The following is a 113,241-nucleotide window of genomic DNA, read 5'->3' as shown; positions in this document are numbered from 1 at the left end:
GACGATCATGTGAGTGTTCCTCGAACCTGCGTCCGTGTCGCTTCCCGTGATAGTGCTGCGCTTTTCGTCCCGGAGCAGTGATCCCGATCACGGATCTCGGAACACTATTTGCGCCCGCAGTCGTTGGTCGCCCGTTGAAGTGGCCGCGAGTATAGAAATCGCCCGCCATCGCTCAAACTGTACGAGCGTAAGTACAGGGCATCACAAGGAATCAGAGAGGCCATACCAAGGTATGTTGATGTCTGTCCGGAGGCGCAGCGGGAGCGCGTTGCCTCAGTCCGGACGAACACTGATGGCCGCTTGGCCGAAACTCCGCCGGGCTGATGCACTCTTCCACGAGGTCCATTTCGCGAGCCGCGACGTCGGTGCCATTCAACTTTGCGCGGCGTGGTGCCTTCGCGCTCCGATCCGTTACACGGGCGTGATAGGGTCGCATCAGGCATTTCGCATCGAGGGGACCTTGTCATGTCGGAGTCTACAGGAGCTTTCGCCACCACCGCGCTGAGCGGCTACGAGCTGTTGGCCGATCCGCAGTTGAACAAGGGCACGGCGTTCTCCGAGGCCGAGCGCGAGGCGTTCGACCTGCATGGCCTGCTGCCGCCCAATATCTTGACGCTGGACGAGCAGGTGTCGCGCCGCCTCGAGGCGTTGCGCGGCTACGAGACCGACATCGAGCGCTATGCCTTTCTGCGCGAACTGCAGGACACCAACGAGACGCTGTTCTACGCGCTGCTGGTCGGCAATCTGGAAGAGCTGTTGCCGATCGTCTACACGCCGACGGTCGGCGAGGGCTGCCAGAAATTCAGCCGGCTGTTTCGCAAGCCGCGCGGGCTGTTCCTCAGCATTCCGCACCAGCACCGGATCGACCGCATTTTCGCCCATCCGCGCTTCGATCACGTCGAGGCGATCGTCGTCACCGACGGCGAGCGCATCCTCGGTCTCGGCGACCAGGGCGCCGGCGGCATGGGCATCCCGATCGGCAAGCTTTCGCTCTACACCGGCTGCGGCGGCCTGCACCCGGCAACGACCTTGCCGATCCTGCTCGACGTCGGCACCGACAATCCCGACTGCCTGGTCGACCCGCTCTATATCGGCTGGCGCAACGAGCGCGTCCGCGGTCAGGCCTATGACGACTTCATCGAGGCGTTCGTCTCGGCGGTGGTGAAGCGCTGGCCACGCGTTCTGCTGCAATGGGAGGATTTCGCCAAGAACAACGCGACGCGCATGCTCGAGCGCTATCGCGACCGGCTCCTCACCTTCAACGACGACATTCAGGGCACCGCGGCGGTGGCGACCGGCGCCTTGCTCTCCGCGATCAACGTCACCGGCGTGCCGCTGACCGAGCAGCGTGTCGCGGTGTTCGGCGCGGGCTCCGCCGGCTGCGGCATCGCCAGCCTGATCCGCGCGGCGATGATCGATGCCGGCCTGTCCGAGAGCGAGGCGGCGAAGCGCTTCTTCATGGTCGACCGCGACGGACTGCTGCTCGAGGGCATGAGCGGGCTCGCCCCGTTCCAGTTGCCGTTTGTCCAGAGCAAGCAGGCGATCGCGGGCTGGCAGCTCAACCATCCCGACAAGATCGCGCTGCTCGACGTCGTGCGCAACGCGAGGCCGACCGTGCTGATCGGCGTCTCGGGCCAGGCCGGCGCGTTCTCCGAACCGATCGTCCGCGCGATGGCCGAGTGCAACAAGCGGCCGGTGATCTTCCCGCTGTCGAACCCGACCTCGCGCGAGGAAGCGACGCCTTCCGATATCGAAGCCTGGACCGAGGGGCGGGCACTGATCGGCGTCGGCAGTCCGTTCCCGCCGATCACGCGCGACGGCGCGCGCTTCAAGGTCGACCAGACCAACAACTCCTACATCTTCCCGGGCGTCGGTGTCGGCGCGCTCGCGGTCGGCGCCAGCCGGGTCAGCGACGGGATGTTCATGGCCGCCGCCAAGGCGCTGGCCAGCGTCTCGCCGGCCCGCAATAACCCGAAGCACAATCTGCTGCCGCCGGTCAGCGCGCTGCGCGATGTCTCGCTGACGGTGGCGCTGGCGGTCGCGCTGCAGGCGCACAAGGAAGGGCTCGCCAAGGATATTCCGATCGACCAGGTCGAGGCCCGTATCCAGGCTAAGGTCTGGACGCCGCGCTACGTGCCGTATCGGCGCAGCGATCGGGTCTAATCAGCACGACGCATCGGCGGGGCGACCCTTCTGCACCGCCATCAGGCAGGCGCTGGCCTCGGCCGTCGTTGCGGCCGACTAAAGTTCTAGGCTCTGCGTTCCATTCTGTTGGAACCTTCGCTGCCGCCATGTCGTTCGTACTCAAACGACCCAAACGGTCAAAATCCGTCCGGGGGCTTGTCCGAGGGAGATGCTCCCATGACGACACTTGGCCTCGACTCGACCCAACTCACGCCATCCGAGCATCAGCTCCAGCTGCGCCGCGCGGTGATCGCCTCCACGATCGGGACCGCGATCGAGTGGTATGACTTCTTCCTCTACAGCACCGTCACCGGGCTGGTTTTCGCAAAACTGTTCTTTCCGCATTCCGATCCCTGGGTCGGCACGCTGGAAGCCTTCGCCATCTACGCGGTCGGCTTCGTCGCGCGGCCGATCGGCGCCGCGATCTTCGGGCACTATGGCGACCGCATCGGCCGCAAGTCGACGCTGATCGCGACGCTGCTCCTGATGGGACTGGCGACCGCGGCGGTCGCATTGGTGCCGACCTATTCCAGCATCGGCATCTGGGGCGCCGTGATCCTCACCGTGCTGCGTTTCATCCAGGGTGTCGGCGTCGGCGGCGAATGGGGCGGCTCGGTGCTGATGTCGATGGAATGGGCGCGCAACGATCGCTCCCGCGGCCTGATCGCGTCATGGCCGCAATTCGGCGTGCCTTGCGGGCTGTTCCTCGCCAATCTTGCCGTGCTGGCCTTCAGCCAGATGTCGGGCGACCAGTTCCTGGCATGGGGCTGGCGCGTCCCGTTTGCGCTCAGCATCATTCTGGTCGGCGTCGGCCTCTACATCCGGCTCGGCATTCTCGAAACGCCGGTCTTCGCCAAGCTGGTGGCCGAGCGTCAGCTCGACCGCACGCCGATGCTGACGGTGATCAGGGACCATCCGAAGGAGATCGTGCTGTCCGCCTTCGCGCGCATGTCCGAGCAGGCGCCGTTCTACATCTTCACCGCCTTCGTCTTCTCCTACGGCATTGGAACGCTGCACGTTTCGCGCGACTTCCTGTTGACCGCGGTGCTCGCGGCCTCGGTGCTGTCGTTCGTCTCGATCCCGCTGTGCGGGCATATCTCCGATCAGATCGGCCGCAAGAACATGTACATGATCGGCGCTGCCGTGACCGGCGTGTTCGGCTTCATCTATTTCGCGATGCTCAACACCGGATCGGCAACGATCGTCTTCCTCGCGATCTTCCTGTCGCTGATTCCGCACGACATGCAGTACGGCCCGCAGGCCGCCCTGATCGCCGAGAGCTTTACAGGCCGCCTGCGCTACAGTGGCGCCTCGCTCGGCTATCAGCTCGCTTCCGTGATCGCCGGCGGTCCGGCACCGCTGATCGCGACCTGGCTGTTCGGCACGTTCCACTCGGCGACCGCGATCGCGGCCTATATCGCGGCTTGCGCGGTCATCACGCTGGTCGCGACCGCGCTCATGACCGACTACACCGGCCGGGACATCAACGCGCCGGACGCGCATCAGCAGCGGGCTTGAGGAGCAAGGGAGCAATCGATGACGAAATGGCGAAAAGAATCGGCGCTCGATCTCTATAACCTCGCAGCAGCGATATTCCTGCTCGCGGCACCGTGGCTGTTCGTGCATGCCAACCCGACGGCGGCGATCGATCTGAGGATCAGCGGTGCGGCGATCGCGGTCATGTCGCTGGCGGCGATCGTCGCGTTCTCGATCTGGGAGGAATGGATCAATCTGTTGATCGGATGCTGGCTGATCGCCTCGCCCTGGCTGCTCGGCTTCACGCACACCCGCGCGATGTATTTTGCCATCGCCGCGGGTGCGGTGGTCGCATTCATGGCGCTGCTCGAGCTGTGGCTCGAGTACGAGAAGACGCATCTTGGTCCGGCCGCAGCGCAGGACGCAGGAGAGCATTAGAAGCTAGCAGCCGCGGCAAATGCCCTTGATCTTGCGGTCGACGATCGCGTCCTCCTGATCGATGATCTGCTGTGATGCCGACGCCGCTGCCGGAATATCGGCGGCACGCGGCTGGCGATGACCGACCGGCGCCGACCATGGCCGCGTCGCGGTTTCATTTGAGGCAAATGCACTGGGCTCGTGGACCGTCGCCTGTGCGAAGCAAGAGGTAGCCATGGTCGCGGACAGAATTGCAGCCAGGCCAAGTTGTCTGCCAGGTCGTCGAAGATCGCTCATGAGAATCTCCATACCGTCATCGCCGCGTTCGTGCGCGGCCTTGATGAAATGGAGTGCCTCTCGCGTTCCCGTATTCCCCGGTCCGTCTGATGTGATCGGGCGCTCGCGGTTCGGTGATCACGCGTGATGAAATAATTTCCCGGCGTCCACAGTCATGGGTCATAGGAGCCGAGCTTGGTCGGCTTCATCCACGTGCGGAGAAACCCGATGACCAAATTGACCTTCGTGACGCTTGCTCTGGTTGCGGCAGCTGCGTTCTCGGCTCAGGCCTCGGCCGCCAGCAACAATGCTGCGGTGCGGCGCGCCCATGCTTCGATGACGACGACAACGACGACACCGGTCAGCAGCAAGACGACCGATTGCGTGCGCGCGCCGAACGTCGGATCGTTCGCAACCGCGCCCTTCACCGAGCCGCCCTGCATGCCCGGCACGATGCGCTGACCACGCGCAGCGGAAAGCTCCGGACCCCTGGTCCGGGGCTTCCCGGGCGATGCGATGTCGCCGGGAAGTGGCCGTGGAATGGGCGTGACCCACCTCACAGCAGGGCCAGCCCGATCGTGCGAAGCGTGCGGCGTCGGAGCTGGCGCATGGTGCCCGGCCCGAGTTCAAGGAGACGTCGCATGACACGCAATTCGCTTCTTGCCTTCGCTGCCGTTGTCGCGTTCGGCGTTACCGCGCTGAGCTCTGCGCATGCCGGCGGACTTCACATGGCGCCGCCGAAGAATGTCGGCGCGAAACTGCCCCCGGGCGGTTCGGGCGGTCCGCATCGCCAGCCGGTCGATCCGCCGCCCTATCTCGGAACTGGTTACAGCGGTGACAGTGCCGGTGGCAGCGGAGGTGGCGGATATCTCGGCGACCCCAACCATCCCGGCCACGAGCAATTCTGATCTCGACGACTGCGCTGCGCCTGCGGACGGCCGCTCGTTACGGCGACAAACGCCGGCATTGCTCACCACAGATGAAAACGGCCCCGAACCAGGTTCGGGGCCGCGGTCTGCTGGTGGATCGGATCCGGAGTCTACTCCGGCTTGCCGATCGATACCTTCAGCGTGCCGACGCCGTCGACGCCGCATTCGAGCTTGTCGCCCACCTGCAGCTGCGACACGCCGGCGGGCGTGCCGGTCATGATGATGTCGCCGGCGGCGAGCTTCACCTGCTGCGAGAGCTGCCAGATGATCTCAGGCACGTTCCAGATCAATTCGGTGAGGTCGCCCTTCTGCGCTTCCTTGCCGTTGACGGTGAGCCAGATCTTGCCGCTGGAGGGGTGGCCGATCTTCGAGGTCGGCTGGATCGCGGAGCAGGGCGCTGAATAGTCGAACGACTTGCCGATCTCCCAGGGCCGCTCCTTCTTGCGCGAGGCGATCTGCAGGTCGCGGCGGGTCAGGTCGATGCCAACGGCATAGCCGTAGACATGCTCGAGCGCCTTGTCGGCGGGAATGTTGAGCCCGCCGCTCTTCATCGCCACCACCAGCTCGACCTCGTGATGCAGGTCCTTGGTCAGCGGCGGATAGGGGATCGTCGCACCGTCGGGCACCAGCATGTCGGCATGCTTGCCGAAGAAGAACGGCGGCGCACGCTCGTCATTGCCCATCTCCCTGATATGCTCGAGGTAGTTGCGGCCGACGCACCAGATCCGGCGGACCGGATAGGTGCCGGATTCGCCGACGACGGGGAGCGAGGGCTGCGAGGGAAGCGGAATGACGGTGGAGGCGGCGTTCATGTGGGTCTCGCTGCTCTTGGGGTGGATTTGATCGGTCTAGCCGGTGGCGCTGATCGGCGCCAATGCCAGCGGCGACGGGTCGTGGTGATGCTGCAGGCGGAAGAACGAGGCGTAGCGGCCGCCGCGGCGCAGCAGATCCTCGTGACGCCCGCGCTCGACGATCTCGCCGCCCTCGACCACCAGGATCGCATCGGCGTGCATGATGGTGTGCAGGCGGTGCGCGATCACGATCGTGGTGCGGCCCTGGCAGAGATGCTCGATCGCCTCCTGCACCTGCTTCTCGGACTCCGAGTCGAGCGCGGCGGTGGCCTCGTCGAGCAGGATGATCGGCGCGTTCTTGACCAGCGCGCGGGCGACCGCAATGCGCTGGCGTTGTCCGCCGGACAGTTGCGTGCCGTGCTCGCCGACCGGGGTGTCGTAGCCGAGCGGGAAGCTCATGATGAAGTCGTGCGCACAAGCGGCCTTGGCGGCGTCGACGATCTCAGCCTCGGTGGCGCCCGGCTTGCCGAACGCGATGTTGGCGCGGATGGTGTCGCGGAACAGATAGACGTCCTGGCCGACATAGGCGGTCTGCCGGCGCAGCGACTTGCGCGAGACTGACAGGATCGACTGTCCGTCGATCAGGATGTCGCCCTCGCGCGTCTCGTAGAAGCGCAGCAGCAGGGCGAGCACCGTCGATTTGCCGCCGCCGGAGGGGCCGACCAGCGCGGTGACCTTGCCGGGCTCGGCCATGAAGCTCAAGCGGTTCAGCACCGGCTCACCAGGGCGATAGGCGAAGCTGACATCGCGCAGTTCGATCCGCGCGTCGGAGAGTTTGAGCGCCGGCTTGTCGTCGTCGGCCTGCTCGCTTGCGGGGCTGTCGACGACTTCGAGCAGCATCCGCGCGCCGACCAGCTGGCTGTTGAGATCGATGTTGAGCCGCGCCAGACGCTTGGCCGGCTCGGTCGCCATCAGGAAGGCGGTCAGGAACGTGAAAAACTGGCCCGGCGTGGAACCGAGCGCCACCACGCTGTAGCCGCCATACATCAGGCAGCCGGCGACCGCGAAGCCGCCGAGCATCTCCATCAGCGGGTTGGAGCGGTTGGCGACATGCGCCATCTTGTTGGCATTGCGCTCGACGATCGCGATGTTCTCGTCGATCCGCTGCTGCATGGTGCCTTCCAGCGTGAAGGCCTTCACGGTGCGGATGCCCTGCAGCGATTCCTGCATCGTCTCCATGATGTCGGCGGTGCCGGTGAACTGGTTGTAGGCGAGGCCCTTGATCCGCTTCACCAGCTTGCGCAGCACCAGCATCGCCGGCGGCACCGCCACGAGCCCGATGAACGACATCAGCGGGTCCTGCCAGACCATGACGGCGACCATGCTGATCAGCATCAGGAGGTCGCGGCCGATCGCATTGACCAGCATGTTGAGCACGTCGGTGATCGACTTGGCGCCGGCGGTGAGCCGCGCCAGGAATTCCGACGAGTGCCGCTGCGAGAAGAAGCCGATGCTTTCGCTCATCAGCTTGGCGAACAATTGCCGCTGGTTCCGCGCCAGGATGGCGTTGCTGATCTTCGACAGGATCACCATGTGGCCGTAGGTCGCCACGCCCTTGATGAACAGCAGCACCACCGTGACCCCGGCAAACATCGCGATGCCGGGGATGTTCTTGTCGACATAGGCCTGGTTGATCACCTGGCCGAGCACGTAAGTGGCGCCGGCTGTCGAGCCGGCCGCAACGGCCATCAGGGCGAACGCCGTCAGGTAGCGCCGCCAGTAGGTGATCCCCTGTTCCGTGACCAGGCGGCGAATCAGGATCGCCGCGCCATAGGGATCGTCGGTAATTTTCTTTGGAAACTGAGCCATCCGCGTTCCATTGACGGCGGGCAGCGCCGGCCGTCAGGGTTGCGGACCTCCTTGCCCGCTTGGCGGGGCTTTTTCAAGTACAATAACAGCTTGATAACGGCTTGATTTTTAGGCCGATTCTGCCTGTCGCGCGGCGCCCCCGCGCTCCCGGAACAACTTCTCCTCCCAGGCCAGCGCGTGGCTCGCGATGGTCTCGAGATCGTCGTAGCGCGGGGTCCAGTCGAGCAGCGAGCGGATCCGGGTCGTATCGGCCACCATGGTCACGATGTCGCCGGGCCGGCGCGCGGCATAGGCGACCGCGAAATTGCGCATCGAGACCCGGCGCACCGCCTCGATGGTCTCGAGCACGGAATAGCCGCGGCCGTAACCGCAGTTCATCGTCACCGATTGCCCGCCGGCGCGTAGATAGGACAGTGCCGAGCGATGCGCCTCGACGAGGTCGCTGACATGGATGAAGTCGCGCACGCAGCTGCCGTCCTGGGTCGGATAGTCGGTGCCGAACACGTCGATCTTGGCGCGCTGGCCGGTCGCGGCCTCGACCGCGATCTTGAGCAGATGGGTGGCGCCGATGGTGGCAAGACCGACGCGGCCCTTCGGGTCGGCGCCGGCGACATTGAAGTAGCGCAGCACGACGTAGCTCATGCCATGGGCGGAGGCGACATCGTGCAGCATGATCTCGGTCATCAGCTTTGACGAGCCGTAGGGCGACAGCGGACGTGTCGGCGCGATCTCCTGCACCGGCACCTGGTCCGGATTGCCGTAGACGGCCGCGGTCGAGGAGAAGATGAAGCGGCTGACGCCGCCCTTCACCGCCGCGTTGAGCAGGCTGCGCGTCGTCATGGTGTTGTTGCGGTAGTAGCCGAGCGGATCGCGCATCGAGTCCGGCACCACGACCGAGCCGGCGAAATGGATGATGCTGTCGATGCCGTGCTGTGCGATCACGCCCTCGACGAGGTTCTCGTCGCCGGCGTCACCGATGAACAGCGGAACACCTTCGGGCAGGAACGCGGAGAAGCCGGTGGAAAGATTGTCGACGACGACGACGCTCTCGCCGGCATCGACCAGCGCATGAACCATGTGACTTCCGATATAGCCGGCACCGCCGGTCACGAGCACGGTCATGGATAGAGCTCTCCCGATATCTTCAACGGACGATGCTAGCGGGAGTGCGGTGAAGAGGGGGTTTCGCGGCGGCCGAACTGGCCACTATGCTTAATGTTGCGTATAGGAACTGGCACGAAACGGAGACTTACGTGCCGATCGAGAACACACCTGCCGGCGAGCTCGTGCTCATCGTGCCCAATCTGCACCGACGCTATTCGGGTGTCACCGCGACCAACCGCATGGTCGCACCGAAGCTTGCCAAGATGTTTCGCGCAGGCTGGCTCGGCTCGCATCGGCCGGACGGCATCGACGCGATCGGATTCGTCGATCTGATGCGGCTGTGGCGGCGCGCCCGGCCTGTGATCTGGCACGCGCGGCGCAATGACGAGATGATTGTTGGCCTACTGCTGCGCGCGCTGGGCTGGCCGCTGAAGCTGCTGTTCACGTCTGCCGCGCAGCGCCATCACACCTGGCTGACGCGCTGGCTGATCCGCAACATGGATGCGATCATCGCGACCAGCCCGCTGTCGGCCTCCTATCTGAAGCGCGACGCCATTGTGGTGATGCATGGCGTCGATACCGATCGTTACGCGCCACCGGCCGATCGCGCGAACGCCTTCGCGGAAAGCGGATTGCCGGGCCGTTATGCGATCGGCTGCTTCGGGCGGGTGCGCGCGCAGAAGGGCAGCGATGTATTCGTCGAGGCGATGTGCAGGCTGCTGCCGCGCTATCCGGATTTCACCGCCGTCATCGTCGGCGCGGTGGTGCCGGAGCAACAGGCCTTTGCCAACGAGCTGAAGCGGAAGATCGAGGCCGCCGGCCTGCAATCGCGCATCATCATCACCGGCGAACTGCCGATCGAGGATGTCGTGCGCTGGTACCAGCGGCTGACGATCTACGCCTTCACCTCGCGCAATGAAGGTTTTGGCCTGACCTTGATCGAGGCGATGTCGGCAGGCGCGGCGCTGGTGGCGGCGCGTGCGGGCGCGGCGGAGTTCGTCGTCGAGGACGGTGTCACCGGCGTGTTGACGCCGCCCGGCGATGTCGACGCGCTGGCGGCGGCACTCGAACCCCTGATGCGCGATCCGGCATCGGCCGCTTCGATGGGGGCGCGGGCACGCCAACGAGTTGTGGATAAGTTCAGCCTCGATGCGGAGGCGAACGCGATCGCTAAGGTCTATCGCGCGCTGATCTGAGCCAGCACGCGCTCGGCGATCCTGACGACGTCTTCGGGGGCGATGTCGCGCATGCAGCGATGGTCGTTCATGGTGCAGACTGTGCGCTGGCACGGCTGGCACGGCAGCTTGCTTTTGGTCTGTCGCACCGTGGCGGCGAGGCCGTTGAGGGGCGCCCAGAGATAGGGATCGGTCGGGCCGAAGATGCCCATGGTCGGGGTGCCGATCGCGGCTGCGATGTGCATCAGCCCGGAGTCGTTGGTCACAGCGACGCTGGCCGCGGCCATCGCCAGCACGCCGTTGCGCAGATCGGTGCCGGTGAGATCGCGGACCCGCGGACCGCCGACGGCCGCGATCTCCTGCGCCAGCGCCTTCTCGCCGGGGCCGCCGACCACCCAAACGTCGAAGCCGTGTTCGGCGAACAGCCGCGCGGCTTGCGGATAATAGGTCCAGCGTTTCGAGACCCCGACCGAGCCGGGTCCGAGTGCGATCGCCGGACCGGCGCCGAGGCCGTTGGCCTGCCGCCATCGGCCGACCTCGTCGGTGGGAACCCGCAGCTGCGGCACCGGCCATTCGGGCGGCCGAGGGGTGCCATCGGGCAGCGCCAGGATGGCGTTCTTGTCGATGAAGCGCGGCTGCTTCTTCTCGCCCCATCGCATGGCGTTGATCAGGCCGAACCGCGCCTCGCCGAAGAAGCCGACCCGCTCCGGGATGCCCGCCAGGGCCGGCGCAATGGCGGCCTTCCAGGTGCGCGGCAGCACCAGCGCGGTGGCGTAGTTCCGCTTCCGAAATTCGGCCGCCAGCGCCCGCTGCCGGGCCAGTGCCAACCGGCTGCGCGGCAGGTCGAACACGACGGCAGCACGGACCCCGGGCATATAATCCACCAAAGGGGCGCAAAGCCGGCTGGTCAGGAGGTCGACCGGCCGGTTGGGCCAGCGCTTGCGGAGCACCCTGACCACGGTGTGGCCGCGCACGAAATCGCCGATCCAAACATAGGGCACGACGAGGATCGGTCTGGTATCCTCGGTGTCCTGGGTTTCGATGTCCGATATTGAATCAATATTCATTTCTAAACAGGCCAAAGCCGGATCGGCGCGGCCAAGTCGGTAACCGGTTCGCGAAGTGAGGTAAAGCCATCGTTGCCTGTGGCGCGGGAGTGGGGCAAAGCTGGCGGCTGCAAAGGAATCTGGCGGGATTTCATCATGTTTCTGGTAACCGGGGGCGCCGGTTTTATCGGATCGAACGTCGTGGCCGCGTTGAATGACGCCGGGCGCAGCGACGTGGCGGTCTGCGACATTCTTGGGGACGGCGGCAAGTGGCGGAACCTGGCCAAGCGCCAGATCGCCGATTTCGTGCCGCCGGCCGAGTTGATGGCTTGGCTGCAGGGCCGGCGGCTGGATGCCGTCCTCCATCTCGGAGCGATCTCGGCGACCACCGCGACCGACGGCGATCTGGTGATCGAGACCAATTTCCGTCTCTCGATGCGGCTGCTCGACTGGTGCACCGTGACGGGAACCCCGCTGATCTATGCCTCGTCGGCGGCCACCTATGGCGACGGCGACCAGGGCTTCGACGACGACGGTTCGGTGGAGGCGTTGAAGCGTCTGCGGCCGATGAACCTGTATGGCTGGAGCAAGAACCTGTTCGACCTCGCCGTCGCCGAGCGCGCTGCGAAAGGCGAACCCCTGCCGCCGCAATGGGCGGGGCTGAAATTCTTCAACGTGTTCGGCCCGAATGAATATCACAAGGGCACGATGATGAGCGTGCTGGCGCGCCGCTTCGACGACATCAAAGCGGGCCGCGTCGTACAGCTGTTCAAGTCGCATCGCGAGGGCATCGCCGATGGCGATCAGCGCCGCGACTTCATCTATGTTGACGACGTCGTGCGGGTGATGATGTGGCTGGTCGCGACGCCGCGGGTCTCCGGCCTCTTCAATGTCGGCACCGGCAAGGCGCGCAGCTTCAAGGACCTGATCGTCTCGGCCTACGGCGCGCTCGGCCTGCACCCGAACATCCAGTATGTCGACATGCCCGAGCAGATTCGCGGCAGTTACCAATATTTCACCCAGAGCGTCGTCGATCGTCTCGGGCACGCCGGATACAATGGCGGTTTTACGCAGTTGGAAGACGCGGTCGGGGCCTATGTGAACGGCTTTCTCGATCGCGCGGATCGCTATCGCTAGAGCGGATGACGGTGACTGATGTTCGATTTTGAAGCGATCTCGCGTGCAATGTCCGGCCAGACCGTGCTCTGCGTCGGCGACCTCATGCTCGACGAGTTCGTCTATGGCGAGGTGTCGCGGATCTCGCCGGAGGCGCCGGCGCCGGTGATCGCGGTCAGACGCAGCGAGATCAACATCGGCGGCGCCGGCAACGTCGCGCGCAATATCGCCGCGCTTGGCGGCCGCTGCATCTTTGTCGGTCTGATCGGCGAGGATGCCGCCGGAACGGCGCTGACCGAGGCGCTGGCGAAGGAGGCGGGGATCGAGACCGTGCTGGTGCGCGACGCCGCGCGTCCGACCACGCGCAAGGTGCGCTTCGTCTCCGAACAATTCTCGACCCACATGCTGCGCTCCGATTGGGAGCTGGCCGCGCCGGCCGCGCCCGCTATCGAGCAGCAGCTGATCGATGCGATCCTGCCGCGCCTTGCGCGCGCCGACATCGTGCTGCTGTCCGATTACGCCAAGGGCGTGCTGACCGCGCGCGTGATCCGCAACGTGATCGACGCCGCACGCCAGGCGGGCAAGCGCGTGATCGTCGATCCGAAGAGCGCCAACCTCGCGATCTATCGCGGCGCGACCGTGTTGACGCCGAACCGGAAGGAATTCGCCGAGGCGACCCGCAGCCGCGCCGACAGCCAGGACAGCATCGCGCAGGCCGCGCCCGATGCGATGGTTCTCGCCGATTGCGAGGCGATGCTGGTGACGCAGGGCGAGCGCGGCATGACGCTGGTGACGCGGGACGGCGGTTCGATCCATGTGCCGGCGCTGCCGGTCAAGGTGCGCGATGTCTCCGGGGCCGGCGATACCGTCGCTGCGGCGCTGGCGCTGGCGCTGGCTGCTGGTGCCGACTGGGACGGCGCGCTGCGGATCGCGAGTGCCGCAGCCGCGGTTGCGGTCGGCAAGACCGGTACCGCGATCGTCAGGTCCGCCGAGTTGCGGCGAAGGATCCTGCCGCACGCCTCGCTGGCGGCCGAGGAGAAGATCGTCCCGGCCGGCGGCGATATCGACGCGTATCTCGAGGAATGGCGCAGGCAGGATCTGCGGATCGGCTTCACCAATGGCTGTTTCGACATCCTGCATCCCGGCCACGTCAAGGTGCTGACCGCCGCGCGCGGCGCCTGTGACCGCCTGATCGTCGGATTGAACAGCGACGCCTCGGTGAAGCGGCTGAAGGGCGAGGGGCGTCCGGTGCAGAACGAGCGCGCCCGGGCCGAGGTGCTGGCGGCGCTGGAAGCCGTCGACCTCGTCGCAATCTTCGAGGAGGACACGCCGATCAACCTGATCACGAAGGTGCTGCCGAGCGTGCTGGTCAAGGGCGGCGACTATACCCGCGAGCAGGTGGTCGGCCACGAGATCGTCGAGGCCGCCGGCGGCGAGGTGGTGCTGGTCGAGATCCTGCAGGGCCACAGCACGACGTCGCTGGTTGCCCGGGCCCGTGAGGGCAAGGCGTGAGCGCGAGCATGGCATCCCCGGCAGGCGCCGCGGCGTGCCCGGCCTGGCGCGATCCGGCGCGCTGGCAGATCACGACCGACGTGGTCGCGGTCCTGATTGCGCTGTCGCTGCCGTGGTCGACCTCGCTGGTCGGCATCTTCGGCGTGGTGCTGCTGATCTCGATTGCGCCGACCGTCGACCTGCGGGCGTTCTGGACGTTGCTGAAGCGGCCGATCTGCGTGGCGCCGATCGCGCTGTTTTGCCTCGCGCTCACTGGCACGCTCTGGTCGGACGCAGCCTGGGGCGCGAGATTGTACGCGGTCGGGCCGACCGCAAAGCTCTTGGTGCTTCCGGTCCTGCTCTACCACTTCCAGCGCTCGGCCCGCGGGACATGGGTGTTCGTGGCTTTCCTCGTCTCCTGCACGCTGCTGATGCTGATGTCGTGGCTGGTGCTTGCCTATCCCCATCTCGCGCTGCGGGCGCCGGCCCCCGGCGAGCAGGGCGTCTTCGTCAAGAACTACATCGACCAGAGCCAGGAATTCACGCTGTGCGCGGTCGCGCTGGCCTATCCGATCGTGATGCTGTTGCGGGCCAATCGCGTCCTGCCGGCCGTGTTGCTGACCGGGATTGCGCTCAGCCTGCTTGCCAACATGGTGTTCGTGGTGGTGTCGCGGACCGCGCTGGTGACGATTCCGATCATGTTCGCGGTATTTGCGCTGCTGCATCTGCGCTGGCGCAGCATCGCCCTGATCCTGTGTGCGGCCGGTGCGTTGTTCGTGGCGGCGTGGTACGCCTCGCCGCAACTGCGCGCGACGGCCGATTCATTCCAGCGCGACTACAAGCTCTACATGGAGCGCAACGAGCCGACGTCGCTCGGTTTGCGGCTCGAATTCTGGCGCAAATCGCTCGGCTTCTTCGCCGAGGCGCCGGTCATCGGCCACGGCACCGGAGCGACGCGGGGCCTGTTCGAGCGCGTCGCGGCCGGCGGCGTGAATCAGGCTTCCGCCGAAGTGATCGGAAACCCCCACAATCAAACGTTGAACGTCGCCGTGCAGTGGGGCATTGTGGGTGTAGCGATACTGTACGCGATGTGGCTGCTGCACCTGTTGCTGTTCCGCGGCGACGGTCTCGTCAACTGGATCGGGCTTCTCGTCGTGGTACAGAATATTTCAAGTTCGTTGTTTAATTCACACATCTTCGACTTTCATGAAGGCTGGATGTACGTGCTGGGCGTCGGCGTTGCGGGCGGCATGGCGTTGAAGGGGCGATTGGGGACGGATATGGAACCCGAGCCTCCGATCCGTCCATGATCGCTGGCAAGGGCTCCGCAGATACGCTACAGCCTGCCAATGTCCCGTCGCCAACTCCCAGTTGCCAGCAACCCGTCCGTTAGATGACGCGCCTTTCACAATTCCACCTGCGCAACTTCCTGATTCTGGCACATGACGCGCTCGCGACGACGTTTGCGTTGCTGGCGAGCTTTTATCTGCGCTTCGAGGGCAGCCTGCTTACCGATCGGCTGCCGCATTTGCTGCGCATTCTGCCCTGGTTCGTGCTGTTCAGCGTCGTGGTCAGTTATTTCTCCAATCTGACCACGGCGAAATGGCGCTTCACCTCGCTGCCGGACGCGGTGAACATCCTGCGGGTCGCCGCGGTGCTGACGCTGGCACTGGTCGTGGTGGACTACGTCTACTTCTTCACCGGAGCGAATTCGCCAAGTCCGGTGTTCCTCGGCCGGGTCACGATCATCCTGTTCTTCTTCCTTGAGGTGTTCGCGCTGAGCGCGCTGCGCCTCGGCTATCGCTATTTCCGCTATTCGCGCACGCGGCTTCATGCCCGATCCGACAATGCCGCGTCGGCGCTGCTGGTCGGACGCACGGCCGACGCGGAAGTCGTGCTGCGCGGCATCGAGAACGGCGCCATCAAGCGGCTCTGGCCGGTCGGCGTGCTCTCGCCGTCGGCCGCGGACCGCGGCCAGATGATCCGCAACATTCCCGTGGTCGGCGGCGTCGATGATATCGAAGCCGTGATTCGGGATTTCGAGAGCCGCCAGCGGCCGATCAAGCGCGTGATCATGACGCCCTCGGCCTTCGAGCCGGATGCGCATCCGGAAAGCGTGTTGATGCGCGCCAAGCGGCTCGGTCTGATGGTCAGCCGCCTGCCGTCGCTGGAGGGCGGCGATACGCCACGGCTCACCAATGTCGCGGTTGAAGACCTGCTGCTGCGCCCGAGCCAGAAGATCGACTATGCGCGGCTCGAGACGCTGGTGAAGGGCAAGTCCGTCATCGTGACCGGCGGCGGCGGCTCGATCGGCGCGGAGATCTGCGAGAGGGTCGTGACCTTCGGCGCGGCGCGTCTTTTGGTCGTGGAGAACTCGGAGCCGGCGCTCTATGCGGTCACCGAGGCGCTGTCCGCGCGCGACAGCGGCCCCGAGATCGAGGGCCGGATCGCGGACATCAGGGATCGCGAGCGCATCACGCGCCTGATGAGCGAATTCAAGCCCGACATCGTGTTCCATGCCGCGGCGCTCAAGCATGTGCCGATCCTGGAGCGCGACTGGAGCGAAGGGGTCAAGACCAACATCTTCGGCTCGGTGAACGTCGCCGACGCGGCGCGTGCCGCAGGCGCGAGCGCCATGGTGATGATCTCGACCGACAAGGCGATCGAGCCGGTGTCGATGCTGGGCCTGACCAAGCGGTTCGCCGAGATGTACTGTCAGGCGATGGATCATGACCTGATGACCGAGGCCAGGGGCAAGTCGCACATGCGGCTGATCTCGGTGCGGTTCGGCAACGTGCTGGCGTCCAACGGATCCGTGGTGCCGAAATTCAAGGCCCAGATCGAGGCCGGCGGACCGATCACGGTGACCCATCCGGACATGGTTCGTTATTTCATGACGATCCGCGAAGCCTGCGATCTCGTGATCACCGCTGCGACGCACGCGATGACGCCGGCGCGACCCGACGTCTCGGTCTATGTGCTGAACATGGGGCAGCCGGTGAAGATCGTCGATCTCGCCGAGCGGATGATCCGCCTGTCGGGCCTGCAACCGGGCGTCGACGTCGAGATCGTGTTCAGCGGCATCCGTCCCGGCGAGCGGTTGAACGAGATCCTGTTCGCAAGCCAGGAGCCGACGCTCGAAATCGGCGTCGCCGGCGTCATGGCCGCCAAGCCGAACCAGCCTCCGATGTCGACCCTGCGCAAGTGGCTCGCGGCGCTGGAAGATGCGATCGAGAGGGATGACCGCGTGACCATCCGTGCCGTTCTTCAGGACGCCGTGCCCGAGTTTGGATCGAATGCCGCCTGACCGCGCCGTCCTGCGGCCGATCAGGCAGGACCGTTTCGAAAGCCATTGATGCCCAGTTCTCGAAAAGTCGTGGTCGCCAGCCAGCATTATCCGCCGGACCACAGCACGACCGCCGCGATCATGTCCGCGATCGCCGAACGGATCGCGCAGGAGGCGGACGTGGTGGTGGTCTCCGGGATGCCGGGCTCGGCGAGGGCGCCGGCGCCGGGGCGGCCCGTCGTCGTCGAGATCAGGAACCGGTTGCCGGGCAAGGCGGCGCTGATCAAGCGCGCGCTGGCCGAAGCGCTGTTCACCGGACGGATGTTCTTTGCGTTGTTGTCGCGGCTGCAGCGGGGCGACGTGGCGCTGACGGTGACGGCTCCCTTCGCGCTGCCTTATGCGGTTGCCGCCGCGGCGCGGCTGAAGGGGGCGAAGTCGGCGTTGATCCTGCACGATTTGTTTCCGGATGTTCTCGTGATGGCCGGGCTGCTGCGGCCGTCCTCGCTGGTCGCGCGGGCGATGCGCGCGATCAACGCGCTGATGTTCCGTGCCTTGAACGCTGTCATCGTGATCGGCCGCGATGCCGAGAAGCTGCTGCTGCGCTATCGTGGCATGACACCGGACAAGATCAGGTTCATCCCGAACTGGGCCACGCTCGACCCCGGCAATCGTCCCGTCAGCCCCGATAATCCGTTTCGCAAGGCGATCGCCGCCCGCTTCGTCGTCGGCCTGTCCGGCAATCTCGGCTTCACCCACGATCCGGACATCGTCTTCGAGGCCGCGCGGCTGTTGCGTGACGAGCGCGATATCCATTTCCTGCTCTCGGGATGGGGCATGGGCTTTGCGCGGCTGAAGGAGATGCAGGCCGAAGCGCAGCTCGCCAACGTCACGCTGGTCGAGCGCGTCGCGGACGGCGAGCTCGATGCGCTGCTGTCCAGCGCGGACGTCTGGCTCATTCCCTATCGCAAGAACGTTGCCGGTGTATCGGTCCCGAGCCGGTTCTATAATCTGCTCGCAGCCGGCCGGCCCGTCATCCTGGTCTCCGAACCCGAAGCCGAGGCCGCGCTGACCGTCAGCGAAAACCGGCTGGGCTGGGTCGTCACGCCGGGACGGCCCGACCGACTCGCCGATGCGATCAGGATGGCGTCGCAATCGCAGGATGCTGCGATGGCCGAGCGCGCCGTCGCGACCGCGCGGACCTTCAGTCCCGAGCGGGCCCTGTCGAGCTACGCCGCGCTGGTTGCGGAGCTGTTATCCAATCACGATGTGGAGCGGACAGCATGAATGATCGCCGCCCGACGGTTCTGGTGACGGGTGCGAGCGGCTTTGTCGGTCGCCACGTGGTGCCGGAGCTGGAGCAGAATGGCTGGTTGGTGCGACGCGCGGTGCGCACCCCGCCGCAGGATGCAAACGACGTGGCGATCGGCTCGCTCAGTCCCGCCACCGATTGGCGCGCCGCGCTCGATGGCGTGGACGCCGTTGTTCATCTTGCGGCTCGCGTTCACCAGCAGTCCGATGAACAGGCGATCGAGCTCTACCGTAACGTCAATATCGAAGGCACGCTGCACCTGGCGCGTTCGGCGGTTGCGGCGGGCGTTAGGGATTTCATTTTTGTCAGCACGATCCTGGTGCATGGGCGCAGCAACTACGGACGCCCGCCGTTTCGCGAGGACGATGTCCTGACACCTCGCGGTCTCTACGGAAACTCGAAGGCGGCCGCCGAGGTTGGTCTGAAGGGGATTGTGCCGGGCAGCGGCATGAGGGTGACCGTGATCAGGCCGCCGCTGATCTACGGCGCCGGTGCGAAAGGAAATTTCGCCCTGCTCAAGCGTGCGGTGATCAATCGCATGCCGCTCCCGCTCGCCTTTGTGAAGAATCGCCGCGCGTTCCTGTCGGCGGAAAACCTGGCGTCGTTCATTCTGTATCGGTTGTCGCGACCGGGAAATGATTTCGACGTCTTTCTGGTGGCCGACCGCGAGCAGGTCTCGACGCGGGAGTTCGTCGAGCGCCTTGCCCGCGCGGCGGAAACCTCGCCGCGTCTGTTCTGGCTGCCGTCGCCGCTCCTGAAAGTGTCGCTCACGGTGGGCGGCCGCAAGGAAGCCTATGACAGCCTGTTCGCCTCGCTTGAACTCGACCTGTCCAAGGTCGCGAGCACCGGATGGCAGCAGCCGATCAGCCTCGATGAGGGGCTGAGACGCGCGCTGAGTCGAACGGATATCTAGAGCGGGATGGGTTTAGGTTTGGTCGTACCCTGCGTTGGCGAAGTAATTTGCGCATTCGGCCGGTAAGACTGTCTGCAGGATCGGGCCGATCGCATCGTAGACAGCCTCGGTGGTTCGCTGTGCGGCTTTGCGCAGCCAGTGTTTGAACTTGGCGAAGAACTGCTCGATCGGGTTCAGATCGGGAGAGTATTTCGGCAGGTAGAAGAGCCGGGCGCCGGCGGCACGGATGGCGCGACGCACAGCGTTGGCCTTGTGCGAGCCGAGATTGTCCATGATGACGATGTCGCCGTGCCGCAGGGTCGGGACTAGAACCTTCTCGATGTAGAGAAGGAAGGTTTCGCCGTTGATCGGCCCCTCGATGAACCACGGAGCGGTGATGCGATCGTGGCGCAAGGCGGCCATGAAGGTCATGGTCTGCCAGCGGCCGTGCGGCACCTTGGCTTTGATGCGTTGACCGCGCGGCGCCCAGCCCCGCAGCGGCGCCATATTGGTTTTGGTCCAGGTCTCATCGATGAACACCAGGCGGGAGGGATCGATCCGATCCTGATACTTGGCCCACTGCGCCCGCCGACGGGCTACATCGGGACGATCCTGCTCGGCGGCAATCAGCGTCTTTTTTTGTAACTGAGCTTCTCAGCGTGGACGAACTCCCACATCGTGCGGTAATCGACCTTGAGGCCACGCTCAGTGAGTTCGGCCACCAGACCGCGCACGGTAAAATCCTTCTGACACCGCTGGATCAGCCATTCGCGGTGCGGCCCGGCAATCTTTTTTGGCCTGTAGCCGCCGATCTGGTCCGGCTTGACGCTGCCAGTCTCGAGGAAGCGCTGCACCCAGTTGATCGCCGTGCTGACGCCGACCCCAAATCGGGCCGCCGCCTGATGCCGCGACAGCCCGCCTTTGACGACAGCCCTCACCACCCGCTCACGAAGGTCGTCCGAATAGGGTCGTCCCATCCATGCTGGCCTCCTTCCCAGCCAGCATGTTGAATCAGAAGCCTCCTGATTTGGGAATCTGGAGGGTTCTGTGAGGTCGCGCTCACGCGAGGGCGCGGCAGGCGCTTATGACGCGACCTCATTGAAGCCGGATTGAACGAAGGCGCGGGAGGCTATTCGCGGTTTTGCAGCTATGGGGATTGTTCGAGATCGCCATGCCCGATCTGCTGGCTCGGCGCGTGAGGCAGAGACACAGGAGTGCGCATCCTGGAAGAGTTGAGATCAGACGCGCTTCGCCTGAGATCGCGATAGGCCTTTTGCTGCATCGGACGGTTGTTGTCGCGCAGTGTGACAGCACGGATTCGACATCGTCCGCGATGATCGAGACGCTGGGAGCGAAATGACGAATGATGATCGTCGTGCACGACATGACTTGGCTCACGATGTGTCGCATCGGAACGGTGATGTTCGAGGGCTGGGGCGTCTGAAGCTATGTCGAAAGCGCTCAATGATGCGCATGACGCCACCACAATCGGGACAGGCAGGAACCTCGGCCCGGGTTTGAGCCTCCGAATCCACAGGCGACGGCTGGCCATCGTTTGGGGCTGTTCGCTCATGATCGAGAAGTTCGCGGCAAAGGGCGAGCTTGGCAGCGCGATGGCGGTTGGCCATGAAGCCGAAGTGGCGGATGCGGTGGAAGCCGTCAGGCAGCGTATGAAGCAGGAAACGGCGAATGAACTCATCGGGCTTGAGATTCATGATCTTTGTCGCGCTGTTTTGGCGATAGTCCTTCCATGAGAAGGCGACATGATCGTCGTCGAGTGCGACGAGCCGGCTGTTGGCGATCGCGACGCGATGGGTGTAGCGGCCGAGATAGGCCAGGACCTGTGCGGGTCCGCCGAAGGGCCGCTTGGCGTAAACAACCCAGTTGATGCGTCGCATGGCGTCGAGGTGGGCCGCAAAGGCAGCCGGCTCGGCCAGAGCTCCGAGATCGCCGAAGAAACGCAAGGCACCGGAGTTGAAGGCTGCCGACAGACGTTTGAGAAAAAGTGTGCGAAATAGTCTGGACAACGGTTTGACGGCCAGGAAGAAGTTCGGTCGGCAAGCGGTCCAGCGCGCGCCATCGGGCGAGAGGCCGCCACCCGGAACGACGCAATGGACGTGGGGATGATGCATCAGCGTCTGTCCCCAGGTGTGGAGGACGGCGACGCCGCCGATCGCACCGCCGAGCCGGCGTGGATTGGCGGCGAGCGTCGTCATCGCCTCGGCGGCAGCCTTGAACAGGATGGCATAGACGACGGCCTTGTTCTGGAAAGCGATCGCGGCGATCGGTGCGGGAAGTGTAAAGACGACGTGGAAATAGGGAACCGGAAGCAGGTCGGCTTGACGCGCGGCGAGCCACGCGGCTCGGGCTCTCCCCTGACACTTCGGACAGTGCCGATTGCGGCAGGAATTATAGGCAACGCGTGTCGTGCCGCAGTCGTCGCAAGCCTGCATGTGGCCGCCGAGCGCCTCGGTCCGGCACGCAACGATCGCGCTCATCACGCGCCGCTCGACCCGCCCCAGATGACCGGCATGTACACGGCGATAGGCGTCGCCATGCCGGCACAGAATATCGGCAATCTCGATGGCGGGCCTGTTGGAGCGGATGTCGGAGCGGGTCATGACCCGCATCCCGCTGCGGGTCATCCAGGTGGCGTCACCTCCAGCGACAGGCGATCGAGCGGGCTCTGCGTCGCTCGGATCGTATCGGTGGCGACCTGCGTGTAGCGCGCTGTCGACGACAAATTATTGTGCCCGAGCAAGACCTGGATGATCCGGATATCGGTTCCGTTCTCGAGAAGATGTGTCGCGAAGCTGTGGCGCAGCGTGTGCAGCGTGACGCTGCTTGGTCAGGCCCGCAGCCTTCACCGCCGACCGGCAGGCGGCATGCAGCACGGTCTGATCGATCGGATGATCTTCGTCACGACCAGGGAACAGATAAAGCCGCGGCCGGGCGAGCCGCCAGTAGGTGCGCAGGATGCCCAGCAGCTGGGGCGACAGCATCACGTTGCGATCCTTCGCGCCCTTGCCGTGGCGCACCTGGATGACGCCGCGGGCGCTGTCGATGTCTTCGATCCGCAGTCCCGCAACCTCCGAGGCCCTGAGCCCGGCCGCATAGGCGGTGGTGAGCGCGGCGCGGCTCTTCAGGCTCGATACCGCTTCAAGAAACTGAACCACTTCGTCGGCGCTGAGAACGACCGGCAGCTTGCGCGGTTCTCGCGCATAGGGAATGCGCTCTGGGATGAGCGCCTCGCCGAGCGTGACGCCGTAGAAAAACCGTAGCGCACAGACGATCTGGTTCAGCGCCGGCCATGAGATGCCGGTCGAGACCAAATGCACCTGGAAGGCGCGGACGTCTTCCAGCTCTAACCGGTCAGGCGATCGGCCAAAATAGCGGCTGAACTTCGAAACCGCGCTGATGTAGGATCTTTGCGTCGCCGGCGACAGATTGCGGACGGTCATGTCTTCGATCATGCGGCGGCGAAGAGGGCTCAAATCGGCCATCTCGATACTCCTGTCTGAGGGGGGGGCTCCAACACCCACATCCTCTCAGCCAGGAGGCGATCTATGCCACCTTGCCCCCTACGCCGCGGCAGCGGCTTAGTTCAATCCTCAATCGATTCAAACTAGACCCATCCCGCTCTAGATTTTATTTTGACGCGTTTTCTTCACGCGAACCGGTAGCCACTTCGCTGGAAAACGCTCCGGCCCGATCAGAACGGTCGCGAGAACCGGCGCAGTTGCCAGGCGACGGCGAGCGCGCCGGCCAGCAGCAGGACGATGTCTGCGGCGAGGGAATTGAGGGCGACCGAGGCGAATGCGAGCAGCGCCAACGCCACGTTGAGTGCAAAGACCTCGCCGACGACGCGCCACACCACAAATCCGTTGTCGGTCGCGCGCTGATAGAAGTGCGAGCGGTGCGCGGACCAGAACGGCTCGCGCCGCGCGATGCGGCGAAACAGCGTGACCGTCGCATCGGTCAAATAATATAGCGGCAGCAGCAGCGCGGCGGCGAATTGCTGATGCAGGGCAAGCTCGAGCAGGCACCAGCCCAGCAGCAAGCCGATCGGCAGGCTGCCGACATCGCCGAGGAATATCTTTGCCACCGGCCGGTTGAACGGCGCGAAGCCGAGCAGCGCGCCGCACAGCGCTGCCGCGACCAGCGCGCAAGCCGCGGGCACATGGCCGAAGCTGCCGAGCAGGGCGACGGCCACCGTGATCGGCACGGCCTCGGCCGCCGTCATCAGGTCGAGCCCGTCCATGAAGTTGACGAGGTTCACGAACCAGAGGCCGGCGATCAGCAGCAGGCCGCGTTCGAGCCAGACCGGGCAGGCCGGAACGAGCCTGAGATCGGCCGGCGCCGAAAACACCACGGCTGCAACCGCGGCCGCCTGCAGCAACAGGCGCGGGACGACAGGTAGCGACCGGATGTCGTCGGCAAAGCCCACCACCGCGATGAACAGGCAGGCCGCGAACACCGTGAATGGTATCGTGAGGTCCGGCGATCCGGCCAGCACGATGACGATCCCGCCCGCCAGCAGCGTGGCTGCGATGACCGCGATGCCGGCGCCCTGTGGCGTTGGAATGCGGTGCGACGAGCGCGCATTCGGCTTCGCCAGTGCCACGCGCAGCAGCAGAGGCCGCGTCGCGCGGATCAGGACGGCCGAGATCGATGCGGCCAGCAACGCTGCGATCAATGACAGGAGGGTCTCGAAACTGCTCATTCTGGTCCGGTCACTGCGATCCCGGGACTTCGATCGGCTCGGCGCCCTTGGCGGCCTTTTCCGGGCTCAGGATCCACACCAGGCCGCCGAACACACCGACCGCGAACGACACCGCGCCGAACAGCAGCGAGATGTTGACGCCTTCATTCGCGATCAGGCCGGCATAGCCGAAGGCCAGCGCCATCGTGGCCTCGCGCACCCCCCAGCCCGCGATCGAGATCGGCATCATCGTGATCAGCATGACCGGGGGCAACAATTGGAAGATCTGGCCGAAGGTGACGGGGGCCGTGATCGATTTCACCACGCACCAGCCGATCACGACGGTCACCACGTGAATGGCGATCGAAAGGGTCGCGACGCGCAATCCGTGCTTGCGGCTGAACAACACCCGGTTCGCGATGACCGCGCAGGCGTGGATGTGGTGCGTTGCCCACCACTGCTTCAGCCAGGGCCACGGCAACAGGCCGATCACGAGGAAACCAAAGCCGGCCGCAAGCGCGGCGATGTCGAGCAGCAGCAACGCCATCCAGCCGTGGGTATCGGAGATCAGCCGATAGCTCCAGGGCAGGGTGGCTGCGATGACGACGGCCAGCGCGATCAGTCCGACCGCGCGATCGACGAAGATCGAATAGGTGGCTGCGCGCCAACCCGCACCGGCGCGCGCGACGAGCCAAAGCCGCACGGCGTCGCCGCCGATCGAGGACGGCAGGGTCTGGTTGAAGAAGGTGCCGATCACGTTGAAGCGCATCGCCTGCGCGGTTTCCAGCGGCGCGCCGCACTCCACGCTGATCTCGCGCCAGCGCAGCACCCCGAGAAAGATCTGCAGGAAGGTGACCGCGATAGCGAGGCCGAGCCAGCCTAGGCTCTCGACCTGGATGCGGGAGGCCAGATCATACAGGTTGACCTTGCGCAGCGAGAAATAGAGCAGCGCAGCCGAGATCAGGATCTTGACGGTCGAAAGCAGGATTCGGCGCATTTCCGTTCGCGCTGCCAGGTTTTCAGGATGTGTCAAAAACAGCGCAAAACGCTTTCGCGCGCCCAAATTCGCCGCCTTGGTATGGTTTCCGCACCGATCTGGCAATACCCGTACTGGTCCCTATTGCGGCAGGCGCGAAGGGGCGGCTAAAGATGCCGGGACGGGGAACGGCCAGCCGTTCACCAGGAGTTTACAAGACCGGTAAGATCCGACCAGACGTGTGCGGGGCGCGTGACTGCCCGGATCGTGCTTCCCAGGTAACAGGGCTGCCGGCCACGACGGCCCGGGCCAATTTGGTGTGCCGTCCGCGAATGGACACGCCAGGACTGGCACGACAGGACTTGAGGCATCGATGGATCGACGAATTATTCCCCTGATCATGTGCGGCGGCGCAGGGACGCGGCTCTGGCCGGCGTCACGCGAGGTGCATCCGAAGCAGTTCCTGTCGCTGTTCGGGGCGCGCTCGACCTTCCAGGAGACGCTGCTGCGGGTCTCCGACGCCGGTCTGTTCGAGCGGCCGATCGTGATCACCAACGAGGCCTATCGCTTCATGGTGCTGGAGCAGCTGGCCGAGATCGGCCGCGAGGCCGACGTGCTGCTGGAGCCGATGCGCCGCGACTCCGGGCCCGCGATCGCGGCCGGTGCGACATTTGCGCAGAGCCGTGACAGCGAAGCGATCGTGCTGGCGCTCGCCGCCGACCATCTGGTGCGGGATACGCCGGCCTTCGTCGCCGCATGCCGCGGCGGATTGGTGGCTGCCGAAGCCGGCCGCATCGTGACCTTCGGCGTCAAGCCGGAACGGCCCGCGACCGAATACGGCTACATCAGCCCGGGTGAGGTGGTCGCCGGCGAGGTGCGCGCGGTGGCAAAATTCGTCGAGAAGCCGGATGCCGCAACGGCGGCAGACTATATCGATGCGGGCTATCTCTGGAACAGCGGCAACTTCATGTTCCGCGCCGGCGTGCTGCTCGACGAGTATCGCAACGTCGATGCCGACAGCATTGCCGCGGTGGAGCAGGCGGTCACCACGGCGACGCGCGATCTCGGCTTCGTCAAGCTCGATGCAGCGGCGTTCGGCGCCGCAAAGGCGATCTCGATCGATTACGCCGTGATGGAGAAGACCGCTCTTGCCGCGGTGGTGCCGGTGGCGTGCGGCTGGTCCGACATCGGCTCGTGGCGCCAGGTCTGGGAGCTCTCCGACAAGGACAGCCTCGGCAACGCGGCGCGCGGCGCGGCGGTGTTCGAGGACTCCCGCAATTGCAACGTCTCGACCGACCGGGCGCTGGTCGCGCTCGAAGGCGTCGACGACCTCGTCGTGGTCGCGACCCAGGACGCCGTGCTGGTGTCACGCCAGAAGGACGCCAACGGGCTGAAGCGGCTTGTCGCGAAATTGAAAGTGACGGCGCCCGGGGTGACTGAGAACCACATCAAGGTGCATCGCCCCTGGGGCTCCTATCAGTCGGTCGACAATGGCGACCGCCACCAGGTCAAGCGCATCATCGTCAAGCCGGGCGGGCGGCTGTCGTTGCAGAAGCACCATCACCGCTCCGAGCACTGGATCGTGGTGCGCGGCACCGCCCAGGTCACCGTCAACGAGCTGATCAAGACGGTGCACGAGAACGAGTCGATCTACATCCCGATCGGCGCGGTGCACCGGCTGGAGAATCCCGGCAAGATCCAGCTCGAGCTGATCGAGGTGCAGACCGGCAGCTATTTCGGCGAGGACGACATCATCCGCATCGAGGACGACTACCGGCGCAGCTGAGGCGAGCCGGTTCCCGCACTAATCGCCGGGCGCGGGACGATGTAACTCTTTGAATCAAAACGTGTCCGGATTTCGCCGTTGGCATTCGCCACATTTGTGACGCCGTGCTATAGCGGCTGCCAACGAAGCGGGGTGATTTGCGCCGGAGGCGCAGATCGGGACGAGGGGCCTTGGTCTGATTCTCCCGGAGCCGGGATGGCTCCTTGAGGAGCCGGGACAACCGCCAGAACGCTACTTGGGGTCTACGATATGAATGCAAAAGTGTCCGCAGCCGGCGCGAGGGCCGATATCGGCCGCGCATTGCGCGTCGGCGTGATCGGCGCCGGCGTGATGGGCAGCAACCATGCCCGCGTGCTGGCCGGACTGCCCGGCGTCGTGCTGATCGGCATCGTCGATCCGCTGCCGGAGCACCGCACACGCGCCATCGACCTGGTCGGTTGCCGCGCCTTCGAAAGCCTCGATCAGCTGCTTGCCGAGGGCATCGATGCGGTGACGATCGCAGCACCCACCCACCTTCATCACGAGATCGCGCTCGCCTGCATCGCGCGCAACATCCACATCCTGGTCGAAAAGCCGGTCGCCTCCACGGTCGAAGAGGGCCGCGAGATCGTCGCAGCCGCCGAGCGGGCCGGCGTCACGCTAATGGTCGGCCATGTCGAGCGCTTCAATCCGGCGGTCGCCGCGATCAAGCAGGCGATCTCGGGCGAGGATATCCTGTCGATCGGCATCACCCGGGTCGGCCCGTTCCCGCCGCGGATGTCCAATGTCGGCGTCGTGATCGACCTCGCCGTGCACGACATCGACCTGATCCGCTGGTTCACCGAGTCCGACATCGTCGAGGTGCAGCCGCAGCTTTCGAGCGCGGTCGCCGAGCGCGAGGACATCGCGCTGCTGCAATTCCGCACGGCGTCCGGTGTGCTCGCCCACATCAACACCAACTGGCTGACGCCGTTCAAGGCGCGCAACGTGACGGTCGCGACCCGCGGCAAATACGTGATGGGCGACCTGCTCACGCGCCAGGTCACCGAATGCTTCGGCTTCAAGCCGGACGGCAGCTATTCGATGCGTCATCTGCCGGTCGGGCACGACGAGCCGTTGCGCGCCGAGCTGATCGCCTTCCTCGATGCCGTGCGCACCGGCAAGCTGCCGGCGGTGTCCGGCGACGAAGGCGTGGCGAGCCTCGAGATCGCGATCCGCTGCCTGGAATCGCCGGCCCGGCCCGCCGCATCGACGATGCGCAAGGGACCGCGCCGCATCGCCGGCTGATTGTCATTCATTCAACACGTGCAAAGAGCTTCCATGAACCAGCATATGCAGCTTGAGCCCATTCCCTTCATCGATATCGCCGCGCAGCGCCGGCGGCTCGGCAAGTCGATCGATGACGCGGTCGCGCGCGTGCTCGACCATTGCCAGTTCATCAACGGTCCGGAAGTCACTGCGCTGGAGAAGGCGCTGGCGGACTATAGCGGCGCCAAGCACGTGGTGAGCTGCGCCAGCGGCACCGACGCGCTGCTGATGGTCCTGATGGCGAAGAATGTCGGGCCGGGCGATGCGGTGCTCTGCCCGACCTTCACCTTCTGCGCGACCGGCGAAGTCGTGACGCTGACCGGCGCGACGCCGGTTTTCGTCGATGTCGATGAGGAGACCTTCAACATCGACGTCAATTCGTTGAAGCGCGGCATTGCGACGGCGCGCGCACGCGGGCTGAAGCCGGTTGCCGTGATCCCGGTCGACCTGTTCGGCCAGAGCGCCGATCACGATGCGATCGGCGCGGTCGCCGAGGCCGAGGGCCTGTTCGTGCTCGACGATGCCGCGCAGGGCTTTGGCGCAACCTACAAGAACCGCAGGCTCGGCACTTTCGGCCTCGCGACCGGCACCAGCTTCTTCCCGGCCAAGCCGCTCGGCTGTTTCGGCGACGGCGGCGCGATCTTCACCGACGACGAGGAGCTCGCGCGCACGCTGCGCAGCATCCGCGTCCACGGCCAGGGCTCGGACAAGTACGACAACGTGCGGCTCGGCCTCACGGCGCGGCTCGACACCATGCAGGCGGCTATCCTGCTCGAGAAGCTGAAGATCTTCGACGATGAGATCGCCGCGCGCAACAAGGTGGCGGAACGCTATTCGCGGGCGCTCGGCAACCTCGTCGCGGTGCCGCGCGTGGCTCCCGGCTGCACCTCGGTCTGGGCGCAATACACCATCCGTCTGACCAACGGCATCGATCGTGACGCCTTCGCGGCCGCCTTGAAGGCGCAGGGCGTGCCGACCATGATCTACTATCCGAAGTCGGTCCACCAGCAGACGGCCTACAGCCACTATCCGGTTGCCGACGGTGGCCTGCCGGTCAGCGAGCGCCTGTCGAAGGACGTCATCGCCCTGCCGATGCACCCCTATCTCGACGAGGCGGCGCAGGACCGCGTCATCGCGGCTGTGCGCAGCGCGCTACAGGCATGATCCCGAAAAGTGGCTTCCGGTTTTCGGGCTGGATCATGCCTGGATCGTTAGCGTCCTGAATACGTCATTTTGACGTAAGGTGATGATGCGCTAGAAGCAGCGCATGCTTGGGCGCATCTTCACCGTCGGCGGCTATACCCTGCTATCGCGGGTCACCGGGTTCGCGCGCGACATCATGCTCGCGGCGATCCTCGGTGCAGGGCCGGTGGCCGACGCCTTCTTCGTGGCGCTGCGGCTGCCCAATCATTTCCGCGCGATCTTTGCCGAAGGCGCCTTCAACGCCGCCTTCGTGCCGGCCTATGCCCATGTTCATGGCGAGCGCGGCGAGGCGTCGGCGCGGCTGTTCGCCGACCGCATCTTCACGCTGCTGTTCGCCTCGCAGGTGGTCCTGCTGGTGGTGGCGATGGCGTTCATGCCGCAGGCGATGAGCATTCTCGCACCAGGCTTCACCGAGGACGCATCCCAGCGTCAGCTCGCGATCGAGCTGACGCGCATCACCTTTCCCTATCTGCTGCTGATCACGCTGGTGACGCTCTATGGCGGCATGCTCAACGTGATGCATCGCTTCGCCAGCGCCGCCGCGGCACCGATCTTCCTCAATCTCGCCATGATGATGACGCTGGCGCTCGCGGCGTTCTTCCCGAGTGCCGGCCACGCGGCGGCCTGGGGCGTCCTGATCTCGGGCTTCCTGCAATTCTTCCTGCTCGCCGGCGACCTCGGGCGCCACGGCGGCCTGCCGCGATTCGCGGCCCTCAGGCTCGACGAGGACGTCCGCGCCTTCTTCCGGGCACTGGGGCCGGCGACGCTGGGCTCGATGGGAACGCAGGTGGCGCTGTTCGCCGATACCATCATCGCGACCTTCCTCCCCGCCGGCGCGCTGTCGGCGCTGTACTATGCCGACCGACTCAATCAATTGCCGATCGGGGTGATCGGGATCGCGATCGGCACCGTGCTGCTGCCGGAGATGTCGCGGCGCCTGACCGCCGACGATCACGCCGGCGCCTTGGCCGCGCAGCGCCGCGCCTTCGATTTCACGCTGCTGTTCTCGGTGCCGTTCGTGGCGGCGTTCCTGACGGTCGCCGATCCGATCATGCGCGCGATGTTTGCCCGCGGCGCCTTCTCGAAGGCCGACGCCGCAAGCGCGGGCGCCACGCTCGCGGCCTATGCGGTCGGCCTGATTCCATTCGTGATGATTCGCAGCGCGGTCGCGACCTTCTATGCGCGCAAGGACACCGCAACCCCGGTCAAGGCGGCGCTGACCGGGGTCGCGGTCAACGTCGCGCTGAAGATCGCGCTGGTCGGCTCACTGGCGCAGGTCGGGCTCGCGCTCGCGACCGCGGTCGGCGCCTGGGTCAATCTCCTGCTGGTGCTGCTGTTCGCGGTGCGCCGCGGCTATCTCGCGTTCGATCGCGCGCTGATCCGCTCGTTCGGCACGTTCGCGATTTGCGGGCTGCTCCTTGCGCTCGCGCTGTGGCTGACCTCGCATTTCGCCTATGTGTGGTTCGCGCCGATGCAGATCTTTCGCGATGAGATGATCCTGCTGCTGCTGATCACGGTCGGCGCCTTCGTCTACGCCTTGCTGATCCTCACACTGTTCGGCCGCGGCTGGCTGTTCGCGCTGCGGCGCGTATAGTTTTACCTGTCAAATCAAACGCATAGGAGCCGACCTTGGGATAGCGCCGCGTGCGGCGGAAAGCGGTTTGCGCTTCGCTGACAACCACGCCAATATGCATACAAACAACCAAGGCAATTGGAGAGACGATGGCAGCTCCCATCAAGTTCGGCGTCGGACAAAGTGTGCGACGCAAGGAGGATGACGCTCTGATTCGCGGCAAGGGCCGCTATACTGACGACGTTGCACCGTCTCCCGCATTGCACGCGTTGATGCTGCGCTCGCCGCATGCGCACGCGACCTATACGATCGATGCCGGCAAGGCCCGCGGCATGCCCGGCGTGGCGCTGATCCTGACCGCGGCCGATGTCGCCGAACTCGGCGGCCTGCCGTGCCTGTTCAATCTCGAAACCGATCCGTTCACCGCACCGCCTTATCCGATCCTCGCCAAGGATGAGGTGCGCCATGTCGGCGACGCCATCGCCTTTGTGGTCGCCGATACCGTCGATCATGCCCGCGACGCGATCGAGGCCATCGACGTCAAGTGGACGCCGTTGCCGGCGGTGGCCGGCCTGATCAATGCGGTGAAGAAGGGCGCGCCGCAGGTGTGGCCGGACAAGCCCGGCAATCTGCTGTTCGACGTATCGATCGGCGACAAGGGCGCGGCCGAGGCCGCCTTTGCCAAGGCCCATGCGGTGGCCGAGATCACCATCGTCAATCCGCGCGTCATTACCAATTTCATGGAGACGCGCGCCGCGGTCGCGGAATACGACGCCAGGAAGGATCATCTGACGCTGACGATCGGCAGCCAGGGCAGCCATCGCCTGCGCGAGATCCTCTGCGACATGATCCTGAAGATGCCGAAGGAGAACATGCGGGTGATCTGCCCGGATGTCGGCGGCGGCTTCGGCACCAAGCTGTTTCCATATCGCGAGTATGCGCTGATCTCGGTCGCGGCGCGCAAGCTCAAGAAGTCCGTCAAATGGACCGCCGAGCGTTCCGACCATTTCATGGGCGACGCGCAGGGCCGCGACAATCTCACCACCGCGAAGATGGCGCTCGCCGAGGACGGCAAATTCCTCGGCATGGATGTCGACCTGATGGGCGACATGGGTGCCTATCTCTCGACGTTTGCGCCCTATATCCCGCATGGCGGCGCCGGCATGCTGCCGGGCCTCTATGACATCCAGGCCTTCCACTGCCGCGTCCGCACGGTGTTCACCAACACGGTGCCGGTCGACGCCTATCGCGGCGCCGGCCGCCCGGAGGCCGCCTATGTGATCGAGCGGCTGGTCGATGCCGCCGCGCGAAAGCTCGGCATGACGCCGGACGCCATCCGGCGGAAGAATTTCATCCCGCCGAAGTCGCTGCCCTACACGACCGCGACCGGCAAGGTCTACGACTCCGGCGACTTCGCCGCGCATATGAAGCGCGCGATGGAGATCGCCAACTGGAAGGAGTTTCCGAAGCGCGCCAAGGCTGCCAAGAAGGACGGGCTGGTGCGGGGCATCGGCATGGCGAGCTATGTCGAGGTCTGCGGCACCATGGGCGAGGAGACCGCCAATGTGGCGCTCGATCCCAACGGCGACATCTCGATCCTGATCGGCACGCAGTCGAGCGGGCAGGGCCACCAGACCGCTTATGCGCAGATCGTCGCCGAGCAGTTCGGCGTGCCGCCGGAGCGCGTCCATGTGCTGCAGGGCGACACCGACAAGATCGCGACCGGCCTCGGCACCGGCGGTTCGGCATCGATCCCGTCCGGCGGCGTCAGCGTGCAGCGGGCGACGCACGAGCTCGGCAACAAGCTGAAGGAGCTTGCGGCGCAGGCGCTGGAAGCCGGCGCCGGCGACCTTGAAATCGCCGACGGCCGCATCCGCATCGCCGGCACCGACCGTTCGGTCAGCTTTGCCGATCTCGCCAAGCGTCCCGGCGGCGATACCACGAAGATGAACTCGAGCGCGACCTTCGCCAGCGCCGACGGCACCTATCCGAACGGCACGCATCTCGCCGAGGTCGAGATCGATCCCGCCACCGGTATCATCAAGATCGTCAGCTACGTCATCGTCGATGATTTCGGCGTCACGCTCAATCCGCTGATGCTCGCGGGCCAGGTGCATGGCGGCGCGATGCAGGGCATCGGACAGGCGCTGATGGAGCAGGCGGTCTATAGCCCGACCGACGGTCAACTCGTCACCGGCACCTTCATGGACTATGCGATGCCGCGCGCCGCCGACGGACCGTCCTTCGTGTTCGAGACCCACAACGTGCCGTGCACGACCAACCCGCTCGGCGTGAAGGGCGCGGGCGAGGCCGGCGCGATCGGCTCGTGTCCGGCGGTCGTCAACGCGATCGTCGAGGGACTGCATCGCGAGTTCGGGATCGACCACATCGACATGCCGGCCACGCCGGAGCGGGTCTGGATCGCGATCCGTGAGGCGCAGCGCCACCATAATCTCTGATAAATTGTCGCAGGCGGAATGAAGACTCCGCCGGCGGTGTTTGCAAACCAGGCCGGCCGCGTACCTGCGGACCGGGACAGAGCAGGATTGAGGGGTTTTGCCGATGAAGCGGATTGTCGTCGTTGCAGCGATGCTTGCGTTGAGTGCGGGGGCGGTGGTGGCCGACCAGAATCAGGTCAAGCAGACCCAGGCCCAGATGAAGGAAACCGGCAAGAACGCCGGTGCACTCGGCGCCATCATCAAGGGCGAGAAGCCCTACGACCAGGCAACGGTCGACGCCGCGCTGACGAAGTTCGAGGACACCGCCAAGAAGCTGCCGACGCTGTTCCCTGAAAGCAGCAAGGGCCTCAAGACGGAAGGCGATTACTCCGCTGGGCCGAAGATCTGGGAAGACAAGGCCGGCTTCGAGCAGCACATCGCGAGCTTTGCCAAGTCCGTCGCTGACGCCAAGGGCAAGATCAAGGATGTCGACACGCTGAAGGCCGAGCTGACGGTGATCGGCAAGCAGTGCGGCGGCTGCCACGAGACCTATCGCCTCAAGAAGGGCTGATCGCCATTCGGTCGATCAAAGGGCGGATGCCGTGAAGCATCCGCCCTTTTTTGTGCCGGCCGTTTCTTGTTGACGTGACTTTGCGCGATCTACTTGGTGAACTGATTACTTCGTGACCTGGCCGCGAATCTCGCCGCCCGGGTTGGCCGCGGTGTGGACGTTGACATAGTACTTGCCGGCGAGGAGGTCGGCGGCCTGCGCGTCGGTCAACGTTGCGCTGCCCTCGACCGGGCTCGACGTCGCGTTCGGGATGGCAACAGCGACACCGGAATTCTTGCCGGCTTCGGCGGGGCCGTGGAAATGCGCGGCGGTGGCCGGACCCGACAGGCCGGAATAGGTCAGCTTCCAGCTGAGCTTCTTGGTGGCTGCGTCGTAGTCGATGTCGGCAGTGCCGGAGCCGGCGCTGGTGGTCGCAGGCACTTCGGACTTGCCGTCCAATTTGGCCTGCAGCTTCTCGGCAAAGGCCGGACCGGCGAGCGCGATTGCGGCGCCCAATGTCAGTGTGGCAAGCAAGGTCTTGTTTGGCATGGTTCTCTCCCCTTTGACGTCACACGATGGTTGCAAATCTTCAAACCGCGGCTCTCCGGATTTATTCCCAAAATGATCGTGAGTGCGGCAAATTTGATGCGAGCTTGTGCGATCGGTTGCCATCATACTGGTTGATGAACTGACGCGACCAATGACGGATCGGTGAATGTTGCGACGAATTCTCCTCCTGGCCGCTTTGGCCGGCTTGATCGGCTTCGGTGTGTTCTGGTGGCTGACGATCCCCGCGACCGTTGCCGCGAGCGCGCTGCCCGCCTACCAGCCCAATCTGGCCAACGGGCTCACAACGTTCAATGCGGGAGGATGTTCCTCCTGCCATGCGGTGCCGAAGCAGGACGATCGCACCAGGCTCGGCGGCGGCCTCGCGATACCGTCGCCGTTCGGTACCTTCTATGCACCGAACATCTCGCCCGACCCGAACGACGGCATCGGCCGCTGGAGCGAGGCTGATTTCGTCACCGCGGTCATGAAGGGCACCTCGCCGTCGGGGACGCACTATTTTCCGGCGTTTCCCTACACATCCTATCAGCACGCCAGGCTCAATGACGTGCGCGACCTGTTCGCCTATCTGAAGACCTTGCCGCCGGTCGCCGGCAAGGTGCGCGACCACGATGTGCCGTTTCCCTTCAACATCAGGCGCAATGTCGGCGTCTGGAAATTCTTGTTCATGGACGGCAAGCCGTTCGTCGCGGATGCGAGCCGCTCGGCGCATTGGTATCGCGGCGCCTATCTCGTCAACAGCTTCGGCCATTGCGCCGAGTGTCACAGCCCGCGCAATTTTCTCGGCGGCATCATCAGCTCGCAGCGCTTCGCCGGTGGCCCTAATCCGGAAGGCGAAGGCTGGGTGCCCAACATCACGCCGAGGGGGCTCTCGGACTGGAGTGTGAAGGATGTCGCCTATTTCCTCGATAGCGGACAGACGCCGGACGGCGACAGCGCCGGCGGATCGATGGTGCGCGTGATCCGCAACACCTCGCAGCTCTCGCCGACCGATCGCGACGCGATCGCCGAATACATCAAGTCGCTGCCGCCGGTCGAGGGACCGCCGAAGCCGGTGAAGCCCGAGAAGAAGTCCTAGCGGGGGGCGTCCTACTTCGCGCCGAACGCCTTGAAGGTGATGATGGTGAGGGTGTCCTGGATGCCCGGGATCACCTGAACCTTCTCGTTGATGAAATGGCCGATGTCGGTGTCGTGGTCGACGTAGAACTTGACCAGCAGATCGTAATTGCCCGCGGTGGAATAGATCTCGGAGGCAATCTCGGCTTCCGCCAGCGCGTTGGCGACGGTGTAGGACTGGCCGAGCTTGCATTTGATCTGGACGAAGAAAGGAACCATCAAAGTCGTCTCCGGGGATTTGGCCGACTATAGGCCAAAAACGGGCGGCCAAGGCAAGGGGGCGAGGCAAGGGGGCAACAAGGCCAACGCGCGGTAAAGTCAGGCGAACTTGCTGCCGCTGGGCGGCCGGGCTAGGACAGGCCATGATCTTGTTCGTCATGGTCTCATTCGTCTCAACGGCCGGTCCCGCAACATGACGCCGGTCGCGCTCACCATTGCCGGCTCGGATTCCTCGGGTGGGGCGGGCATCCAGGCCGACCTCAAGAGCTTTGCCGCGCTCGGGGTCTATGGCGCCTCCGCCATCACGGCGCTGACGCCGCAGAACACCACCGGGGTCAGCGGCATCCATCCGGTGCCCGCTTCGTTCGTCACGGCCCAGATCGATGCGGTGTTCTCCGACCTCGACGTCGGCGCGGTGAAGATCGGCATGGTGGCGCAGGCCGAGACCATCGCGGCGATTGCCGACGGGCTGAAGCGCTGGGCGCCGCGCCATGTCGTGCTCGATCCGGTGATGGTCGCAACCTCGGGCGATCGGCTGCTGGCTGCCGAGGCGGTCGATGCGCTGAAGATCATGCTGTTTCCACTGGCCTCGCTGATCACGCCGAACTTGCCGGAAGCGGCGGCGCTGCTGAACGAACCGGTCGCATCGAGCGAGGCCGACGTCGCGCGACAGGGCCGGCAATTGCTGGCGATGGGATGTCGCGCGGTGCTGGTCAAGGGCGGCCACGGGCACGGCGCCGAGAGCATCGACTATCTGATCGATGGCGCGCGCAGCATCGCGCTCGCGGCGCCGCGCATTGCGACATCGAACACGCACGGCACCGGCTGCTCGCTGTCATCGGCGATCGCCGCCGGACTGGCGAAAGGCGAAGGCATGGAGACCGCCGTGCGCAACGCCAAGGCCTGGATCACCGATGCGATCGCGCAGGCGGATCGCTTCGCCGTCGGGCACGGCCATGGACCGGTGCATCACTTCCACAAGTATTATTGAAAGCTCCGCGGCTTCATCCGGGCTACGCATTCGTTGCTCAAATGCGCGTTGTTCCGCCGCGATATGCAGGCAACACAACGCCTGTTCCGCTCAGCCGCGTCCATCCATGTCGCCAGATTGTCGCACGCCGCTGTTATCCGCACTGGAGGGGCGTGCTGCTGATTCTCGTTAACTGTTAGTGAGGCCTTGGGTCGCGGGGGTCGTCATCGCCTTGTCACAGGAATCTGTTAGGTGCACAGGCATGGGAAGTGACTCCTTGAGTGAAGAAAGCCCAGAGCGGCGCTTTCGCACTTTGTTTATCTCCGATGTTCATCTCGGAGCCCGCGGTTCGCAAGCCGACCGCCTGCTGGACTTCCTCCGCTCCCACGATGCCGACACGATCTACCTCGTTGGTGATATCGTTGACGGCTGGGCGCTGAAGTCGAACTGGTACTGGCCGCAGACCCACAATGATTTCGTGCAGAAGATGCTGCGCAAGGCGCGCAAGGGCGCCAAGGTGATCTACGTCCCGGGCAACCACGACGAGTTCCTGCGCAAATATTACGGCACGCATTTCGGCGGCATCGACGTGGTGGAGAACACCGTTCACACCGGCGCCGACGGCAAGCGCTACCTCGTGATCCACGGCGACATCTTCGATCTCGTGGTGCAGAACGCGCGCTGGCTCGCCCATCTCGGCGACAAGGCCTACGACTTCGCGATCCAGATGAATCGCTTCGTCAACTTCTTCCGCAAGATGTTCGGCGTACCGTACTGGTCGCTGTCGCAATGGGCCAAGCTGAAGGTCAAGAAGGCGGTGAACTATATCGGCGCGTTCGAGGCGACGCTGGCCGGCGAGGCGCGGCGTCACGGCTGCGACGGCGTGATCTGCGGCCACATCCATTACGCGACGATTCATGACGAGCACGGCATCCGCTACATGAATTGCGGCGACTGGGTGGAGAGCTGCACGGCGCTCGCCGAGCACGAGGACGGCCATTTCGAGATCATCACCTGGACCGACCCGGTGCGCCGGATCGCGCCAGTTCCGCGAGTGACGGCACGCGCTGCATGACGCATATCCTGGTCGCGACCGATGCGTGGCATCCCCAGGTCAACGGGGTTGTCCGCACGCTGACCATGATGGCACAGGCGGCGAAATCGCTCGGCGTCGAGGTGAGCTTCCTGACGCCGGACGAGTTCCGCACCTTCGCGATGCCGAGCTATCGCGATCTCCGGCTGGCGCTGCCGTACCAGGCCAAGGTCGCCAGCCTGATCGAGGCGGCCAAGCCCGACAGCATCCATATCGCGACCGAAGGCCCGATCGGGCTGTCGGTCCGCCGCTATTGCCGTAGGCGCGGCCTGCCGTTCACGACGAGCTTCCACACCCGCTTCCCCGAATACGTCTCGGCACGGACGCCTGTCCCGGAAGCCTGGGTGTGGCGGGCACTGCGCTGGTTCCACAGGCCGAGCCGGGCGGTGATGGCCGCGACCCCGGCGCTGGCCGCCGAACTGCGCCAGCGCGGCTTCCGCAACGTGGTGCTGTGGTCGCGCGGCGTCGACACCGCACTGTTCCACCCGCGCGATGTCGATCTCTGCCTGCCGCAGCCGGTCTATCTCAGCGTCGGCCGGGTGGCGGTGGAAAAGAACCTCGAGGCGTTCCTCGATCTCGATCTGCCCGGCACCAAGGTGGTGGTCGGCGACGGCCCGGCGCGGGCGGCGTTGGAGCGGAAATATCCGGAAGCCCTCTTCCTCGGCGCCCGCCATGGGGAAGAATTGGCCGAAATCTATGCCGCGGCCGATGTGTTCGTTTTCCCCAGCCGCACCGATACGTTCGGTTTGGTGCTGCTCGAGGCGCTGGCCAGCGGCCTGCCGGTTGCCGCTTTTCCGGTTACCGGCCCCCGCGACGTGATCGGCGCGGCGCCGGTCGGCGTGCTCGACGAGGATCTGCGCCACGCCTGCCTGGAGGCGCTCAGCATCCCGCGGCAGGCCTGCGTCGATTTCGCCGCGCTCCACACCTGGCAGGCGTCGGCCCGGGTGTTCATCGACCGCTGCATGAACGTCCGCCCCGCGGCGCCCGACGGCGAGGGCCAGGCGCTCGAATTCGGCGCCGAAGAGCATCATTTCGCGGCCTTGCCGGCGCCTCAGCCAAACTCACGCTAAAGCGTCTTGCCGTGCTCCGTCCCGACGCGATACAAATCGCGGATGACGGACATCACTCTCAATCCACCCGTCGCTGCTGCGGACATCGATGCCGCCGCAAGGGTGGTCGCGCCGTTCGCGGTGCGCACGCCGCTCCTGACTTTCCCCGTTCTCAACGAACGCGTCGGCACCCAGGTCTTCCTCAAGCCCGAGATGCTGCAACGGACCGGATCGTTCAAGTTCCGCGGCGCCTTCAACAAGCTCGCCTCTATACCGCAGGACAAGCGGAGCGGGGGCGTGGTCGCGTTCTCCTCGGGCAACCACGCCCAGGGCGTTGCCGCGGCGGCAAAGATCCTCAACATGCAGGCGACCATCGTGATGCCTGCGGACTCACCGATCACCAAGCGTGAGCGGACCAAGTCCTATGGCGCCGAGGTCGTGCTGTACGATCGCGATCGCGACGACCGCGAGGCGATCGCCAATGGCATCGCCAGCAAGCGCGGCGCGACATTGGTGCGTCCCTATGACGATCCCTTCGTGATCGCGGGCCAGGGCACCGCCGGCCGCGAGATCGCCGAGGACATGGCCGCGCTCGGGCTTGTGCCCGATATCGTGGTCGCGCCGGCCTCGGGCGGCGGCTTGATCGCAGGCGTCGCTACCGCAGTGAAGGCGAAGTATCCGCAGGCCCAGGTGATTGTCGCCGAGCCCGCGGGCTATGACGATCACGCTCTGTCGCTCAAGGTCGGCCATCGCGAGGCGCATCCGGTCGCGGCGCGCACCATCTGCGATGCGCTGATGGCGATGATGCCGGGCGAGCTCACCTTCGCCATCAACAGCAAGCTGCTGGCAAACGGCGTCAGCGTCTCCGACGACGAGGTCGGTGCCGCCGTCGCCTTCGCCTATCGCGAGCTGAAGCTCGTGGTCGAGCCCGGCGGTGCGGTCGGGCTCGCGGCGCTGCTGGCGGGGCGGATCGACGCCAAGGGCAAGAACGTCGTCATCGTGCTCTCGGGCGGCAATGTCGATGCCGACCTGTTCGCAAAGCTCGTCGCCTGAGGCCAACATCCTGAAACGAAACCGGGGCGGGGCCGTACTCACTCTGCCCCCGTTTCGTATTGCGGCGCGGCTGATCAGTGCCTGACGCCGCCACGCTGGTTGCCGCCCATTCCGCCGAGATGTGAGCCGGACGGACTTGGGTGGAACGCTGTATGGCTACCAACCGATCCCGCCCGGTTGACTCGCATGCTCTGCCGCTCGGCGCGGAAGTGCTGCCCGCTGTTATCTTTCATGATCCGGTTCGATGTGGTGTTGCCGGCATTGGCTCCAGGAAGGCTCGCGACCTTGCCCTTGCCGATTGAGCTTGGCATGCCGACCGGCTTCGCTCCAGGCGCGGGCATGGTCACGATCTTGCCGACGGCACCCTGCGCGCCGGCATTGATCGGCCGGAAGGCTGGACGACTAGAGCATTTTCTGACCTGGCGGAATCGGAAGGGATTGAACTAAGCCGCTGCCGCGGCGTAGGGGGCAAGGTGGCATAGATCGCCTCCTGGCTGAGAGGATGTGGGTGTTGGAGCCCACCCCCTCAGACAGGAGTATCGAGATGGCCGATTTGAGCCCTCTTCGCCGCCGCATGATCGAAGACATGACCGTCCGCAATCTGTCGCCGGCGACGCAAAGATCCTACATCAGCGCGGTTTCGAAGTTCAGCCGCTATTTTGGCCGATCGCCTGACCGGTTAGAGCTGGAAGACGTCCGCGCCTTCCAGGTGCATTTGGTCTCGACCGGCATCTCATGGCCGGCGCTGAACCAGATCGTCTGTGCGCTACGGTTTTTCTACGGCGTCACGCTCGGCGAGGCGCTCATCCCAGAGCGCATTCCCTATGCGCGAGAACCGCGCAAGCTGCCGGTCGTTCTCAGCGCCGACGAAGTGGTTCAGTTTCTTGAAGCGGTATCGAGCCTGAAGAGCCGCGCCGCGCTCACCACCGCCTATGCGGCCGGGCTCAGGGCCTCGGAGGTTGCGGGACTGCGGATCGAAGACATCGACAGCGCCCGCGGCGTCATCCAGGTGCGCCACGGCAAGGGCGCGAAGGATCGCAACGTGATGCTGTCGCCCCAGCTGCTGGGCATCCTGCGCACCTACTGGCGGCTCGCCCGGCCGCGGCTTTATCTGTTCCCTGGTCGTGACGAAGATCATCCGATCGATCAGACCGTGCTGCATGCCGCCTGCCGGTCGGCGGTGAAGGCTGCGGGCCTGACCAAGCGCGTCACGCTGCACACGCTGCGCCACAGCTTCGCGACACATCTTCTCGAGAACGGAACCGATATCCGGATCATCCAGGTCTTGCTCGGGCACAATAATTTGTCGTCGACAGCGCGCTACACGCAGGTCGCCACCGATACGATCCGAGCGACGCAGAGCCCGCTCGATCGCCTGTCGCTGGAGGTGACGCCACCTGGATGACCCGCAGCGGGATGCGGGTCATGACCCGCTCCGACATCCGCTCCAACAGGCCCGCCATCGAGATTGCCGATATTCTGTGCCGGCATGGCGACGCCTATCGCCGTGTACATGCCGGTCATCTGGGGCGGGTCGAGCGGCGCGTGATGAGCGCGATCGTTGCGTGCCGGACCGAGGCGCTCGGCGGCCACATGCAGGCTTGCGACGACTGCGGCACGACACGCGTTGCCTATAATTCCTGCCGCAATCGGCACTGTCCGAAGTGTCAGGGGAGAGCCCGAGCCGCGTGGCTCGCCGCGCGTCAAGCCGACCTGCTTCCGGTTCCCTATTTCCACGTCGTCTTTACACTTCCCGCACCGATCGCCGCGATCGCTTTCCAGAACAAGGCCGTCGTCTATGCCATCCTGTTCAAGGCTGCCGCCGAGGCGATGACGACGCTCGCCGCCAATCCACGCCGGCTCGGCGGTGCGATCGGCGGCGTCGCCGTCCTCCACACCTGGGGACAGACGCTGATGCATCATCCCCACGTCCATTGCGTCGTTCCGGGTGGCGGCCTCTCGCCCGATGGCGCGCGCTGGACCGCTTGCCGACCGAACTTCTTCCTGGCCGTCAAACCGTTGTCCAGACTATTTCGCACACTTTTTCTCAAACGTCTGTCGGCAGCCTTCAACTCCGGTGCCTTGCGTTTCTTCGGCGATCTCGGAGCTCTGGCCGAGCCGGCTGCCTTTGCGGCCCACCTCGACGCCATGCGACGCATCAACTGGGTTGTTTACGCCAAACGGCCCTTCGGCGGACCCGCACAGGTCCTGGCCTATCTCGGCCGCTACACCCATCGCGTCGCGATCGCCAACAGCCGGCTCGTCGCACTCGACGACGATCATGTCGCCTTCTCATGGAAGGACTATCGCCAAAACAGCGCGACAAAGATCATGAATCTCAAGCCCGATGAGTTCATTCGCCGTTTCCTGCTTCATACGCTGCCTGACGGCTTCCACCGCATCCGCCACTTCGGCTTCATGGCCAACCGCCATCGCGCTGCCAAGCTCGCCCTTTGCCGCGAACTTCTCGATCATGAGCGAACAGCCCCAAACGATGGCCAGCCGTCGCCTGTGGATTCGGAGGCTCAAACCCGGGCCGAGGTTCCTGCCTGTCCCGATTGTGGTGGCGTCATGCGCATCATTGAGCGCTTTCGACATAGCTTCAGACGCCCCAGCCCTCGAACATCACCGTTCCGATGCGACACATCGTGAGCCAAGTCATGTCGTGCACGACGATCATCATTCGTCATTTCGCTCCCAGCGTCTCGATCATCGCGGACGATGTCGAATCCGTGCTGTCACACTGCGCGACAACAACCGTCCGATGCAGCAAAAGGCCTATCGCGATCTCAGGCGAAGCGCGTCTGATCTCAACTCTTCCAGGATGCGCACTCCTGTGTCTCTGCCTCACGCGCCGAGCCAGCAGATCGGGCATGGCGATCTCGAACAATCCCCATAGCTGCAAAACCGCGAATAGCCTCCCGCGCCTTCGTTCAATCCGGCTTCAATGAGGTCGCGTCATAAGCGCCTGCCGCGCCCTCGCGTGAGCGCGACCTCACAGAACCCTCCAGATTCCCTTGTGAGGCAAATCGTGATTCACCCTGAGGGCTGGTGATGGAGGCCAGCCCCCATGGCTAAGCCGCTCTCGCCGGACCTTCGCCTTCGCATTATTCGGGCTGTGGAAGAGGAAGGCATGAGCTGTCGGGGCGCCGCCGGCCGGTTCGGCGTAGCGCCATCGACAGCGATCGAACTGGTCAACGAATGGCGCAGCACCGGCGCTTGTGAGGCGGGAGCGCAGGGCGGAGACAGACGTTCAGCTCGGATCGAGGGTCATGCTGCGGAGATCCTCTCCCTGGTCAAGGCTACGCCTGACATGACGCTGGCCGAGATCGCTGACCATCTCCTCAAAGTCCACGGCGAGCGTTTCGTGCCGAGCGTGGTCTGGCGATTCTTCGATCGCCGCAACATCACGTTCAAAAAAAACATCGCACGCCAGCGAGCAGGATCGGCCGGACGTGGCCGCTGAACGCGCGGCGTGGAAGGCATCTCAGCCTGAGATCGGCATCCATCGGTTGGTGTTTATCGACGAGACGGGAGCCTCGACCAAGATGGCGCGGCGCTATGGCCGCTCGCCGTACGGCCAGCGCTGTGTCGCAGCGCTCCCGCATGGTCATTGGAAGACGACGACCTTCGTCGGCGCGCTCAGAGCGACCGGCATGACTGCGCCGATGGTCCTTGACGGTCCCATGGATGGTCTGGCGTTCGAGGCTTACGTGACGCAAGTCCTCGTGCCGACACTCAGGCCCGGCGACATCGTGGTGATGGACAATCTCGCAGCACACAAGCGCGCCGAGGTCGGCATCGCAATCGATGCCGTGGGCGCCCAGCTCCTCTATTTGCCGCCTTATTCGCCCGACCTCAATCCGATCGAAATGGCCTTCGCCAAGCTCAAAGCCGCACTTCGAAAGGCCGCCGCCAGATCAATCGAGGCTTTGGACAACGCTATTGCCACCGCCCTGACCGCCTTCACCGCCCAAGAGTGCCTGAACTTCTTCGCCGCAGCCGGTTATGACCGTGTCTGATCAGAATCTGCTCTAGAAAGCCGCGTGAACTGCATCAGCGGAATTGCTTTCGGCTGCATCTGCAGCTTCAACGCCGACTGCGCGTAGGGGCTGTTGCCGAAATTGTCGTGGAAGGTCTTGTAGGCGAACGGCGTGTTGGCAAGCACCGCCTTGTGCCATGCCGCGACCTGCAACCAGTTCGTCAGCAGGAAGCGAATGCGGTCGCAGAGCGGATCGCGCGGATAAAGCCGGATGAATTCCTCATAATAGTCCGGCCGGCCTTCCGACAGCACGAAGTCATAGGCCTGGCGCACCGAGCGGTTCGGCAGGTTCGACGCCATCTGCACCACCGGGCCATTCGCCGGCGCACGCGCCGACGCCACTGCGGTGTCGCCAAAGAAATAGAAATCGGAGGTCAGCGACGAGCTTTCCCACGGCGTCTGCCGGCCGTCGGTCGTGCTGTTGACCTCGAGGCGAATGCGCTTGAACAGCTGCTCGATCGGCAGATTGGGCTCGCGCGCCAGGCGCAGGAAGGCGTTGGTGTAGGGGCTGTGGCCGTTGCTGCCGTCCTGCGCTTCCATGCCGGGCGCGGTCGAATAGCCGACGATCGAGCCGCTCGGGGCATCGACGACGGCAAGGCCGCGGCCGGCGTCGTTGACGTTGGGAAACGGGTTGTTGCGGCAGGCATCGAGCACCACGATGCGCATCCGGCTCGGGATGTTCTCGAGCGTGCCCATCACGTCGACGAGACGCACCGCATTGCCGTCGAGGTCGGACGGCGTTGCGATCTTGGCATCGACCGGAATCAGATAGTTCTCGCCGGCGAGCTGCACGCCGTGGCCGGCGTAATAGATCATCGCGACCGTGCCGGGGCCGCGCGCCGCGACCTTGTCGGAGAAATCCTGCAACACCTTGGCCATGTCGCCCTGCCTGAGGTCGGTCGCGGAGATCACCTCGAAGCCGGCCGCGTTCAACAGCTCGGCCATCGACTGCGCGTCATTGCCGGGATTGGCGAGCTTTGGCGCATTCTCGTAGTTCGCATTGCCGATCACGAGCGCGACGCGCTGCTCGGGGCCGCGTGGCGCAGCCGGCGCCGCTGCGGTGGGCGTCGCCGGCGAATCCGCTTGATCGATCGATTGTGCAGGCGTCTGCGTTGCGTTGCCGACGGTGACGCCGCTGGTCTCGGCAGATGCTGTGCCCGATACGCCGAGGCTCAACAGACCGAACAATGCGGCCGATATCATGATGGATGTCAGGCGGACCATCGCGCGCTCCCAAAAGCTGGTCCCGGTGCAGGACCGGTCGCGGCGAGGCTAGGCGCGGACACGCCCGCCGTACGTGAGCTGGGTCACGCTGCGCGGGTGGTCAATGGGAGCAAACCGCCTCAAGGAAAGCTGCGGATGACTTCGATCGGCCCGACGATTGCAGCGTTGAATGCCGGCAGGTCCTCCGCGGGGATCCAGTATTCGAGATGCGCGTGGCCGCCAGCCTTCTGCACATCATAGTGATCGATGAAGCTTCGCTTGACCCGAAATCGTGTGACGAATCCGGTGCCACTTGCGGGCACGTTCCAGTCGCGCGCGATCTTTGCGGCGTACTCTTCCGTCAGGACCGGATAGAAGATCGGTTGATCGGGAAGCCGCGGCGGAAAGGCACGCATGCCACTCTGCTCGATCAGCGCGAGCTCCTGGGGGCCCACAGGTCGCCAAAGAGTGATCGTGTCGGTTTCGTCGGGCATCGGACTGCGCTTACGAGAAGAACGCGATTCTCTCGACCTGGCTCATACGGCGGATCGGTGCGAGCGGATCGTTGGCCGCGACGCTTGGCTTTTTCAGAAGGCCGCTCGCGATGATGGTCGAGCCGAGTGAGACTTCTGCTGCGGGAGCAGCGGCAGCCTCAACGGTGGGCGGAAGGGGCGGCGGCACGGCGGCTGGAGCCGCGGCAACCGGTGCCATAGCAATCGGCGCTGCGGCCATCGGCGGTGGCTCGACCTTGACCTCGACTTTCGGCTCGGGCGCGGGCTGAATGGCCGGTGCAATCATCTCGGGCTCGTCAGCCATCGCCTCGGCGACCCGCATCTCCTCGGCAAGGTGCATCTCTTCGGCGATCGCTTCTTCGTCGATCGGATCGGGCGCGCCCATCTCCATCGCGATGAGGTCGAGCACCGCTTCGTCCTGGGCGTCAGCGGCGGCCTCGGTGACGCGGGCGAGCTCTGCCGCTTCGGCTTCGGCCAGTGCAGCCTCCGCCTTGAGCCATGCTTCGCTCGGCTCCGGCGTCGCGGCCGCGCCACTCTCAGTGCTCGGCGTTGCAACGGCCTCCTGAGGCGGCGCCGGCGGCGTGGCGGCCAGTGTAGCATCGGGGGCAGCACTATCGGCGGCAGCGCTTTCGGCCACCGGTGGCGGCGAGGGGGCAGCAGCGGGCGGTTCCGCAACCGGTGCTTCGGCCACATCAGGTTCGGCCGCAGGCGTTTCCGCCTGGTCCGGATCAAATTCGCTAAGCCGGCGGGCCAACGCCGCGAAGGCGGCATCCAGCACGGCCTTGGCGTCGTCCATCGAGACCTGGGTCGCACCGGCCTCGATCGCGCTGGCCTGCGAATCGATGATGTCGCAGATCCGGCCGTCATTGCCGATCTCGCGCAGCCGCCAGGAGATCTCCCTGATCACCCGCACGCCCTTGCGCACCGGCGCGAGGTTCTGCTCGAAGCTGATGCCGTCGAGCGCTGCGATGGCGGTGGCCTGGGCGGCCTCGATCGCGCCGCGCAGGGCGGCTAGCGCCTGTGCCAGCTGCTCGTCCCTGATGGCCGCTGCGGCGGCTTGCCGCTGCGCGCTGAGGCTGTCCTCGATCCGCGCTACGGCATCGAGCACCATGCGGGTATCGGCATTGCGGTTGCGCTTGGCGTATTCGCCGAGGAACCAGCGGCCCCGCGAGGTCTCCATGAAGGCCGCGCTGATCGCAGCATAGTCCTCCTCGCTCGGCAGGGCCGCGCGGGCGGATATCGGCGACAGGGCGAATGCTTCTTCGGCCATCACAATCTCTCCGCGCAAATCACTGCGCGTTACGCTAACGATCACCACGATATCGCGCGAATCGCAATTGAATTGATGTCTTCCGAATCACAAATCCCCATCGCAGCCAAGGTTGCGCCGCGGCGATTCGCGCGCAGCCTCGCGGCATTCTATGCCACGACGTTCGGGATGACCGGGGTCCACCTGCCGTTTTTCACGGTGTGGCTGAAGGCGATCGGGATCGACGCCGCCTGGATCGGCATCATCACGGCGGTGCCGCCGGTGACCCGCTTCACCGTCCTGCCGCTGGTCACGGCGGCGGCGGAGCGCCGCCAGATGCTGCGCGGTGCGATCATCGCCACGGGATTCGCGACCGCACTGGGCTTTGCCGTGATCGGCACCCAGCACCAGCCGTTGGTGTTGCTCGCGGTCTACGCGCTGACCTGCTGCGTGTGGACGCCGATGGTGCCGCTCACCGACGCCTATGCGCTGCGCAGCGTCAGGCAATTTGGCCTGAGCTACGGACCGTTGCGGCTCTGGGGCTCGGCCGCCTTCGCGGTCTGCGCGCTGATCAGCGGGTTCTTGCTCCGCTATGTCGCCGAGGTCGATCTGATCTGGATCATCACGGCCGTGACCGTGCTCGGCGCGCTGGTCGGGCTGACGCTGCGGCCGCTGGGCCGCCCGGTGGCCTCCGTCGCGCACGCGGCCGGCGCGCCGAGGCTGCTGCGCAATCCCACTTTCCTCGCGATCATCGTGTCCTCGGCGCTGATCCAGGGCAGCCACGGCGCCTATTACATCTTTGCATCGATTGCCTGGCAGCAGGCCGGCTTCAGCGGCCTGACCATCGCGGTCCTCTGGGTGCTCGGTGTGATCGCCGAGATCGTGCTGTTTGCGGCCTCGCCGCGCTTCACGCTGCCATCGGCTGTCCTGGTGATGATTGCGGCCGCCAGCGCCGTGGCGCGCTGGGCGATCACCGCGCAGGATCCGCCGCTTGCGGTGCTGGCCGTGGTCCAGCTCGGACACGGGCTGAGCTTCGGCCTGACCCAGGTCGGCATCATGGGCCTGATGGTGCATCACGTGCCGGTTCATGTGATGGCGCGTGCGCAGGGCTATCTCACCGCCTGCGGCGGCATCGTCGCCAGCACCACGGCGATCGTCAGCGGCATGGTCTATGCGCGCTTCGGCCTCGGCGTCTACGACATGATGGCGGCGATGGCGGCGACGGGCGGGTTCGTGATGTGGCTGGCACGCAAGCGACTAACCCATCATCCCCAGAGCGCGGCGTCAGGCGGATAGACCAGGCTGCCGTCGTAGCGCAGGCCGTTGTCGCGGTCCTTGGCCAGCAGGAGTGGGCCGTCGAGATCGACGAAGCGCGCGGCTTGCGCGATCAGCATCGCCGGCGCCATCGCGAGCGAGGTCGCGACCATGCAGCCGATCATGATCTCGAAGCCGAGCGCGCGGGCGGCGTCCGCCATCGCGAGCGCTTCGGTCAGCCCGCCGGTCTTGTCGAGCTTGATGTTGACGGCGTCATAGCGGCCGCGCAGGCTTTCGAGTGAGGCGCGGTCATGCACGCTTTCGTCGGCGCAGACGGCAACCGGTCGCCTGATGCGCAGCAGCGCCTCGTCCTTGCCCGCCGGCAGCGGCTGCTCGATCAGCGTGACGCCGGCATTGGCGCAGGCCGCGAGATTGGCGGCGAGGTTGTCCTCGGTCCAGGCTTCATTGGCATCGACGACGAGTTCGCATGCCGGCGCCGCCTTGCGCACGGCGGCGATCCGCGCGGCGTCGCCATCGCCGCCGAGCTTGATCTTGAGCAGCGCGCGGTGCGCGGCCTTCGCGGTGGCCTCCGCCATCGCCTCGGGTGTCCCGAGCGAGATCGTATAGGCGGTGGTGCGCGGTTCGGGCGCGGGGCGGCCGAGCAGGTTCCATATCCGCCTGCCGGCCCGTTTGGCCTCGAGGTCCGCCAGCGCGCAATCCAGCGCATTGCGGGCTGCGCCGGCGGGCATGCTGGCCTGCAAAGCGATGCGGTCCATGCCATTGGCGAACGGCTCCTGCATCGCCTGGATCGCCTGCAGCGTCGCCTCGGGCGTTTCGCCATAGCGTGGGTAGGGCACGCATTCGCCGCGGCCTGTGAGGCCGCCCTGGCTCACCTCGGCGACCACGACGACGGCCTCGGTCTTGGCGCCACGGCTGATCGTGAAGGTTCCGGCGATCGGCCAGCGCTCGATCCGCCCTGTCAGGGAAACGGCTCCGGGAGGGGTGGAAGTCATTTTAAAATCTACTATTTCCTGAACCGTAGCTTGCGACGCGCAACCAACTATGGCTGGTTAGCGACAGATTCGACAAGCCGATCCGGCAAGCCGCCGGAGATCAACGGCCAGCCGGCTTGAGGGGTAGGCAAAAGGTGAGCGGCGACCCGACACTGGAGCGGATAGCCCAAGGCGAAGGACTGGCGTTGTGTGCGGCGGGCAACTGGACAGCCCGCTTTGCGCCCGCGCTCGAGCGGATCGTCTCCGACGCCGAGAAACTGCGCGGCAGCCGTCCTCACATCTTCATTGACGTGTCGCAGGTCGCGAGCCTCGACACGTTCGGCGCGTGGCTGATCGAGCGGCTGCGCCGCAGCCTCAGCGACGCCAGCGCCGAAGCGGAGATCGCGGGCCTCTCTGCCAATTATTCCAGCTTGGTCGACGAGGTGCGTCGCGTGGGTCCTGCGCCGAGGGTCGTCAGCGACCGGCTGTCGATCACGGGCATGCTCGAGCAGATCGGCCGCACCGTGGCCGGGGTCGGCGGCACGATCATCGGCCTTGTCGACATGCTCGGCGCGGTGCTGGCCGCCGTCGGCAAGGTGCTGATCCATCCGCGCAGCTTCCGCCTGACCTCGACGGTGCATCACCTCGAGCAGGTGTGCTGGCGTGCGGTGCCGATCGTGGTGCTGATCACCTTCCTGATCGGCTGCATCATCTCGCAGCAGGGCATCTTCCATTTCCGCAGGTTCGGCGCCGACATCTTCGTGGTCGACATGCTGGGCGTGCTGGTGCTGCGCGAGATCGGCGTGCTGCTGGTCGCAATCATGGTCGCGGGCCGCTCCGGCTCGGCCTATACCGCCGAGCTCGGTTCGATGAAGATGCGCGAGGAGATCGACGCGCTGCGCACCATGGGCTTCGATCCGATCGAGGTCTTGATCCTGCCGCGCATGCTGGCGCTGGTGCTGGCCCTTCCGATCCTGGCCTTTCTCGGCGCGATGGCCGCGCTCTATGGCGGCGGCCTGGTGGCCTGGCTCTATGGCGGCGTCGATCCGGAGGCCTTCCTGCTCCGCCTTCGTGATGCCATATCGATCGACCATTTCATCGTCGGCATGGTCAAGGCGCCGGTCATGGCGGCGGTGATCGGCATCGTCGCCTGCGTCGAGGGGCTGGCGGTACAGGGTTCGGCGGAGTCGCTCGGACAGCACACCACCGCGTCGGTGGTGAAAGGGATCTTCTTCGTGATCGTGATGGACGGCGTGTTCGCGATCTTCTTCGCCTCGATCGGGATGTGATCATGGCAGAGCAGGACATCGACGCCATCATCCGGGTCCGCGACATCACGGTTCAATTCGGCAACACGCGTGTGCTCGACGGCCTCGACCTCGACGTCAAGCGCGGCGAGATCCTCGGCTTCGTCGGCCCTTCAGGGGCCGGCAAGTCGGTGCTGACGCGCACCATCATCGGCCTGGTGCCGAAGGTCTCCGGCCGCATCGAAGTGTTCGGCGTCGATCTCGATGCCGCGAGCTCGGCGCAGCGCCGCGCCGTCGAGCGGCGCTGGGGCATCCTGTTCCAGCAGGGCGCGCTGTTCTCCTCACTCACGGTGCGCCAGAACATCCAGTTTCCGGCGCGCGAATATCTGCGGGTCTCGCAGCGGCTGCTCGACGAGATAATGGTCGCGAAGCTGGTGATGGTCGGGCTGAAGCCCGAGGTCGCCGATCGCTATCCGTCGGAACTGTCCGGCGGCATGATCAAGCGCGTCGCGCTGGCGCGCGCACTCGCGCTCGATCCCGAGCTCGTGTTTCTCGACGAGCCGACGTCGGGCCTCGATCCGATCGGCGCCGGCGATTTCGACGAGCTGGTGCGCACCCTGCAGCGCACTTTGGGGCTGACCGTTTTCATGGTAACCCACGATCTCGACAGTCTATACACCGCGTGCGACCGTATCGCCGTTTTAGGGAACGGTAAGATCATTGCTGCAGGATCGATCGCCGACATGAAGGCATCGCAACATCCGTGGTTGCAGCAATATTTCAACGGCAAGCGCGCCCGTGCCGTTGTGGCCTAGCCCATGATCCCGAAACGAAAAGACCGGTTTTCGGACGAGATCATGCGCCAACAGGGAACTCGAAGGGCTCGAACGCAGGCCGACTGCGCGAGCGCCCAAGAGTGATGAACGCGAGCAATTGATGGAAACGCGGGCGAACTACGTCTTGATCGGGGCTTTCACGCTGGCGGTAATCGCTGCGGCGTTCGGCTTCGTGCTGTGGTTCCAGAGCCTGCACACCACCAAGCAGCGCAGCCCCCTGCGGGTGATCTTCGAGGGGCCGGCGTCGGGCCTGCGCAATGGCGGCAATGTCAATTTTAACGGTATTCGGATAGGGGAAGTGGTCTCGGTCAAGCTCGACAATCCACGGCGCGTGGTCGCGCTGGCGATGATCGAGAACAACGCACCGCTCCGCAAGGACACCCTGGTCGGCCTCGAGTTCCAGGGCCTGACCGGCGTCGCCGCGATCTCGCTGAAGGGCGGCGAGGAGGCCGCCCCGCCGGTGCCGCTGGATGAGGACGGCATCCCCGTTCTGACCGCCGACCCGAACGCGCTGCAGGACGTCACCGAGGCGATCCGCGCCACCCTGCAGAACGTCAACCGCATCGTCGCCGACAATCAGCAGTCGGTGAAGAATTCGCTGAAGAATCTCGAGGTCTTCACCCAGGCGCTGGCGCGCAATTCCGAAAAGATCGACAACGTCATGCTCAAGGTCGACGGCGTGATGGGCAAGGCCGACAATCTGATGCTGGGCCTCAATGCGATCGCGGGCGGCAACAATGGCAGCGAGCTGAACCTGATGGTGAAGTCGATCCGCGAGCTCGCCGACAACGTCGACAAGCGGTCCAATCTCCTGATCAACGACGGCCGCCGCACGCTGTCCGACATCAGCCGCGCCGTGAACAATTTCGACCGCAACCCGAGCCGGGTGATCTTCGGCGGCAGCAACAATGCCGCACCGGAGCCCGCGCCGGCTCCGGCCGCAGCACCGGCCGGGCCGCGGCGCCGGCAGCAATAGGCTGCGCGCCCTCCGTTCGTTCCGACGATCGTCGCAGTCCTATTGGGGCGCTGCCTGAGATGGCTCGGCTGCTTCAGGAACGAAGCGGCGATAGCGGTCGTCCGGATACGTCTGCTCCGAGCGGATCCTCAAGCTGCGAATAGGGTGGGGATCGGATGCCGCATTGACGAGGCCCTGTGTTGCCGGCCATGCGCGGCCGGTCGCATCGTGGCTCGCATCGGGTGCCGGGCTGACAGGCGTCGTTCGAATGACGCGCGCACCGGCCGCAGGTTGGCTTTCTTCCTTTATCCTGATGGTCCGGATTTTGGACGGCTGGATCGGGTCCGCCGTCGCAACCGCGGACACCCCAATTGTCCCGAGCATCGTCAGCGCGACGATGCGGCGCCAGCGTGCGAGCAACATCTGAAGCCTCCCAGCCCGTTCTCCCGCGATTTTAGTCTTGCGGCGGTCAAAAGCAAAACGGAGGCATTGCTGCCTCCGTCTCTTGTACTGCGATGGTTCGAACGCTTACCCGAGTCGTCCTGCGGCGTGGGCGAGCAGGGTGTAGACCAGCCCGGTCTCCGAGGTCAGATGGCTGCTCAGCTCCTGCTGGCCGCGGCCTTCGCGGGCGACTTCGTCGAGCAGGCGCTCGAACTCCGCGATGTAGCGGTCGACCGTCTGCTTGAAGCCGCGGTCGGCGCGGTACTTGCGGGCCACCTCATCGAAGGCCTTCTGGCCGGCCGGCGTGTAGAGGCGCTTGGAGAACGCCTTGTTCTCGCCGCGCTGGTAGCGATCCCACATCTCGGCCGCGAGCGTGCGGTCCATCAGCCGGCCGATGTCGAGCGACAGCGATTCCAGCGGATTGGCGGCCGGCTGCTGCTGCGGACGCGGGCGCTGCTGGGCGTCGCGGCCCTGCGGGGCCGGCGGCGGCGCGTCGCTGCGGTTGAGCAGGTCGGACAGCCAGCCATCGCCGTTGTTGGGGCCAGCCGGGCTGACCGACGGAGCCTCGGTGCGGCGCGAGGTCGCCATGCCGAGATCCGGCGGCGGCAGCGTCGAGGCGCTGTTGCCGTTATCTCGCATGCGCGCGTCGTCCCGCATGCGCACGTCGCCGCGGCCGCCGGCGGCAGCCATCACCGGCTCCTCGTGGCGGACGCTGGCGCGGTTGGACGAGACCACGTCGAGCCCGCGGCCGTGATGGGCGACGATGCGGTTCAGCTCGGCCAGGGCCTCGATCTGGTCGACGATCACCTTGCGCATCTGCGCGGTGTTTTCGGCGGCCTCCTGCGGCATTTCCAGCACGCCGCGGCGCAGTTCGTTGCGGGTGGCCTCGAGCTCGCTGTGCATCTCGCTCGCCATCTGCTTCATCGCCGTGACCATCGCGGAGAACTTCTCCGTCGATTCCTTGAACATCGCATCGGTCTCGGCGTTGCTCTGCTGGTAGAGCTCGTTCATCGCGTCGACGGTCTGCTGGCGCTCGTTCTCGGCCGCTTGGCGCACCGCCTCGAACTGCCTGCTGATCGCAGCCGAACCGGCGCCGGCGGTCTCCGCCACCACGCGCGCGATGTCGCGGGCGCGCTCCTCGGCCGCGCCGAGCGATTCATCGAGCAGACCGGTGAAGCGCGACAGCCGCTGGTCGAGATCGGTGGTGCGCAGGTCGATGGTCGTGACCAGCGATTCCAGCGCCGACTTGCGCTCGCTGACGGAGGCCGTCGTCGAACGGTTGGCCTGTTCGACCACGGCAGCCGCCTCGATCAGCGCCTTGCCATGGGTCTCGAACTGGCTCGACAGCGCGCCGAGATCTTCCAGCGCCTTGCCGGTCTTGCTGTTGAACACCGTGAGCTGGTCTTCCAGCGTCTGGGTCGCCACGCCGTTGCGCGAGGTGACGTCGTTCATGGCGGACACGAAGTCGGCGACGCGGGTCACCAGCGCGCGCTCCAGCGAGTTGAGGTTGTCGTGGGCGCCGGTCAACACTTCCTGCAGCAGGATGTTGCCCTCGCGCAGCCGCTCGAACAGCGCCACTGTATCGGTGCGCAGGATCTTGCTGGTCTCCTGCATTTCCGTGACGGCCGAGATCGAGACCTGGCGCGACTGGTCGATCGCCGCGCGCGAGGCCTGCTCGAGCTCCTTGAGCGACTTCGCCACCGCACCGGTCGCCTGATCGCCGGCCGAGGTGATGTTGCGCGCGACATCGCCGCCGTGCGCCGCCATCGACTGCGAGAAGGCGAGGCCGCGGGTTTCGATCGCCTTCAGCGCGTCTGCGGTGGCGCGATCCATGTCGTTCGACAACTGCGTGGTCTTGGCGGTCAGCGCCTCGACCAGCGAGCCGCGGCGGCCGTCGACCATCTGCGACAGCCGCTCGGTCTGCTGCTGCACATAGGTGACGATCTCGTCGGTCTTGCCGGTCATCGCCGAGCCGAATGCGCTGGAAGCGGACAGCACCGAACGTTCGATGTCGGCGGAGGTCGTCTTGACCTTGGTCGTGACCTCGTTGGACATGTTGATCAGCGCGGCCTGTGCGTTCTGCGCAGAGGTCTGGATGTTGTCGGTGGTCTTGGCCGTGACCGAACCCAGCGCGCGCTCGATATCGGTCGAGAGCGTGCGGATCTGGGCGGCCGCGTCGGCGGAGGTCGCCGCAAACGAGCTCTGGGCCTCGCGGGCGCTGCCCAGGATGGTCTGCGCGGTCTCGGCGCTGGTCGTGGTCAGCGAGCGCTCGATCTCGACCGAGATCGCGCGGATCTGGGTTGCGGCCTCGTTGGACGTTGCCACGAACGAGTTCTGGGCATCGCGGGCGCTGCCGAGGATCGTCTGGGCGGTGTTGGTGCCGACCGACGTCAGGGTGCGCTCGACATCGGCTGCCAGCGACTTGACGTGGTTGGCTGCTTCGGTCGACGCGGTGACGAGGGTGTTCTGCGCCTCGCGGGCGCCGGCCGTCAGCACCTCGACGGTGCCGGAACCGGCCATCGACAGCGCGCGCTGGATATCGGCGGCAAGCGCCGTCACCTTTGTCGCAGACTCGGTCGATGCATCGACCAGCATGCTCTGGGCTTCACGCGCACCGGCCGTGATCGATTCCGCGGTGGCGGAGCCGGCCATCGAGAGCGAGCGCTCCATGTCGGCCGCCAGCGTGCGGACCAGATCGGTGGCCTCGGTGGATGCGCCGGCCAGCGTGCTCTGCGCCTCGCGCGCGGCGGCGACGACGGCTTCCGCGGTGGCGGAGCCTGCCATCGACAGCGAGCGCTCGATGTCGGCCGACAGCGTGCGGACCAGATTGGTGGCGTCGGTCGACGCGCCGGCCAGCGTGTTCTGCGCCTCGCGGGCGGAGGCGACGACGGCTTCCGCGGTCGCGGTGCCGGCGGTCGAGAGTGAGTGCTGCATGTCGGCCGCGAGCGTGCGGACCAGGTTGGTGGCTTCGGTCGACGCGCCGGCCAGCGTGCTCTGGGCCTCGCGGGCAGAGGCGACGACGGCTTCCGCGGTGGCGGAGCCGGCCATCGAGAGTGAGCGCTCGACGTCGCTGGCGAGCGACTTCACCTGACCCGTGACGTCGGCCGACGTCGCGATCAGCGTGGTCTGGGCCTCGCGGGCACCGGTCATGATCGCTTCGGCGGCGGCTGAGCCGGACATCGACAGCGATTGCTCGACGTCGGCGGCCAGCGACTTGACCTGGCTTGCGGCTTCGATCGAGGCCGAGACCAGCGTGGTCTGAGCGTCGCGGGCACCCGACAGCACCGAGGCTGCGGTGGCGCTGCCGGCCGCCTGCAGCGTGCGCTCGACGTCCTCCGACAGCGCCTTGATCTGCGAGGCGACGTCGCCGGATGCGGAGACCAGCGACACCTGGGCGTCGCGGGCACTGGTGAGGATCGAGTTGGCGGCGCTGGTGCCGACCGCGGTCAGCACGCTCTCGATCTCGGCGGAGCTCTGCTTGAGCTGGTTGCCGACATCCGCGGACACGGTGAGCAGCGCCTGCTGCGCGGTGCGCGCGCCGGTCTGGATGGTTTCGCTGGTGTTGACCACGAGGTTGGTCAGCGAGCGCTCGGCGTCCTCTACATGGGACTTGATGCTCGACGACAACATTTCGGCGCGGGACATCAGCTCCTCGCTCGCCTGGCGGCCGCTGCTCTCGATGCGGCCGGCGACGGCCTCGACGCGCGAGCCCAAAAGGTCCTCGAACTGCGCGACGCGGGTGTCGATGTCACCGGCGATGACGCCGACGCGGCTCTCGATGCCCTGCTGGATGTCGGCGAAGCGCGCCGAGATGGTGTCGGTCAGGTTCGAGCTATGGCCACTGATGGTCTCGACGAGGCGGGTGTTGTGACCGTTGATGGTATCGGCGAGGCGGGTGCTGTGGCCGTTGATGGTGTCGACCAGGCGGTTGCTGTGGCCGTCGATGGTCTCGGTGACGCCGTTGATGCGATGGTCGACCGCGGCGATCGCCTGCACGGTGCCCTCGGTCAGGGTCGTGGTCAGCAGGCCGAGGCGCGAGTCGATCGAGTGGATCGCCTGGGTGGCGCCTTCGGTCAGCTGGGTCGCGAGCGTGCCGAGATGGCCGTCGATGGTGTCGGTGACCGACTTGGCGCGGCTCTCGAAGGTGACTTCGAGCGTCCGCATGCGACCGTCGATCGCGTCATCCAGCGACTGCAGGCGGCCGTCGAACGAGCCGATCTTGGTGGCGAGCGAACTGTCGAACGACGACAGCTTGTCGGTCAGCGAGGCGTCGAGGTTGGTGACGCGGCTGCCGAGCGTGGTCTCGAATTGCAGCAGGCGCTGGTCGAGCGAAGCGGTGATCTCGCCGCTATTCGTGGTGACGCGATGGTCGAAGGTGTCGACATAGGTCTTCAGGCTGTCGGCGATGTCCTGGGTCCGCTGGCCCATGCGCTCGACGATGTCGCCGCCGAACGTCTTCACGGTGCGGTCGAATTCCGAGATGTGGCGGGTGATCAGCGCGCCGAGCGTGCCGGAGTCGCGGGCGAATTTCTCGGCGAGCTCGCTGCCGTGGTTCTTCACCAGGTCGTCGAACGCGCTCATCTGCAGCGACAGTGAGTCGTGCGCGGTCTCGGTCTGGCCCACCACCTTGGCGACCAGCGAATTGACGGTGACGTCGAGCGCCTCGCTCGCCCTGTCGCCGGACGTCATGATCTGGCCGGCGAGGCGGTCGCCGGCGTCGTCGATCTTGCTGACCAGGTCGTTGCTGCGCAGTTCGAGCTCGAGCAGCAACGAGTCCGCGGAGTTCTTCAGGGAGTCGTGGACTTCTTCGGTGCGGTCGGAGATGCCGTCGACGATCGCAGACGAACGCTGCTCGAACTCGCCGGTGATGCGGTCGATGCGCTCGTTCAGCATTTCGTGGACGCGATCGGCCAGATCGACGAACTCGTCATGGACGTGGCCGGTCTTGAAGTTGAGGCTGGTGGTGAGCCGCTCGGAGGCGTCCATCACCGCGCGCGTGGTCTCGGCGCTGGCTTCCTCGAGGCGGTCGAGCAGGTCGCCGCCGCGCTCGCCGAGCGCGAGGATCATGTTGTCGCCGGCATGGCTCAGCGCGGTCGTGATGTGCTGGCCGCGCTCTTCCAGCGCGCCGGTGATGCTCTTGGCGACCTCGTCGACGCGCGAGGCAATCGCGTCCGAGATCAGCGCGATGTCATGGCGCAGGTCGATCTGCACGCCGGAGATCGCGCTGCGCACCTGCTCGGCCTGGCCGACCAGATTGTCGCGCTGGTGGGCGATGTCCTGCAGCAGCGCGCGGATGCGCACTTCATTGTCGGAATAGGCGCGCTCCAGCGCCGCCACCTCGTTGGCAACCAGGGTCTCGAGTTCGCCGGCGCGCGCGATCGCGCGTTCGACGCCGTCGCCCATCGCCGCGACCTCGCGGCGGATCGCCTGGCCGACCGTCACCATGGAATCGGCGGCGGCGTTTTCCGGCTCTGAGAATCGCATTGCGACCTGCGCCATCGATTGCGCGATCATCTGCATGCGCTGACCGTGCGAGGCGAGGCTGGCGAGATAATAGAACAGCAGCACCGGAACGGCGAACAGCGCGGCGAGGCCGGCGAGCACCAAGACGCCGGTGCCCTGGGCCATCGAAGCCTGCAGGGCCGGCCAGAACGCGATGGTGAGGATCACGCCGCCGAGCAGCCAGGCGCCGGAGCAGACAAAGAACAGCGTGAAGGCGTTGCGGGCGCGCCCTCCCTGCAGCGTCTGCAGCATCTGGCCGATGGTTTCGCGATCATCATTGGCGGCGCGGCGCGGCGCGCGCGGTTCCTCGATCGGCTCGAACACCGAACGATCGGTATTCGTGCGGGACTCGAACGATGCGGCTGAAAAATCCGGAGCTGACGGCGGCAGGCTCGGCGGCGCGGCGCCTTCGTTGAGGGGGCTGCGGCTCTCCGCGCCTTGCTCGCTGATGTTGAGGGCTTCCTGGATGGCAGAAAGCGCGACTTCGGTGGGATCTTTGACCTTCTTGGGAGTGTTCGCCATGTTCAGTCTGAGCCCTCTCACTATTTTACGCGTCGGCGAGCCTGCGATCGTCCCCACGCAAGCTCGAAGCCGGTGCCCACAAGCGGAGCGCAAGCGCCCCCTCGGCGGCTTGTCCGCTACATCCGCAAACATCCTATTGGGAGAGCGATGCGAATGAAATGCTTGCGATTAATACTTTCTTAATCATCGTTAACAGCTTTGCGCCATAAGGCCTTATGGGTACTCGAAATTCCTGCCAGAGAGGGCCGATTGTGTCCGGAAATTGTCCAGAATCGGGCGGTTTTGCCGATCATCCCGACAACAATTCGTTAACCAGTTTCGTGATTGGCTGGGCGAACGGTCCGCCGGTGAAGCCCGGCAGAGACGACAGGGACAGGCCATGCCGCTTCATCTCGAACGGGTTGAATGGACGCAATCGCCGCCGCTCGCGCCTGGCGACGGGCCGATCGACGTCGATCACCTTCGACGGATGACGCTGGGCGAGCCGGGGCTGGAGCGGGAAGTGCTGGCGATGTTCTCGACCCAGTCGGCCCGGATCCTTGGTGAGCTGGCTGTCCTGCCGCCCGAGGCTCCGACCCACGCCCACACCCTGAAAGGATCGGCGCGTGCGATTGGCGCCTTCGGCGTCGCCGAGGCGGCCGCCAACCTGGAAACCGCGCTCACCGCCGGTTCCGACCCGGCCCAGCCGCTCGCCGCGCTCGGGGCCGCGATTGCCGAGGCGCGCACGGCGATCGAGCTGATTCTGGGCCGCTCCTAGGCTTCGGGCATCTCCACGGCTTGCGGCAACGGGTAGGGCGCCGTCCCGGCCGGCCGGCAGGTTTTCGGTCTCCGCGCTAGCGCTGTACGGATCGACCCGTTATACGACTGCCGGGACCTTTCCAACCATCGTCCGGCGCATTCCGGCAGCACGAGCAATCATGGCCAAAATACACTTTATCGACCATTCCGGAGAGAAACGCTCCATTGATATCGAGAACGGCGCGACGGTGATGGAAGGTGCGATCCGCAACGCCATTCCCGGCATTGAAGCCGAATGCGGTGGCGCCTGCGCCTGTGCGACCTGCCATGTCTATGTCGATGACGCGTGGCGCGAGAAGGTCGGCGCGCCGTCGCCGATGGAAGAGGACATGCTGGATTTCGGCTTCGACGTGCGTCCGAATTCGCGGTTGTCCTGCCAGATCAAGGTGACCGACGATCTCGACGGACTGGTCGTGTCGACGCCGGAGCGGCAGGCTTGACCTGATTTATTCGCCGTCCGGGTTCACACCGCGACGGACCCAGCGGCGGAAGTTCTGCTTGACCTCCGCCGGCAGCGGCGTCGGTCTGCGCGTGGCCTCATCGATCATCACGGTGACCGCCTTCGCCGACGCCACGCATCTCCCTTCCGAAAATACCACCTGATCGAAAGTGGTCGACGTCCGTCCGAACTTGACGAGACCGAGCCCGAGCTCGATCTGTCCCGGCCAGTGCAGCTCGGCGCGGAAATGGATGTCGAGCCGCACCATGATCCAGCCAAGCCCGGCCGGCATCAGCCCCATGCTGAGGTCCTTCACCAGCGTGACGCGGCCGGTCTCAAAATAGCTCGCATAGACGGCGTTGTTGACGTGCCGTTCGGGTCGAGATCGGCAAAGCGCACATTGTCGGACAGGCGATAGGGAAAGTCTTCCAGGCGCGGTGCATCGTCGGCGCGGACAGGGGCATTCACGAGGGGGATCTCCGTCGGTTTCCCGCCCATACAGCCGAGTTGCGCAGGCTCGGCAAGGGGTTGCCGCGCCAGCCGCTGTCCCTATTATGCATGTCCCAATCCGGCCATACTTGGCTGGGCAGGCGAAAGCCGTCCAGTCGATCTCAACTGAAAAGAAGCGGATATGAGCGAAGCGATCAAAACCGATGTGCTGATAATTGGCGCGGGTCCCTGCGGACTGTTCGCCGTGTTCGAACTGGGACTGCTCGACATGAAGGTGCATCTGGTCGACATCCTCGACAAGATCGGCGGGCAGTGCGCCGAGCTCTATCCGGAGAAGCCGATCTACGACATTCCCGGGATTCCCTTTGTCACCGGCCAGGGCCTGACCCAGCAGCTGCTGGAGCAGATCAAGCCGTTCGGCGCGACCTTCCACCTCAACGAGATGGTGGAGAGCATCGAGAAGATCGGCGATCCCTTGTTCCGCGTGAAGACCGATGCCGGCAAGGAGTTCGAGGCCAAGGTCGTCGTGATCTCCGCGGGCGGCGGTTCGTTCCAGCCGAAGCGTCCGCCGGTGCCGGGCATCGAGGCCTATGAAGGCACATCGGTGTTCTATGCCGTGCGCAAGATGGAGCAGTTCCGCGACAAGAACATCCTGATCGTCGGCGGCGGCGATTCCGCGCTCGACTGGACGCTCAATCTGCATCCGATCGCCAAGCGCATCACGCTGCTGCATCGGCGCGACGATTTCCGCGCGGCGCCGCACAGCGTCGAGCAGATGCGCTCGCTGGTCGCCGACGGCAAGATGGATCTGAAGATCGGCCAGGTCACCGGGCTTGAGGGCGCCAACGGTCAACTCTCGGGCGCCGCGCTGAAGGGCAACGACAATGCGATGTCGACGATCGCCTGCGATACGATGCTGCCGTTCTTCGGGCTCACCATGAAGCTCGGTCCGGTCGCGAACTGGGGCGTGGCGCTGGAGAACAATCTGGTGCCGGTCGACACCGCAGCATTCGAGACCAACGTTTCAGGCATCTTCGCGATCGGCGACATCAACACCTATCCGGGCAAGCTGAAGCTCATTCTCTCCGGCTTCCACGAGGGCGCGTTGATGGCGCAGAAGGCGCACCGCTACGTGTATCCTGACAAGCGGCTGGTGTTCCAGTACACAACCTCGTCATCAAGTTTGCAGAAGAAGCTTGGGGTGAACTGATTCGGCGTCAGCAGCGACCAATGCCAGGGGCATGGGCCATTGCCCGTGCGGCGCGGCTACTGGAACACTCCGCGAAATGGCCGTAGTCTGCTCGTAATCGAGTTTGTCGATTGATCAGGTGATGATGATGCGGAACACGCTATCCAGACTTCGGCTGATCTTGGCGATCGCCTCGGCCTTTGCGCTAGCTGCTCCGCTTGCAGCTTCCGCGGCCGAGCTATCGGCGGCCGGACTCTGGCAGAAGATCGAAGACGGCAAGCCCGAAGGCTGGTTCCTGGTGATCGAGCGCAACGGCCTGTTCGAGGGCATGATCGCAAAGATGTTCTCAGCGCCCGGCGATCCGCCCAATCCGGTCTGCTCGAAATGCACGGACGATCGCAAGGACATGCCGTGGCTTGGCATTCCCCTGATCCGCGACATGAAGCGCAACGGGCTCGCCTATGAAGGCGGCAACGTGCTCGATCCGCGCAACGGCAAGGTCTACAAGGCCAAGATGACGCTGAGCGCCGATGGACAGACGCTGACCATGCGCGGCTATCTCGGCATCTCGCTGTTCGGCAAGGACGAGGTCTGGACCCGGCTGCCGGACACGGCGATGGCGCAGCTCGATCCCGCAATCGTCGCCAAATATCTGCCGGCGCAAGCCGCAGCGATGAAGCCCCCGCCGCCGCCGGCGCCTTTGCCCGCGACGAAGCGGCACTAGAGCATTTTCGGTTCTGATTGAATCAGAACCGAAGCTCTAGATTCTTGTTTTGACGCGTTTACTTCACGCGAACCGGTGTCCACTTCACTCGAAAACGCTCTAGACCCCTCATTGGGATCACGTTGGCTCGCGGCCGCACGCGTGGGGCGTCGCGAGCGTGCAGCGATCAGCGTTGCAACGGTGCCGTCGGCAATGGCGCGACCGGCTCGGAAATCACCTCGGGCACCGTGGTGTTCAACTGAAGCACGGTGGCGGCTGCCGGCACCGCCGCATCGGCCATCGCCGCATGACCTTCGGCGCTCGGATGCACCGCGCCGCCATACACCGCCGACAGGATGCCCCACGTCGCATCGTGGATGTCGGTTGGCTGCATCGAGGACGGCAGGCCCTGCGGGTAGGTCATCGCCGCGAAATAGCTGTCATTGGCGTCGCGGATCCAGCGCGCCCGCGGCAGATAGGCGCGGTATTCGCCGGCGCTGCGGCCGCATTTGAGCGGCTGGTTGGCCGCGGCGACGATGTCGGAGATGAAGCTGTCGCCGTTGGCGGCGAAGCAGTCGCGGTCGAATTCCGGATCGGTCGACGCGCGTGCGCAGAAGCCGTGGCTTGCGAACGCATCCTGATGCGCATCGACGAAGGTCATCCGGTCGGCCTGCGGATTGCGGCAGATGATGCCGGACTGGCACTGCGCGATCGCCTTGAGCTGCGGCAGGAACTCGTTCTGCACGAAGCTCGAGACCGCCGCGAGCCGCTTCGGATCGGCGTTGAACGAGGGATGGATATCGAAGCCGGCGCGGCCTCCGGGGCAGGGCGCGCCGCCATTGGACAGTGCCGGATTGGCATAGGCCGTGTAGACCACGTGCGAGAGGTCGCCGCCGACCAACGGCTTCAGCGCATCGCGCAGCTTGGCGAAATCGGCCGGCAGGTCGCGCGCCAGTGCCGAGCGGGCATCGTCGACGCTGGCCATCGAGCCGCCCTGGCTGAACAGCGCGCGTTCGGTCGGCGTGTCGACGATCACGTTGGCGACGAGGCCGGAGAAGTAGATGTCGTTGGCGCCGACCGACAGCAGCACGAGATCGAGCGTGCGGTCCGGCTGCCGGCGCTTGGCGGCGGCGAGTGCCGTGCGCAGCTCCGCGATCTGGCCGTTGACGGTGCCCGAGCAGGTGTTGGCGGTTTTCGTCGGCAGACATTCCCGCGCCTGCTGCGAGCCGAGCAGGCCGTCGGCGATGGTGGCGCCGGTGCAGGCCAGCGGCAGATAGGTCACCGCGATGTGCGGATATTGCACGGCAAGCGCAAGCGCGGTGCGGGTCTGGTAGCTGTACAGCGAACGGTGACAGGCCGAGTTGAGCCACAGCGCGCTCTGGCGCTGCCAGTTGGTCAGGGTGTCGGGCGCTTCGCAGGCGCGGCCGCCTTTGAAGCCGGCGCGGCTCGGCCGGTAGTATTGCGCGCCGCCGAGATAGGAGCGGAAGCAGAAGCCCTCGTCGGAGAGGGCAATCGCGCGATCGGGATTGCCCTCGCCGGATGCGATGCTGTCGCCGAGGCCGGCGACCAGCAAATCGCGCACCGCGATCTGGGTCGTCACGCGCTGGTTGGCGTCCGAGCCGCTGGCGACATCGACGGTCGCGACCGTGGTGCGGCCGTAGCGGACGCGCAGATTGACCGGCTCGGCGCAATCGAATGTCGAGGATTGCGGCCCGTCGCCGTCGTCGAACGACCAGGCGCAGGTCGCGCCGACCGGAACCGGACCCGCGAGCCGCACCACGATCGGGTGATCGATCGGCGTCAGGTAGCTTTCCTTGACGTTGTCGCGGGTGCAGGGCTCGCTGACGCGGCCCTGCAGGTCGATGCAGAGCCGGTTGACCGTGTTGCGCGCCCAGCCGCGGCCGTCGCTTTGCAGTTCCAGCGCCTGTTCCGAGGCCAGCACGCTGCGGCCGAGCCCGCTTTCGACATGCAGACGGAAGTCGCGTTCCTCTCGGAACAGCCGGAAGCGGTTGCGCACCTCCCAGGAGATCGAGAGCTGGGTATCCTGCGCGTCGGCGGCTGAAGCCAATACCGCCGCGAGCGCGCTGCCGAGCAGCACGCTGCAGACCGTGACGCGAAACGAAAATCGAACCAGAAAGCCAATCATGGCGCGGTTTGACGCGAGTGGTACGGCGAAAATAAGAGAAGCGGCTGCAGCGACCGAAATCCGGGATCGAAACCGGGGACCTTGGGGCCGATAACGTTCGCTGTTACCGCCTCAGCCGCCTGATCTGCTGCTGCCGGCTTTCGATCGGTTGCCGCACGGTCGCCGAAGCCGTGCAGGCTTGGCTGAGTCTTTTTCGTTCCTGCCAGGGCCGCACCACGTTGAGCCACAGCTCGCGCATGCCCATGATCGAGATCGAAATCCCGAACGGGATCAGGAAATAGAGGATGCGGAACACGACCAGCGTCGCCAGCAATTGCTCCTTGCTGAACTCCGGCAGCGCCACCAGCATCGCAGCATCGAACACGCCGATCGAGCCGGGGGCGTGGCTCGCAAAGCCGAGCAGCGTCGCCAGGATGAACACCACCGCCAGCGAGACGAAGTCGATATGCGGCTCGGTCGGCATCAGGAGATACATCGCGAACGCGCAGAAGCCGAGATCGACCACGCCGATGATGATCTGCAGCAGCGTCAGCTTGGCCGAGGGCAGCACCACCTTCCAGCCGTTCTGGCCGAGCTCGCGGCGCTTCTCGCCGGTCAGGAGCCAGACGAAATAGGCACCGATGCCGGCAAGGCAGCCGAGCGCGATCAGCCGGTTCATCGCCGGCGGCAGCAGGTCCATGGCCGATGCCGCCGCGGGGTGCCAGGCCATGCCGAAGCCGAGCACGAACAGATTGCCGAGCCAGAAGGTCAGGCCCGAGAGAAAGCAGATCTTGGCGACGTCGATCGCGGAGAGGCCGTAGTCGGAATAGATCCGGAAGCGGATCGCGCCGCCGGTAAAGACGGTGGCGCCGATATTGTGCCCGATCGTGTAGCTGGTGAAGCTCGACAGCGCTGCGATGCGGTAGGGGACGTGGGTCTTGCCGATCGTACGCAGCGCGAAGAAGTCATAGAAGGTCAGCGTGCAGAACGCCCCGACCACGCAGAGCGCCGCGAGCGCGATCCGGTGCGGCGCGATGTCGGTCAGCGCGGTGAGGATGATACCGGTGTCGACGCCCTTCAGGGTGTGGACCAGCGTCGTGACCGCGAACGCGATGATGAGCACGCTCGCAGCGACCCCGAGCCGTTTCCAGCCGATCTTTTCCTTGAAGCCACGCCCAAGCGTGGTCAGCAGCCGAAGCATTCATCCTCCCGGCAGGGACAATTTCAGTGGGACCCAGTCACGGACGGCGACGGGTGACGGGCAAACGCACCGTACGCGATGACCCATAAGGCAAAACCGATGCGTTGTGCAGCCCTTGACAAGCCAACCTTCGGCTCCCGTCCAGCGTTGTTGTCATACTGGCTACATATGTTCTCGCGCTGCGGAATGTGAGTCGCAGCTAGGTCGTCGTCCGCGACGGCACCACTGCATGTTCCGTCGTCCTTCAGCCGTTCCTGGCGATTTCGTCGGTATTTTGGCCGATTTTGCCGTCGTCGCACCGCCACTGCGGGGCCGTCGAAGCGGAGCGAATAGACGATATGCATCAGCGTGGGGGACGTCCGGGCCGGCTGCGGCGTTTACCAAAGCGTGAAGTCGATGTGCGCATCTGCGTGATCCGGCTGTGGACCGCCGTTCGGGCCGGAATGAGGCGCCCGGGGGGCGGTCCGTAGGTCTATTGAGGCAAAACGCCGCGCAACGACGTTGCGCCCCCGGCCGGCATGGCGATACCACACTTCGATCCGCAGCGAAGTATCATTGAGAAACGAAGACCTATCTCTCGCATTGGTTGCGCAGAGCGAGGTCAAGACAATGCAACAGACATCCCTGAAGCTCCGGCGCGTGCCGGACCAGCGCGCGACGTCGCATCGGCCGTCGACCGGGCTTGCGGCGACGTTGACGCTCGCCGCGATGAGCCTCGGTTACGGCGTCGTGCAGCTCGACGTCACCATCGTCAACACGGCGCTCAACGCCATCGGCGGCTCGCTCGGCGGCGGCGTTGCCGAGCTGCAATGGGTGGTCAGCGCCTACACCATCGCTTTTGCCGCCTTCATCCTGACCGCGGGAGCGCTCGGCGACCGGATCGGCGCCAAGCGCGTTTTCATGGCCGGCTTTGCCATCTTTACCGCGGCGTCGGTTGGGTGCGCCGTCGCGCCTGACGCCTTGACGCTGATCGCCGCGCGCTGCGTGCAGGGGCTGGCCGCGGCCATCCTGGTGCCGAACTCGCTCGCGCTGCTCCGCTACGCTTATGCGGACGAAAAGGCGCGGGGACGCGCGGTCGGCGTCTGGGCCGCGGGCGCGAGCCTTGCGCTGACCGCCGGCCCGTTTGTCGGCGGCGGGCTGATCACGCTGGTCGGCTGGCGCGCGATCTTCCTGGTCAATCTGCCGATCGGCCTGACCGGGCTGTGGCTCGCCTGGCGCTTTGCCGGAGAAACCACGCGCCATCACCAGCACTGGCTCGATCTGCCGGGACAAATTGCGGCGATCGCCGCGCTCGGCACGCTGGCCGGCGCGCTCATCGAGGGCGGCGCGCTCGGCTGGGATAGCCCGTTCGTCGTCGCAGGCTTCGCTCTGGCGGCCGTCTTCTCCGTGCTGTTCGTCTGGCATGAGGCGCGCACGGCGCAGCCGATGCTGCCGCTCTCGCTGTTCGGCAACAGGATGTTTGCCCTGACCTCGCTGGTCGGCCTGCTGGTGAACGTTGCGTTCTACGGGCTGATCTTCGTGCTCAGCCTCTACTTCCAGCAAGTCAACGGGCTGTCGGCGTTCGCCACCGGCCTCGCATTCGTGCCGATGCTCGGCGCCGTGCTGCCCGCCAACCTGATCGCGCCCCATGTCGCGGAGCGGATCGGCGCGCCGGGAACGATCGCGCTCGGCGCCGCGATCTCGGCCGCCGGATGCCTGGCGCTGCTGTTCATCGGTCCCGGTACCGGCTATCTCGCGATCTGCCTGCAACTGCTGGCGATCAGCGGCGGCCTCGGCCTGCTGGTGCCGCCGCTGACATCGGCGCTGCTCGGCAGTGCCGAGCCGCAGCATGCCGGGATCGCGGCCGGGGTGTTGAATGCCACCCGGCAGACCGGCAGCGTGCTGGGTGTCGCGCTGTTCGGCTCGATGGTCGGCCGGTCCGCGGCCTTCATCGCCGGCCTGCATGCGGCACTCGTGATCTCCGCCGGCGTACTGCTTGCCGCCGCCGCGCTGATCTGGATCGGCGCATCATCACAAGCGCGGCAATGAGCGAGGCCGTCGTTGCGCGGTCACGGCGCGGCATCTAACCTTGCGCGGTCGGGGACTGTCGCCGAGGGGGCGGATCAGATGCCTGCGCCAATCGACCGTCGTCTGTTGCTGCGCCGCGCCGCGATGCTCGGCGCCTCGCTGCCATTTGCCAACCTGATCGGTCCGGCCTGCGGAGAGGCGCCCGGCCTGATCGCGCGCAGGGTGTTCTTCGACAATCCCGATTACATCAATGTCCGCCTCAGCCCGGACGGGACGCAGCTGTCCTATGTCGCGCCGCTCGACGGTGTGAACGACCTCTGGGTCGTCCCGCTCTCCGATCTCAAGGCGGCGCGGCCGGTAACCCGCGTCACCGATCGCAACATCTCGGCCGGCTATCGCTGGGCGCATACCAACCGCCATGTGGTGTTCTTCCGCGAGCGCGACGGCGACGAGAACTGGCGTGCCGCCAGCGTCGACATCACCGACGGGAAGATTGTGCCTTTGACGCCGGAGACCGGCGTCAAGGCCTTCCTGCAGGAGTCCGATCGCAAATTTCCCGAGGAGATGCTGCTGCGGCACAACCAGCGCGACAAGCGCTACTTCGACATGTACCGCGTCAACATCGTGACGGGCGCCAGCGAACTCATCTACGAGAACCACGACTATATCGCCCTGATCACCGACAGCACATTCCGGCTCCGCCTGGCGTCGCGCCTGATCTCCGACGGCTCCGCCGAGGTGTTCGAGCGCGGCCCGGACGGCAGCTGGGTGCCGTTCATGACGGTGCTGATCGCCGAGACCGATACGACCCAACTGCTGGATTTCAGCGCCGATGGCAAGACGCTGTACCTGATCGACTCGCGCGGCCGCGACAAGGCGGCGTTGTTCGCCCTCGACATGGCGACGCGCCAGACCACGCTGCTCGCCGCCGATGATGATGCCGACATCGTGCGCGCGGTCTTCGACGAGAATCGCCGGCCATTGGCGGCGCTGGCGATCACAGACCGGATGCGCTGGCACGCCGTCGATCAAAAGCGTCGCCAACGACCTCGCCGATCTCAGCCGCTATGGCGCCGGCGACATCAGCTTTGTCAGCAACAGCGACGATCTCCGGCTCGGCACGGTCCATTTCGAACGCGACACCGAGAGCGGTGAATACGCGCTGCTCGACCGCAAGACGCGCGAGGTGCGCAAGCTCTACACCCAGCACCGTGCGCTCGACGGTCTCGCGTTGCGCAGGCTGGAGCCGGTCGTGATCCCCTCGCGCGATGGCCTGCGCCTCAACTGCTACCTGACCCGGCCGGTCGAGGCCGCGGCCGGAGTGGTGCCGCTGGTGCTGGTGATCCATGGCGGGCCGTATTACCGCGACACCTGGGGGTTCAGCCCGGTCCATCAATGGCTCGCCAACCGGGGCTATGCGGTGCTTGCCGTCAGCTACCGCGGCTCGACCGGCTTCGGCAAAGCCTTCATCACCGCCGCCGATCACGAATGGGGCGGCAAGATGCATGGCGACCTGATCGATGCGGTCGATTGGGCGATCGCGCAAGGCATCGCCGATCCGAAGCGCGTCGGCTTCTTCGGCGGCAGCTATGGCGGCTATTCGGCGCTGGTCGCCGCGACCAAGACGCCGGACGTCTTCGCCTGCATCGTCGACCTGTTCGGCATCTCCAATCTCGTCACCTTCATGGCGACGATCCCGCCCTATTGGGGTCCGTGGATCAGCGTCTGGAAAAATCGGCTCGGTGATCCCGGCACCGAGACCGGCCGCGCGTTCCTGGTCGAACGTTCGCCGCTGACCCACATCGAGCGTGCCGTGAAGCCGATCCTGATCGCGCAGGGCATGCGTGACGTAAGGGTTGTGGCGGCCGAGTCCGAGCAGATGGTCAATGCGCTCAAGCAGCGTGGCGTGCCCGTGACCTACATTACATTTGCCGACGAGGGGCACGGCTTTGTGCGGCCGGAGAATCGGCTTGCCTTCTATGGCGTCACCGAAGCATTCCTCGCCAAGCATCTCGGCGGTGCTTGCCAGCCGATCGGAAACGATTTCGCTGGCTCGTCGCTCAAGGTCGAGACCGGGGCTGAACTGGTGCCCGGGTTGCGCGGCTGAGACGAATTCACGGCGGATTGCCGTTTTCCTGATTGTATCGCGTGCGTTCAAGGCTTTTTCACCATGCGTGAAGCCTTGCTGCGGTGCGTTACTGTTCGTACACGAATGCGCTGGCTTTTATGGGTCCATAATGGGAGCCTATATGTATCGCGTTCTAACCTGTCTCACCTTGGAACATGACTGGCGGTTGGTCGTCCTCGGTGGCGTGATCTGTCTGCTCGCCAGCGCCGTCGCGATCAGCCTGTTTCACCGCGCTCGCGCCGCAGAGGGCCGAGCCCGCGAGATCTGGATCGGTCTTGATGCGGCGGTCGGCGGTTGCGGCATCTGGGCCACCCATTTCGTCGCCGTGCTGGCGTACGATCCCGGCATCGAGGCCGGATACAACATTCCGATCACGCTGCTGTCGCTCGTGCTCGCGGTTGCGATCCTGGCCGTCGGCCTGGCCGTTGCGACCTTCGATGAACGCTGGCAGACGGTCGCGGCCGGTGGCGCGATCGTCGGCGTCGGTGTCGCGGCGATGCATTACACCGGCATGCTGGGGCTGGAACTGCCCGCGCGCATCGTCTGGGCACCCGGCATCGTCATCGCATCGATCGTATTCGGAAGCCTGTTTGGCGCGCTCGCGCTGGTCGTTGCCACACGCGGCGAACGCCTTCGCACCACAGCGGCTGCGACCGGTCTTCTGACGGTTGCGATCGTCTCGCATCATTTCACCGGGATGGGTGCGGTGACGCTGGTCCCTGATCCGACGATCGTTCCCGACGGACTCTCGGTCTCGCCGCGCGTGCTCTCCTTCATGACCGCGGTTGCGGCTTTCGCGATCCTCGGCCTCTCGCTGATCGCATCCATCCTCGATCGTCGCGCCAAGACCGAGCTTCACAGGCAGAAGGTGGTGCTGGATACCGCGCTCGAGAACATGTCGCAGGGACTGTGCATGTTCGATGCCGATGGCCGCATCATGCTGTTCAACGAGCGCTACAGCGAGATCATGGGGCGCAATCGCGTGCCGCTGCAAGGACGCCTCTTGATCGATGTTCTGCAGGACCTCCATTCCATCGGCGAGTGGGACGGCGATCCCGAGGAATTCTGCAACGCGCTCCTCGCCGAGGCAAAGGCCGGCCACAGCGCGACGCGGATCGTCAGCCGCAACGAGCGCGCGATTCGTGTCGTCGATCAGCCGATGAAGGGCGGCGGCTGGGTCGCGACCTTCGAAGACATCACCGAATGGCAGCAGGCCCAGGAACAGATTTCACACATGGCGCGGCATGACGCGCTGACCAATCTGCCGAACCGGACCCTGTTCCGTGAACAGCTCGAGAAGGCTTCGAGACTGGCCAAGCGCTCTGACCAGCTGGCGGTGCTCTGCCTCGATCTCGATCATTTCAAGGAGATCAACGACACGCTCGGACATCCGATCGGCGACGCGCTGCTGCGCGAGGTTGCGCGCCGGCTGGGCGAATGCGTGACCGAGCACGACACCGTGGCGCGGCTCGGCGGCGACGAGTTCGCCATCGTGCAGTTCTGCAGCAACTGCGAGCCGTCCGTGGTGTCGTCGTTGGCAAGTGCGGTGGTCGAGCGGATCGCCGCACCCTATGAGATCGGGGGCCATCAGCTCGTGATCGGCGTCAGCATCGGCATCTCGCTCGCGCCCGAGGACGGCAAGGATCCCGACGAGCTGCTGCAAAAGGCCGATCTGGCGCTGTACCGCGCCAAGGCCGACGGCCGCGGCACCTATCGGTTCTTCGAGACCGGGATGGATGCGCGTGCGCAGGCGCGCCGCCTGCTCGAGCGCGACCTGCGGCTCGCGCTCCAGCGCGACGAGTTCGAGGTCTATTATCAACCGATCCGCGATGTCGTGGGCGATCGGGTCGTCGCCTTCGAGGCGCTGGTGCGCTGGAATCATTCGCTGCGCGGGCTGATCGCACCGAACAATTTCATTCCGGTCGCCGAAGAAACCGGGCTGATCGTGCCGCTGGGCGAGATCGTGCTGCGCAAGGCTTGCGCCGAGGCGGTGAGATGGCCTGCGGACATCGCGGTCGCCGTCAACCTGTCTCCGGTGCAGTTCAAGAACCCGACTCTGGTGCCGTCGGTGAGGGCGGCGCTGGAGGCGTCGGGCCTGTCGGCGGATCGGCTCGAGCTCGAGATTACCGAATCGGTGCTGCTGCAGAACAGCGAGGCGACGCTCGCGGTGCTGCACGAGCTGCGTGGTTTCGGCGTCCGGATCTCGCTGGACGATTTCGGCACCGGCTATTCCTCGCTGAGCTATCTGCGCAGCTTCCCGTTCGACAAGATCAAGATCGACCGTTCGTTCGTGACGGACCTTGCGACGCGCGAGGACTCGATGGCGATCGTGCGCGCCGTCACCGGTCTCGGCAAGAGTCTCGGCATCGTCACCACCGCCGAGGGGGTCGAGACCGATACCCAGTTCGACCTGCTGCGGCAGGAAGGCTGCACGCAGGCGCAGGGCTATCTGTTCAGCCCGCCGCGGCCGGCGGCAGACGTCGCCAAGATGCTGCGCTGGGTACCGGAAAGGTCGGTGGCCTAGCTCTTGCGCTGGGCAAAATAGGCGCCGCAAAACGCCATCACGGCGCCGAGGCACAGCGCGGCGAGACCGGCGAGCACGGCGGAAACGGTCGAGACCGTGCTCGGCGCCGCCGCGGCCTGGCCGGCGCCGGCCAGCATCAGCACGCCGACGACGATCAGGAACTGCCGCATCCGCTGCGGGATCTGGCCGGCGACCGCGCTGTGCATCAGATTGGCGGTGAAGTAACCGCCCGAAAACCCGACGCTCGCGATCAGCCACCAGGCGATCGCCGCGCCTGCCGGCATGAACTCGTGGCTATCGGAGCGCCACAGGCCGCCGAGATCGAGCCCGTAGCGCGCGCCGAGCATGTGCACGGCAAGCGCCAGCAGCACGCCGGATATCATCGCGCCGCCGAGGATGAGGTAACGCGGAAAATAGGTCGTCTCGGGCATGGCTCGCTTGTAGGATAGCCGTGACATCCCATGCAAGCGCGCGGATGTGTCTGAACAGGTGGAACGGCGGATTGCCAACAACGTTGCAGGACCGGCCGGAGGCAGGCGAGGGCGCGCCGGTGCGCTATGCCTACAAGGCCTCATTGATCGGCTCGGCGCACCAGTTCGAGCTGACCGACGACGGGCTGTCGTGGCGGATCGCCGGCAGGTCGGGCGTGTGGGATTACGCCGACATCTCCGCCGTCAAACTGTCCTACCGCCCGGTCTCGATGCAGCAGCAGCGGTTTCGCGCCGACATCGACAACGCCAAGGGCGGGCGGATCGCGATCCTGTCGACCACCTGGCAGACCGCGACGCTGGTCGCACCGCAGGGACATCTCTACCGCGACTTCATCGTCGAGCTGCATCGTCGGATGCAGGCGGCGGGCAGCACGGCCAGGCTCGTCGGAGGCCTCGGGCCGAAGACATACACCGCGGCGCTGGCGCTGCTGGCGTGCCTTGCGGTGGCAATGACCGGATTGCTGGTGATGGCGCTGCTGGCTGCGAACTGGATGGGCGCGCTGTTCCTGGTCGGCTTTGCCGCGCTGTTCACCTGGCAGGTCGGCGGCTTCGTCACCCGCAACCGCCCGCGGCGCTACCGCTTCGATCAATTGCCCGATGGGCTTTTGCCGAAGCCGGTTCGCAATCAAGCGCAATGAATGGAAGAAGGCTGGTACGTCGCAGTGCAGACGGGATGTCATTCCGTCGAATCAAAATCCTCTTCTGTCGCGCTCAGCATTCCCGCCAACGTCCGCAGGCCGAGGTCGAGTTGCTCCATCGGCGGCGCGGCAAGCGCGAGCCGCACCGCATTGGGTGCGTGTCCCGGCGTAGCGGCGAAGGTGGTCGACGGCGTCAGCGCGATGTCGCGTCGTGCCGCGGCCGCGACCAGGGTCTGCGAGCGCCAGTGCGGCGGCAAGGTCAGCCACAGATGATAGGATTTCGGGTTGGTCTGGATCTCGAAATCGGCCAGATGCTTCGCCGCGATCTGCTGGCGGCGGCCGGCGTCGATACGCTTCAGCCGTGACAGTTCGGCGGCGGTGCCGTCGGCCATCAGCCGCTGCCCGGCGGCGAAGGCGTAGCCCGACGCCGTCCAGCCGCCCGAGCGCACCGCGGCCATGATGCTTTCGCGCAGCCGCGGCGGCGGGACGATGAAGCCGAGCGCGAGACCGGGCGCGACCTTCTTCGACAAACTGTCGAGTACGATGCAGCTGTCTGGCGCGAGCGCGGCCAGCGGCATCTCATCGTCGAGGAATCCGTAGACGCCATCCTCGATGACGACGAGACCGAGCTTCTCCACCACGCGCAACAGCTCGGCGCGGCGCTCGGCCGGCATCGTGATGCTGAGCGGGTTCTGGATCGTGGGCTGGATGTAGAGCGCGGACAGATGCGCCTCGCGGTGCGCCTTCTGGACCGCGTCAGGGCGTACGCCATGCTCGTCCATCGCAAGCGGCACCAGCGCGATGCCGAGCCGGGCGGCAATGCCCTTCACGAACGGATAGGTCAGCGCCTCGACGCCGCAGCGTCCGCCGGGCGGCACGACCGCGGCCAGCGCGGAGGCGATGCATTGCCGGCCATTGGCAGTGAACACGATCTGGTCGGGATTCGGCGCCCAGCTCTTGCGCGCGAGGAATTCTGCGGAGATCGTGCGCGCCGCCCGCGTGCCGAAACTGGTCGCCGGCCGCAGCGCGCCCTCGAGCACCTCGGGCCGCTCCAGCCCTTCGAGGCTCTTGGCGATCATCGTCGCCTGATGCGGCAGCAGCGGATAGTTGAATTCGAGATCGATGCGCGCGCCGCGCGGCTCGGTCGGAGCGGCGATGCCGCGTCGCGCCTCGCCGGACACGAAGGTGCCGCGGCCGACTTCACCGACCACCAGCCCGCGCCGCAACAGCTCGGTGTAGACCCGGCTCGCAGTCGAGACCGCGATGTTGCGGTCATAGGCGAAATGGCGCTGCGGCGGCAGGCGGTCGCCCGCCTTCAGCGCGCCGCTGGCGATCTCGGCGGCCACCGCATCCGCCAGCTTCAGATATTCGAACCTCGACATTATTGCACCGAGAGCAATGTTTTACTTGCTCCGAGCAATGTACCGGATCATTTAAGAGCGAACAAGCCCATGATTGCACCGAGGAGCGCGCAAGCGATCCGAGGTTACTACGGCGCAGGTGTCGAAACGGCATTTGCGTCAACGGCATAGCTTTGCCGTTTGGGCATCGAAGGAGATGACAATGACGACGATATATTCAGCGACCGCATCGCCCGCGCGGTCCAGCATGATGGGCGGATTGCTCCGATTGATCCGAGTGTGGGGCGATGCACTCGCGACCTATTGGGTGCGCCGGGAGGCGATCAAGACGCTGCGCCAGCTCGATGACCGGACGCTGCGCGATATCGGAATCTCGCGCTGCCAGATCGAGCCCGCCGTCGCCGGCGACCTCGATATGGAGCTGGTGCGGATCCGCTGACGAGAAGCGTGGTGCGACGGCTTCGGGTGATCGGAGCGGTCGCACCGCAGACGGCCGCGATGGCTCGCTGCGCGGCTTTAACCAACCAGTGTTTGAGCGTGGCGAAGAACTGTTCGGATCAAGTCGCGTCCGGACACTTGGTGCCGGTTGCAGAATTCACCGAAACTACACCAAAGATGCCGAAGAACCCCGGTTTGTCGCCGCCGTCGCTCCAAGGTTGTGGCGCTCTATGCTAGCGTATTAGTTGCGTACGCTAGCGTTGTAGTTGGGGACCGATGGCCGCTCGCAGATTGTCGCAAGGGCAGGCCCCGACCCGGGAAGCGCGCCGCCGCTGGCATGAGGAGCGATCGCTGCGGTGCGCCATCAGATTGGCCCGCATGGGCTACTGGGAGTCGCAGAGTGCCGCGGCAACCGATTTCTGGATATCGCCCGAGCTCGCCGCCTTCTACGAATTCGAAACGGTCGACGGCTTCATTCCCATCGCCACGGTGCGCGAGCGCTATCTGCCTGAAAGCCGGAAGGTTCTGGAGGCGCATTACGCGGCCTGCTGGGCGGAGGGGCGGCCCTATGCGGTGCGGACGCGGCTCCGCAGTCCCGATGGCAGCCTGCTCGACTGCGTGGTGCATGGCGAGCCGGAATTCGACGCGCGCGGTCAGGTCCGGCGCGTGTCAGGCATCGTCCGCGACGTCACGGAGGAGACCTCCGCGCTGCGGCGCCTGACGGAGAGCGAGCAACGGCTGGCCGATTTTGTCTCTACCGCCTCGGACTGGTGCTGGGAGAGCGACGCTGCCCACCGGCTGCTCCCCTATCCCAAATCGCTGGCCGGCAATGCGGCCTTCCAGACGGTGGCGTCCGGCGGCAAGGCGCGCTGGGAACTGGCTTATGCGCCCGAGGACGGGGAGGCCATGGCGCGGCACCGGGCCGACATGGAGGCCCATCGCCCTTTTCGCGACTTCACCTATACGCTGATCGGCGAGGACGGGTCGCGCGTCAGTATCTGCACCAGCGGCAAGCCTATCTACGCCGATGATGGCACCTTTCTCGGCTATCGCGGCACGTCCAGCGACATCACCCAGCTCAGGGCGGCCAAGGCTTTGCTCGACCAGCGCACGCGGGCGCTGGAGGAAGCCCATCGGCTCGGCAAGATCGGCACCTGGAGCTACCGTCTGGACACCGGCCGTACGACCTGGGCGCCCGAGCTCTACCAGCTTCTCGGCTTCGGCCCCGACACGTTCGAGCCGACCGATGACAGCATGAGGCCCTATTTCCTGGACGGCGACGCCGACCGCTTCAAGGACCTGCAGAGGAGGGTCGTCCGCACCCGAAGGACCGAGGCCACCGACCTGCGCATCCTGCACGCGGACGGCACGGCCCGCGATCTGGCTGTCATCTGCAAGGCGGAGGTTGCCCACGACAAGGTCATCGGCATCATCGGCACCGTGCAGGACGTCACCGAGCGCAAGGAGGCTGAGCGACAACTCGAGCAGCTCGCCTATACCGACCCTTTGACCGGGCTCGCCAATCGCGCGCTGTTCACGCGCCAGCTCGCCGCCCTGATCGAGGGCTGCACCCGGCAAGACCGGGGCGCCGCGCTGCTGCTCATCGATCTCGATCGCTTCAAGGAGGTCAATGATTCCCTCGGCCATGCCGCCGGCGACAAATTGCTGATCCAGGTAGCGGCGGCACTGCGGCAGGAGCTGGGGCCGCGCGCTTTCATCGCCCGGCTCGGCGGCGACGAATTCGCCGTGCTGGCGGAGGGACGCGGCATGTCAGACGCCGCGCTGACCGGGCTTGCCGATCGGCTCATCGGCAAGCTGTCCGTCCCCGTCGATCTCGCCGAGGGCGAGGCCTTCGTCGGCGCCACCATCGGCATCGCCCGCCTGCCGGAGCATGGGGCGACGGCGGAGACCGCCGTGCGCAATGCGGACCTGGCGCTCTATATGGCCAAGGAGGCCGGGCGCGGCCGGGCGCAACTGTTCGAGCCGGTCTATGCCCAGGCAGTCGATCAAAGGCTCGATCTCGGCCGGCATCTGCGCCACGCGGTTGAGGCCGGCACCCTTCAGGCGCATTACCAGCCGCAAGTGGACTTGAGGACCGGCCGCGTCACCAGCTTCGAGGCGCTGCTGCGCTGGACCCATCCCGAGCGCGGACCAATCTCGCCGGCGGAGTTCATCCCGATCGCCGAAAGCTCCGGGCTCATCGTCGATCTCGGCCTGTGGGTGCTGCGCGAGGCCTGCCGGCAGGGCCGCGCCTGGCTCGATGCCGGGTTGCCGCCGCGCTCCGTCTCGGTCAACGTCTCGCCGGCGCAGATCTGGAACGTGGATTTCGATGCGGCCGTCGCGGCGGTGCTGGCGGAGACCGGCTTTCCGGCGAAGCTGCTCTGCCTGGAGCTGACCGAAAGCCTGTTCGTGGATCATACCGAGCAGCGGATCAACCGCACGCTGACGGCGCTCTCCGGTCTCGGCGTCCGGCTGGCGCTGGACGATTTCGGCTCGGGCTATTCCTCGCTCGGCTATCTCACGCGCCTGCCGTTCCATTGGCTGAAGGTGGACCGCGCCTTCGTGGACGGCATTTCCACCGCGCCGGAGAAGCGCAAGCTGCTCGGCGGCATCATCGCCCTGTCGCACGGCCTGGGCATGACTGTCGTGGCGGAGGGAGCCGAATTGCCGGCCGAAGTGGACGTGCTCGGCGGGCTCGATTGCGATCTGGTGCAGGGCTTCGTGTTTTCCCCGCCCGTCACCGCCGACAAGGCGCCGCTGGTGGCGGCCGGCATCGAGCGCGAGGCGTGCCGGATCCAGCCAAAACGCAATCGCCTTTAGGCAGCATTCTTTTGCCCGTGGCTTTGCCTCGATGGTGGCCGCTGACCAATTAGCTAGGCCGTGTTCTCACAAATCGGAGTTGGATGAGGGGCGCTTGACGCCCGCTGTCACCCTGACAGCGGCGAGAAGGCGGACCTCGCCGGAGGTTCGGGAAGGGCCAGCTTCAGGCTCATGCATCGCAGCAGATGGAGCCCTTATTCGGTCCCTCGTTGGCGAGGGTAGCCTTGCCGGCTCTTCAACCCAGAGCGCTTTTGCGGTCTTGAGATTGATCACAACTCTAACGAGGCGATGAGCCTTGCCGGAACGGACCTTCGTCAGCCAGCGCGGCATGACTGACAAGGGCCAAAGCAGTTGTTGGCACTTTAGTCCTTGTCGAGCTCTCCGATATGACGCTGGGCATATAGCTCAAGACCGATCCTCGCGACGAGTTCGATCTGGGTTTCCAAAAAATCGATATGCTCTTCCTCATCGTGCATGAGTTGCTCAAACAGATCCCGTGTCACGTAGTCTTCGACCTGATGGCAATGGGTCGCGGCTTCAGCGTAGAGGGAGCGCGCCGACAATTCGGCTTGCAAGTCGCTATCGAGCACGCCCTTCACGGTCTTCCCGATATGAAGGGATTCCAGCGTCTGCATATTGGGAGATCCATCGAGGAAGATAATGCGTTCGATGAGCTTGTCTGCATGTTGCATCTCTTCAATCGATTCCTTGCGCCACATCTTGGCCAGCACCTTGTAGCCCCAATTGTCGAGCAGGCGGTAGTGCAGCCAGTATTGGTTCACCGCGGTGAGCTCGTGGCGAAGCGCTTTGTTCAGGTATTCGATAACATTTTTATCGCCCCTCATGCTCTGCTCCTTTTCGCGTGTGCTGTTCGGATCGACTGGCTAAAGTTTAGAGCCTCTCCATGTTCGGTCCGAACTGTTTGGGACGTCTACCGTTCGCCGTGAGCGGCGACGCGTGGAAAGGGCTGCTCGGCATTGACTTGCTGCCGTTCGTCACACATGAGGTGGAGGTTAATCCCGCTGCCGCGGCAAAAAAAGGCGCAGCGAAATCGAACAGGGGAGTTTGGCCATGATCGAGGGAGTCAGCGCGGTCACACTCGGCACGCATGAAATGCCACGGGCCGTCCAATTCTACCGTGCGCTGGGGTTTGAGGTACTGCATGGCGGCGAATGGTCGTCGTTCACTAGCTTTCGAGTAGGTACGAGCTACCTCAACCTCATCGACCAACCTGCCGAACGACGCTGGTCCTGGTGGGGTCGGGTCATCTTCTACGTCACCGATGTTGACGCGCTTTACGAACGTGCGCTCGCGGCAGGTTACAAGCCGGCGACCGTGCCCCGCGATGCCGAATGGGGTGAGCGCTTCTTCCACCTGGTTGATCCCGACGGCCACGAACTCAGTTTCGCTCGACCTTTGCTTCCGGCTTCCGTCCAATAGCGGATCGAAGCAGCCTGCATTCCAATAGTCGCTGCGAGAGGGTATTGTTCCGACAGACGGCCATCGCCCTGACGTCAGCTTCGGCTCGGGCTATGGCGCGGTCTCTCGAGCAAAGATCAACGGATGGCAACGAACGGTCGCACCGTCACCGTATTCGGCGGAACCGGTTTTCTCGGCCGCCGCATCGTTCAGCATCTGCGCGATCGCGAGTTTCCCGTCCGGATCGCGTCAAGGCATCCAGATCGCGGGCGCAATCAGTCTGGCCCTCATGATCCGCAACTTCAATTGGTCCAGGCCGATATTCACGACGCACGGTCTGTCGCGGATGCACTTGCCGGCGCTTACGCCGCCGTAAACGCGGTCAGCCTTTACGTCGAGCACGGTCGGGAGACGTTTCATTCCGTTCATGTCGAAGCCGCCCAACGGGTAGCAGCCCAAGCGCGCCGGACCGGAGTCAAAAGGCTCGTTCACATTTCAGGCATCGGCGCCGATGCCGCGTCTCAATCGCGGTACATCCGAGCGCGTGGCGAAGGCGAATTGGTGGTCGGGGCTGCCTTCGCCGACGCATATATCATCCGACCGGCCGTCATGTTCGGACCGGACGATGCGTTCGTCACGACCATCCTCAAGCTTCTCCGCCGGCTCCCAATCTACCCGATGTTCGGCAGCGGCTTGATGAGTCTGCAGCCTGCCTATGTGGAAGATGTGGCGGAAGCGACGGTTCGGATCATCCAGCGAGCCGAGACGCGACCGACGATCTTCGAGTGCGGCGGCCCTCGCGTCCACTCTTACGAGGAATTGGTCGGAATCGTCGCGCGCCAGGCTGATCTCGCGCCCATCCTGGTCCCCATCCCGTTCGCCGTTTGGCACGTGCTGGCATGGGCCTCCGAAATACTCCCGGAGCCACTTCTCACGCGCAATCAGGTGGAGCTCATGCAGATCGACACCGTGTCATCGCCGGAGATGCCTGGCTTTGTCGAACTTGGGATTTCGCCGTACTCGGTTGAGGCAATGCTCCAAGAGATGCTGTCGAAGCGCGGATGAAGAGGGCTCATCGGTTAAATCCGCTTCAGATGGCGGGTTCGCGCGCTACTGTTACACGACGCTATGGTGTATCCGCCGTTCGGCGGCAGCGATATGACTGTGCGCCGTCGGCAGCTGCAGATGACGCGATGGGTCAATCGCGTCGTCTTTGCAGTCGGCCAGCTATTTCTGGTCTACCCTCAACTCCGGACATGTCGCCGCATTGCGCCAACTGACGCGATGGGCAAGAAGCAGTCATTTGGTCACCCGACTTAAGAGCGCGGCAAGGAGCAAGTGAAGAGCGACGGCGGGCCACAGCAAAAGGCCGGTCGCTCCTCCTACTAAGCCAAGGTATCCAAGGTACAATCCGACTAACAGGCTATAGCTCAACATCCCGGCGAGCGGCGGCCCTGGCCAGCACGCGATCCCCAAAGCGACCAAGGCAATGCCTGCAACGCGCGCAACAGGTACTGCGAGGCCTGTTAGCCGTTCACCCAGCAACAACTGCCCGACCAGCGCAGGGGCGATCAATAATGCCAGCCCGGTAGAGGCCTCGGCGACAGCGGCGAAAGTCAGAGCTTTCTTCATCGTTTCGCCCGCCGTGCGAGGCAACAAGCAATGACCGGCGCTGTTACGGCTTCGCCTTGGCCTCTTGCTCCGGTGTGAACGGTTCGAGCTTAAAGGTCAGTTTGTCGATCTTGCCGGTGAACTTGAATGGTGGTTCGTAGCGGTACTCGATCATTGCGACGCCGGAGCGGGTGTCCAAGCCGACATCGAAAGTTTCGTCCTCCGGGAAGGTGACGGGGATGGTATTCTTCATGGTTTCCCTGGCCTCTTCCTTTCCGTCCACGGACAGTACGCCGGTCCCGCCCTTGCCTAATCCTGGACCGTCGCATCTGAAGTCGAAGACGATGATGTGCTTGCCTGCGCTTAATTCCGGCCCTTCCCACATGGTGCGCTTGAGATCGAGCAGGTTGTAGAGGAACACCGCCTTGCCGCGGCCAATGCCGGCTTCACCCTTGCTCAGGAACAGGCCATAGCCGCCGAAGCGTCCGCCCTCAGTGACGATCATGCCTTCTGCGCCGCCCTCTGGGATCGTGACCTCAGCCGTGATGGTGTAGGACTTGCCCAGGATGCTCGGTGCCGCACTTGCGGGCACACCACTCAGTTCGCCCGAATAGGTGAAGACCGTTCGTCCCGCCGTGAGATTTGGGCGCGGCGCGTTCCAGCGCGCCAGCGTCGAGTTGTCGAGCGGCAGCACGTTGTATTTCTTCGCCTCGGAGTAGAACAGCTCCTGCATCTGCTTGAGCTTGTCCGGCATCTTGGCGGCCAGATCGTTGAACTGGGTTGGATCCTCCTGGACGTTGTAGAGTTCCCAATTGTAGCCGGTGATCACATCTGGAGGCGTAGCGGAGCTTAGCTCCCACGGGAGCGTCGCCGGCGTCGTGGCCGCCACCCACCCATTGCTATAGATCGCGCGATTGCCGAGCATCTCGAAGTATTGCGTCGTGTGCTTGCTCGTTGCGTTGGCGTTTGCCTTATCCCACGCGTACATCATGCTCACCCCCTCGATGGGGATCTGCTTGATGCCGTTGACCGTGTCCGGTTGCGGAATGCCCGTCGCCTCAAGGATGGTCGGCACGATGTCGATGACGTGATGGAATTGGCTGCGGATGCTGCCCACATCGTTGATGTGGCCGGGCCAGGACATGACCATGCCCTGTGCCGTGCCGCCGAAGTGCGACGGCACCTGCTTCACCCATTTGAACGGTGTATCCATCGCCCACGCCCATTCTGCCGCATAATGCGGGAAGGTCCTGTCCGATCCCCAGAACGGATACCAGAGAAACTGGTCTTTAACCGGAACTTCGACGCCATTGAACGTGGTGAATTCGTTCGGCGTGCCATTGAGCATGCCTTCGGCGCTCGCGCCGTTATCGCCGCCGATATAGATGATCAGGGTATTGTCGAGCTCGCCGAGGTCTTCGACGGCCTGGATGACCCGGCCGATCTCGTTGTCGGCGTAGGCGAGGTAAGCGCCATAGACATCAGCTTGCTTAATGAAGAGCTTTTTCTCCTCGAAACCGAGAGAATCCCACTGCGGCAATTCCTTCGGCCACGGCGTCAGCTTGGCGTTTTCGGGCATGATGCCCAGGCGCTTTTGATTGGCAAATATGGTCTCACGCACCTTGTTCCAACCGCCGTCGAACAGGTGCATATCGCCGATCTTCTTGATCCATTCCGGCGTCGGATGATGCGGCGCATGGGTGGCGCCCGGCACGTAATAGACAAAGAACGGTTGGTCCGGTGCGATCTCCTTGAGCTGCTTTATGTGCTGGATGGCGTCGTCGGCCATCGCCGTTTCTAGATTCCACTTGGGATTACCCTCGAACGGATAGATGGCCGTGGTGTTGCGGAACAGGTTCGGTTGCCACTGGCTGGCGTCGCCGCCGACGAAGCCATAGAAATAATCGAAACCCATGCCGCTGGGCCATTGATTGAACGGCCCGGCTTGGCTCGACTGGTAAGAGGGCGTGTTATGGTCCTTGCCGAACCACGACGTTGCATATCCGTTGGCCTTCAGGGTCGTGCCAATGGTGCCCTTTTCAATCGGGATGATCGAGTCGTAGCCCGGGAAACCCGTCGCAACTTCGCCGACCACCCCGAAGCCGACCGAGTGATGGTTGCGCCCCGTAATAAGGGCCGCCCGCGTCGGCGAGCACAGCGAGGTGGAATGAAAATTGGTGTAGCGCAGACCGGCCTTTGCGATGCGATCCATCGCAGGCGTGGGGATGACGCCGCCGAATGTGCTTGGCGCACCGAAGCCCTGATCATCTGTCATGATGAGCAGCACGTTTGGCGCGCCTTTCGGAGGCACCACGCGCGGAGCCCACCAAGGTGTCGAGTCGGAGGCTTTCTCCTTGATGATGCCGCCGAATTTCGGGTCGGGCGGCGGCAGCTGCTTTCCGTCGATCGTGGTTGTGGCGCTGGGAGAACCCGGTACATCCGTGACTTGTTGAGCTGAAGCCGAGCCCCAACCGAGGGCGAGAAGACAGGAGCCGACAAGCGCACTGCGAATGACGTCCATGGCGGCAAACTCCTGCGCATCTGCGGAAAAGAGACGCAGATTGCTCTCGTCGAGCTCAGCACCTTTGATATAGATCAACCTGGACCAATCGTCGCGACGCGGTATGCAATCCGGCGTGATGATCGAATGCCACGCGGCGAAGCCCGCTTCGGGTCAAACTGAGACCTCGCACCGGCGGGTCGGCACTTGCGGTCTTCATTCGGAAGCGGACATCGTCACGGCCGTCCGGCATGTCTCAAGAGGGGCCAGAAGGAGATATCCATTCTATTCGTGCACGGGCTTCAGGCGATGTAATCGCGGGTCGCTCCTGCAAGCGGCCCGCGTGAGCTGCTATCTTACGGTTAGTCGCGAGCCAGCGCTCTCTGCGCTTCCATTTCGAGGGCCTCGTACGAAGCCTTTTCGACCGTGATGCCGACCGCCTGAATGGTTCCGCCATGGAATGTCCCGGGCGTCTTGTATTCCGCGCTGACGGCGTCGCCGCTGTCGTAGCCGACGCAGAGGCCGTCGCCCGACAAGGTGAACTTGGCCGCCTGCGTCTTCATTGAACCTTCGGCAACAACCTTGTCGTTGATGTACAGGTTCATTGTACCGACCGACTCCTTGTGAGGGCCGGCACCCGTGCGTGTGAACTCCATTCCGAGCGTGTACTTGCCGGGCTTCAGTGTCTCTTTGGAGACGAACTTCTGCTCGGGCTTGATGCCGAGGAAGTTGTACACGTAGTAGAGCTTGTGATCCTTGATGAACAGTGCGTGCCCGCCGAAGCGAGAGCCGTGGGCGAAGATCACGCCGCCGGCATCCGCGTCTGATATCTCGACATTGGCGAGGATCTTGTACGAGCGATTGCGCACGTTGACGGCGACGCCTTCCGGCACCGGCGCCGTATCGGGGTAATAGACGTAACGGTCACGGATTGCTTCGGACGAAGGGCGCTCGATCAGCAGGATTTCGGACGCGGTTCGGTCATCAATCGGCAGAGCCAGATTGGCTCGGGCTTCCTCGTCCCATGCCTTCTTGAGCACCTCTAGCTTCTCGGGATACTGCTTCGCCAGGTCGGTCGACTCCGAGCGGTCCTCGTCGACGTGATAGAGCTGCCATTGGTCCTGATCGAAGTGTCCCTTGCCGGTGAACGGGGCGTGGACCGCAGCAGCGAGCCAGCCGTCCTCCCACATCCCGCGAGTGCCGAGCATGGAGTAGAACTGCCGCTTCTTCTGCGTCGGCGCATGCGGCGCCGCATCGAAAGTGTAGCGCATCGAAACGCCGGAGAGCGGGAACTGCTCCACGCCGCGATAGACCCTGGGCATCTCGATGCCGACAACGTCGAGGATCGTCGGCACGATGTCGACCGAGTGGTGGTACTGGTCCCGAATTTCGCCACGGGCCTTGATGCCTTTGGGCCAGGAAATGACGAGCGGATCGGCCGTGCCGCCGGAATACTGCGCGTAGCGTTTGAACATCTGGAATGGCGTTGAGAATGCCACTGCCCATCCGGTGGGGAAATGGCCATAGGTGTCCGGTCCCCCGAGCTTGTCGAACAGTTTCATGTTCTCGGCCAGGTCATCGGGATAGCCGTTGAAGAACTTGTTCTCGTTGACGGACCCGTTCGGCGTACCCTCGCCTGAGGTGCCGTTGTCGGCGGCGTAGAGAACCATGGTGTTCTCGAGCTGCCCGGTCTTCTCCAGGTACTCGATAACTCGGCCGATCTGGGCGTCGGTGTATTCCGACAATCCGGCCCAGACTTCGGCCATATGCGAGAACAGTTTCTTCTCGTCCGCGTTGAGCGTGTTCCACGGGCGAACGGCATCTGCCGGGTTCGCCTGGGACTCAGGCATCGGGTTGATCGGCGTCAGCTTGGTGTCCTTCGGCACGACGCCCTTCTCGATCATGCGCGCCAGCACCCAGGTGCGATACGCTTCGTAGCCATCGTCGAACTTGCCCTTGTACTTGGCGATGTATTCCTTCGGGGCCTGGTGCGGCGCGTGATTGGCGCCTGGATTGTAGAACATGAACCACGGCTTCGAGGGAGTCGCAGCCTGCTGGTTGCGGATCATCTTGATGGCCTGATCGGCGAGATCCTTGGAAAGATGGTAGCCGTGCTCCGGTGAGGCCGGCGGCTCGATGAAGTGATTGTCCTCGACGAGGTCCGGGTACCACTGGTTAGTCTCCCCGCCGATGAAGCCGTAGTAGCGCTCAAATCCCTGACCGAGAGGCCAAGTCTTGCGGTCGCCGCCCTCGGCAACATCCTGCTCCGGAACGTTATGATTCTTGCCTAGCCAGAAAGTGCTGTAGCCGTTGTCCTGAAGGACCTGCGCGATGGTCGCGGCTTGCGGCGGGATACGACCCGCCCAACCCGGAAAGCCATTGGAGGCTTCCGTAATGGCCGCCATGCCGTTCAAGGTGTGATTGCGGCCCGTCAACAGCGTGGACCGGGTCGGCGAACAGAGCGCTACCGTATGCCACTGCGTATAGGTGATTCCGTTCTGTGCAAGCTTGTCGAGCGTGGGCATGTTGATCCGGCCGCCGTAGGGCGACCAGGCGGCAAGCCCGGTGTCGTCGTAGAGGACGAACAAGATGTTCGGTGCGCCCGCTGGTGCCTTCTTCGGCGTGAACGGCCCCCAGTCGGCCTTCGAATCGCGAACATCGAGATTGATGGTGCCGTTGAAATCCTTGTACGGCCCCACGGGCTGTGGCTGCTGCGCCAATGCCCCCAGGGAGAATAGCGTGCCTAGCGCGCCAACCATCAGACGAGAAATGGACTTCGCGATTGTTCCGATCCCACATTGGGTCGAGCATCTGCACGCGGTTTTCATTGTCATGGGACATCCATCGGCGTCGCCCACGCGGGGAGAACAGGCGAAGCTCTCACAGTAAACTTATGGGATTGGTTGGGCTTGATCTGTGTCAAGCAAGGGTGATGGTCTGAATGGGAGCGGAAGCCGGCGCGCGCAGGTATGTTACGCAACCTTGGTACAGATAGCTGTCGTTCTATTTGTTCTGCTGCAAGTCGGACGTGAGCGCGTTTTGCCAGTCCGTCCAGTTGCGGATCCAACGGCTGACCACCGCGAAGAATAGCCCGGTCGAGAGTCCAAACATGAGAGCGGCCGACAAAGCCTCAAGCGGCGCGAACATCCGCCAGTGCGCGGGCAACGCAAGACCGCTGCCAATGGTCGTGTAGGCGCCTGCGGAAAAATAGAACGCAGACCCGAGATCGGGAAGGCAGCCTTGCCAGAAGTAGAACAAACCCCAGACCGAAATCTCAGCCAGGTGGATCAGAACCAGCCAGCAAGCCAGCGCAATCACAGCTGACGTGACGCGCCGGAAGCCCGATGCGGCCAAGGCGTGCGACCGCATCATGCACCGGAGCAGCGTGTCCAACCCGATCGCGTGAATGGCCACGGTGATCACCACCAGACAAGCAGCGAAGAGAACTGTCAGGAACATTGACGGTCGGCTTGTCTCGACAAATCAAACCTGTCGGGTGAGGGCCAAGGGGAGGGCGGGTCTTATTATTTGCCCCGATTGCGTCAACGGGTCGGATGAGAACTCGGGAAGGCTGCGGCAACAGCTCAGGAATGAGCAAGCCTCCTGAGCCGAAACGCCAGTGCAACCAAAATCACGCCCATAATCACGGCGTAAGTGCCGATGACCCAAAGCAATGCGAGCGCGCCAGCCCCCGGAGCCATCATGACACCGATACCGAACAGCACCGAAACGACGCCACCCAAAATCAGGTACCACTCGTCGTCGATCTCCTTGCGCAGCCTGATCGCGCCGATAATCTGAAACACGCCGGTCGCGATCGCCCAGCCGCCGATGAAATACAGCAGCACAAGCGCAGTAAGACCCGGCATCATGAACACGAGGAGCCCCGTTGCAATGCCAAGCAGGCCGACAATGGCCAGCCACCAGCGTGGTGTCGGCGCGCCACCGGTAATAGCGGCAATTATCGCGAGCGCTCCATCAACCATCGCAAATGCACCGTAGAACATGATAAGCGTCAGAAGGGTCATGCCTGGCCAAGCGAACGCGAGCACACCGAATATGATCGCGGCGATGCCGCGTAATAGAAGCACCCACCAGTTCTTCGCCAATGCGTGCACCATGACTGACCCAAGTCCCATTCCTGGCGGCCGGCCGATTTGCATCGTGCTCATGACAATCTCGCTCAAGTTGGTCGGACCGCAGCGCTCTAAGCGGTCCTGATCCTGCGGAATAGCTATCAGTGACAGACAGAAAGCTATCAGTGTTGAGCTAAATCAACCGGATTGCGCCTCTGAAGTTGAGCGCGTGATGTCCGAGTTGGGTCAAGGTGAAGAACTCGGCGGGAGCACAATGCGTCCGTTTCGGGTGCATAGCGCGGGGGCGAGGGGATGCGGGGCGCAATTTCGGAATATTAGAAGAATATCTCTGAGTTGCCCGACGTGTCAAGTCGCCTAGTCGAAGCTCGCCAGCCGCCGGCTCCTTTGCATGGGGTTGTTTTCGATATTTTGGCAGCGCCGCCTGCGACGGCCCCATCACTCGTCCCGTTTTAGTGCCGCACCACGAGCACCGAGCATTTGGCGTAGCGCACCACGTGTCCGGCGTTCGAGCCGAGGAAATAGGTGCGCATCGCCGGGCGGTGCGAGGTCATCACGATCAGGTCGGCCTTCATGGTCGCGGCCTCTTCGAGGATCTCGTGATAGATGCCGCCCTGGCGGACCACGCCGGAGATGCGCCCGGGGGCGATGCCCGATTCGCGCGCGACGATCGCGAGCGCTTCTTCCGATGTTTCACGCTGCTGGCTGTCGAAATCCGCCGGCACATATTCGGCGAGCATCACCGGCGTCATCGGCAATACGTTGAGCAGACGCACCGCCCCGTTCCAGGTTTGCGATAATGTTGCAGCGGTTGCGATCGCCGGCTTCGCCAGATCGGTATCGGCGAGGTCGATCGGCACGAGAATGGACTTGTACATCTGCGCCTCCTGTCCGCGATTGGTCTGGAGCCGTTTGGTCCCTGTGCCGGGACGCGCGCCTTCTTTTTCTTGGAGTAGCTTGTCGTGTCGCCGCGAACCGGTCCCCCTGTCGCGCCAACATCAATATAGCATGGCAGAGCGGCGCTGTCCGCTTGCGTCAGCCGCGCAAGGCCTGCTTCAACAGTTTAGGGCTAACGAACAGCACGAGCTTGCCGCGCCGGAAGGAGACGTCGTTCCAGTCGTCGGTCGCGAAGTCGAACACGGCGAGCCCGGAGGTCGGCAGATTGTCGCCAAGCGCGCGCTTGGCGGCCTCGTCGCCGCTGCCGGTCAGGGTCAGCGCGAGCTCGTGTATGCCGGGATTATGGCCGATCAGCATCAGCCGCTTCGGGTCGGTGACGGAGGCCATCCGGATCACGGTGAGCAATTGCGCCGGATCGGCGCCGTAGAGTTCCGGCACGAATTCGACTTTCGGCGCACGTCCGGCGCCCTTCAGCGCCTCGCGCACGATCTCCCAGGTCTGCGTGGTGCGGACCGCCGGTGACACCAGCGCCAGATCGGGCAGGGGCGGATGGCGGGCGATCCAGCCGCCGATCTCCGCCGCATCGCGGTGGCCGCGCTCGTCGAGACGGCGGTCCTGGTCCTGCCCCGAAGGCGCGTCGTGTTCGGTCTTGGCGTGGCGCAGCAGCAGCAAACGGCGCATGGACTTCCATCTTGATTCGGTCTGGTCGAATTAAATTCTACAGGCTCATGCCCTGGACAAGGTGACAAGCGCCGCAGCGGTTCGTAAGAAACGACATGAGCGAGACTTCCACAAGTGCGGTAGACGGCCCCGACGAGGCGGCCTCGCCGTTCCGCGACCGTCTGGCGTTCGACCTCGACGTCGACATTTGCGTGGTCGGGGCGGGGCTGGCCGGCCTGACCGTGGCACGCGAGGCGGCGCGGCTTGGTGCCAGCGTCGCCGTGCTCGAGGGCCGCCAGATCGGCTGGAACGCCTCCGGCCATCATCTCGGCACCGTGATGCCGGGTTTCGGCCTGCCGATATCAGATGTGATCGAGCGCGTCGGCCTCGATGATGCCCGCGAATTGTGGGCGCTCTCGAAAGAGGGCGCCGATTATGTTCGCGCCACTGCCACCGAGGAGCTGATCCCGGGCATCAGGGCGAGCGACGGCGCGCTGGAAGTCTCCAATGTGGATGTCGGCGAAGCGCTGATCAGCCGCCTGCAGACGCTGGGTGAGGAATTTGCCACCGAAGTCGAAGGCTGGCAGGTCGATCGCGTGCGCAGCGTGCTCAGGACCGGGCGCTATTTCCACGGCATCTATTATCCGAAGGCGTTCCAGATCGACGGCCGCAAATATGTGCACGGTCTCGCCGCGCTGGCGATGCGGGCGGGCGTGCGGATCTTCGAGGAGACGCCGGTCGTCAGCATCGATTTCTCGGGCATCCGCAAGCGCATCGTGACGCCGACGGCGCGACTGCGCGCCAACCACATTGTCCTCGCCGGCAACATCCATCTCGGCGCGCCGCTGAAGCGCTTGTCCGATACGCTGCTGCCGGTGTGGCGCTACGCGGCGTTGACCGAACCGCTCGGGGAACGGCTGGCGGAGGCGATCGCCTTTTCCGGCTCGGTCGTCGACAGCGACGGCATCGACCATTTCCGTGTCGTCGATGGCGATCGCCTGTTGTGGGCCAGTCCCGAAACCACCTGGGACGCGCGGCCGAAGCGGCTTGGTGCGGCGGTGCAACGTCGCATCGCCACGGTGTTTCCTCAACTCGGCAAGGTTCCGATCGCCGACACGTTCGGTGGCGCAGTCGGCGTCACCGTGCATGGCATGCCGCAGATCGGGCAGTTGCGCAGGGGCCTGTGGGTGGCGAGCGGCTTCGGCCGGCAGGGGCTCAACACCTCGGCGCTCGCGGGACAGTTGATCGCGCGCAGCATCCTGTGGGGCGACGACCGCTGGCGGCTGTTTTCGCCGTTCGAGCTGGTCTGGGCCGGCGGCACCACCGGCCGGGTCGCCGGTCATTTCATCAGCCTGTGGGCGAGGGGCGCCGCATCCGCGGCGGGCGTGCTGGCGCGCTACCGCGAGGGTGCACGTGCGAAGGAGCGCCGCCGCGAGGCGCGGCTGGCCGAGGCCAATCTCAAGGCGGGAACCCGGGGACCGCCGCCCCGCCGCCCGCCGCCGTCGGCCGCGCGGCCGGTGCCGCCGCCCGCGCCCCGGCAGGTTGAGGACGGTGAGCCGCCATCTGCCCATCCCTCGCAAGAAAGTGAGCGGATCTCGGACGGGCGGATGTAACGTCTGGCGGCGGGGTTCGTATTTGGTGACGAGCCGGTTTGCCAGTCTTGTTTCGCCAGCTTTGGCCGCCCGCATCGGAGATGATTGATGATCGATCGCCGCATCCTGCTTGCTTCCGTCGCCGGCCTGTTCGGCCTCGCCGCCTTCCGCTGGCTGCGCGCCTCGCCGGCGCAGGCCGCCGAGAAATTCGAGATCGAGAAGACCGACGCCGAGTGGCGCGCGCAGCTCACGCCGCAGCAATATGAGATCCTGCGCCAGGAGGGCACCGAGCGGCCGGGATCGAGCCCGCTGCTCAAGGAGCACCGCAAGGGCACTTTCGCCTGCGCCGGCTGTGACCTGCCGCTGTTCTCGTCCGAGACCAAGTATGAGAGCGGCACCGGCTGGCCGAGCTTCTGGAAGCCGCTGGACAATGCGATCGGCACCACGTCGGACCGCACCTTCGGCATGCTGCGCACCGAGGTGCATTGCCGCCGCTGCGGCGGCCATCTCGGGCATGTTTTCGATGACGGCCCGAAGCCGACCGGGCTGCGCTACTGCATGGACGGTTTTGCGCTGGTGTTTCACCCGGCCGCACCCTCGGCGACCTGACGGCCACAGCGTTTTCAAGCGAAGGGTTCGCGTCAAGAAGACGCGTCAAGCCACGACGGGGGAGCGCGGTCAGGCCCACGCTTCTTCCCGGCAATTGTTGCCTGCCCGGCAATTGTGCCCCGGTTAAACGGCCGGGGCTTTTTTTTCAAGCGCATGATTTTGTTACGTTTCGTTTCGTGGCACGACCTTTGCGACATGCTCCGCCGATGCGGCCATTCCTGTGATTGCCAGCCGCCGGGAATCGAATTGGAGAACATGTCATGGGTATCTTCGGCGCTCTTACGACGGCGGTCGGTGGCTTGCGCGCAGGATCGTACGCGCTCGAGAACATCTCCGGTAACATCGCCAACTCGCAGACCACGGCCTTCAAGCGCATCGATACCTCCTTTCTCGACCTCGTCCCGCAGACCGCGCTGACCGCGCAGCTCGCCGGCGGCGTCACGGCGCAGTCGCGCTCGACCAACTCGGTGCAGGGCGACGTGCAGTCGGCGTCGGTCGCGACCTTCATGGCGATCAACGGCAACGGCTTCTTCGCGGTGCAAAAGCCGGGCAGCTTCACTGACGGCTCGCCGGTGTTCGACGGCGTCGACCGCTACACCCGCCGCGGCGATTTCCAGCTCAACAAGGACGGCTATCTGGTCAACGGCGCCGGCTATTATCTCGAGGGCGTGCCGATCGACCCGACCACCGGCAACCCGTCGGGCTCCTCGCCGCAGGTGCTGCGGTTCAAGAACGACTTCCTGCCGGCGCAGCAGACCACCAAGATCGACTACCGCGCCAACCTCGCGTCCTATCCCTTGACCACGGCGCACGACACCTCGGTTCCGGGCTCCGAGCTGATCCGGCCGGGCGCGTTCAGCGCCGGACATAACCCGCTGGTGCTGGGCACGCCGGCCGCGCCGTATACCGATTCATCGGTCACCGGCACCGCGCAGAACAACAAGGCGACGCCGTCGGTGGCCAACACCGCCGCGACCCTGCTGTCGGGCGCGGCGGGCAGCGATTCGATCAATGCCAACTTCAGCGCCGGCTCCGCCGGCCCCCCGGTCGTGCCGGCCGATACGATCACGGTGAACGGCACCGTCATCACCTTCGTGGCTTCGGGCGCGACCGGCAACCAGCTGAACGTCACCGACAGCATCGGGACGCTGCTCGCCAAGATCGACTCGATTACTGGTACCGCGACGCCGTCGACGATCAGCGGCGGCAAGATCACCCTGCATTCCGGCACGTCGGCCGACCTCAACGTGACGAGCTCGAACTCGACCGCGCTTGCGGCGCTCGGCTTCACCGGCTCGGCGGTTGCGACCCGCGGCGGCGGCGGCACCGTGGGCACCGGCCAGGTCGTCGGCAACGACAACTCGACCTTCCTGAACGAATCCGTCTCGGGCGGCGCCGTCACCGCCTACGACGTGTCGGGTGCGCCGGTGAACCTGCAATTCCGCTGGGCCAAGACCGACAGCTCCTCGCTGGGCGCCGGCCATACCGATAGCTGGAACCTGTTCTATCAGGTCAATCCCAATGCGACCGGCACGCAGGTCTCGTGGCAGAACGCCAACATCAACTTCACCTTCGCGTCGAACGGCCAGATGTCGCCGGCGATCTCCTCGGTCGCGCTCAACAATGCCGTCGTCAACGGCGTGTCGCTCGGCAGCCCCGTGATCAATTTCGGCTCCGGTGGCGTGACCCAATTCGCGGACGCCAACGGCAACGTCCAGGTCAACCAGATCCAGCAGGACGGCTTCCCGGCCGGCCAGCTGCAGTCGGTCAGCGTCTCGACCAACGGCCGCATCGTCGGCAACTACACCAACGGCCGCAATATCGACCTCGCCGAAATCTCGGTGGCGACCTTCAACGGCACCAACTTCCTCAAGCGCATCGACGGCGGCGCGTTCGAGGCAACCGACGAGTCCGGCGCGGCGTTGTTCGGCAAGTCCGGCACCATCGTCGGTTCGTCGCTCGAGAGCTCGAACACCGATATTGCCGACGAGTTCACCAAGCTGATCGTGACGCAGCAGGCCTATTCGGCCAACACCAAGGTGATCACGACGACCAATTCGATGGTGCAGGACCTCCTGAACGTCGTGCGCTGATCGCATCAGACATGCGCGTGTGAAGCAGTAAAGGCGAGTACACATCATGGGTTTGAGCCAAGCCCTTTCCACCGCGATGTCGGGCCTGCGCGCCACGCAGGCCGCGCTCTCGCTCGTGTCGTCGAACGTGGCCAACGCGGAGACGCCGGGCTACGTCAGGAAGACGCTGAATCAGGATACCGGCACCACCGGCCAGTTCGGGTCGAGCGTTCTCATCACCGGCGTCAACCGCCAGCTCGACGAATTCCTGCAGACCCAGCTTCGCACCGAGACGTCGGGCGCGTCCTACGCTGACGTCCGCTCGAGCTTCCTCGCCAATCTGCAGGGCGTCTACGGCAATCCCGACTCCACCGGCACGATCGAGGATGCCTACAACAAGTTCCTGACCGCGGTGCAGGGCTTGTCGACCAGCCCGGATTCGCAGTCGGCCCGTATCGGCGTCGTCAATGCCGCGCAATCCATGGCACAGCAGCTCAACGCGACCTCGCAGGGCATCCAGACGCTGCGCGCCAACGCCGAGGCCGGCATCAGCGACTCCGTCAATACCGCCAACAATGCGATGCAGCAGATCGCCCGCCTCAACGTGCAGCTGCAGGCCAACGGCGGCACGACCGATGCGTCGACCGCGGCATTGCTCGATCAGCGCGATCGCTACGTCACCCAGCTTTCGCAGCTGATGGACATCCGCACCGTCACCAACAGCCAGAACCAGGTGACCGTGTTCACCAATTCCGGCGTGCAGCTGGTCGGCACCGAAGCCGCGACGCTCAGCTTCAACGCCCAGGGCACGATGACGCCCAACACGCAGTACAATACCGACCCGACCAAGAGCACCGTCGGCACCATCACCATCAATTTCCCGCATGGCGGCACCTATGACATGGTGTCGACCAACTCGATCCGGTCAGGCAAGATCGCCGCCTATCTCGAGCTGCGCGACAACACGCTGGCGCAGGCGCAGACGCAGATCGACCAGTTCGCCGCCGCGATGTCGAGCGCGCTGTCGGACAAGACGACGGCGGGCACCGCCGCGACGGCGGGGGCGCAATCCGGCTTCGACCTCGATCTCTCGGGGCTGCAGAGCGGCAACACCATCCACGTCTCCTACAAGGACAACACCACCGGCATCACGCACAATCTGTCGATCGTCCGCGTCGACGATCCGAGCGTGCTGCCGCTCAGCAACACCGCAACCGTCGATCCGAACGACGAGGTGCTGGGCGTGGATTTCTCCGGCGGCATGAGCTCGGTGCTGTCGCAGCTCAACGGCGCGCTCGGCGGAACCGGCCTGCAATTCTCCAATCCGTCCGGGTCGACGCTGCGCGTGCTCGACGACGGCGCCGCCAACAAGGCCGACGTGACTGCGGCCTCGGTCACATCAACCGTTTCGTCGCTGACGTCGGGCGACCCGCAGCTTCCGCTGTTCACCGACAATGGCGGACTCTACACCGGCGCGATCACGGCGAACGGCTCGCAGTCGACCGGGCTTGCCGCACGCATCAGCGTCAACACCGCCCTGGTCGGCGATCCCTCGCGCATGGTCGTGTACTCGACCAATCCGCAGACGCCGGCCGGCGATACCACGCGCGCCAACCTCATTCTGAACCAGTTGTCGAACGCGTCGTACAGCTATTCGCCGAAGACCGGCCTCGGCACGTCGGGCGCACCGTTCACCGGCACGCTGTTGAACTTTGCCAAGCAGTTCATCAGCCAGCAGGGCGAATCGGCGACGGCGGCCAAGCAACTGGCCGACGGTCAGGACGTCGTGCTCAATACGCTGCAGAGCAAGATGGACTCGACCTCCGGCGTCAACATGGACGAGGAGATGGCGCATCTGCTGTCGCTGCAGAACGCCTATTCCGCCAATGCGCGCGTGATGTCGTCGATCAAGCAGATGTACGACGCGCTGCTGCAGCTCACGTGAGGGTAACATGTCGATCGACGGCGTAAGCGGCAGAACTTCCTATATCGGCACCACGATCCTCAACCTGCGCAGTCAGCTCAATGACCTGACGACGCAGCTTGCGACCGGCAAGGTATCGACGACTTATGCAGGGCAGGGGCTCGATCGCGGCTTCGCGCTCAGCCTGCGCGCGCAGATCAGCGGCATCAACGCGTTCTCGGACACGGCCACCAACCTCAACACCCGCCTGAGTGTCGCCAACCTCACCCTGCAGGGGCTGTCCGACGTCGGGACCCAGGTGAAGAACGCCGCGACGACCGCGACGCTGACGCTCAACAACAGCGGGCAGACGTCGGGCCAGATCACGGCGCAGGCCGCGTTCTCCAATGCGGTCGCGATGCTGAACAGCCAGTCAGGCGACCGCTATCTGTTCTCCGGCCGTGCGATGGACACACCGGCCACGGTGTCGGCCGACACCATGTTGAAGGGCACGGCAACCCAGGCCGGCCTCACCCAGCTCATCAACGAACGCAAGCAGGCCGATCAGGGCACCAATTTGATGGGACGCTTGAGCGTCTCGTCGCCGCCGGCGACCACGACGGTGACCAGCGTCGCCGAGGACGGCTCGCCGTTCGGCCTGAAGCTGCTGTCGGTGCAGTCGTCGTTGACCGGCGCCACCGTGACGCAGCCGGCCGGCACGCCGAAGTCCACCTCGGTCGATCTCGGCGCCGTCAATCCCAAGGATGGCGACAAGGTCAAGTTCAACTTCACGCTGCCCGACGGCACCACCGATGCGATCGAGCTCACGGCAACGACCACGAGCCCGCCGCCGGCGGGCTCGTTCCTGATCGGTGCCGACACCACGGCGACGACCGCCAACCTTCAATCGACGCTGACCTCGTCCATCAAGACGCTGAGCGATACGTCGCTGGTCGCGGCCTCCGCGGTCGCGGCATCCAACAACTTCTTCAATCCAGTCGCGACCGTCGCGGGCGCCGCCGTCAACAACCAGAACACGCCGCCGGCGCCGATCAGCGGCGCTACGGCCCTTTCGGGCGCGGCGGGCACCGACTCGCTGTCGACGAGTTTCGCGGCCGGCGACACCATCACGGTCAACGGCACCCCGATCACCTTCGTTGCCTCGGGCGCCACCGGCAACCAGGTCAACGTCACCGACAGCGTGCAGACGCTGATGGCGAAGATCGACCAGATCAGCGGCACCAAGAACCCGTCGACCATCAGCAATGGTGCGATCACGCTTCACGGCGCCGATGGTCAGAACTTCTCGATCTCGAGCTCCAATACGGCCGCACTCGGCGCGCTCGGCATCGCCAACAACACGACTGCGACCCCGGCGCCGCTCAGGGTAGGGGGACCGCCATTCGATACCGCGACCAACCTGGTCGCGGGCACGCCGGATAACACCGTGTACTGGTACACCGGCGAGAACGGCCCGGGATCGGCGCGCGGCACCGCCGTCGCGCAGGTCGATCAGTCGATCACCGTGCAGTATGGCGCGCGTGCCAACGAGCAGGCCTTCCGCTACCTGCTGCAGAACGTCGCGGTGTATGCGGCGGTGACGACCAACGCCAGCAACCCGAATGCAAGCGCGCAGGTGACGGCGCTCGCGCAGCGCGTCAGCGGGAATCTTGCGCCGCAGAACGGCCAGCAGCAGATCCAGGACGTGCAGGCCGAGTTCGCCGGCGCGCAGACGGCGACCAAGGCGGCCACCGATCGTCAGACCCAGCTCAAGGCCATGGCGGAAACGATGCTCGACTCGGTCGAGGGCGTCAATCAGGACGAGGTCGCGACCAAGATCCTGGCGCTGCAGACCAGCCTGCAGGCGTCGTACCAGACCACGTCGATGCTGTATCAGACCACGCTGTTGAAATATCTGCCGATCGCCTGATCGCTTGCCGCGCAGGTTTGGAAAGCAAAAAGGCCTCCCTCGCGGAGGCCTTTTTCGTTCAGGCGAGGGCCAGAGCGTTTTCAAGCGAAGGGATGCCGGTTCGCGTGAAGAAAACGCGTCAAAACAGGAAGCTCTACGCGCTCTTGCGGGTATCGTCCTGATTGCCGTTTTGCTGACCGCGTGCGGTTTCCAGCAGCTTCTCCTCGTGCGCGATCAGCTTCTTGGATTCTTTCAACGCGTGATAGAGATCGCCGTTGAGGATGAAGTTGTTGACGCTCTCGATGAACGGCCAGGCGCTTGGCATCGCGGTGATGATGTCGCGCACCAGGCTGAAATAGGTCGGGTGGTGCGCCATCGGGTCCGGCGACAGATACATCAGCTGCACCGCGAGATAGATCAGCTTCGCCGGCGTGTCCGCGGTCTCCGGCGTCAGGATGTCCTTCTCGCGCAGGATCGGGATGCGGTCGCCGTCGATCAGAAGCCGGGCACGCTGCTCGGTGTTGGTGATCACGCAATTGCCGACGATGATGCGCTCGTTCGGTTTGAGTTCGACCTTCAGGGCCATGACCGTTCTCCTTTGCCGGGCAGTCGCGCGATATCGTTGCAGCGGAACGAAGTTGAGTTCGGCACTGCTTAGCAGCCGCCGTTGCGGCCCGGGGCCGATGCGACAGCGATCCTTTCCCATGATGGTTAACGCTTGGTGAACAGCGGGGCCGCGCGCGTTGCGGCACGCGGCCGAAATCGGCAATCGTCTCAGTAGTTTTCACGGCGAACTTCGCCCAGTGGCGACAATTTTATTCTTCGGCATTTGTCTCAAATGCCGTGCTGGAGATTTCTTTTTCCTTGGCGGCTTGACCGCAGGATCGGTCATCCGCCCGGTCAGAAAGGATTGGAGCGGTTTTTTCCTCAGTTTCACACCAGAAAGGTATGAAAATGTCCGGTATCATTCTCTCCTCCTCCGTTCGTCAGAACCTCCTCTCCCTCCAGTCCACCGCCGATCTGCTCTCCACCACGCAGAACCGTCTTGCCACCGGCAAGAAGGTCAACACGGCGCTCGACAACCCGACCAACTTCTTCACTGCACAGTCGCTCGACAACCGCGCCAGCGACATCAACAACCTGCTCGATGGCATCGGCAACGGTGTGCAGGTGCTGCAGGCTGCCAACACCGGCATCACCTCGCTGCAGAAGCTGGTCGATACCGCGAAATCGATCGCCAACCAGGTGCTGCAGAGCCCGACGGGCTACACCAGCAGGTCGCAGGTCACCTCCACCGCGGCGCTCGGCGGCACGGCAGCCAACCTCGTCGATGGCACCACGATCAAGAGCGGCGACGTGCTGGCGATCGCGGCCTCGGCCGGTCAGCCCGCCTTCAGCTTCACCTTCGGGGCCAGCAGCTCGCTGGCGCAGCTGAATACGTCGCTGGCGGCCAGCAACCTGACGGCGAGCCTCGACAGCTCCAACAAGCTCATCATCACCACGACCAACGACGCGGCGTCCTCGACGATCGGTGCGGTGACCTTCACCAACACCGGCGGCGGCACTGCGACGTTCAGCGCAGCCGGCACGGCGCCAGTTGCCGACCCGGCGTCGCAGTCGGCGCGTGCCGCTTTGGTGACTCAGTACAACAACACCATCGCGCAGATCACGACCACGGCGCAGGACGCCTCGTTCAACGGTATCAACCTGTTGAACGGCGACAACCTGAAGCTGACCTTCAACGAGACCGGCAAGTCCACGCTCGCCATCAGCGGCGTCACCTTCAATGCCACCGGCCTCGGCCTGAACACGCTGACCGCGGGCACCGACTTCCTCGACAACAATTCGGCGAACAAGGTGCTGACGGCGCTGGGCTCGGCGAGCTCCTCGTTGCGCAGCGAAGCCTCGACGCTGGGTTCGAACCTGTCGATCGTGCAGATCCGTCAAGACTTCTCGAAGAACCTGATCAACGTGCTGCAGACCGGTTCGTCCAACCTGACGCTGGCCGACACCAACGAGGAAGCGGCCAACAGCCAGGCGCTGTCGACCCGCCAGTCGATCGCGGTGTCCGCCCTGGCTCTGGCCAACCAGTCGCAGCAGAGCGTGCTGCAACTGCTCCGCTAAGCACGCCGACGAGTGCTTCAAGAGCGGCGGGGGAAACCCCGCCGTTCTTCTTTGTCTCCGGGATATTACGGTATCTTTCCATGCCGTCAGAACGGCGCATTTCGTAACGCCTGCTAACCATATTTAAAGGCGCCGGATGCATAAATATCGGGCGCTAGAATTGCGTCTCCGCGGCCCGAGAAATCCGCATCCCATCGAGGTCATTAATGTCGAATGCAGCCCAGGCCTACGCCCGTACATCAACGACGACGGCCTCCCCACGTGAAATCGAAGCGCAGGCGCTGTTGAAGGCCGCGCGGCAGCTGCAGGAGGTCCAGGCGAACTGGAATGGGCTCGACAAGGCGCTCGATCACGCATTGCTGTTCAATCGCCGCCTGTGGTCGATCTTCCTCAGCGCTGCAGAGGGCGCCGACAATCCGCAGCCGCTCGAGGTGCGTCAGAACATCGCGAACATCAGCGTGTTCGTGATGAAGCAGACCATCGACATCCAGATGAATCCGGACCCGGCGAAGCTGAAGTCGCTGATCGACATCAACTGCAACATCGCCGCCGGCCTTTCGGGCCGTGGCTGACCGGCCAGTTCACAACGGAGCTCTCGGCATGGCCGACGTGTTGAGCATCCTGTCCGCGAACTACAAGGCCGCCGGCTTGACGGTTCCGTCGAAGACGCCCTATGTGGCCGTCGATCCGAAGCTCTATGAGGGCAGCTGGAGCGGCAAGTACGCCAACAACAAGTCGTTCAACATCTCGGTGTCGAACGTCGATGGCTTCCGCGCCAAGGTCCATTATCAGAGCGACGCCACCAGCAAGTATCAGGACGTCCTGATCAAGGACGGCTCGTTCCGGATCGGCGATACCAAGTTTTCGCTGGTGCAGCAGGGGACGGCATTGATCGCCAATGTCGTCACCGATCCGGCCACCGGATCGACCTATCTCGACAAGGCCTACGCCACACAGAAGTGAGGGTCCAGTCCGCTTGCGTTACGCGCGGCGGTCGGTTGCGCGCGCCCGCGTCGGCGCGTCCTTGCTGAGATCGAGCGCGTGGAAATAGGCGCGGCGGCGCAATACGGCTTCTTCCGGAAACTGTCTCACCACGAGATTCGTGCGATTGTCGACCACTTGGTAGACCACGGCGCGCGCGTCGCGGTCGATGATGACCTGGTCGGTGACCGACGGCGCCTGATTTGAGAGCGACGCATTGACGGCGTTGGGGTCTATCGTGACGCGCACGCTCGGCTCCGGAGCGGTGACGCTCTGGCTCGCGGGCAATTCGGTCTTCACCGCCTTCTGCGCCGTATCACTCGTGGGAGTGATCATCGGCGCTGCAACCGGTGCCCCCACCGGCTTGATGTTGAAATCTGTACTCATGGCAGCCTCGTAGTGCACAGGCACTAGTTTGCTTGAGTCAAATCCCAACCCCTCACGATCCGCAACTCTACGGGGAACCTCTCAACAGGCTGTTAGGGAACACGCTGAATGCCGCGCTGCCGGGAGCGCGTCGAATTAAGCTAAATTGTCGGCGTGCGTGCGTCAGAGCGTGCGGCTGACGGCGATCGGTGTCATGTTGCGCGGGCCCGGCGTGGCGCGCTGTCCGTTCGCGGTATAGGTGTTCGGGATGTTGCGGCGCTGCACCTCGGCATTGACGCCGCGCACGATGCCTTCGGAGACCGCGTGTGCGGTCGCAAGCACCGTCAGGTTGACCTGCAGCATCGCGCGGAACGTCTCGTGATGACGCCGTAGCGTTGCGAGCAGTTCGGGGTCGGTCTGCGACAGCATCTTCTGCATCGATTTGAGGTGCTCCACCGCGAGCATGTAGCGGCGCGACAGCTCCGACTTCTGCGCCTCGAGCCGCATGGCCTCGCGGATCTTGCCGGCGCGGACGAACTCGGTCTCCTGCTCGACGACGGTGAGCAGCGCGCTCATCACTTCGGTCAGTTCGTTGGCGAGACGTGCGACATCGGGGGGCGTCGTCGTCGCGGGCCGCGCCGCGGGAGCGGCTGGCCGATGCTGCTGTGGACGCTGATTCATCGCGCTGCTCCTTGAGAACCGAATTAGCTCTTGTTCGCCTGCTGCAGGATCAGCGAGCGGAACACTTCGTTGGAAATGCCGACGCCGCCGGCCTTGGCGAAGTTCTTCGAATATTCGTCGGTCAGCATCGACCTCCACGCGCCGGTGCCGACCGTGTCGCCGTAGGGGCCTTCACCCTTCAGGCCGGTGGTCATCTGCGAGAACATCGTGTTGAGGAACATCGATTCGAAGTCGGTCGCGGTCGCCTTCGCCTTGGTGAGTTGCTGCGGCGTGACCTTCTTCATCGCGTCCTGCAGCACGGGATCAGGGCGGCCGTTGAACATCGGCATCAACGCCTTGTTCGGCATGCTGCCGGTGGTGCTGTTGATCAGGCTTCCCATCACATCACCTCGATGTCGGCTTCGATCGCGCCGGCGGCCTTGATCGCCTGCAGGATGCTGATGAGGTCGCGCGGTCCGATGCCGAGGCCGTTGAGGCCGTCGACGAGCTGCTGCAGCGAGACGCCGTCCTTGACCACCGCGAACTTCTTGCCGTCCTCGGTGACCTGCACATTGCTGCGCGGCGTCACCACGGTGCGGCCGCGTGACAGCGGATTGGGCTGGCTGACTTGCGGGCTCTCGGAGATCGTGACGGTGAGGTTGCCTTGCGCCACCGCGACGGTGGCGACGCGAACGTCGCGGCCCATCACGATGATGCCGGAGCGTTCGTCGATCACGATCCTCGCCGCGAGGTCGGGATCGACCTGCAACTGCTCGATCTCGGTCAGGAAGGCGACGACGTTGCCCTTGAACTCCGGCGGGATCGAGAGCTGCACCGTGGAGGGATCGAGCGGTTCGGCGGTCTTGACGCCGAGATAGTCGTTGACCGCGGCGGCGATCCGCTTGGCGGTGGTGAAGTCGGCGTTGCGCAGCGCGAGGCGGACATTGGGCAGGCGATTGAGCGCGAACTCGATCTCGCGTTCGATGATGGCGCCGTTGGCGATGCGGCCGACCGTCGGCACGCCGCGCACCACCTTGGCGGCCTCGCCCTCGGCGTTGAAGCCGGAGATCGCCAGCGTGCCCTGCGCGACCGCGTAGACATTGCCGTCGGCGCCGAGCAGGGGGGTGACGAGCAGGGTGCCGCCGCGCAGGTCCTTGGCATCGCCGAGCGCGGAGACGGTGACGTCCATCCGCGTGCCCTGGGTGCCGAACGCCGGCAGATTGCCGGTGACCATCACGGCGGCGACGTTGCCGGTGCGGATGGTGGCGCCGCGGATGTTGACGCCCATGCGCTCGAGCATCGCCTGCAGCGACTGCTTGGTGAAGGGGATGTTGTTGAGCGTGTCGCCGGTGCCGTTGAGGCCGACCACGAGACCGTAGCCGATCAACTGGTTCTGGCGCACGCCCTCGATGTTGGCGAGGTCCTTGATCCGCGACGTCGCGGCCGCCGGCATGGCGGACGCCGCCAGCGCGAGCAGCGCGGCGCAGGCCAACCCGAATAAGCTTACGATGCGGATGCCGGGCATCCAATGCTCCCCTCGAACTTCAACTCGCGGATCGCGCGACACTCCCATGACGGCGATCCGCCATTAACCATGCGAGCCGCGTGCCACTTTGTCTTGTTGTGGCAATGTATTGATATATTTATCGAAATTGTCGGATTGCCGTTCGGTTCCAGTTCGCCAGGGAGCGCAAAACTGCCGTGCGGCGGCAGAAATTGCCGGGTCGTTTACGCACCGTTAACCATAAAACGGCGATGCTCGTGGCATTCAGGCCTGCGGGATCATGACGATGCGCATCTACGGACCGAACGGCACCACGCTTGGCACGTCCACCAGCGCCACGCGGCGCACCTCGTCGACCGGGTTCTCGCTGCCGGATGCGACGACCGCGCAGGAGGAGGTCCGCTCCACCGCCGCGCCGAAGGCCGCCACGAGCCTCGATGCGCTGCTCGCGCTGCAGGGCGTCGAAGATCCGACCGAACGCCGCAAGCGCTCGGTGGCCCGCGGCAAAGGCGCGCTCGATGTGCTCGACGCGCTCAAGCTCGGACTGCTGTCCGGCAATTTCGATTCCTCCACCGTGAACCGGCTGCGCGATGCCGCGGCGAGCCTGAAGGAATCCTCTGGTGATCCCGGCCTCGATGCCGTGCTGGGCGAGATCGAGCTGCGCGTCGAAGTCGAGCTCGCCAAGGCCGGGCAGTATTAGGCTCCTCTCGATCAATTAACCTGCCTCAGGCCGCCAGTGCCTTGCGCTGCGCGTCGTAGCGGCGTTGTGCAGCCAGCACTTCCTTCAGATTCTGCTCGGCCCAGTCGCGCAGCGGATCGACCGCCTCGGCGAGCGTCGATCCGAGCGGCGTGATCGAATACTCGACGGTGACCGGAACCGTTGCGATCGCGCGGCGGCGCAGCAGCCCGTCGCGCTCCAGGCTTTTGAGCACCTGCGACAGCATCTTCTGCGAGATGCCTTCGATGGCGCGGCGGAGCTGGTTGAAGCGCATCGGCTCGCTGCGGAGCAGCAGCAGGATCAGCACCGCCCATTTGTCGCCGACCCGGTCGAGGATCTGGCGCGTCGGGCAATTGGCGGCATAGGCGTCCGGCTTCAGGCTGGCGGCTTTCATCGGGTTACTCCGGCGTAATCAGGTGAGACAAGAGTGCCTTCTTCACACTTACATTCATTTCGCTATCTAGTCACCAATGGAAACTATCAATCGGAGACTTTGATGAAGATCGCCATCGCCGGCGCGTCCGGCCAGGCCGGCTCGCGCCTCACCGCGGAACTCGCCCGCCGCGGCCATGCCGTCACCGCCATCGCCCGCAACCCGGAGAAGGTCGCAACCCTGCCTGGTGTCACCGCCGTGAGGGGGGATGTGAACGACCAGGGCGCCCTGACCGCGCTGTGGGCCGGCCACGATGCCGCGATCAGTTCCGTCCATTTCACCGTCAGCGACCCGGTCAAGCTGATCGGGGCGGCCAAGGCGTCCGGCGTCGGGCGCTATCTCGTGGTCGGCGGCGCCGGCAGCCTCGAAGTGGCCCCGGGCGTCCGCCTGGTGACCACGCCGAACTTCCCGGCCCAGTACAAGGCCGAGGCCTCGAAGGGAGCCGAGTTCCTCGACCTGCTGCGCCAGGAAAAGGACCTGAACTGGACCTTTTTGTCGCCCTCGGCGCTGTTCGTGGCAGGCGAGCGGACCGGCAAGTTCCGGCTCGGGACCGACCAGCTTTTGACGGCTGCGGACGGGAAGAGCTCGATCTCGTTCGAGGACTTCGCAGTTGCACTCGCCGACGAAATCGAGCGCCCAGCCCATATCCGCCAGCGCTTCACGGTCGGCTACTGACGGGCGAGGAGAGGGGAAAAGCCGGCCCCCGGGCAGCACGGATAAGTTTGCCTGTGCAAGGCCTTGGGGGCACCCCGCCTTTCGCGGTGGCAGATATTGTCTGTCACATGACGTGGCTATATAAGGCGCCGCGCGGAGGGGTTCTGTTCCCTCCGCCTGACAGGGACATGGCTGCCTTTGGAAAAGCTGAAGAACTACCGGCCGACTGAAAAAGAGCCTTTCATGAATGAGCGGCAGCGCGACTATTTCCGCGCCAAGCTGCTGGCCTGGAAGGATGAGATCCTCCGCGAATCGAAGGTCACGCTGCAGACGTTGCAGGAAGAGAACGTCAATCACCCCGACCTCGCGGACCGAGCTTCCTCGGAAACCGACCGCGCGATCGAACTTCGTGCCCGTGATCGTCAGCGCAAGCTGATCTCCAAGATCGACGCGGCGCTCCAGCGCATCGAAGACAACACCTACGGCTATTGCGAAGAGACCGGTGACCCGATCTCGCTGAAGCGGCTCGAAGCCCGCCCGATCGCGACGCTGTCGGTGGAGGCGCAGGAACGCCACGAGAAGCGCGAGAAGGTCTATCGCGACGAATAGTGGCGGTGGACCGCTACAGATTGATTCCGGCGCGCACCGGTCGTACGTTCGCGCCGCCATGATGACACGTACTCTCAACATCGCATCGGTCTTCCTCCTGGGCTGATCTTGTTTCCGCACGGAAGCGTTGATCGTCTCCGCGAGCTCGGGCTCGCGGGATTCCAGTGAACCGAATGAGCCGGCCAAACTCCGCGCCTCGCGGAGCATCGACGGCTGGCGATGGTTTGAGAGACAATCATGACCGATCGAGACGACACGCGTGCGCTCAGCGACGCGCAAATCGAGCAATTCATCGAACAGGGCTTTGTCCGGATCGACAACGCCTTTCCCCGCGAACTCGCCGATGCGGGACGTGCCATCATGTGGCGCGACCTGCCGTGCCGCGAGCATGATCCTTCGACCTGGACGCGCCCGGTGGTGCGGCTGCCTGGCTATGGCGAGGAACCATTCCGGCAGGCGATCAACTCGCCGCTGCTGTATCGGGCGTTCGACCAGATCGCAGGCCCCGGCCGCTGGTCTCCGCGCCACAACATCGGGACCTTCCCGGTGCGGTTTCCGCATCCGGACGATCCCGGCGATGTTGGCTGGCATATCGACGTCAGCTTTCCCGGCGACGATTGCGACCCGCACGAGCGGAGCGACTTCTCCGCCTGGCGGGCGAACATCGTCTCGCGCGGCCGGGCGCTGCTGATGCTGTTCCTGTTCTCCGATGTCGGCGATGACGACGCGCCGACCCGGCTCGCATTTTCAGATGGCGCGTTACCTCGCGCCGGCCGGCGAGGCCGGACGCGCACGCATGAACCTCGCGCAAATGGGCGCCGATTGCGAGCTCGCGCTGGCAACCGGTGAAGTGGGCACGGTCTATCTGTGCCATCCCTTTCTGGTGCATGCCGCGCAGAAGCATCGGGGAACGAGGCCGCGCTTCATGGCGCAACCGTCGCTCAGTCCCGCCGAGCCGTATCGGCTCGAGCGTGACGACGGTGCCTATTCGCCGGTCGAGATCGCAATCCGGCGCGCGCTCGGCATGGCTTGAACCGATATCTCCACTGCCTTCCTTCACCTCTCCCGCTTGCGGGGGAGGTCGGATCGCATCGTTAGATGCGATCCGGGCGGGGGCTCTCACCACGATGCGACTCGTGGAGAAACCCCCACCCCAACCCTCCCCCGCAAGCGGGAGAGGGGGCCGAGCCCCGATGCCGTCGCAGCTCGACGTCATTCAGCCGATCGCCGCCCCGACTGTCGTCTCGCTTGCCTCCGCGTGCCGGCGCGGGCCGTAGGTCTTCGACCACGCCAGCAATTCCCGGAAGGCCGGCGTGAGGCCCCAGGCCGAATCCGTCAGCTCGTATTCGACCTGCAACGGCTTTTCGGCGAGCACCTTGCGTGCCACCAGCCCATCGCGCTCGAGCTCGCGCAGCTGCGCGGTCAGCATATGCTGGGTGACCGGCACCAGCGCGCGGCGCAGCGCGCCGAACCGCACACCGCCATTCATCAGCGTGAACAGGATTTCGAGCTTCCATTTGCCGCCGAGCGCGTGGATCGCGTGCTTGAACTCGATCAGCAGATTGGGGTCGGTCGGGCAGCTCTCGCATTCACCGCCGTCACATAGTTCGCTGGTATTGTTTTCCATACCGGTCTCGAATTTCATTCTACTTGTCCAACGTCAGATAGTGACCAGATGCGGCCTGTGCAGGTGGGCGGTGCAATGTGTCCCCATCTGCCGAACCATGAAGAGGGCAGCGACATGAGCACGGTTTTGGTCACGGGCGGATCCGGTTTCATCGGCGTGCATACCATCCTGCAACTGCTTGCCGACGGGCATACGGTGCGAACCACGCTGCGCAATCCGGATCGGAGCAAGGACGTGATCGCGATGCTGCGCGAGGGCGGCGCGCTTGCGGCCGACCAGGTCGGCTTCGTCACCGCCGACCTCACGCGCGACGACGGCTGGCGCGAGGCGGCCGCGGGGTGCGATTACGTGCTGCATGTCGCATCGCCGCTCGGTGCGCATTTGCCGGAGGACGAGAACGAGCTGATCGTGCCGGCGCGCGAAGGCACGCTGCGGGTGTTGCGCGCGGCGCGCGACGCCAGCGTCAAGCGCGTCGTCGTGACGTCGTCGTTTGCGGCGATCGGCTATGGCCATCCACCGCAAGCCGAGCCGTTCGATGAGACCACCTGGTCCAATCTCGACGGCCCCGATGTGCAGGCCTATCCGAAATCCAAGACGCTGGCCGAGCGCGCGGCCTGGGATTTCGTCGCGCGCGAAGGCAACGGCCTCGAGCTTGCCGTGGTCAATCCGACCGCGGTGTTCGGCCCCGCGCTCGGTGCCGACTTCTCCGAGTCGATCGGCATCATCAAGGCGCTGCTCGACGGCGCGATGCCGGCGGTGCCTCGGATCCATTTCGGCCTCGTCGACGTGCGCGATGTCGCCGACCTGCATCTCCGCGCCATGACCTCGCCGAAAGCCAGGGGGGAGCGGTTCCTCGCGGTCGCCGGCGAGACCATATCGGTGCTGCAGGTGGCCCGGCTGCTGCGCAGGAAACTCGGCAGCAAGGCGCGGCGCGTGCCCCGGTTCCAGGCGCCGGACTGGATGATGCGGCTCGCCGCGCGGCGCAACCCGTTGGCCCGCGCCGCCCTGCCGCTGCTCGGCAAGGTGCGCCGCTCGACCAGCGCCAAGGCGCAGAACCTGCTCGGCTGGCGTCCGCGCGGCAATGAGGAGATGATCGTCGCGACCGCCGAGAGCCTGATCAGGCTCGGCCTGGTCAAGGTTTGACGGCCTTGCCCGTCCGGCGTGCTTGCCAGACGCGTCGGCGAGTGCTGAATTGCAGTGAGCAGACGGAGGCGCCACCGCGCCGCCGAGAACATCAGGGAGGCTGCGCAGATGGAACGGATCCTCGCGGCCGCAAAGGCGATCGCCAGCGCGCGCCGCAGCCGCGCGCCGCTCAAGGCGCTCGCCAAAGACATCGTGCCGCGCGACGAGGCCGAAGGCTATCAGGTGCAATACGCGCTGCACGATCTGTTGCAGCCGCAGGTCGGCAGTCTCGTCGGCTACAAGATCGGCTGCACCAGCGCGGTGATGCAGGAATACATCAACATCCCGCACCCCTGCGGCGGCGGCGTATTCGAGAAGGTCGTGCATGAAAGCGGCGTGCGGCTGCCGGCGGCCGACTTCGTCCATGTCGGGGTCGAATGCGAGATCGCGGTGCGGCTGTCGCGCAGTCTCGCGCCCGGCGAAGCGCCGTTCACCGCCGAATGGGTCGCGGAAGCGATCGAGGCCTACCATCCGGCGATCGAGATCGTCGACGACCGCTATGTCAAATGGGAGACGCTCGGCGCGCCGACGCTGATCGCCGACGACTTCTTCGCCGCCGGCTGCGTGCTCGGCGAAGCCGTGCAGCGCATCACCGTGCCCGATCTGCGCAAGATCACCGGACGCGCGCTCGTCAACGGCAAGGAGGAGGGGCGCGGCACCGGCGCCGACGTGCTCGGCCATCCCCACAACGCGCTCGCCTGGCTCGCCAATCATCTCGCCGCCGAGGGCCGTGGCCTGCATGCCGGCCAGATCGTGCTGACCGGCAGTCTGGTCAAGACGGTCTGGCTGAAGGCGGGCGACGCAGTCGTGATGGAGCTCGATGGGCTCGGCAAGGTGGAAGCGACGTTCACCTGACTTTGCATGCTCTCTGCGCCGGGACGCCACTGTTTCCTACAGTTGATTGTTCGTGCACATCAGAACCGTGCCGTCCCACAGGCTCCTGATCGCGCCGAACGGCACGGCCAGCCTGGCATATTTGCGATTGAACCAGACGCCGACCTCGAAGCCTTCATCCTTCACCATGAGGCGATCGAATTCGTGCTGCAGGATGATCGTGATCTCCTCGGGATATTGCTCGATCACGCCGGCGGGCAGCTTCACGCCATCGGTCCGGGTTGCGAAGGTGATGTTGACCGGCCGGTCCTCAGCGGCATGGCGGAGCAACGCGATCATTTCGACCCGCTTCTGCGCCGTGTTGCAGGGCTCGACGCCGGCGCGTGCCGGCAATGAGGCCACGACCAGGAGCAGCACTCCAGCAATCCATCCGCGCCGGCGCCACATCCGCCTTCTCCATGTCGCTCACGCGATGTCGTTCTTGGCTTCAGTGGTCGCAGGTGGCGCCGAGGTTCAAGTCGCCGGTCGCTTGGCGTCCGTGACCAGCTCGACCTTGCCGTCGGTCAGCCGATAGACCGCGCCGACGATCCGGAGCTTGCCCTGATCGACCGCGGCGCTGAGGATCGGCGTCGCCGTCTTGAGCTTCGCGACGTTGTCGATGACGTTTTGCTTGATGGCGTTGGCGAGCCGGTCGCCCGGCTTGCCCTCGGTCGCCTTCACCGCAGGCGCGATCGCGGTGACCAGCGAGGGCAGATGGCCGGGCAGGGTGGTGTTGTCCTTCAGCGACTTGATCGCGGCGTCGACCGCCCCGCAGCTGTCATGACCGAGCACCATGAATAGCGGCACGCCGAGCACGGACTGCGCATATTCCAGGCTCGCGATCATCTCGTCGCTGGCGAAATTGCCGGCGACGCGGCAGACGAACAGATCGCCGCGACCGGTATCGAAGGCGTATTCCGGTGCGATGCGGGAGTCCGCGCAACTCAGGATGCCGGCGAACGGATTCTGTCCGCCGGACAGCGCCTCGCGCTCGTGCTTGAAATCATGCCGCCGCGAAATGCCTTCGACATAACGCAGGTTGCCCTTCACCAGCCGGTCGAGCGCGGCGTCCGGCGGCAGCACGTTCTGCGGCTTCGGCGGCGGTCTTGTCTCTTTGGCCGTCACAGCCGGCGCAAGGGCGAGGCTGACCGCGGTGCACGCCGCGCCAGCGAGGAAGACACGCCGGGAGGTTCGGTTGGGAGGCGTGATTTCGCAGAGCTGGCACATCAAGGTTCTCCGTGAACAAGGACCGCACCGCGCGATATGTGTAGGTCATGCGCAGTGCCTTCGCAACGAGGTGCATTCGAGCGCTTGCGACCGCCGCGCCCACAATCGTCGTCCCTGCCTAGTGCGCAATTGCGCACGGGAGCAGGGACCCATCCTCCGCGGCGGATGTCGTGAAGGGACCCGTCGTTCCAGGCTCGTTCAACAATGTCGATCGGTGGTCATGGGTCCCTGCTTTCGCAGGGACGACACCAAGCAGGTTTAACGGTCTGTGAGCCAAACATCCGCATGCCCGCGATGAGTTCGGTCAGGCGCCAGGCGGAATATTTTCTTATTGCGGGATTGACAGGTTTTGCTGAGTTGCCCGAACGGGCAAATCAGCGGCTGATGGATAGCCAATCAGTTATGGGTATGTCGGCGCGGCCAATTCCGCGCCAAGCACACCGAAGGTATTACAGCTTGATCGTCAGTCGGCGTTCCCCGACTTCTCGCTTGACCAATCCATAGCTGTCTGGTTATACGTTAATCCATAACCAACGGGCTATTGATCCGATGCCGGACGCTCACGACCTGCTGTTTCGAACCCTCGCAGACCCGACCCGCCGGGCGATCTTCGAGCGCCTGTGCCGCGAGGGCGAGCAGACCGTCGGCGCGCTGACCGCGCGGGCAAAGATCTCGCAGCCGGCGGTGTCAAAACATCTCGGCGTGCTGAAGCAGGCCGGGCTGGTGCGCGACCGCCATGTAGGAAGGCAGACGCATTACAGCGCGCAGCTCGGCGCGCTGGCGCCGCTGATCGACTGGACCAGCCAGATGGCGGGCTTCTGGCAGAACCGGTTCGACCACCTCGAAGATCTTCTCAAAAGGATGGACCAATGAACAAGACCACCGCTGAAACGCGCTCCGCAATCGTGGAGCGTGAATTTTCCCATCCGCCGGAAAAGCTCTGGCGCGCGCTGACGCAACCGCATCTGATGGAGGAGTGGCTGATGAAGAGCGACTTCAAGCCCGAGGTCGGGCACAGCTTCAATCTGCGCGGCGAGTGGGGCGGTGTGCTGGACTGCAAGGTGCTTGCCGTCGAGCCGCACAAGACGCTGTCCTACACTTGGAATTTCGCGCATGCGGATGCCGCCTACAATCTCGAGAGCGTGGTGGTCTTCACGCTGACGCCGACAGCGAAGGGCACCCATCTGCGCGTCGAGCAGTCCGGCTTCCAGCCGCATCAGAAGCAGGCCTATGGCGGCGCCCATGCCGGGTGGAAGCAGTTCCTGGAGAATCTCGATCAGCTGCTGGTGCGCGAGGATTGATCTTCTCGCTCTCCCTTTCTCGTCATTGCGAGGAGCGATAGCGACGAAGCAATCCATTGATCCGCGTATTCGGTGCGATGGATTGCTTCGCTTCGCTCGCAATGACGGCAATACACAAACTTGCATCTACCCAACAGGAGGTCACATTGAACTGGAACAACTGGATCAGGCAATTTCACCGCTGGCTCTCGATCGCCTTTACGGTTGCCGTCATCATCAACATCGTCGCGATGGTCCTGCAGCAGCAAGCCGTCTGGATTGGCCTGCTGGCGCTGTTCCCGCTGATCTTGATGCTGCTGAGCGGCCTGTATCTGTTCGCGTTGCCCTATCTGGCGCCGCGGCGCGAGCGTGGGGCATCGACCCGGGCGTCGCAAGCGTGAGCCCGGGCATCACAAGCGTGATGTCTGGACATTCCAAATGTGATTGCATGGGACAGGCTGATAACGCGAGGCAGCAATGACGGCATCGGAACGTATCGACCAGATGATCGAGGATCTCACCGACTGGCGCGGCAAGACGCTCGCCAGCCTGCGCAAGAGCATCCTCGCCGCCGACTCGGAAATCATCGAGGAATGGAAGTGGATGGGCAGCCCGGTGTGGTCGCGCGACGGCATCATCGCGGTCGGCAACGCCCACAAGGGCAAGGTGAAGCTGACCTTCATGTATGGCGCGCAACTTCCCGACCCCGACAAGCTGTTCAACACCGGCTTCGAAGGCAACGTGCGGCGCGCGATCGATCTGTTCGAGGGCGACAAGATCAACGACCGCGCGCTGAAGGCCCTGATCCATGCTGCGATCGAGCTCAACCAGGCCAAATCCAGCAAAACTGCGAAGAAGCCTGCAAAGAAGGCGGCCGCGGGCGCTCGCGCAACCGCGAAGAAGAAGGCATGAGCTGCGCCGGCATGCAGCCTGCCGATCCGGTCCGTCGGCGATGATCGAGACCAGGCTCGCCACATCGTCGGATGCGGAAGCGATCTCAGCGCTGCTGACGGCCAACGCCGGCGACCGCGGCGGCATGCTGCTCGGGCAATGGCCGCGCGAGGTGATTGAGACGCGCATTGCATGCGGGCAATCGATCGTCATCGCGACCCGCGATGAGGGCAGGCTGCTCGGTGCGCTCCTGACGTCGGAGATAGGATTCGGCGAGGCCCCGCCGGTGCAGGCCATGCTGAAGGCCTGGCCGGGCGGCCCCGGTGCGTATGTGTATGGCCCCGTGTGCGTCGCCCCGGACGCGCGCGGCCTCGGCGTCCTCGACGCGCTCTACGCCAGGCTTCAGGCAACGTTTCCCGGCCGCGAAGCGATCCTGTTCATCAGGGAAGACAATCCGCGCTCGCTCAAGGCGCATCTGCGGCTCGGCATGCGCGCGGTCGCGCGATACGACTTCGGCGGCAAGGTTTTCGTGGTCCTGAGCGACAGGCCCGACCCCGAATAGCCCGAATCGCGCCGGGAACCTGAGTTCTGCGCACGGGAACTCAGGTCTCGGTGTCAGCAATACCGGGAAATAAATCGTTCACCATCAAGGGGGCCTTTGTCTATTTCGATCATCCCGTCGCGATCCTCGATGCGCTGCCCGAGCACGCGGGAATCTATCATCTCGCGAAGTTCGAGTACTTCCACAACGGCGTGTCTCCGGAATTGTCGTTGAACAATCTGCAGGGCGTCGTGACCTTTCCGTCGTTCCACGCGTGTCTTGCCTTGATGACGAT

Annotated in this window: 101 protein-coding genes and 4 pseudogenes (2 of these 105 cut by a window edge); 63 read left to right on the top strand and 42 right to left on the bottom strand. The window is 64.9% G+C overall.

Annotated elements, in window-relative coordinates:
- A protein-coding gene (locus HU230_RS20340; RefSeq protein ID WP_173637640.1) for a hypothetical protein crosses the window boundary here: on the bottom strand, window positions 1-9 show its start. The gene continues 147 nt to the left of window position 1, outside the view; 9 of the gene's 156 nt are visible here — the first part of the coding sequence; it begins with the start codon at window positions 7-9; the stop codon falls past the left edge of the window.
- A 456-nt stretch (window positions 10-465) separates the two neighbouring features.
- Between HU230_RS20340 and HU230_RS20335 the strand changes: the two genes are divergently transcribed.
- The 3 genes from HU230_RS20335 (at window position 466) to HU230_RS20325 (ending at window position 4,098) form a co-directional block, all read left to right on the top strand.
- Window positions 466-2,163 carry an NAD-dependent malic enzyme gene (locus HU230_RS20335; RefSeq protein ID WP_176530153.1) on the top strand — a complete coding sequence of 566 codons (1,698 nt, stop codon included), beginning with the start codon at window positions 466-468 and terminating at the stop codon, window positions 2,161-2,163.
- Window positions 2,164-2,361: 198 nt separating this feature from the next.
- The gene (locus HU230_RS20330; protein ID WP_176530154.1) at window positions 2,362-3,702 is read left to right on the top strand and encodes an MFS transporter; all 1,341 of its coding nucleotides are present in this window, start codon (window positions 2,362-2,364) and stop codon (window positions 3,700-3,702) included.
- Between the two features lie 18 nt (window positions 3,703-3,720).
- Window positions 3,721-4,098 (top strand): SPW repeat protein, encoded by a 378-nt coding sequence (locus HU230_RS20325; RefSeq protein WP_176530155.1) that lies wholly within the window; start codon window positions 3,721-3,723, stop codon window positions 4,096-4,098.
- 3 nt (window positions 4,099-4,101) lie between these two features.
- Here the strand turns inward: HU230_RS20325 and HU230_RS20320 are convergent, their stop codons facing one another.
- Window positions 4,102-4,314, bottom strand: a complete 213-nt coding sequence (locus HU230_RS20320) for a hypothetical protein (RefSeq protein WP_176530156.1) — start codon at window positions 4,312-4,314, stop codon at window positions 4,102-4,104.
- Between the two features lie 267 nt (window positions 4,315-4,581).
- On the opposite strand from HU230_RS20320, the gene HU230_RS20315 reads away from it, so the two are divergent.
- Window positions 4,582-4,815, top strand: a complete 234-nt coding sequence (locus HU230_RS20315) for a hypothetical protein (RefSeq protein WP_176530157.1) — start codon at window positions 4,582-4,584, stop codon at window positions 4,813-4,815.
- A 179-nt stretch (window positions 4,816-4,994) separates the two neighbouring features.
- The gene (locus tag HU230_RS20310; protein WP_176530158.1) at window positions 4,995-5,261 is read left to right on the top strand and encodes a hypothetical protein; all 267 of its coding nucleotides are present in this window, start codon (window positions 4,995-4,997) and stop codon (window positions 5,259-5,261) included.
- A gap of 131 nt (window positions 5,262-5,392) precedes the next feature.
- Here HU230_RS20310 and HU230_RS20305 read toward each other — a convergent pair whose 3' ends face one another.
- From HU230_RS20305 to galE, 3 genes are all read right to left on the bottom strand, one after another.
- Window positions 5,393-6,094, bottom strand: coding sequence for a fumarylacetoacetate hydrolase family protein (locus HU230_RS20305; protein WP_176530159.1), 702 nt, complete (start codon window positions 6,092-6,094; stop codon window positions 5,393-5,395).
- Between the two features lie 36 nt (window positions 6,095-6,130).
- Complete coding sequence (locus HU230_RS20300; RefSeq protein WP_176530160.1) at window positions 6,131-7,942, bottom strand: ABC transporter ATP-binding protein; 1,812 nt, start codon at window positions 7,940-7,942, stop codon at window positions 6,131-6,133.
- Between the two features lie 108 nt (window positions 7,943-8,050).
- Window positions 8,051-9,064 (bottom strand): UDP-glucose 4-epimerase GalE, encoded by a 1,014-nt coding sequence (gene galE / locus HU230_RS20295; protein WP_176530161.1) that lies wholly within the window; start codon window positions 9,062-9,064, stop codon window positions 8,051-8,053.
- A gap of 137 nt (window positions 9,065-9,201) precedes the next feature.
- Here galE and HU230_RS20290 point away from each other — a divergent pair, with 137 nt between their 5' ends.
- A complete protein-coding gene (locus HU230_RS20290; RefSeq protein ID WP_176534942.1) occupies window positions 9,202-10,242 on the top strand; it encodes a glycosyltransferase family 4 protein in 1,041 nt (346 codons plus the stop codon).
- Here HU230_RS20290 and waaF read toward each other — a convergent pair.
- Window positions 10,224-11,288, bottom strand: coding sequence for a lipopolysaccharide heptosyltransferase II (waaF, locus tag HU230_RS20285; RefSeq protein WP_176530162.1), 1,065 nt, complete (start codon window positions 11,286-11,288; stop codon window positions 10,224-10,226). The two genes, HU230_RS20290 and waaF, sit on opposite strands and share 19 nt — an antisense overlap.
- A gap of 135 nt (window positions 11,289-11,423) precedes the next feature.
- Between waaF and rfaD the strand changes: the two genes are divergently transcribed.
- From rfaD to HU230_RS20255, 6 genes are all read left to right on the top strand, one after another.
- Complete coding sequence (rfaD, locus tag HU230_RS20280; protein ID WP_176530163.1) at window positions 11,424-12,404, top strand: ADP-glyceromanno-heptose 6-epimerase; 981 nt, start codon at window positions 11,424-11,426, stop codon at window positions 12,402-12,404.
- A gap of 18 nt (window positions 12,405-12,422) precedes the next feature.
- Window positions 12,423-13,895, top strand: a complete 1,473-nt coding sequence (gene rfaE1, locus HU230_RS20275; protein ID WP_176530164.1) for a D-glycero-beta-D-manno-heptose-7-phosphate kinase — start codon at window positions 12,423-12,425, stop codon at window positions 13,893-13,895.
- A gap of 8 nt (window positions 13,896-13,903) precedes the next feature.
- Window positions 13,904-15,184 carry an O-antigen ligase family protein gene (locus HU230_RS20270; RefSeq protein ID WP_176530165.1) on the top strand — a complete coding sequence of 427 codons (1,281 nt, stop codon included), beginning with the start codon at window positions 13,904-13,906 and terminating at the stop codon, window positions 15,182-15,184.
- An 83-nt stretch (window positions 15,185-15,267) separates the two neighbouring features.
- Window positions 15,268-17,181: a nucleoside-diphosphate sugar epimerase/dehydratase gene (locus HU230_RS20265; RefSeq protein WP_176530166.1), complete on the top strand. Its 1,914-nt coding sequence runs from the start codon at window positions 15,268-15,270 to the stop codon at window positions 17,179-17,181.
- Window positions 17,182-17,229: 48 nt separating this feature from the next.
- Window positions 17,230-18,444 carry a glycosyltransferase family 4 protein gene (locus HU230_RS20260; RefSeq protein ID WP_176530167.1) on the top strand — a complete coding sequence of 405 codons (1,215 nt, stop codon included), beginning with the start codon at window positions 17,230-17,232 and terminating at the stop codon, window positions 18,442-18,444.
- Entirely contained in the window at window positions 18,441-19,382 is a 942-nt protein-coding gene (locus tag HU230_RS20255) for an NAD-dependent epimerase/dehydratase family protein (RefSeq protein WP_176530168.1), read from the top strand. Before HU230_RS20260 ends, HU230_RS20255 begins: the two co-directional genes overlap by 4 nt.
- Window positions 19,383-19,394: 12 nt before the next feature.
- On the opposite strand, the gene HU230_RS20250 is transcribed toward HU230_RS20255, so the two are convergent.
- The 5 genes and pseudogenes from HU230_RS20250 to HU230_RS20230 all read right to left on the bottom strand — a co-directional run bounded on the left by HU230_RS20250 (window position 19,395) and on the right by HU230_RS20230 (window position 25,060).
- Window positions 19,395-20,338 (bottom strand): IS630 family transposase gene (locus HU230_RS20250; protein ID WP_176530169.1). Its coding sequence is split into 2 segments (ribosomal slippage): window positions 19,395-20,000 and window positions 20,003-20,338, totalling 942 coding nucleotides; the frame shifts between segments, so codons are not numbered across the junction.
- A 417-nt stretch (window positions 20,339-20,755) separates the two neighbouring features.
- Entirely contained in the window at window positions 20,756-21,982 is a 1,227-nt protein-coding gene (locus HU230_RS20245) for an IS91 family transposase (RefSeq protein ID WP_176528572.1), read from the bottom strand.
- Between the two features lie 20 nt (window positions 21,983-22,002).
- A pseudogene (locus HU230_RS20240) lies at window positions 22,003-22,864 on the bottom strand (tyrosine-type recombinase/integrase).
- 209 nt (window positions 22,865-23,073) lie between these two features.
- Window positions 23,074-24,084 (bottom strand): MraY family glycosyltransferase, encoded by a 1,011-nt coding sequence (locus tag HU230_RS20235; RefSeq protein WP_176530170.1) that lies wholly within the window; start codon window positions 24,082-24,084, stop codon window positions 23,074-23,076.
- A 10-nt stretch (window positions 24,085-24,094) separates the two neighbouring features.
- Window positions 24,095-25,060, bottom strand: coding sequence for a lysylphosphatidylglycerol synthase transmembrane domain-containing protein (locus tag HU230_RS20230; protein ID WP_176530171.1), 966 nt, complete (start codon window positions 25,058-25,060; stop codon window positions 24,095-24,097).
- A 352-nt stretch (window positions 25,061-25,412) separates the two neighbouring features.
- On the opposite strand from HU230_RS20230, the gene HU230_RS20225 reads away from it, so the two are divergent.
- The 6 genes from HU230_RS20225 to HU230_RS20200 all read left to right on the top strand — a co-directional run bounded on the left by HU230_RS20225 (window position 25,413) and on the right by HU230_RS20200 (window position 33,897).
- Window positions 25,413-26,825 (top strand): mannose-1-phosphate guanylyltransferase/mannose-6-phosphate isomerase, encoded by a 1,413-nt coding sequence (locus HU230_RS20225; RefSeq protein WP_176530172.1) that lies wholly within the window; start codon window positions 25,413-25,415, stop codon window positions 26,823-26,825.
- A gap of 249 nt (window positions 26,826-27,074) precedes the next feature.
- Entirely contained in the window at window positions 27,075-28,091 is a 1,017-nt protein-coding gene (locus HU230_RS20220; protein ID WP_176530173.1) for a Gfo/Idh/MocA family protein, read from the top strand.
- 33 nt (window positions 28,092-28,124) lie between these two features.
- Complete coding sequence (locus HU230_RS20215) at window positions 28,125-29,276, top strand: DegT/DnrJ/EryC1/StrS family aminotransferase (protein WP_176530174.1); 1,152 nt, start codon at window positions 28,125-28,127, stop codon at window positions 29,274-29,276.
- A 103-nt stretch (window positions 29,277-29,379) separates the two neighbouring features.
- Entirely contained in the window at window positions 29,380-30,909 is a 1,530-nt protein-coding gene (gene murJ, locus HU230_RS20210; RefSeq protein WP_176530175.1) for a murein biosynthesis integral membrane protein MurJ, read from the top strand.
- Between the two features lie 128 nt (window positions 30,910-31,037).
- Window positions 31,038-33,347: a xanthine dehydrogenase family protein molybdopterin-binding subunit gene (locus HU230_RS20205; RefSeq protein WP_176530176.1), complete on the top strand. Its 2,310-nt coding sequence runs from the start codon at window positions 31,038-31,040 to the stop codon at window positions 33,345-33,347.
- 103 nt (window positions 33,348-33,450) lie between these two features.
- A complete protein-coding gene (locus HU230_RS20200) occupies window positions 33,451-33,897 on the top strand; it encodes a c-type cytochrome (RefSeq protein ID WP_176530177.1) in 447 nt (148 codons plus the stop codon).
- Window positions 33,898-34,002: 105 nt separating this feature from the next.
- Here HU230_RS20200 and HU230_RS20195 read toward each other — a convergent pair whose 3' ends face one another.
- Window positions 34,003-34,425 (bottom strand): CHRD domain-containing protein, encoded by a 423-nt coding sequence (locus tag HU230_RS20195; RefSeq protein WP_176530178.1) that lies wholly within the window; start codon window positions 34,423-34,425, stop codon window positions 34,003-34,005.
- A gap of 166 nt (window positions 34,426-34,591) precedes the next feature.
- On the opposite strand from HU230_RS20195, the gene HU230_RS20190 reads away from it, so the two are divergent.
- Window positions 34,592-35,521, top strand: a complete 930-nt coding sequence (locus HU230_RS20190) for a c-type cytochrome (protein ID WP_176530179.1) — start codon at window positions 34,592-34,594, stop codon at window positions 35,519-35,521.
- A gap of 11 nt (window positions 35,522-35,532) precedes the next feature.
- Here HU230_RS20190 and HU230_RS20185 read toward each other — a convergent pair whose 3' ends face one another.
- Complete coding sequence (locus HU230_RS20185; RefSeq protein WP_016845986.1) at window positions 35,533-35,778, bottom strand: Lrp/AsnC ligand binding domain-containing protein; 246 nt, start codon at window positions 35,776-35,778, stop codon at window positions 35,533-35,535.
- 193 nt (window positions 35,779-35,971) lie between these two features.
- Between HU230_RS20185 and thiD the strand changes: the two genes are divergently transcribed.
- The 4 genes from thiD to HU230_RS20165 all read left to right on the top strand — a co-directional run bounded on the left by thiD (window position 35,972) and on the right by HU230_RS20165 (window position 39,943).
- Complete coding sequence (thiD, locus tag HU230_RS20180; protein WP_176530180.1) at window positions 35,972-36,769, top strand: bifunctional hydroxymethylpyrimidine kinase/phosphomethylpyrimidine kinase; 798 nt, start codon at window positions 35,972-35,974, stop codon at window positions 36,767-36,769.
- A 241-nt stretch (window positions 36,770-37,010) separates the two neighbouring features.
- On the top strand, window positions 37,011-37,823 hold the full coding sequence (locus HU230_RS20175) for a UDP-2,3-diacylglucosamine diphosphatase (RefSeq protein WP_050403538.1): 813 nt from the start codon (window positions 37,011-37,013) through the stop codon (window positions 37,821-37,823).
- Entirely contained in the window at window positions 37,820-38,911 is a 1,092-nt protein-coding gene (locus HU230_RS20170; RefSeq protein WP_176530181.1) for a glycosyltransferase family 4 protein, read from the top strand. The genes HU230_RS20175 and HU230_RS20170 overlap by 4 nt, the downstream gene beginning before the upstream one ends.
- Window positions 38,912-38,953: 42 nt before the next feature.
- A complete protein-coding gene (locus HU230_RS20165) occupies window positions 38,954-39,943 on the top strand; it encodes a threonine/serine dehydratase family protein (protein WP_092115464.1) in 990 nt (329 codons plus the stop codon).
- 74 nt (window positions 39,944-40,017) lie between these two features.
- Here HU230_RS20165 and HU230_RS20160 read toward each other — a convergent pair whose 3' ends face one another.
- On the bottom strand, window positions 40,018-40,290 hold the full coding sequence (locus HU230_RS20160) for a hypothetical protein (protein WP_176530182.1): 273 nt from the start codon (window positions 40,288-40,290) through the stop codon (window positions 40,018-40,020).
- Window positions 40,291-40,487: 197 nt separating this feature from the next.
- Here HU230_RS20160 and HU230_RS20155 point away from each other — a divergent pair, with 197 nt between their 5' ends.
- The 3 genes from HU230_RS20155 (at window position 40,488) to HU230_RS20145 (ending at window position 43,965) form a co-directional block, all read left to right on the top strand.
- Window positions 40,488-41,348, top strand: coding sequence for a tyrosine-type recombinase/integrase (locus HU230_RS20155; protein ID WP_029085027.1), 861 nt, complete (start codon window positions 40,488-40,490; stop codon window positions 41,346-41,348).
- A gap of 20 nt (window positions 41,349-41,368) precedes the next feature.
- Entirely contained in the window at window positions 41,369-42,595 is a 1,227-nt protein-coding gene (locus HU230_RS20150; protein ID WP_176528572.1) for an IS91 family transposase, read from the top strand.
- 418 nt (window positions 42,596-43,013) lie between these two features.
- Window positions 43,014-43,965 (top strand): IS630 family transposase gene (locus HU230_RS20145; RefSeq protein ID WP_176528729.1). Its coding sequence is split into 2 segments (ribosomal slippage): window positions 43,014-43,354 and window positions 43,353-43,965, totalling 954 coding nucleotides; the frame shifts between segments, so codons are not numbered across the junction.
- Window positions 43,966-43,985: 20 nt separating this feature from the next.
- On the opposite strand, the pseudogene HU230_RS20140 reads toward HU230_RS20145, so the two are convergent.
- From HU230_RS20140 to HU230_RS20130, 3 genes and pseudogenes are all read right to left on the bottom strand, one after another.
- A pseudogene (locus HU230_RS20140) lies at window positions 43,986-45,209 on the bottom strand (caspase family protein); the annotation flags it as partial.
- Window positions 45,210-45,328: 119 nt separating this feature from the next.
- Complete coding sequence (locus HU230_RS20135) at window positions 45,329-45,682, bottom strand: ADP-ribosylation/crystallin J1 (RefSeq protein ID WP_176530183.1); 354 nt, start codon at window positions 45,680-45,682, stop codon at window positions 45,329-45,331.
- A gap of 10 nt (window positions 45,683-45,692) precedes the next feature.
- On the bottom strand, window positions 45,693-46,970 hold the full coding sequence (locus tag HU230_RS20130; protein WP_176530184.1) for a hypothetical protein: 1,278 nt from the start codon (window positions 46,968-46,970) through the stop codon (window positions 45,693-45,695).
- 75 nt (window positions 46,971-47,045) lie between these two features.
- Here HU230_RS20130 and HU230_RS20125 point away from each other — a divergent pair, with 75 nt between their 5' ends.
- Window positions 47,046-48,245: an MFS transporter gene (locus tag HU230_RS20125; RefSeq protein WP_176530185.1), complete on the top strand. Its 1,200-nt coding sequence runs from the start codon at window positions 47,046-47,048 to the stop codon at window positions 48,243-48,245.
- Here the strand turns inward: HU230_RS20125 and dgcA are convergent.
- A complete protein-coding gene (dgcA, locus tag HU230_RS20120) occupies window positions 48,215-49,216 on the bottom strand; it encodes an N-acetyl-D-Glu racemase DgcA (protein ID WP_176530186.1) in 1,002 nt (333 codons plus the stop codon). The genes HU230_RS20125 and dgcA overlap by 31 nt on opposite strands.
- A 134-nt stretch (window positions 49,217-49,350) precedes the next feature.
- Between dgcA and HU230_RS20115 the strand changes: the two genes are divergently transcribed.
- From HU230_RS20115 to HU230_RS20105, 3 genes are all read left to right on the top strand, one after another.
- Window positions 49,351-50,484, top strand: coding sequence for an MlaE family ABC transporter permease (locus HU230_RS20115; RefSeq protein WP_176530187.1), 1,134 nt, complete (start codon window positions 49,351-49,353; stop codon window positions 50,482-50,484).
- A gap of 2 nt (window positions 50,485-50,486) precedes the next feature.
- Entirely contained in the window at window positions 50,487-51,257 is a 771-nt protein-coding gene (locus tag HU230_RS20110) for an ABC transporter ATP-binding protein (RefSeq protein WP_173637607.1), read from the top strand.
- A gap of 121 nt (window positions 51,258-51,378) precedes the next feature.
- Window positions 51,379-52,254: an MlaD family protein gene (locus HU230_RS20105; RefSeq protein WP_176530188.1), complete on the top strand. Its 876-nt coding sequence runs from the start codon at window positions 51,379-51,381 to the stop codon at window positions 52,252-52,254.
- Between the two features lie 39 nt (window positions 52,255-52,293).
- Here HU230_RS20105 and HU230_RS20100 read toward each other — a convergent pair whose 3' ends face one another.
- Together HU230_RS20100 and HU230_RS20095 are read right to left on the bottom strand one after the other, a co-directional pair.
- The gene (locus tag HU230_RS20100; RefSeq protein ID WP_176530189.1) at window positions 52,294-52,656 is read right to left on the bottom strand and encodes a hypothetical protein; all 363 of its coding nucleotides are present in this window, start codon (window positions 52,654-52,656) and stop codon (window positions 52,294-52,296) included.
- Between the two features lie 105 nt (window positions 52,657-52,761).
- Window positions 52,762-58,698, bottom strand: coding sequence for an apolipoprotein A-IV repeat region-like domain-containing protein (locus tag HU230_RS20095; RefSeq protein ID WP_176530190.1), 5,937 nt, complete (start codon window positions 58,696-58,698; stop codon window positions 52,762-52,764).
- A 379-nt stretch (window positions 58,699-59,077) separates the two neighbouring features.
- On the opposite strand from HU230_RS20095, the gene HU230_RS20090 reads away from it, so the two are divergent.
- Both HU230_RS20090 and HU230_RS20085 read left to right on the top strand, forming a co-directional pair.
- The gene (locus HU230_RS20090) at window positions 59,078-59,455 is read left to right on the top strand and encodes an Hpt domain-containing protein (RefSeq protein WP_176530191.1); all 378 of its coding nucleotides are present in this window, start codon (window positions 59,078-59,080) and stop codon (window positions 59,453-59,455) included.
- Window positions 59,456-59,615: 160 nt separating this feature from the next.
- Entirely contained in the window at window positions 59,616-59,936 is a 321-nt protein-coding gene (locus HU230_RS20085) for a 2Fe-2S iron-sulfur cluster-binding protein (protein ID WP_092115454.1), read from the top strand.
- Window positions 59,937-59,942: 6 nt separating this feature from the next.
- On the opposite strand, the pseudogene HU230_RS20080 reads toward HU230_RS20085, so the two are convergent.
- A pseudogene (locus tag HU230_RS20080) lies at window positions 59,943-60,403 on the bottom strand (acyl-CoA thioesterase).
- A 163-nt stretch (window positions 60,404-60,566) separates the two neighbouring features.
- Here HU230_RS20080 and HU230_RS20075 point away from each other — a divergent pair.
- A complete protein-coding gene (locus HU230_RS20075; RefSeq protein WP_176530192.1) occupies window positions 60,567-61,595 on the top strand; it encodes an NAD(P)/FAD-dependent oxidoreductase in 1,029 nt (342 codons plus the stop codon).
- A gap of 127 nt (window positions 61,596-61,722) precedes the next feature.
- Window positions 61,723-62,298, top strand: coding sequence for a DUF2147 domain-containing protein (locus tag HU230_RS20070; protein WP_176530193.1), 576 nt, complete (start codon window positions 61,723-61,725; stop codon window positions 62,296-62,298).
- A gap of 166 nt (window positions 62,299-62,464) precedes the next feature.
- Here the strand turns inward: HU230_RS20070 and HU230_RS20065 are convergent, their stop codons facing one another.
- Window positions 62,465-64,423 carry an SGNH/GDSL hydrolase family protein gene (locus tag HU230_RS20065; RefSeq protein WP_176530194.1) on the bottom strand — a complete coding sequence of 653 codons (1,959 nt, stop codon included), beginning with the start codon at window positions 64,421-64,423 and terminating at the stop codon, window positions 62,465-62,467.
- 103 nt (window positions 64,424-64,526) lie between these two features.
- Entirely contained in the window at window positions 64,527-65,603 is a 1,077-nt protein-coding gene (locus HU230_RS20060) for a lysylphosphatidylglycerol synthase transmembrane domain-containing protein (RefSeq protein WP_176530195.1), read from the bottom strand.
- Between the two features lie 609 nt (window positions 65,604-66,212).
- Here HU230_RS20060 and HU230_RS20055 point away from each other — a divergent pair.
- The 4 genes from HU230_RS20055 (at window position 66,213) to HU230_RS20040 (ending at window position 72,262) form a co-directional block, all read left to right on the top strand.
- Window positions 66,213-67,631 carry an MFS transporter gene (locus tag HU230_RS20055; protein ID WP_176530196.1) on the top strand — a complete coding sequence of 473 codons (1,419 nt, stop codon included), beginning with the start codon at window positions 66,213-66,215 and terminating at the stop codon, window positions 67,629-67,631.
- A gap of 78 nt (window positions 67,632-67,709) precedes the next feature.
- Window positions 67,710-68,765: a TolB family protein gene (locus HU230_RS20050; protein WP_224943390.1), complete on the top strand. Its 1,056-nt coding sequence runs from the start codon at window positions 67,710-67,712 to the stop codon at window positions 68,763-68,765.
- 31 nt (window positions 68,766-68,796) lie between these two features.
- Window positions 68,797-69,717, top strand: coding sequence for an alpha/beta hydrolase family protein (locus HU230_RS20045; RefSeq protein WP_224944186.1), 921 nt, complete (start codon window positions 68,797-68,799; stop codon window positions 69,715-69,717).
- A gap of 142 nt (window positions 69,718-69,859) precedes the next feature.
- A complete protein-coding gene (locus HU230_RS20040; RefSeq protein ID WP_176530198.1) occupies window positions 69,860-72,262 on the top strand; it encodes an EAL domain-containing protein in 2,403 nt (800 codons plus the stop codon).
- Here the strand turns inward: HU230_RS20040 and HU230_RS20035 are convergent.
- Window positions 72,259-72,693, bottom strand: coding sequence for a hypothetical protein (locus HU230_RS20035; protein ID WP_176530199.1), 435 nt, complete (start codon window positions 72,691-72,693; stop codon window positions 72,259-72,261). The genes HU230_RS20040 and HU230_RS20035 overlap by 4 nt on opposite strands.
- Window positions 72,694-72,776: 83 nt before the next feature.
- Here HU230_RS20035 and HU230_RS20030 point away from each other — a divergent pair, with 83 nt between their 5' ends.
- Window positions 72,777-73,391: a hypothetical protein gene (locus HU230_RS20030; RefSeq protein WP_176534944.1), complete on the top strand. Its 615-nt coding sequence runs from the start codon at window positions 72,777-72,779 to the stop codon at window positions 73,389-73,391.
- Window positions 73,392-73,429: 38 nt separating this feature from the next.
- On the opposite strand, the gene HU230_RS20025 is transcribed toward HU230_RS20030, so the two are convergent.
- Window positions 73,430-74,773, bottom strand: a complete 1,344-nt coding sequence (locus HU230_RS20025) for an aminotransferase-like domain-containing protein (RefSeq protein WP_176530200.1) — start codon at window positions 74,771-74,773, stop codon at window positions 73,430-73,432.
- Between the two features lie 181 nt (window positions 74,774-74,954).
- Here HU230_RS20025 and HU230_RS20020 point away from each other — a divergent pair, with 181 nt between their 5' ends.
- Both HU230_RS20020 and HU230_RS20015 read left to right on the top strand, forming a co-directional pair.
- A complete protein-coding gene (locus HU230_RS20020; protein ID WP_176530201.1) occupies window positions 74,955-75,191 on the top strand; it encodes a DUF1127 domain-containing protein in 237 nt (78 codons plus the stop codon).
- A gap of 275 nt (window positions 75,192-75,466) precedes the next feature.
- Entirely contained in the window at window positions 75,467-78,010 is a 2,544-nt protein-coding gene (locus tag HU230_RS20015; protein ID WP_176530202.1) for an EAL domain-containing protein, read from the top strand.
- A gap of 362 nt (window positions 78,011-78,372) precedes the next feature.
- On the opposite strand, the gene bfr is transcribed toward HU230_RS20015, so the two are convergent.
- Entirely contained in the window at window positions 78,373-78,855 is a 483-nt protein-coding gene (gene bfr / locus HU230_RS20010; RefSeq protein WP_092115442.1) for a bacterioferritin, read from the bottom strand.
- A gap of 226 nt (window positions 78,856-79,081) precedes the next feature.
- On the opposite strand from bfr, the gene HU230_RS20005 reads away from it, so the two are divergent.
- On the top strand, window positions 79,082-79,450 hold the full coding sequence (locus HU230_RS20005) for a VOC family protein (RefSeq protein ID WP_092115441.1): 369 nt from the start codon (window positions 79,082-79,084) through the stop codon (window positions 79,448-79,450).
- A 123-nt stretch (window positions 79,451-79,573) separates the two neighbouring features.
- The gene (locus HU230_RS20000) at window positions 79,574-80,494 is read left to right on the top strand and encodes a complex I NDUFA9 subunit family protein (RefSeq protein ID WP_176530203.1); all 921 of its coding nucleotides are present in this window, start codon (window positions 79,574-79,576) and stop codon (window positions 80,492-80,494) included.
- A gap of 234 nt (window positions 80,495-80,728) precedes the next feature.
- On the opposite strand, the gene HU230_RS19995 is transcribed toward HU230_RS20000, so the two are convergent.
- The 7 genes from HU230_RS19995 to HU230_RS19965 all read right to left on the bottom strand — a co-directional run bounded on the left by HU230_RS19995 (window position 80,729) and on the right by HU230_RS19965 (window position 89,212).
- Window positions 80,729-81,061 (bottom strand): hypothetical protein, encoded by a 333-nt coding sequence (locus HU230_RS19995; protein WP_176530204.1) that lies wholly within the window; start codon window positions 81,059-81,061, stop codon window positions 80,729-80,731.
- Window positions 81,062-81,104: 43 nt separating this feature from the next.
- Window positions 81,105-83,561, bottom strand: a complete 2,457-nt coding sequence (locus HU230_RS19990; protein ID WP_176534945.1) for an arylsulfatase — start codon at window positions 83,559-83,561, stop codon at window positions 81,105-81,107.
- Between the two features lie 341 nt (window positions 83,562-83,902).
- Window positions 83,903-86,398, bottom strand: coding sequence for an arylsulfatase (locus HU230_RS19985; RefSeq protein ID WP_210284207.1), 2,496 nt, complete (start codon window positions 86,396-86,398; stop codon window positions 83,903-83,905).
- 145 nt (window positions 86,399-86,543) lie between these two features.
- On the bottom strand, window positions 86,544-86,999 hold the full coding sequence (locus HU230_RS19980; protein ID WP_176530205.1) for an ion channel: 456 nt from the start codon (window positions 86,997-86,999) through the stop codon (window positions 86,544-86,546).
- 125 nt (window positions 87,000-87,124) lie between these two features.
- Window positions 87,125-87,712 (bottom strand): HdeD family acid-resistance protein, encoded by a 588-nt coding sequence (locus HU230_RS19975; protein WP_176530206.1) that lies wholly within the window; start codon window positions 87,710-87,712, stop codon window positions 87,125-87,127.
- A 374-nt stretch (window positions 87,713-88,086) separates the two neighbouring features.
- Window positions 88,087-88,512 carry a universal stress protein gene (locus tag HU230_RS19970; RefSeq protein ID WP_021077991.1) on the bottom strand — a complete coding sequence of 142 codons (426 nt, stop codon included), beginning with the start codon at window positions 88,510-88,512 and terminating at the stop codon, window positions 88,087-88,089.
- 157 nt (window positions 88,513-88,669) lie between these two features.
- On the bottom strand, window positions 88,670-89,212 hold the full coding sequence (locus tag HU230_RS19965; protein ID WP_176530207.1) for a SixA phosphatase family protein: 543 nt from the start codon (window positions 89,210-89,212) through the stop codon (window positions 88,670-88,672).
- A 95-nt stretch (window positions 89,213-89,307) separates the two neighbouring features.
- On the opposite strand from HU230_RS19965, the gene HU230_RS19960 reads away from it, so the two are divergent.
- The 5 genes from HU230_RS19960 to HU230_RS19940 all read left to right on the top strand — a co-directional run bounded on the left by HU230_RS19960 (window position 89,308) and on the right by HU230_RS19940 (window position 97,297).
- Entirely contained in the window at window positions 89,308-90,804 is a 1,497-nt protein-coding gene (locus HU230_RS19960) for an NAD(P)/FAD-dependent oxidoreductase (RefSeq protein ID WP_176530208.1), read from the top strand.
- An 87-nt stretch (window positions 90,805-90,891) separates the two neighbouring features.
- Window positions 90,892-91,392 (top strand): peptide-methionine (R)-S-oxide reductase MsrB, encoded by a 501-nt coding sequence (msrB, locus tag HU230_RS19955; protein ID WP_092115436.1) that lies wholly within the window; start codon window positions 90,892-90,894, stop codon window positions 91,390-91,392.
- A gap of 260 nt (window positions 91,393-91,652) precedes the next feature.
- Window positions 91,653-93,485 carry a flagellar hook-basal body complex protein gene (locus HU230_RS19950; protein WP_176530209.1) on the top strand — a complete coding sequence of 611 codons (1,833 nt, stop codon included), beginning with the start codon at window positions 91,653-91,655 and terminating at the stop codon, window positions 93,483-93,485.
- Window positions 93,486-93,531: 46 nt separating this feature from the next.
- Entirely contained in the window at window positions 93,532-95,409 is a 1,878-nt protein-coding gene (gene flgK, locus HU230_RS19945; RefSeq protein ID WP_176530210.1) for a flagellar hook-associated protein FlgK, read from the top strand.
- A gap of 7 nt (window positions 95,410-95,416) precedes the next feature.
- Window positions 95,417-97,297, top strand: coding sequence for a flagellar protein (locus tag HU230_RS19940; protein WP_176530211.1), 1,881 nt, complete (start codon window positions 95,417-95,419; stop codon window positions 97,295-97,297).
- A 133-nt stretch (window positions 97,298-97,430) separates the two neighbouring features.
- Here HU230_RS19940 and flbT read toward each other — a convergent pair whose 3' ends face one another.
- Entirely contained in the window at window positions 97,431-97,862 is a 432-nt protein-coding gene (gene flbT, locus HU230_RS19935) for a flagellar biosynthesis repressor FlbT (protein ID WP_176530212.1), read from the bottom strand.
- A 368-nt stretch (window positions 97,863-98,230) separates the two neighbouring features.
- Between flbT and HU230_RS19930 the strand changes: the two genes are divergently transcribed.
- The 3 genes from HU230_RS19930 to HU230_RS19920 all read left to right on the top strand — a co-directional run bounded on the left by HU230_RS19930 (window position 98,231) and on the right by HU230_RS19920 (window position 100,363).
- Complete coding sequence (locus HU230_RS19930) at window positions 98,231-99,400, top strand: flagellin N-terminal helical domain-containing protein (RefSeq protein ID WP_176530213.1); 1,170 nt, start codon at window positions 98,231-98,233, stop codon at window positions 99,398-99,400.
- 206 nt (window positions 99,401-99,606) lie between these two features.
- The gene (gene flaF, locus HU230_RS19925) at window positions 99,607-99,972 is read left to right on the top strand and encodes a flagellar biosynthesis regulator FlaF (RefSeq protein WP_050403500.1); all 366 of its coding nucleotides are present in this window, start codon (window positions 99,607-99,609) and stop codon (window positions 99,970-99,972) included.
- Between the two features lie 28 nt (window positions 99,973-100,000).
- Entirely contained in the window at window positions 100,001-100,363 is a 363-nt protein-coding gene (locus HU230_RS19920; protein ID WP_092115432.1) for a hypothetical protein, read from the top strand.
- 18 nt (window positions 100,364-100,381) lie between these two features.
- On the opposite strand, the gene HU230_RS19915 is transcribed toward HU230_RS19920, so the two are convergent.
- From HU230_RS19915 to HU230_RS19900, 4 genes are all read right to left on the bottom strand, one after another.
- Window positions 100,382-100,768, bottom strand: a complete 387-nt coding sequence (locus tag HU230_RS19915) for a hypothetical protein (protein WP_176530214.1) — start codon at window positions 100,766-100,768, stop codon at window positions 100,382-100,384.
- 162 nt (window positions 100,769-100,930) lie between these two features.
- Window positions 100,931-101,428, bottom strand: coding sequence for a hypothetical protein (locus tag HU230_RS19910; RefSeq protein WP_176530215.1), 498 nt, complete (start codon window positions 101,426-101,428; stop codon window positions 100,931-100,933).
- 23 nt (window positions 101,429-101,451) lie between these two features.
- The gene (gene flgJ / locus HU230_RS19905; protein WP_176530216.1) at window positions 101,452-101,808 is read right to left on the bottom strand and encodes a flagellar assembly peptidoglycan hydrolase FlgJ; all 357 of its coding nucleotides are present in this window, start codon (window positions 101,806-101,808) and stop codon (window positions 101,452-101,454) included.
- Window positions 101,808-102,932: a flagellar basal body P-ring protein FlgI gene (locus HU230_RS19900; RefSeq protein WP_176530217.1), complete on the bottom strand. Its 1,125-nt coding sequence runs from the start codon at window positions 102,930-102,932 to the stop codon at window positions 101,808-101,810. The genes flgJ and HU230_RS19900 overlap by 1 nt, the downstream gene beginning before the upstream one ends.
- A 265-nt stretch (window positions 102,933-103,197) precedes the next feature.
- Between HU230_RS19900 and HU230_RS19895 the strand changes: the two genes are divergently transcribed.
- Window positions 103,198-103,611, top strand: a complete 414-nt coding sequence (locus tag HU230_RS19895; RefSeq protein WP_176530218.1) for a flagellar assembly protein FliX — start codon at window positions 103,198-103,200, stop codon at window positions 103,609-103,611.
- A 25-nt stretch (window positions 103,612-103,636) separates the two neighbouring features.
- Here HU230_RS19895 and HU230_RS19890 read toward each other — a convergent pair whose 3' ends face one another.
- Window positions 103,637-104,023 (bottom strand): winged helix-turn-helix transcriptional regulator, encoded by a 387-nt coding sequence (locus HU230_RS19890; RefSeq protein ID WP_074131694.1) that lies wholly within the window; start codon window positions 104,021-104,023, stop codon window positions 103,637-103,639.
- A gap of 102 nt (window positions 104,024-104,125) precedes the next feature.
- On the opposite strand from HU230_RS19890, the gene HU230_RS19885 reads away from it, so the two are divergent.
- The 3 genes and pseudogenes from HU230_RS19885 to HU230_RS19875 all read left to right on the top strand — a co-directional run bounded on the left by HU230_RS19885 (window position 104,126) and on the right by HU230_RS19875 (window position 106,358).
- Window positions 104,126-104,737 carry an NAD(P)-dependent oxidoreductase gene (locus HU230_RS19885; protein ID WP_176530219.1) on the top strand — a complete coding sequence of 204 codons (612 nt, stop codon included), beginning with the start codon at window positions 104,126-104,128 and terminating at the stop codon, window positions 104,735-104,737.
- A 222-nt stretch (window positions 104,738-104,959) separates the two neighbouring features.
- Window positions 104,960-105,325 (top strand): RNA polymerase-binding protein DksA, encoded by a 366-nt coding sequence (gene dksA, locus HU230_RS19880; RefSeq protein ID WP_021077973.1) that lies wholly within the window; start codon window positions 104,960-104,962, stop codon window positions 105,323-105,325.
- A 237-nt stretch (window positions 105,326-105,562) separates the two neighbouring features.
- Window positions 105,563-106,358: pseudogene (locus HU230_RS19875) on the top strand (phytanoyl-CoA dioxygenase family protein).
- Between the two features lie 183 nt (window positions 106,359-106,541).
- Here the strand turns inward: HU230_RS19875 and HU230_RS19870 are convergent.
- Window positions 106,542-106,970, bottom strand: coding sequence for a winged helix-turn-helix transcriptional regulator (locus HU230_RS19870; RefSeq protein ID WP_176530220.1), 429 nt, complete (start codon window positions 106,968-106,970; stop codon window positions 106,542-106,544).
- A gap of 96 nt (window positions 106,971-107,066) precedes the next feature.
- On the opposite strand from HU230_RS19870, the gene HU230_RS19865 reads away from it, so the two are divergent.
- Window positions 107,067-108,095, top strand: coding sequence for an SDR family oxidoreductase (locus HU230_RS19865; protein ID WP_176530221.1), 1,029 nt, complete (start codon window positions 107,067-107,069; stop codon window positions 108,093-108,095).
- A 108-nt stretch (window positions 108,096-108,203) separates the two neighbouring features.
- Window positions 108,204-108,989 carry a 2-keto-4-pentenoate hydratase gene (locus HU230_RS19860; protein ID WP_176530222.1) on the top strand — a complete coding sequence of 262 codons (786 nt, stop codon included), beginning with the start codon at window positions 108,204-108,206 and terminating at the stop codon, window positions 108,987-108,989.
- Window positions 108,990-109,025: 36 nt separating this feature from the next.
- On the opposite strand, the gene HU230_RS19855 is transcribed toward HU230_RS19860, so the two are convergent.
- A complete protein-coding gene (locus HU230_RS19855; RefSeq protein ID WP_176530223.1) occupies window positions 109,026-109,385 on the bottom strand; it encodes a ClpXP protease specificity-enhancing factor SspB in 360 nt (119 codons plus the stop codon).
- A gap of 96 nt (window positions 109,386-109,481) precedes the next feature.
- Window positions 109,482-110,234: a carbonic anhydrase gene (locus HU230_RS19850; RefSeq protein WP_176530224.1), complete on the bottom strand. Its 753-nt coding sequence runs from the start codon at window positions 110,232-110,234 to the stop codon at window positions 109,482-109,484.
- Between the two features lie 549 nt (window positions 110,235-110,783).
- On the opposite strand from HU230_RS19850, the gene HU230_RS19845 reads away from it, so the two are divergent.
- The 6 genes from HU230_RS19845 to HU230_RS19820 all read left to right on the top strand — a co-directional run.
- On the top strand, window positions 110,784-111,107 hold the full coding sequence (locus HU230_RS19845) for an ArsR/SmtB family transcription factor (protein WP_176530225.1): 324 nt from the start codon (window positions 110,784-110,786) through the stop codon (window positions 111,105-111,107).
- Window positions 111,104-111,535, top strand: coding sequence for an SRPBCC family protein (locus HU230_RS19840; protein ID WP_176530226.1), 432 nt, complete (start codon window positions 111,104-111,106; stop codon window positions 111,533-111,535). The genes HU230_RS19845 and HU230_RS19840 overlap by 4 nt, the downstream gene beginning before the upstream one ends.
- Before the next feature lie 146 nt (window positions 111,536-111,681).
- A complete protein-coding gene (locus HU230_RS19835; RefSeq protein WP_176530227.1) occupies window positions 111,682-111,915 on the top strand; it encodes a hypothetical protein in 234 nt (77 codons plus the stop codon).
- Window positions 111,916-111,991: 76 nt separating this feature from the next.
- Window positions 111,992-112,426: a DUF1801 domain-containing protein gene (locus HU230_RS19830; RefSeq protein ID WP_176530228.1), complete on the top strand. Its 435-nt coding sequence runs from the start codon at window positions 111,992-111,994 to the stop codon at window positions 112,424-112,426.
- A 40-nt stretch (window positions 112,427-112,466) separates the two neighbouring features.
- Window positions 112,467-112,967 carry a GNAT family N-acetyltransferase gene (locus HU230_RS19825; RefSeq protein WP_176530229.1) on the top strand — a complete coding sequence of 167 codons (501 nt, stop codon included), beginning with the start codon at window positions 112,467-112,469 and terminating at the stop codon, window positions 112,965-112,967.
- A 50-nt stretch (window positions 112,968-113,017) separates the two neighbouring features.
- Window positions 113,018-113,241: the 5' portion of a phosphatase PAP2 family protein gene (locus HU230_RS19820; protein WP_176530230.1), read on the top strand. It continues 214 nt past the right edge of the window; the window shows 224 of its 438 coding nt (coding positions 1-224); it begins with the start codon at window positions 113,018-113,020; its stop codon lies beyond the right edge, outside the window.

This window comes from Bradyrhizobium quebecense (assembly GCF_013373795.3).
GTDB lineage: Bacteria > Pseudomonadota > Alphaproteobacteria > Rhizobiales > Xanthobacteraceae > Bradyrhizobium > Bradyrhizobium quebecense.
Note: the sequence above shows the minus strand (reverse complement) of the source record. Positions and strands in the feature narration are given on the sequence as shown.

Excerpts from the sequence above, each read along its gene's own strand:
- HU230_RS20225 (WP_176530172.1), top strand. The coding sequence starts at position 25,413 with ATGGATCGACGAATTATTCCCCTGATCATGTGCGGCGGCGCAGGGACG.
- HU230_RS20125 (WP_176530185.1), top strand. The coding sequence starts at position 47,046 with ATGTCTTCCGAATCACAAATCCCCATCGCAGCCAAGGTTGCGCCGCGG.
- HU230_RS19970 (WP_021077991.1), bottom strand. The coding sequence starts at position 88,512 with ATGTACAAGTCCATTCTCGTGCCGATCGACCTCGCCGATACCGATCTG.
- HU230_RS20075 (WP_176530192.1), top strand. The coding sequence starts at position 60,567 with ATGAGCGAAGCGATCAAAACCGATGTGCTGATAATTGGCGCGGGTCCC.
- HU230_RS19915 (WP_176530214.1), bottom strand. The coding sequence starts at position 100,768 with ATGAGTACAGATTTCAACATCAAGCCGGTGGGGGCACCGGTTGCAGCG.
- HU230_RS19990 (WP_176534945.1), bottom strand. The coding sequence starts at position 83,561 with ATGGACGTCATTCGCAGTGCGCTTGTCGGCTCCTGTCTTCTCGCCCTC.
- HU230_RS20135 (WP_176530183.1), bottom strand. The coding sequence starts at position 45,682 with ATGCCCGACGAAACCGACACGATCACTCTTTGGCGACCTGTGGGCCCC.
- HU230_RS20100 (WP_176530189.1), bottom strand. The coding sequence starts at position 52,656 with ATGTTGCTCGCACGCTGGCGCCGCATCGTCGCGCTGACGATGCTCGGG.
- HU230_RS20320 (WP_176530156.1), bottom strand. The coding sequence starts at position 4,314 with ATGGCTACCTCTTGCTTCGCACAGGCGACGGTCCACGAGCCCAGTGCA.
- HU230_RS20220 (WP_176530173.1), top strand. The coding sequence starts at position 27,075 with ATGAATGCAAAAGTGTCCGCAGCCGGCGCGAGGGCCGATATCGGCCGC.
- galE (WP_176530161.1), bottom strand. The coding sequence starts at position 9,064 with ATGACCGTGCTCGTGACCGGCGGTGCCGGCTATATCGGAAGTCACATG.
- HU230_RS20015 (WP_176530202.1), top strand. The coding sequence starts at position 75,467 with ATGGCCGCTCGCAGATTGTCGCAAGGGCAGGCCCCGACCCGGGAAGCG.
- HU230_RS20175 (WP_050403538.1), top strand. The coding sequence starts at position 37,011 with ATGGGAAGTGACTCCTTGAGTGAAGAAAGCCCAGAGCGGCGCTTTCGC.
- HU230_RS20155 (WP_029085027.1), top strand. The coding sequence starts at position 40,488 with ATGGCCGATTTGAGCCCTCTTCGCCGCCGCATGATCGAAGACATGACC.
- HU230_RS20130 (WP_176530184.1), bottom strand. The coding sequence starts at position 46,970 with ATGGCCGAAGAAGCATTCGCCCTGTCGCCGATATCCGCCCGCGCGGCC.
- flgJ (WP_176530216.1), bottom strand. The coding sequence starts at position 101,808 with ATGGGAAGCCTGATCAACAGCACCACCGGCAGCATGCCGAACAAGGCG.
- HU230_RS19850 (WP_176530224.1), bottom strand. The coding sequence starts at position 110,234 with ATGTGCCAGCTCTGCGAAATCACGCCTCCCAACCGAACCTCCCGGCGT.
- flaF (WP_050403500.1), top strand. The coding sequence starts at position 99,607 with ATGTCGAATGCAGCCCAGGCCTACGCCCGTACATCAACGACGACGGCC.
- HU230_RS19845 (WP_176530225.1), top strand. The coding sequence starts at position 110,784 with ATGCCGGACGCTCACGACCTGCTGTTTCGAACCCTCGCAGACCCGACC.
- HU230_RS20060 (WP_176530195.1), bottom strand. The coding sequence starts at position 65,603 with ATGCTTCGGCTGCTGACCACGCTTGGGCGTGGCTTCAAGGAAAAGATC.
- dksA (WP_021077973.1), top strand. The coding sequence starts at position 104,960 with ATGAATGAGCGGCAGCGCGACTATTTCCGCGCCAAGCTGCTGGCCTGG.
- HU230_RS20035 (WP_176530199.1), bottom strand. The coding sequence starts at position 72,693 with ATGCCCGAGACGACCTATTTTCCGCGTTACCTCATCCTCGGCGGCGCG.
- flbT (WP_176530212.1), bottom strand. The coding sequence starts at position 97,862 with ATGGCCCTGAAGGTCGAACTCAAACCGAACGAGCGCATCATCGTCGGC.
- HU230_RS19870 (WP_176530220.1), bottom strand. The coding sequence starts at position 106,970 with ATGAAATTCGAGACCGGTATGGAAAACAATACCAGCGAACTATGTGAC.
- HU230_RS19940 (WP_176530211.1), top strand. The coding sequence starts at position 95,417 with ATGTCGATCGACGGCGTAAGCGGCAGAACTTCCTATATCGGCACCACG.
- dgcA (WP_176530186.1), bottom strand. The coding sequence starts at position 49,216 with ATGACTTCCACCCCTCCCGGAGCCGTTTCCCTGACAGGGCGGATCGAG.
- HU230_RS19900 (WP_176530217.1), bottom strand. The coding sequence starts at position 102,932 with ATGCCCGGCATCCGCATCGTAAGCTTATTCGGGTTGGCCTGCGCCGCG.
- HU230_RS19860 (WP_176530222.1), top strand. The coding sequence starts at position 108,204 with ATGGAACGGATCCTCGCGGCCGCAAAGGCGATCGCCAGCGCGCGCCGC.
- HU230_RS20165 (WP_092115464.1), top strand. The coding sequence starts at position 38,954 with ATGACGGACATCACTCTCAATCCACCCGTCGCTGCTGCGGACATCGAT.
- HU230_RS20185 (WP_016845986.1), bottom strand. The coding sequence starts at position 35,778 with ATGGTTCCTTTCTTCGTCCAGATCAAATGCAAGCTCGGCCAGTCCTAC.
- bfr (WP_092115442.1), bottom strand. The coding sequence starts at position 78,855 with ATGAGGGGCGATAAAAATGTTATCGAATACCTGAACAAAGCGCTTCGC.
- HU230_RS20300 (WP_176530160.1), bottom strand. The coding sequence starts at position 7,942 with ATGGCTCAGTTTCCAAAGAAAATTACCGACGATCCCTATGGCGCGGCG.
- HU230_RS20070 (WP_176530193.1), top strand. The coding sequence starts at position 61,723 with ATGCGGAACACGCTATCCAGACTTCGGCTGATCTTGGCGATCGCCTCG.
- HU230_RS20325 (WP_176530155.1), top strand. The coding sequence starts at position 3,721 with ATGACGAAATGGCGAAAAGAATCGGCGCTCGATCTCTATAACCTCGCA.
- HU230_RS19890 (WP_074131694.1), bottom strand. The coding sequence starts at position 104,023 with ATGAAAGCCGCCAGCCTGAAGCCGGACGCCTATGCCGCCAATTGCCCG.
- HU230_RS20065 (WP_176530194.1), bottom strand. The coding sequence starts at position 64,423 with ATGATTGGCTTTCTGGTTCGATTTTCGTTTCGCGTCACGGTCTGCAGC.
- HU230_RS20020 (WP_176530201.1), top strand. The coding sequence starts at position 74,955 with ATGACGACGATATATTCAGCGACCGCATCGCCCGCGCGGTCCAGCATG.
- HU230_RS20230 (WP_176530171.1), bottom strand. The coding sequence starts at position 25,060 with ATGCGCCGAATCCTGCTTTCGACCGTCAAGATCCTGATCTCGGCTGCG.
- HU230_RS20190 (WP_176530179.1), top strand. The coding sequence starts at position 34,592 with ATGTTGCGACGAATTCTCCTCCTGGCCGCTTTGGCCGGCTTGATCGGC.
- HU230_RS19960 (WP_176530208.1), top strand. The coding sequence starts at position 89,308 with ATGAGCGAGACTTCCACAAGTGCGGTAGACGGCCCCGACGAGGCGGCC.
- HU230_RS19965 (WP_176530207.1), bottom strand. The coding sequence starts at position 89,212 with ATGCGCCGTTTGCTGCTGCTGCGCCACGCCAAGACCGAACACGACGCG.
- HU230_RS19995 (WP_176530204.1), bottom strand. The coding sequence starts at position 81,061 with ATGAAGAAAGCTCTGACTTTCGCCGCTGTCGCCGAGGCCTCTACCGGG.
- HU230_RS20000 (WP_176530203.1), top strand. The coding sequence starts at position 79,574 with ATGGCAACGAACGGTCGCACCGTCACCGTATTCGGCGGAACCGGTTTT.
- HU230_RS20265 (WP_176530166.1), top strand. The coding sequence starts at position 15,268 with ATGACGCGCCTTTCACAATTCCACCTGCGCAACTTCCTGATTCTGGCA.
- HU230_RS19980 (WP_176530205.1), bottom strand. The coding sequence starts at position 86,999 with ATGTTCCTGACAGTTCTCTTCGCTGCTTGTCTGGTGGTGATCACCGTG.
- HU230_RS20195 (WP_176530178.1), bottom strand. The coding sequence starts at position 34,425 with ATGCCAAACAAGACCTTGCTTGCCACACTGACATTGGGCGCCGCAATC.
- HU230_RS20105 (WP_176530188.1), top strand. The coding sequence starts at position 51,379 with ATGGAAACGCGGGCGAACTACGTCTTGATCGGGGCTTTCACGCTGGCG.
- HU230_RS20040 (WP_176530198.1), top strand. The coding sequence starts at position 69,860 with ATGTATCGCGTTCTAACCTGTCTCACCTTGGAACATGACTGGCGGTTG.
- HU230_RS20200 (WP_176530177.1), top strand. The coding sequence starts at position 33,451 with ATGAAGCGGATTGTCGTCGTTGCAGCGATGCTTGCGTTGAGTGCGGGG.
- HU230_RS20205 (WP_176530176.1), top strand. The coding sequence starts at position 31,038 with ATGGCAGCTCCCATCAAGTTCGGCGTCGGACAAAGTGTGCGACGCAAG.
- HU230_RS20170 (WP_176530181.1), top strand. The coding sequence starts at position 37,820 with ATGACGCATATCCTGGTCGCGACCGATGCGTGGCATCCCCAGGTCAAC.
- HU230_RS20025 (WP_176530200.1), bottom strand. The coding sequence starts at position 74,773 with ATGTCGAGGTTCGAATATCTGAAGCTGGCGGATGCGGTGGCCGCCGAG.
- msrB (WP_092115436.1), top strand. The coding sequence starts at position 90,892 with ATGATCGATCGCCGCATCCTGCTTGCTTCCGTCGCCGGCCTGTTCGGC.
- HU230_RS20315 (WP_176530157.1), top strand. The coding sequence starts at position 4,582 with ATGACCAAATTGACCTTCGTGACGCTTGCTCTGGTTGCGGCAGCTGCG.
- HU230_RS19895 (WP_176530218.1), top strand. The coding sequence starts at position 103,198 with ATGCGCATCTACGGACCGAACGGCACCACGCTTGGCACGTCCACCAGC.
- HU230_RS20255 (WP_176530168.1), top strand. The coding sequence starts at position 18,441 with ATGAATGATCGCCGCCCGACGGTTCTGGTGACGGGTGCGAGCGGCTTT.
- HU230_RS19950 (WP_176530209.1), top strand. The coding sequence starts at position 91,653 with ATGGGTATCTTCGGCGCTCTTACGACGGCGGTCGGTGGCTTGCGCGCA.
- HU230_RS20245 (WP_176528572.1), bottom strand. The coding sequence starts at position 21,982 with ATGACCCGCTCCGACATCCGCTCCAACAGGCCCGCCATCGAGATTGCC.
- HU230_RS20005 (WP_092115441.1), top strand. The coding sequence starts at position 79,082 with ATGATCGAGGGAGTCAGCGCGGTCACACTCGGCACGCATGAAATGCCA.
- HU230_RS19865 (WP_176530221.1), top strand. The coding sequence starts at position 107,067 with ATGAGCACGGTTTTGGTCACGGGCGGATCCGGTTTCATCGGCGTGCAT.
- rfaE1 (WP_176530164.1), top strand. The coding sequence starts at position 12,423 with ATGTTCGATTTTGAAGCGATCTCGCGTGCAATGTCCGGCCAGACCGTG.
- HU230_RS20090 (WP_176530191.1), top strand. The coding sequence starts at position 59,078 with ATGCCGCTTCATCTCGAACGGGTTGAATGGACGCAATCGCCGCCGCTC.
- HU230_RS19830 (WP_176530228.1), top strand. The coding sequence starts at position 111,992 with ATGACGGCATCGGAACGTATCGACCAGATGATCGAGGATCTCACCGAC.
- HU230_RS19975 (WP_176530206.1), bottom strand. The coding sequence starts at position 87,712 with ATGAGCACGATGCAAATCGGCCGGCCGCCAGGAATGGGACTTGGGTCA.
- HU230_RS20270 (WP_176530165.1), top strand. The coding sequence starts at position 13,904 with ATGGCATCCCCGGCAGGCGCCGCGGCGTGCCCGGCCTGGCGCGATCCG.
- flgK (WP_176530210.1), top strand. The coding sequence starts at position 93,532 with ATGGGTTTGAGCCAAGCCCTTTCCACCGCGATGTCGGGCCTGCGCGCC.
- murJ (WP_176530175.1), top strand. The coding sequence starts at position 29,380 with ATGCTTGGGCGCATCTTCACCGTCGGCGGCTATACCCTGCTATCGCGG.
- HU230_RS20335 (WP_176530153.1), top strand. The coding sequence starts at position 466 with ATGTCGGAGTCTACAGGAGCTTTCGCCACCACCGCGCTGAGCGGCTAC.
- rfaD (WP_176530163.1), top strand. The coding sequence starts at position 11,424 with ATGTTTCTGGTAACCGGGGGCGCCGGTTTTATCGGATCGAACGTCGTG.
- HU230_RS19840 (WP_176530226.1), top strand. The coding sequence starts at position 111,104 with ATGAACAAGACCACCGCTGAAACGCGCTCCGCAATCGTGGAGCGTGAA.
- thiD (WP_176530180.1), top strand. The coding sequence starts at position 35,972 with ATGACGCCGGTCGCGCTCACCATTGCCGGCTCGGATTCCTCGGGTGGG.
- waaF (WP_176530162.1), bottom strand. The coding sequence starts at position 11,288 with ATGAATATTGATTCAATATCGGACATCGAAACCCAGGACACCGAGGAT.
- HU230_RS20235 (WP_176530170.1), bottom strand. The coding sequence starts at position 24,084 with ATGAGCAGTTTCGAGACCCTCCTGTCATTGATCGCAGCGTTGCTGGCC.
- HU230_RS19920 (WP_092115432.1), top strand. The coding sequence starts at position 100,001 with ATGGCCGACGTGTTGAGCATCCTGTCCGCGAACTACAAGGCCGCCGGC.
- HU230_RS20215 (WP_176530174.1), top strand. The coding sequence starts at position 28,125 with ATGAACCAGCATATGCAGCTTGAGCCCATTCCCTTCATCGATATCGCC.
- HU230_RS20110 (WP_173637607.1), top strand. The coding sequence starts at position 50,487 with ATGGCAGAGCAGGACATCGACGCCATCATCCGGGTCCGCGACATCACG.
- HU230_RS20305 (WP_176530159.1), bottom strand. The coding sequence starts at position 6,094 with ATGAACGCCGCCTCCACCGTCATTCCGCTTCCCTCGCAGCCCTCGCTC.
- HU230_RS20085 (WP_092115454.1), top strand. The coding sequence starts at position 59,616 with ATGGCCAAAATACACTTTATCGACCATTCCGGAGAGAAACGCTCCATT.
- HU230_RS20310 (WP_176530158.1), top strand. The coding sequence starts at position 4,995 with ATGACACGCAATTCGCTTCTTGCCTTCGCTGCCGTTGTCGCGTTCGGC.
- HU230_RS20330 (WP_176530154.1), top strand. The coding sequence starts at position 2,362 with ATGACGACACTTGGCCTCGACTCGACCCAACTCACGCCATCCGAGCAT.
- HU230_RS19825 (WP_176530229.1), top strand. The coding sequence starts at position 112,467 with ATGATCGAGACCAGGCTCGCCACATCGTCGGATGCGGAAGCGATCTCA.
- HU230_RS19910 (WP_176530215.1), bottom strand. The coding sequence starts at position 101,428 with ATGAATCAGCGTCCACAGCAGCATCGGCCAGCCGCTCCCGCGGCGCGG.
- HU230_RS20050 (WP_224943390.1), top strand. The coding sequence starts at position 67,710 with ATGCCTGCGCCAATCGACCGTCGTCTGTTGCTGCGCCGCGCCGCGATG.
- HU230_RS19885 (WP_176530219.1), top strand. The coding sequence starts at position 104,126 with ATGAAGATCGCCATCGCCGGCGCGTCCGGCCAGGCCGGCTCGCGCCTC.
- HU230_RS20055 (WP_176530196.1), top strand. The coding sequence starts at position 66,213 with ATGCAACAGACATCCCTGAAGCTCCGGCGCGTGCCGGACCAGCGCGCG.
- HU230_RS20150 (WP_176528572.1), top strand. The coding sequence starts at position 41,369 with ATGACCCGCTCCGACATCCGCTCCAACAGGCCCGCCATCGAGATTGCC.
- HU230_RS20095 (WP_176530190.1), bottom strand. The coding sequence starts at position 58,698 with ATGGCGAACACTCCCAAGAAGGTCAAAGATCCCACCGAAGTCGCGCTT.
- HU230_RS20260 (WP_176530167.1), top strand. The coding sequence starts at position 17,230 with ATGCCCAGTTCTCGAAAAGTCGTGGTCGCCAGCCAGCATTATCCGCCG.
- HU230_RS19930 (WP_176530213.1), top strand. The coding sequence starts at position 98,231 with ATGTCCGGTATCATTCTCTCCTCCTCCGTTCGTCAGAACCTCCTCTCC.